General features: G+C 33.8%; 106 protein-coding genes (1 of these 106 running past the window's edge). 69 read left to right on the top strand and 37 right to left on the bottom strand.

Going from position 1 to position 115,343, the window contains the following annotated elements; genetic code table 11:
• Positions 1 to 87: 87 nt before the first annotated feature.
• The 7 genes from ACM39_RS13040 (at position 88) to ACM39_RS13070 (ending at position 10,179) form a co-directional block, all read left to right on the top strand.
• Complete coding sequence (locus tag ACM39_RS13040) at positions 88 to 2,892, top strand: RHS repeat domain-containing protein (RefSeq protein WP_048511490.1); 2,805 nt, start codon at positions 88 to 90, stop codon at positions 2,890 to 2,892.
• A gap of 6 nt (positions 2,893 to 2,898) precedes the next feature.
• Complete coding sequence (locus ACM39_RS13045) at positions 2,899 to 6,537, top strand: DUF6443 domain-containing protein (protein WP_053073330.1); 3,639 nt, start codon at positions 2,899 to 2,901, stop codon at positions 6,535 to 6,537.
• Positions 6,538 to 6,546: 9 nt separating this feature from the next.
• On the top strand, positions 6,547 to 6,804 hold the full coding sequence (locus tag ACM39_RS13050; protein WP_048511491.1) for a hypothetical protein: 258 nt from the start codon (positions 6,547 to 6,549) through the stop codon (positions 6,802 to 6,804).
• Positions 6,805 to 7,273: 469 nt separating this feature from the next.
• Positions 7,274 to 7,576: a hypothetical protein gene (locus tag ACM39_RS13055; RefSeq protein WP_048511492.1), complete on the top strand. Its 303-nt coding sequence runs from the start codon at positions 7,274 to 7,276 to the stop codon at positions 7,574 to 7,576.
• Between the two features lie 27 nt (positions 7,577 to 7,603).
• Positions 7,604 to 8,902: an RHS repeat-associated core domain-containing protein gene (locus ACM39_RS19570; protein ID WP_048511493.1), complete on the top strand. Its 1,299-nt coding sequence runs from the start codon at positions 7,604 to 7,606 to the stop codon at positions 8,900 to 8,902.
• A gap of 6 nt (positions 8,903 to 8,908) precedes the next feature.
• A complete protein-coding gene (locus ACM39_RS13065; protein WP_048511494.1) occupies positions 8,909 to 9,496 on the top strand; it encodes a hypothetical protein in 588 nt (195 codons plus the stop codon).
• 116 nt (positions 9,497 to 9,612) lie between these two features.
• Complete coding sequence (locus ACM39_RS13070) at positions 9,613 to 10,179, top strand: hypothetical protein (protein WP_048511495.1); 567 nt, start codon at positions 9,613 to 9,615, stop codon at positions 10,177 to 10,179.
• A gap of 949 nt (positions 10,180 to 11,128) precedes the next feature.
• Here the strand turns inward: ACM39_RS13070 and ACM39_RS13080 are convergent.
• Positions 11,129 to 11,584: a helix-turn-helix domain-containing protein gene (locus tag ACM39_RS13080; protein WP_228377113.1), complete on the bottom strand. Its 456-nt coding sequence runs from the start codon at positions 11,582 to 11,584 to the stop codon at positions 11,129 to 11,131.
• Between the two features lie 24 nt (positions 11,585 to 11,608).
• Between ACM39_RS13080 and ACM39_RS13085 the strand changes: the two genes are divergently transcribed.
• The 8 genes from ACM39_RS13085 to ACM39_RS13120 all read left to right on the top strand — a co-directional run bounded on the left by ACM39_RS13085 (position 11,609) and on the right by ACM39_RS13120 (position 21,394).
• Entirely contained in the window at positions 11,609 to 11,947 is a 339-nt protein-coding gene (locus ACM39_RS13085; RefSeq protein WP_048511497.1) for a DUF2947 family protein, read from the top strand.
• A 62-nt stretch (positions 11,948 to 12,009) separates the two neighbouring features.
• Complete coding sequence (locus tag ACM39_RS13090; protein WP_048511498.1) at positions 12,010 to 13,287, top strand: RHS repeat-associated core domain-containing protein; 1,278 nt, start codon at positions 12,010 to 12,012, stop codon at positions 13,285 to 13,287.
• Positions 13,287 to 13,823, top strand: a complete 537-nt coding sequence (locus ACM39_RS13095; protein WP_048511499.1) for an RNA 2'-phosphotransferase — start codon at positions 13,287 to 13,289, stop codon at positions 13,821 to 13,823. Before ACM39_RS13090 ends, ACM39_RS13095 begins: the two co-directional genes overlap by 1 nt.
• Positions 13,823 to 14,317 (top strand): hypothetical protein, encoded by a 495-nt coding sequence (locus tag ACM39_RS13100; protein ID WP_131701456.1) that lies wholly within the window; start codon positions 13,823 to 13,825, stop codon positions 14,315 to 14,317. The genes ACM39_RS13095 and ACM39_RS13100 overlap by 1 nt, the downstream gene beginning before the upstream one ends.
• Positions 14,318 to 14,512: 195 nt before the next feature.
• Positions 14,513 to 14,941, top strand: coding sequence for a hypothetical protein (locus tag ACM39_RS13105; protein ID WP_131701457.1), 429 nt, complete (start codon positions 14,513 to 14,515; stop codon positions 14,939 to 14,941).
• Between the two features lie 362 nt (positions 14,942 to 15,303).
• A complete protein-coding gene (priA, locus tag ACM39_RS13110) occupies positions 15,304 to 17,751 on the top strand; it encodes a primosomal protein N' (protein ID WP_048511502.1) in 2,448 nt (815 codons plus the stop codon).
• Positions 17,752 to 17,909: 158 nt separating this feature from the next.
• Complete coding sequence (gene dacB / locus ACM39_RS13115) at positions 17,910 to 19,382, top strand: D-alanyl-D-alanine carboxypeptidase/D-alanyl-D-alanine-endopeptidase (protein ID WP_048511503.1); 1,473 nt, start codon at positions 17,910 to 17,912, stop codon at positions 19,380 to 19,382.
• Between the two features lie 80 nt (positions 19,383 to 19,462).
• Complete coding sequence (locus ACM39_RS13120; protein ID WP_048511504.1) at positions 19,463 to 21,394, top strand: M1 family metallopeptidase; 1,932 nt, start codon at positions 19,463 to 19,465, stop codon at positions 21,392 to 21,394.
• A gap of 147 nt (positions 21,395 to 21,541) precedes the next feature.
• Here the strand turns inward: ACM39_RS13120 and ACM39_RS13125 are convergent, their stop codons facing one another.
• A complete protein-coding gene (locus ACM39_RS13125; RefSeq protein ID WP_048511505.1) occupies positions 21,542 to 22,420 on the bottom strand; it encodes a cupin-like domain-containing protein in 879 nt (292 codons plus the stop codon).
• Positions 22,421 to 22,582: 162 nt separating this feature from the next.
• On the opposite strand from ACM39_RS13125, the gene kbl reads away from it, so the two are divergent.
• From kbl to gldG, 4 genes are all read left to right on the top strand, one after another.
• Positions 22,583 to 23,779, top strand: coding sequence for a glycine C-acetyltransferase (kbl, locus tag ACM39_RS13130; RefSeq protein ID WP_048511506.1), 1,197 nt, complete (start codon positions 22,583 to 22,585; stop codon positions 23,777 to 23,779).
• Positions 23,780 to 24,005: 226 nt separating this feature from the next.
• Positions 24,006 to 24,554, top strand: coding sequence for a CopD family protein (locus ACM39_RS13135; RefSeq protein WP_048511507.1), 549 nt, complete (start codon positions 24,006 to 24,008; stop codon positions 24,552 to 24,554).
• An 82-nt stretch (positions 24,555 to 24,636) separates the two neighbouring features.
• A complete protein-coding gene (locus ACM39_RS13140) occupies positions 24,637 to 25,365 on the top strand; it encodes an ABC transporter permease (RefSeq protein ID WP_048511508.1) in 729 nt (242 codons plus the stop codon).
• A 4-nt stretch (positions 25,366 to 25,369) separates the two neighbouring features.
• Complete coding sequence (gene gldG / locus ACM39_RS13145; protein WP_048511509.1) at positions 25,370 to 27,040, top strand: gliding motility-associated ABC transporter substrate-binding protein GldG; 1,671 nt, start codon at positions 25,370 to 25,372, stop codon at positions 27,038 to 27,040.
• A 138-nt stretch (positions 27,041 to 27,178) separates the two neighbouring features.
• On the opposite strand, the gene ACM39_RS13150 is transcribed toward gldG, so the two are convergent.
• Positions 27,179 to 27,607 (bottom strand): DUF4268 domain-containing protein, encoded by a 429-nt coding sequence (locus ACM39_RS13150; protein ID WP_048511510.1) that lies wholly within the window; start codon positions 27,605 to 27,607, stop codon positions 27,179 to 27,181.
• A gap of 142 nt (positions 27,608 to 27,749) precedes the next feature.
• Between ACM39_RS13150 and ACM39_RS13155 the strand changes: the two genes are divergently transcribed.
• The 6 genes from ACM39_RS13155 (at position 27,750) to ACM39_RS13180 (ending at position 32,457) form a co-directional block, all read left to right on the top strand.
• Positions 27,750 to 28,157, top strand: a complete 408-nt coding sequence (locus ACM39_RS13155) for an RrF2 family transcriptional regulator (protein WP_048511642.1) — start codon at positions 27,750 to 27,752, stop codon at positions 28,155 to 28,157.
• 89 nt (positions 28,158 to 28,246) lie between these two features.
• A complete protein-coding gene (locus tag ACM39_RS13160; protein WP_048511511.1) occupies positions 28,247 to 28,939 on the top strand; it encodes a phosphoadenylyl-sulfate reductase in 693 nt (230 codons plus the stop codon).
• A gap of 21 nt (positions 28,940 to 28,960) precedes the next feature.
• The gene (gene cysD / locus ACM39_RS13165; RefSeq protein WP_048511512.1) at positions 28,961 to 29,869 is read left to right on the top strand and encodes a sulfate adenylyltransferase subunit CysD; all 909 of its coding nucleotides are present in this window, start codon (positions 28,961 to 28,963) and stop codon (positions 29,867 to 29,869) included.
• 79 nt (positions 29,870 to 29,948) lie between these two features.
• On the top strand, positions 29,949 to 31,190 hold the full coding sequence (locus ACM39_RS13170; RefSeq protein WP_048511513.1) for a sulfate adenylyltransferase subunit 1: 1,242 nt from the start codon (positions 29,949 to 29,951) through the stop codon (positions 31,188 to 31,190).
• Between the two features lies 1 nt (position 31,191).
• Positions 31,192 to 32,076 carry a sulfite exporter TauE/SafE family protein gene (locus ACM39_RS13175; RefSeq protein WP_048511514.1) on the top strand — a complete coding sequence of 295 codons (885 nt, stop codon included), beginning with the start codon at positions 31,192 to 31,194 and terminating at the stop codon, positions 32,074 to 32,076.
• A 90-nt stretch (positions 32,077 to 32,166) separates the two neighbouring features.
• Positions 32,167 to 32,457 carry a putative quinol monooxygenase gene (locus tag ACM39_RS13180; RefSeq protein WP_048511515.1) on the top strand — a complete coding sequence of 97 codons (291 nt, stop codon included), beginning with the start codon at positions 32,167 to 32,169 and terminating at the stop codon, positions 32,455 to 32,457.
• A 97-nt stretch (positions 32,458 to 32,554) separates the two neighbouring features.
• Here ACM39_RS13180 and ACM39_RS13185 read toward each other — a convergent pair whose 3' ends face one another.
• Both ACM39_RS13185 and ACM39_RS13190 read right to left on the bottom strand, forming a co-directional pair.
• Entirely contained in the window at positions 32,555 to 33,829 is a 1,275-nt protein-coding gene (locus tag ACM39_RS13185) for a T9SS type A sorting domain-containing protein (protein WP_048511516.1), read from the bottom strand.
• 207 nt (positions 33,830 to 34,036) lie between these two features.
• The gene (locus ACM39_RS13190) at positions 34,037 to 34,840 is read right to left on the bottom strand and encodes a T9SS-dependent choice-of-anchor J family protein (RefSeq protein WP_048511517.1); all 804 of its coding nucleotides are present in this window, start codon (positions 34,838 to 34,840) and stop codon (positions 34,037 to 34,039) included.
• A gap of 95 nt (positions 34,841 to 34,935) precedes the next feature.
• On the opposite strand from ACM39_RS13190, the gene ACM39_RS13195 reads away from it, so the two are divergent.
• The 9 genes from ACM39_RS13195 (at position 34,936) to ACM39_RS13235 (ending at position 44,448) form a co-directional block, all read left to right on the top strand.
• Positions 34,936 to 37,047 (top strand): TonB-dependent receptor plug domain-containing protein, encoded by a 2,112-nt coding sequence (locus ACM39_RS13195; protein WP_048511518.1) that lies wholly within the window; start codon positions 34,936 to 34,938, stop codon positions 37,045 to 37,047.
• Between the two features lie 12 nt (positions 37,048 to 37,059).
• Positions 37,060 to 38,178, top strand: coding sequence for an HmuY family protein (locus ACM39_RS13200; RefSeq protein WP_048511519.1), 1,119 nt, complete (start codon positions 37,060 to 37,062; stop codon positions 38,176 to 38,178).
• A gap of 32 nt (positions 38,179 to 38,210) precedes the next feature.
• On the top strand, positions 38,211 to 39,089 hold the full coding sequence (locus ACM39_RS13205; protein WP_048511520.1) for a hemin ABC transporter substrate-binding protein: 879 nt from the start codon (positions 38,211 to 38,213) through the stop codon (positions 39,087 to 39,089).
• The gene (locus ACM39_RS13210; RefSeq protein ID WP_048511521.1) at positions 39,073 to 40,113 is read left to right on the top strand and encodes a FecCD family ABC transporter permease; all 1,041 of its coding nucleotides are present in this window, start codon (positions 39,073 to 39,075) and stop codon (positions 40,111 to 40,113) included. Before ACM39_RS13205 ends, ACM39_RS13210 begins: the two co-directional genes overlap by 17 nt.
• Positions 40,113 to 40,883, top strand: coding sequence for a heme ABC transporter ATP-binding protein (locus ACM39_RS13215; RefSeq protein ID WP_048511522.1), 771 nt, complete (start codon positions 40,113 to 40,115; stop codon positions 40,881 to 40,883). Before ACM39_RS13210 ends, ACM39_RS13215 begins: the two co-directional genes overlap by 1 nt.
• 1 nt (position 40,884) lies before the next feature.
• On the top strand, positions 40,885 to 41,535 hold the full coding sequence (locus ACM39_RS13220; protein ID WP_048511523.1) for a class I SAM-dependent methyltransferase: 651 nt from the start codon (positions 40,885 to 40,887) through the stop codon (positions 41,533 to 41,535).
• A 4-nt stretch (positions 41,536 to 41,539) separates the two neighbouring features.
• The gene (locus ACM39_RS13225; protein ID WP_048511524.1) at positions 41,540 to 42,568 is read left to right on the top strand and encodes a hemin-degrading factor; all 1,029 of its coding nucleotides are present in this window, start codon (positions 41,540 to 41,542) and stop codon (positions 42,566 to 42,568) included.
• Between the two features lie 192 nt (positions 42,569 to 42,760).
• A complete protein-coding gene (locus ACM39_RS13230; RefSeq protein WP_048511525.1) occupies positions 42,761 to 43,633 on the top strand; it encodes a ChaN family lipoprotein in 873 nt (290 codons plus the stop codon).
• 185 nt (positions 43,634 to 43,818) lie between these two features.
• Entirely contained in the window at positions 43,819 to 44,448 is a 630-nt protein-coding gene (locus tag ACM39_RS13235; protein ID WP_048511526.1) for a peptide deformylase, read from the top strand.
• A gap of 18 nt (positions 44,449 to 44,466) precedes the next feature.
• Here the strand turns inward: ACM39_RS13235 and ACM39_RS13240 are convergent, their stop codons facing one another.
• The 16 genes from ACM39_RS13240 to ACM39_RS13315 form a co-directional block, all read right to left on the bottom strand.
• Entirely contained in the window at positions 44,467 to 45,096 is a 630-nt protein-coding gene (locus ACM39_RS13240) for a hypothetical protein (RefSeq protein ID WP_048511527.1), read from the bottom strand.
• Positions 45,097 to 45,147: 51 nt separating this feature from the next.
• Positions 45,148 to 46,275 (bottom strand): lactonase family protein, encoded by a 1,128-nt coding sequence (locus ACM39_RS13245; RefSeq protein WP_117590748.1) that lies wholly within the window; start codon positions 46,273 to 46,275, stop codon positions 45,148 to 45,150.
• A 51-nt stretch (positions 46,276 to 46,326) separates the two neighbouring features.
• Positions 46,327 to 46,575, bottom strand: a complete 249-nt coding sequence (locus tag ACM39_RS13250) for a hypothetical protein (RefSeq protein ID WP_048511528.1) — start codon at positions 46,573 to 46,575, stop codon at positions 46,327 to 46,329.
• A gap of 132 nt (positions 46,576 to 46,707) precedes the next feature.
• Positions 46,708 to 47,130, bottom strand: coding sequence for an organic hydroperoxide resistance protein (locus tag ACM39_RS13255; protein WP_048511529.1), 423 nt, complete (start codon positions 47,128 to 47,130; stop codon positions 46,708 to 46,710).
• Entirely contained in the window at positions 47,130 to 47,564 is a 435-nt protein-coding gene (locus tag ACM39_RS13260; RefSeq protein WP_048511530.1) for a MarR family winged helix-turn-helix transcriptional regulator, read from the bottom strand. Before ACM39_RS13260 ends, ACM39_RS13255 begins: the two co-directional genes overlap by 1 nt.
• A gap of 29 nt (positions 47,565 to 47,593) precedes the next feature.
• A complete protein-coding gene (locus ACM39_RS13265) occupies positions 47,594 to 48,226 on the bottom strand; it encodes an NAD(P)H-dependent oxidoreductase (RefSeq protein ID WP_048511531.1) in 633 nt (210 codons plus the stop codon).
• A 208-nt stretch (positions 48,227 to 48,434) separates the two neighbouring features.
• Positions 48,435 to 49,163 carry a lipoyl(octanoyl) transferase LipB gene (gene lipB / locus ACM39_RS13270; protein ID WP_048511532.1) on the bottom strand — a complete coding sequence of 243 codons (729 nt, stop codon included), beginning with the start codon at positions 49,161 to 49,163 and terminating at the stop codon, positions 48,435 to 48,437.
• Positions 49,164 to 49,194: 31 nt separating this feature from the next.
• Entirely contained in the window at positions 49,195 to 49,929 is a 735-nt protein-coding gene (trpA, locus tag ACM39_RS13275) for a tryptophan synthase subunit alpha (RefSeq protein ID WP_048511533.1), read from the bottom strand.
• Between the two features lie 49 nt (positions 49,930 to 49,978).
• Entirely contained in the window at positions 49,979 to 51,169 is a 1,191-nt protein-coding gene (gene trpB / locus ACM39_RS13280) for a tryptophan synthase subunit beta (protein ID WP_048511534.1), read from the bottom strand.
• 38 nt (positions 51,170 to 51,207) lie between these two features.
• A complete protein-coding gene (locus ACM39_RS13285) occupies positions 51,208 to 51,729 on the bottom strand; it encodes a hypothetical protein (RefSeq protein WP_131701458.1) in 522 nt (173 codons plus the stop codon).
• Positions 51,730 to 51,809: 80 nt separating this feature from the next.
• A complete protein-coding gene (locus ACM39_RS19370; protein WP_048511536.1) occupies positions 51,810 to 52,472 on the bottom strand; it encodes a phosphoribosylanthranilate isomerase in 663 nt (220 codons plus the stop codon).
• Positions 52,473 to 53,249 carry an indole-3-glycerol phosphate synthase TrpC gene (gene trpC / locus ACM39_RS19375; protein ID WP_048511537.1) on the bottom strand — a complete coding sequence of 259 codons (777 nt, stop codon included), beginning with the start codon at positions 53,247 to 53,249 and terminating at the stop codon, positions 52,473 to 52,475. It lies immediately after the preceding gene.
• A 17-nt stretch (positions 53,250 to 53,266) separates the two neighbouring features.
• A complete protein-coding gene (trpD, locus tag ACM39_RS13300; RefSeq protein ID WP_048511644.1) occupies positions 53,267 to 54,253 on the bottom strand; it encodes an anthranilate phosphoribosyltransferase in 987 nt (328 codons plus the stop codon).
• Between the two features lie 38 nt (positions 54,254 to 54,291).
• A complete protein-coding gene (locus tag ACM39_RS13305) occupies positions 54,292 to 54,885 on the bottom strand; it encodes an anthranilate synthase component II (protein WP_048511538.1) in 594 nt (197 codons plus the stop codon).
• 37 nt (positions 54,886 to 54,922) lie between these two features.
• Positions 54,923 to 56,350 carry an anthranilate synthase component I family protein gene (locus ACM39_RS13310; RefSeq protein ID WP_048511539.1) on the bottom strand — a complete coding sequence of 476 codons (1,428 nt, stop codon included), beginning with the start codon at positions 56,348 to 56,350 and terminating at the stop codon, positions 54,923 to 54,925.
• Between the two features lie 235 nt (positions 56,351 to 56,585).
• Complete coding sequence (locus tag ACM39_RS13315; RefSeq protein ID WP_048511540.1) at positions 56,586 to 57,236, bottom strand: hypothetical protein; 651 nt, start codon at positions 57,234 to 57,236, stop codon at positions 56,586 to 56,588.
• Positions 57,237 to 57,367: 131 nt separating this feature from the next.
• Here ACM39_RS13315 and ACM39_RS13320 point away from each other — a divergent pair, with 131 nt between their 5' ends.
• From ACM39_RS13320 to ACM39_RS13340, 5 genes are all read left to right on the top strand, one after another.
• Positions 57,368 to 57,586: a hypothetical protein gene (locus ACM39_RS13320; protein WP_048511541.1), complete on the top strand. Its 219-nt coding sequence runs from the start codon at positions 57,368 to 57,370 to the stop codon at positions 57,584 to 57,586.
• The gene (locus ACM39_RS13325) at positions 57,586 to 57,951 is read left to right on the top strand and encodes a c-type cytochrome (protein WP_048511542.1); all 366 of its coding nucleotides are present in this window, start codon (positions 57,586 to 57,588) and stop codon (positions 57,949 to 57,951) included. The genes ACM39_RS13320 and ACM39_RS13325 overlap by 1 nt, the downstream gene beginning before the upstream one ends.
• A 2-nt stretch (positions 57,952 to 57,953) precedes the next feature.
• The gene (rlmF, locus tag ACM39_RS13330) at positions 57,954 to 58,883 is read left to right on the top strand and encodes a 23S rRNA (adenine(1618)-N(6))-methyltransferase RlmF (RefSeq protein WP_048511543.1); all 930 of its coding nucleotides are present in this window, start codon (positions 57,954 to 57,956) and stop codon (positions 58,881 to 58,883) included.
• 111 nt (positions 58,884 to 58,994) lie between these two features.
• Positions 58,995 to 60,692 (top strand): lysine--tRNA ligase, encoded by a 1,698-nt coding sequence (gene lysS / locus ACM39_RS13335; RefSeq protein ID WP_048511544.1) that lies wholly within the window; start codon positions 58,995 to 58,997, stop codon positions 60,690 to 60,692.
• A gap of 104 nt (positions 60,693 to 60,796) precedes the next feature.
• The gene (locus tag ACM39_RS13340; RefSeq protein WP_082140599.1) at positions 60,797 to 61,621 is read left to right on the top strand and encodes an OmpA family protein; all 825 of its coding nucleotides are present in this window, start codon (positions 60,797 to 60,799) and stop codon (positions 61,619 to 61,621) included.
• Between the two features lie 55 nt (positions 61,622 to 61,676).
• On the opposite strand, the gene ACM39_RS13345 is transcribed toward ACM39_RS13340, so the two are convergent.
• Entirely contained in the window at positions 61,677 to 62,681 is a 1,005-nt protein-coding gene (locus tag ACM39_RS13345; protein WP_048511546.1) for a cytochrome d ubiquinol oxidase subunit II, read from the bottom strand.
• Positions 62,678 to 64,021, bottom strand: coding sequence for a cytochrome ubiquinol oxidase subunit I (locus tag ACM39_RS13350; protein ID WP_048511547.1), 1,344 nt, complete (start codon positions 64,019 to 64,021; stop codon positions 62,678 to 62,680). The genes ACM39_RS13345 and ACM39_RS13350 overlap by 4 nt, the downstream gene beginning before the upstream one ends.
• A 228-nt stretch (positions 64,022 to 64,249) precedes the next feature.
• On the opposite strand from ACM39_RS13350, the gene gyrB reads away from it, so the two are divergent.
• From gyrB to ACM39_RS13380, 6 genes are all read left to right on the top strand, one after another.
• The gene (gene gyrB / locus ACM39_RS13355; protein ID WP_048511548.1) at positions 64,250 to 66,184 is read left to right on the top strand and encodes a DNA topoisomerase (ATP-hydrolyzing) subunit B; all 1,935 of its coding nucleotides are present in this window, start codon (positions 64,250 to 64,252) and stop codon (positions 66,182 to 66,184) included.
• Positions 66,185 to 66,428: 244 nt separating this feature from the next.
• Positions 66,429 to 67,478 carry a tRNA preQ1(34) S-adenosylmethionine ribosyltransferase-isomerase QueA gene (gene queA, locus ACM39_RS13360; RefSeq protein WP_048511549.1) on the top strand — a complete coding sequence of 350 codons (1,050 nt, stop codon included), beginning with the start codon at positions 66,429 to 66,431 and terminating at the stop codon, positions 67,476 to 67,478.
• A gap of 71 nt (positions 67,479 to 67,549) precedes the next feature.
• Complete coding sequence (gene rlmN / locus ACM39_RS13365; RefSeq protein ID WP_048511550.1) at positions 67,550 to 68,584, top strand: 23S rRNA (adenine(2503)-C(2))-methyltransferase RlmN; 1,035 nt, start codon at positions 67,550 to 67,552, stop codon at positions 68,582 to 68,584.
• A 75-nt stretch (positions 68,585 to 68,659) separates the two neighbouring features.
• Positions 68,660 to 69,598, top strand: coding sequence for a sterol desaturase family protein (locus ACM39_RS13370; RefSeq protein WP_048511551.1), 939 nt, complete (start codon positions 68,660 to 68,662; stop codon positions 69,596 to 69,598).
• Positions 69,599 to 69,743: 145 nt separating this feature from the next.
• A complete protein-coding gene (locus ACM39_RS13375; protein ID WP_048511552.1) occupies positions 69,744 to 70,652 on the top strand; it encodes a hypothetical protein in 909 nt (302 codons plus the stop codon).
• Between the two features lie 72 nt (positions 70,653 to 70,724).
• A complete protein-coding gene (locus tag ACM39_RS13380; RefSeq protein ID WP_048511553.1) occupies positions 70,725 to 71,702 on the top strand; it encodes a polyprenyl synthetase family protein in 978 nt (325 codons plus the stop codon).
• Position 71,703: 1 nt separating this feature from the next.
• Here the strand turns inward: ACM39_RS13380 and ACM39_RS13385 are convergent, their stop codons facing one another.
• Positions 71,704 to 71,997, bottom strand: coding sequence for a hypothetical protein (locus tag ACM39_RS13385; RefSeq protein ID WP_048511554.1), 294 nt, complete (start codon positions 71,995 to 71,997; stop codon positions 71,704 to 71,706).
• Between the two features lie 137 nt (positions 71,998 to 72,134).
• Here ACM39_RS13385 and ACM39_RS13390 point away from each other — a divergent pair, with 137 nt between their 5' ends.
• Positions 72,135 to 74,567: a transketolase C-terminal domain-containing protein gene (locus ACM39_RS13390; RefSeq protein WP_048511645.1), complete on the top strand. Its 2,433-nt coding sequence runs from the start codon at positions 72,135 to 72,137 to the stop codon at positions 74,565 to 74,567.
• Positions 74,568 to 75,122: 555 nt separating this feature from the next.
• Here the strand turns inward: ACM39_RS13390 and ACM39_RS13395 are convergent.
• The 7 genes from ACM39_RS13395 to ACM39_RS13425 form a co-directional block, all read right to left on the bottom strand.
• Positions 75,123 to 75,506: an alpha-L-glutamate ligase gene (locus ACM39_RS13395; RefSeq protein ID WP_048511646.1), complete on the bottom strand. Its 384-nt coding sequence runs from the start codon at positions 75,504 to 75,506 to the stop codon at positions 75,123 to 75,125.
• Complete coding sequence (locus tag ACM39_RS13400) at positions 75,503 to 76,396, bottom strand: hypothetical protein (protein ID WP_228377114.1); 894 nt, start codon at positions 76,394 to 76,396, stop codon at positions 75,503 to 75,505. Before ACM39_RS13400 ends, ACM39_RS13395 begins: the two co-directional genes overlap by 4 nt.
• A gap of 64 nt (positions 76,397 to 76,460) precedes the next feature.
• The gene (locus ACM39_RS13405; RefSeq protein ID WP_048511555.1) at positions 76,461 to 76,661 is read right to left on the bottom strand and encodes a TIGR04139 family peptide modification target; all 201 of its coding nucleotides are present in this window, start codon (positions 76,659 to 76,661) and stop codon (positions 76,461 to 76,463) included.
• A gap of 164 nt (positions 76,662 to 76,825) precedes the next feature.
• Positions 76,826 to 77,917 (bottom strand): grasp-with-spasm system SPASM domain peptide maturase, encoded by a 1,092-nt coding sequence (gene gwsS, locus ACM39_RS13410; RefSeq protein WP_048511556.1) that lies wholly within the window; start codon positions 77,915 to 77,917, stop codon positions 76,826 to 76,828.
• Positions 77,918 to 78,058: 141 nt separating this feature from the next.
• Positions 78,059 to 78,994, bottom strand: a complete 936-nt coding sequence (locus tag ACM39_RS13415) for a hypothetical protein (protein WP_048511557.1) — start codon at positions 78,992 to 78,994, stop codon at positions 78,059 to 78,061.
• Positions 78,969 to 80,063: a hypothetical protein gene (locus ACM39_RS13420; RefSeq protein ID WP_131701459.1), complete on the bottom strand. Its 1,095-nt coding sequence runs from the start codon at positions 80,061 to 80,063 to the stop codon at positions 78,969 to 78,971. The genes ACM39_RS13415 and ACM39_RS13420 overlap by 26 nt, the downstream gene beginning before the upstream one ends.
• A 145-nt stretch (positions 80,064 to 80,208) precedes the next feature.
• A complete protein-coding gene (locus ACM39_RS13425; protein WP_048511559.1) occupies positions 80,209 to 80,418 on the bottom strand; it encodes a hypothetical protein in 210 nt (69 codons plus the stop codon).
• Positions 80,419 to 80,559: 141 nt separating this feature from the next.
• Here ACM39_RS13425 and ACM39_RS13430 point away from each other — a divergent pair, with 141 nt between their 5' ends.
• The gene (locus ACM39_RS13430; RefSeq protein ID WP_048511560.1) at positions 80,560 to 80,934 is read left to right on the top strand and encodes a helix-turn-helix transcriptional regulator; all 375 of its coding nucleotides are present in this window, start codon (positions 80,560 to 80,562) and stop codon (positions 80,932 to 80,934) included.
• A 10-nt stretch (positions 80,935 to 80,944) separates the two neighbouring features.
• Here ACM39_RS13430 and ACM39_RS13435 read toward each other — a convergent pair whose 3' ends face one another.
• Positions 80,945 to 81,334 carry a winged helix-turn-helix transcriptional regulator gene (locus tag ACM39_RS13435; protein WP_048511561.1) on the bottom strand — a complete coding sequence of 130 codons (390 nt, stop codon included), beginning with the start codon at positions 81,332 to 81,334 and terminating at the stop codon, positions 80,945 to 80,947.
• Between the two features lie 121 nt (positions 81,335 to 81,455).
• Here ACM39_RS13435 and ACM39_RS13440 point away from each other — a divergent pair, with 121 nt between their 5' ends.
• Positions 81,456 to 82,517, top strand: coding sequence for an NADH:flavin oxidoreductase (locus tag ACM39_RS13440; RefSeq protein WP_048511562.1), 1,062 nt, complete (start codon positions 81,456 to 81,458; stop codon positions 82,515 to 82,517).
• A 212-nt stretch (positions 82,518 to 82,729) separates the two neighbouring features.
• On the opposite strand, the gene ACM39_RS13445 is transcribed toward ACM39_RS13440, so the two are convergent.
• Entirely contained in the window at positions 82,730 to 83,932 is a 1,203-nt protein-coding gene (locus tag ACM39_RS13445; protein ID WP_048511563.1) for an aminopeptidase C, read from the bottom strand.
• A 166-nt stretch (positions 83,933 to 84,098) separates the two neighbouring features.
• Between ACM39_RS13445 and ACM39_RS13450 the strand changes: the two genes are divergently transcribed.
• From ACM39_RS13450 to ACM39_RS13515, 14 genes are all read left to right on the top strand, one after another.
• Positions 84,099 to 84,617 carry an RNA polymerase sigma factor gene (locus tag ACM39_RS13450; RefSeq protein WP_048511564.1) on the top strand — a complete coding sequence of 173 codons (519 nt, stop codon included), beginning with the start codon at positions 84,099 to 84,101 and terminating at the stop codon, positions 84,615 to 84,617.
• A gap of 12 nt (positions 84,618 to 84,629) precedes the next feature.
• Entirely contained in the window at positions 84,630 to 85,724 is a 1,095-nt protein-coding gene (locus ACM39_RS13455; protein WP_048511565.1) for a TonB-dependent receptor plug domain-containing protein, read from the top strand.
• A gap of 40 nt (positions 85,725 to 85,764) precedes the next feature.
• Positions 85,765 to 88,533 (top strand): hypothetical protein, encoded by a 2,769-nt coding sequence (locus tag ACM39_RS13460; RefSeq protein ID WP_131701460.1) that lies wholly within the window; start codon positions 85,765 to 85,767, stop codon positions 88,531 to 88,533.
• A 3-nt stretch (positions 88,534 to 88,536) separates the two neighbouring features.
• Positions 88,537 to 93,054, top strand: coding sequence for a TonB-dependent receptor plug domain-containing protein (locus ACM39_RS13465; protein WP_048511567.1), 4,518 nt, complete (start codon positions 88,537 to 88,539; stop codon positions 93,052 to 93,054).
• A gap of 121 nt (positions 93,055 to 93,175) precedes the next feature.
• Complete coding sequence (locus ACM39_RS13470; protein WP_048511568.1) at positions 93,176 to 95,089, top strand: vWA domain-containing protein; 1,914 nt, start codon at positions 93,176 to 93,178, stop codon at positions 95,087 to 95,089.
• A gap of 118 nt (positions 95,090 to 95,207) precedes the next feature.
• Positions 95,208 to 95,711 carry a GbsR/MarR family transcriptional regulator gene (locus ACM39_RS13475; RefSeq protein WP_048511569.1) on the top strand — a complete coding sequence of 168 codons (504 nt, stop codon included), beginning with the start codon at positions 95,208 to 95,210 and terminating at the stop codon, positions 95,709 to 95,711.
• A gap of 149 nt (positions 95,712 to 95,860) precedes the next feature.
• Positions 95,861 to 96,679: a hypothetical protein gene (locus tag ACM39_RS13480; RefSeq protein ID WP_048511570.1), complete on the top strand. Its 819-nt coding sequence runs from the start codon at positions 95,861 to 95,863 to the stop codon at positions 96,677 to 96,679.
• Entirely contained in the window at positions 96,672 to 97,124 is a 453-nt protein-coding gene (locus tag ACM39_RS13485) for an SRPBCC family protein (protein ID WP_048511571.1), read from the top strand. The genes ACM39_RS13480 and ACM39_RS13485 overlap by 8 nt, the downstream gene beginning before the upstream one ends.
• A gap of 71 nt (positions 97,125 to 97,195) precedes the next feature.
• Positions 97,196 to 97,921: a YqjF family protein gene (locus ACM39_RS13490; RefSeq protein WP_048511572.1), complete on the top strand. Its 726-nt coding sequence runs from the start codon at positions 97,196 to 97,198 to the stop codon at positions 97,919 to 97,921.
• Positions 97,918 to 98,811, top strand: a complete 894-nt coding sequence (locus tag ACM39_RS13495; protein WP_048511573.1) for a TIGR01777 family oxidoreductase — start codon at positions 97,918 to 97,920, stop codon at positions 98,809 to 98,811. The genes ACM39_RS13490 and ACM39_RS13495 overlap by 4 nt, the downstream gene beginning before the upstream one ends.
• Positions 98,812 to 99,154: 343 nt before the next feature.
• On the top strand, positions 99,155 to 101,047 hold the full coding sequence (locus tag ACM39_RS13500) for a DUF3857 domain-containing protein (protein ID WP_048511574.1): 1,893 nt from the start codon (positions 99,155 to 99,157) through the stop codon (positions 101,045 to 101,047).
• Positions 101,048 to 101,049: 2 nt separating this feature from the next.
• On the top strand, positions 101,050 to 102,981 hold the full coding sequence (locus ACM39_RS13505) for a transglutaminase-like domain-containing protein (protein ID WP_048511575.1): 1,932 nt from the start codon (positions 101,050 to 101,052) through the stop codon (positions 102,979 to 102,981).
• 78 nt (positions 102,982 to 103,059) lie between these two features.
• The gene (locus ACM39_RS13510; RefSeq protein WP_048511576.1) at positions 103,060 to 103,884 is read left to right on the top strand and encodes a DUF3298 and DUF4163 domain-containing protein; all 825 of its coding nucleotides are present in this window, start codon (positions 103,060 to 103,062) and stop codon (positions 103,882 to 103,884) included.
• Between the two features lie 44 nt (positions 103,885 to 103,928).
• Positions 103,929 to 104,780 carry a diacylglycerol/lipid kinase family protein gene (locus tag ACM39_RS13515; RefSeq protein WP_048511648.1) on the top strand — a complete coding sequence of 284 codons (852 nt, stop codon included), beginning with the start codon at positions 103,929 to 103,931 and terminating at the stop codon, positions 104,778 to 104,780.
• A 157-nt stretch (positions 104,781 to 104,937) separates the two neighbouring features.
• Here ACM39_RS13515 and ACM39_RS13520 read toward each other — a convergent pair whose 3' ends face one another.
• Both ACM39_RS13520 and ggt read right to left on the bottom strand, forming a co-directional pair.
• Positions 104,938 to 106,218 carry a dicarboxylate/amino acid:cation symporter gene (locus tag ACM39_RS13520; protein WP_048511577.1) on the bottom strand — a complete coding sequence of 427 codons (1,281 nt, stop codon included), beginning with the start codon at positions 106,216 to 106,218 and terminating at the stop codon, positions 104,938 to 104,940.
• Positions 106,219 to 106,577: 359 nt separating this feature from the next.
• Positions 106,578 to 108,263: a gamma-glutamyltransferase gene (gene ggt, locus ACM39_RS13525; RefSeq protein WP_048511578.1), complete on the bottom strand. Its 1,686-nt coding sequence runs from the start codon at positions 108,261 to 108,263 to the stop codon at positions 106,578 to 106,580.
• A gap of 90 nt (positions 108,264 to 108,353) precedes the next feature.
• Between ggt and ACM39_RS13530 the strand changes: the two genes are divergently transcribed.
• Together ACM39_RS13530 and ACM39_RS13535 are read left to right on the top strand one after the other, a co-directional pair.
• Positions 108,354 to 109,319, top strand: coding sequence for an NAD-dependent epimerase/dehydratase family protein (locus tag ACM39_RS13530; RefSeq protein ID WP_048511579.1), 966 nt, complete (start codon positions 108,354 to 108,356; stop codon positions 109,317 to 109,319).
• 84 nt (positions 109,320 to 109,403) lie between these two features.
• Positions 109,404 to 110,156, top strand: coding sequence for a polysaccharide deacetylase (locus ACM39_RS13535; RefSeq protein WP_048511580.1), 753 nt, complete (start codon positions 109,404 to 109,406; stop codon positions 110,154 to 110,156).
• Between the two features lie 16 nt (positions 110,157 to 110,172).
• Here the strand turns inward: ACM39_RS13535 and ACM39_RS13540 are convergent, their stop codons facing one another.
• Positions 110,173 to 111,378, bottom strand: a complete 1,206-nt coding sequence (locus ACM39_RS13540) for a metallophosphoesterase (protein ID WP_048511581.1) — start codon at positions 111,376 to 111,378, stop codon at positions 110,173 to 110,175.
• Between the two features lie 70 nt (positions 111,379 to 111,448).
• A complete protein-coding gene (locus tag ACM39_RS13545) occupies positions 111,449 to 112,516 on the bottom strand; it encodes a 3-oxoacyl-ACP synthase III family protein (RefSeq protein ID WP_048511582.1) in 1,068 nt (355 codons plus the stop codon).
• Between the two features lie 100 nt (positions 112,517 to 112,616).
• Between ACM39_RS13545 and ACM39_RS13550 the strand changes: the two genes are divergently transcribed.
• The 5 genes from ACM39_RS13550 to ACM39_RS13570 form a co-directional block, all read left to right on the top strand.
• Positions 112,617 to 113,186 (top strand): hypothetical protein, encoded by a 570-nt coding sequence (locus ACM39_RS13550; RefSeq protein ID WP_048511583.1) that lies wholly within the window; start codon positions 112,617 to 112,619, stop codon positions 113,184 to 113,186.
• Between the two features lie 3 nt (positions 113,187 to 113,189).
• Entirely contained in the window at positions 113,190 to 113,921 is a 732-nt protein-coding gene (gene ubiE, locus ACM39_RS13555; RefSeq protein ID WP_048511584.1) for a bifunctional demethylmenaquinone methyltransferase/2-methoxy-6-polyprenyl-1,4-benzoquinol methylase UbiE, read from the top strand.
• 3 nt (positions 113,922 to 113,924) lie between these two features.
• Positions 113,925 to 114,707 carry a porin family protein gene (locus tag ACM39_RS13560; RefSeq protein WP_048511585.1) on the top strand — a complete coding sequence of 261 codons (783 nt, stop codon included), beginning with the start codon at positions 113,925 to 113,927 and terminating at the stop codon, positions 114,705 to 114,707.
• Positions 114,708 to 114,848: 141 nt separating this feature from the next.
• Positions 114,849 to 115,151 carry a hypothetical protein gene (locus ACM39_RS13565; protein ID WP_048511586.1) on the top strand — a complete coding sequence of 101 codons (303 nt, stop codon included), beginning with the start codon at positions 114,849 to 114,851 and terminating at the stop codon, positions 115,149 to 115,151.
• Positions 115,151 to 115,343: the 5' portion of a cell division protein ZapA gene (locus ACM39_RS13570; RefSeq protein ID WP_048511587.1), read on the top strand. Its footprint extends 95 nt past the window's final position; only the first 193 of its 288 coding nucleotides appear in the window; its start codon is at positions 115,151 to 115,153; its stop codon lies beyond the right edge, outside the window. The genes ACM39_RS13565 and ACM39_RS13570 overlap by 1 nt, the downstream gene beginning before the upstream one ends.

The following is a 115,343-nucleotide window of genomic DNA, read 5'->3' on the forward strand; positions in this document are numbered from 1 at the left end:
TTTGATTCAGGGGGCTTACCTGGTGACCATTAAAACGGAGGAGAATAAAACCGCAAATGCCAAAGTGATTAAGAAATAAATACAATTATGAAAAAAATATTTTTACTCACCATTTTGATTTTCGCGTTAGGAAAAGCGCAGATTGAAAGAAACTTCGGTGACACTCCGGAACCGATGCCATCAGTTTCTTCATTTTCTTCTTATGTAAACACCCCGATTTCATTATCTACAGGAATTCCCAATATTTCAATTCCTTTGTTTTCACTATCCACGGGTAATCAAAACTTAGCACTTCCCGTCGTATTAAGTTATCACCCCTACAATGCTATCGGTAGTAAAGCAGATAGTGAAGTAGGTCTGGGATGGTCTTTGTTAAAGGGAGGTGTTATTTCCAGGGGCATTAATAATACTGTTGATGAAGCGTTATCCGACCCGAGTAAATCTGATTATAAGAAAAATGTGTTTGACGATATTTATTATTATGATATTCCGGGAAATTCCGGGAAATTTAAATTTGTAAGAGATACTATCAACAATACTTTTAGCCTAAATAATATTTCCGGAAACAATATTAAGATTGAGTATACCAGAGATCCCAACAATGCTACACTGATTCTTAATTCCTTCAAAATTACGGATGATAAAGGTTTTAAATATATTTTTGATGATTATAGTATTTCCAGGTATGACATTGGTTACAAGGGATTTAATTATAAATCTGCTTTTTTCCTGACCAAAATAATAGATGAAAATGATATTGTTGTTGCTAATTTTGGCTATCAGAAAAACAGTAAATATAAAGGAGATTCAACAGTTTTGTTATACCAGAACTGTAAATTAGAAAACATATCTACACAATACGGGAAAATTGCATTTGAGTATACCTATAGTAATTTTTCGGAAACGACAGGAAAAGGTGATCCCTATCAATTAAACGCCGTTTCGTTATCAGATGCTGCTTCTCATCTTATCGCTAAATATAAGTTAGTTTACTCCTCTTTTCATAGTTATGCACTGACCAAGAACAACAATGAAGACAAAAGGATATTAACTGATGTAAAAAAGCTGGACAAAAACGGGCAGGTCATAGAAACAAGAACATTTGAATATGATCAATATGGTTCAGAAACAAATTACAGCCCGTCCGGTAACCCGTCCGAATATGGTAACTTCCTGTGTCCGAGTGGTAATCATAAAAATCCCGGCAGTTTTACGCTTGGATTGCTTAAAAAAATGATATTACCGGAGGGAGGATACGTGATATATAATTTTGAAGCAGGAGAGATTTATTATGATAACAGTTATCTTCAGCTTAATAATAATGAAATAACTGATCCGAGAATACAGTTTTTAAACCTTGCCAATACCACAAATTTCGATACGAATGTTACTCGGGATTATACATTTCAGGTAACAGGTACCAAGAGGTTTTTTATGGCCCAATTAACTGAAAATGTTTATATTATATCAAATCCACACGGAGATATCATTATTCCGCCAACCTATAAACTGCTGAACTCATCGGGAGCAGAAATAAATGCATATACTAACAATTGTACAGATGTAAAATATTACAACCTGACTCCGGGAACTTATACCCTTAAAATAAGCGGTAATGGAGATGGTTCTATTAAAGCTTATTCTATTGCCACTCTGTCGCCGCCTTATAAAAACAGCTTCCAGAATGAAGTCCCGCGTATTGCCAATATCAAATATTACAGTTCTTCCAATAGTCTTAAAAAATCTGTAAGCTACAGCTATGATTCATTTACCAATCCCAATGATTCCAGCGGCCAGGAGTTTACCAATGAAGTATGTAATTTTGATGATTATGTAAGTAGTTTTATTTTGTACACCAATGTAAAAGAAACTTATGGTGGGGAATCTGAAAATATCGGGTATTCAAAATATTATTTTAAAACTCCCAATGATTATTCAGTAAGCGGAGATTTCTTTTATAAGCCTTATTACAATATTGTTACTTCAGGAGTCCTTACCAAAAAAGAAACTTTCAATCAGCAGAATCAGCTAATATCTGATGATAATATGGAATATGTGTTAGAGGAAATCAATAATGTCCCCGAATATTTAATCTGTGGCTCTTATAAATCTAAAACTTCATGGATGAAATCTTCCAAAACCATATCCAAAACATACTATGATAACGGAAGCAGTTTGCAGAATACTACAGAAACATCTTTTAATGCCGACAATTTTCAGCCTTCTTTAATAAAAGAAACAACGTCTGAGGGAAAGGTGACGGAGAAAAAGATGTATTACGCTTCAGACCTGGATAATATCCGTCTTACGAATGCTAATATGATTGCTATACCGCTCCGGACAGAGGTAAAAGTAAACGGTGCTCTTGTAAGTAAGGCAGAAACAAAATATGATGATGCCTCAAACCTATATCCGTCATCTGTTGTGAGCTATGATATGCAAAATCAGAATCAGGTAACCGCAATAACTCTTGATAAGTATGATGAAAAAGGAAATCTTGTACAGGTTTCGGATAAGAGTAATGTTCCGGTGACGACCATTTGGGGATACAATAAAACCCAGCCGATTGCTAAGATTGAAGGGCTGGCTTATCAGCAGGTTATCAGCCTGCAAACAGTAATAGCAGCGATTAATGCTTCAAATGCCGATGCCGATAATCCTGCCGGTGAATCCTCTTTATTGCAGGCGCTGGAAAATCTGAGAAAAGATGCTGTATTAAAGAACTATTCCGTTACCACCTATACTTATGACCCTTTAGTTGGAATGACCAACAGTATTTCGCCCAATGGGGTGAAAACCACGTATCTGTATGACAATGCCAACAGGCTTGTAAAAATCACAGATGCCAACGGCAAAACCCTAAAGGAATATCAGTATAATTATAAACACTAATTTCAGATGAAAAAAATAATATCGTTATTCAATATTTTGTTTGTAGCAGGATATTCTTATGCTCAGGCATTACAGGCAACTTCTTCAGAAAACTATACCTACAGCAAAACCTGCCTTGACGAAACCTGTACAAAAAAAGCAGAACAGGTTCAATATTTTGACGATTTGGGAAGGCCTAAGCAGGTCGTTGACATTAAAGCAACCCCATCGGGAAAAGATATGGCAACTCCCATTCAATATGATGAATTCGGAAGAACAACAAAAGAATATTTTCCTGTTCCGCAGCCCGGAACCCAGAACGGGGCTATTTATACAGACCCTTTGAGCAATGCCCCCAATATCTTCGGAAACGAAAAAATATTCACCGAAAAGCTGTTGGAAAACTCTCCGCTGAACAGGGTTAAAAAAGTAACGCCTCCGGGAAATGACTGGGCGTCACATCCTGCAAATATTACCTACAGTGCAAACCTCGCAGGAGAAGTAAAAAAATATACCGTTTCTACTTCCTGGCAGGATAATGCCACCTTCTCCACACTCACGGAAAACGGAACCTACGGAGCCAATCAGCTGATGAAAAACACCGTGACAGACGGGGACGGAAACATGACGGCCGAATTTAAAACGGCTGACGGGCAAACCGTTTTGGTAAGAAAGAACGACGGAGCCCAAAACATTGATACCTACTATGTTTATAATGAATCCGGACAGCTGGTGGTGGTAATTCCGCCTTTAGCTTCTGCTGCCCCGGTACATCAGACGGCTTTGGATAACTTATGTTACCAATACCGCTATGACGGGCTCGGAAGGCTTGTCGAAAAGAAGCTTCCCGGAAAAGGATGGGAATATTTTGTTTACGATAAGGCAGACAGGCAGGTTCTTTCTCAGGATGCCAATATGAAGCCTTCCGGTAACTGGCTATTCACAAGGTATGATAAATTTTCACGTGTCATTTATACGGGAATTGCAGGCATAGGGGCCACCTATTCCAGAAAAGATGTTCAGGATGCTGCTGATTATAATGCCGGCATAGGGAATCCATTAACAGAAGAAAGAAACCTGACAGGCTTTAATAAAGGCGGAATGGATATTTATTATGGAAATAACGCTTATCCTACTTCCATAATACAGGTATTGACGGTCAATTATTATGATACTTATCCGCAGGGAACCCCTTCCAGGCCCGCACAGGTATTGGGACAAAATACCATCGGCGACAATATGGAAGCCTCCGTCAATACCAAAAACCTTCCTACCGCTTCTTTTGTTAAAAACATGGAAGATGACAACTGGACCAAAAGCTATATCTGGTATGATGAAAAATCCAGGGCAGTGGCAACCTACTCCGTCAATCATCTGGGGGGATATACCAAAACAGAATCTGAGCTTGATTTTGCAGGAATGGTAAAGCAGAGCAAAACCTACCACAAAAGACTCAATACCGATACTGAAAAAGTCATTACCCAGACTTTTGAGTATGACAGCGGAAACAGGCTTTTGGCACATAAACACCAGGTGGATAACAACCCTGTTGAGATACTGGCTCAGAACGAATACAACGAGCTTTCCCAAATAAAAAATAAAAAAGTAGGCGGAACCTTCCCCTCCTCACCGCTGCAAAGCATTGATTATACCTACAATATCCAGGGCAACCTTACCAAAATCAATGACCCGGCCAACCTCAACGGGAAGCTTTTCGGGTATGAAATAAAATATACCAGCCCTCAATACACCAATGTCGGGACAGGAAAATACAACGGAACCATCTCGGAAATCGACTGGAAAAATGCCAATGAAGATGTGCTGAAAAGATATACGTATACTTATGACGGCCTTAACAGGTTAAAAGATGCTGTCTATAGCGAACCCAACTCCAGCACACCGTTTAACAACAATTTCAATGAAAATATTTCTTACGACATTAATGGAAATATCAAAACATTGAAAAGAAATGCTTTTCCTGTTTCCGGAAATACAGCAACACTCGTAGATGATTTGGTATATGACTATGTGGGAAACCGTTTAGCAAGAATTCAGGAAAACGCTTTAAATGAGAGCGGTTACGAGGGAGGAAACCATCTTATATCTTATGATGCGAACGGGAATATGACAGATATGCTTGATAAAGGCATTCAGTCCATCAGCTACAATGAGCTGAACTTACCCAGACAGTTTTCTATCAGCCAGACAAATCCTTTAGGCCAGGTTTCAAATTCAACTATTGATTACCTCTACAGCGCCGGGGGCACAAAGCTTCGTAAAAATTACAGAAACTTGGGAATGGGTGCCATAATTACCCGTATGACGGATTACCTGGATGGCTTTCAATATACCTATAATGATAACGGGACAGGCGGTATTTGCCTGGAATGCAGAACGGAAAATGCTTTTGAAATCCAGGCTTATAAAGGAATCATAGATTTCCCCGTTCCTGCCCTTGCTGAATGGAAACTTGATTTTGTGGCGACAGCAGAAGGATTTTACAGTTTTACGGAAAACCGTTATATTTACCAGTATAAAGACCACCTGGGAAATACAAGGGTAAGTTTTGCAAAAAACAGCGAAGGCGTTCTTGAGATAAAAGATACCAATAATTTCTATCCCCTGGGACTGAACCATATCGGAAGTTCTGCCGCTTCTAATTTTGGAAGTTTTTATTCCTATAAATACAACGGCAAGGAACTCCAGGAAACGGGAATGTATGATTATGGAGCAAGATTTTACCTGCCGGATTTGGGAAGATGGGGCGTAATTGACCCATTGGCAGAGACTTCAAGAAGGTTTTCACCATACCATTATGCCATGAACAACCCCGTGATGTTCATCGACCCCGACGGAAGGAAAGCCGTAACCCCTATCGGATATGCTGAAAATGGAGCCCCTGCGGGTTCTTTATGGTGGTATTATGCAGGTGGCGGAAGCTCTGTATTTGGTTCAGCAGAAAACTGGATTGGCGCTGGTACAGGAGAAGGAAGAGGAAGTCATGCGGATGGCAGCGGGTTTATCAGGGAACCTAAGACTTTTGGGGAAACACAGGCCTTTAGGGATATTATGAATGCTGCTTATACTCCTGATTTCTCGAAGTTTGATTTTACGAAATTTGGATTGAATGATCTGGATAATAACGATAATAATGACTGTCCGAAATGTCCTAAAAAAGCGAAGGATGGACAAATGTATTCTATAGGATTTACTGGCTATCAATATAGAAATGGAAATTGGGTTGAACTTGAACCTGGTACTTCTGTTGAATATAAAGGAAAGTCTTATTTTAATCCTTCGGTAGAACCAATAACAGGAGATGTCCCTATTGGACCAGCTGGATCATTTAATATTTTAAAAGCATTCAAATCTGGATTATCACTTTTTAAAGGTGGAAGTTTAACGAATATTGGTCGTGCAGTAACTAAACATCCTCAATATTTTGGATTTGAATCTACTGAAGCTCTAATGAAGGTATTTAGAAATCCAAATGCTATAAATAAATTAGGCGCAGATATGGTAAAAGATATTTTGCGTAATGGGGTCAAAACCACAGGTGCTGGAGGGCGTTATCCTCAAGGTTGGGTTACTTATACATTACCAAATGGCAATGCCGCAAGCTGGAGTATAGATGGAGTATTTATAGGTTTTAGAGGGTTAAAATAAATTAATTATATGAAAAATAACATTAAAATAGAAGAAGTAGGAGATATTAATTCGGATTATCCTTACTTAGAAGTTTTTTTTAATGATGAGTCGTCACCATTTTTAGAAGTATCAATTTATAATGAAGAATTATCATTTAAGATCTATCCTATTAGAAAAGATATCATTTTGACTAATCAAGAATGGGATTATATTAATAAAACTGCTAATGAATTCCTACCACGTGCTTTAAAAAATGAAGATGATTATCTTAATTGGCAGGGATAGTATCTGAGCCTGCAGATTTGTAATCCGTGAGCAATAATAAAGAACCCACCGCTTTGCGGTGGGGAAAGTCCTTCATTTCAGTTTCCAAAAGGACAGGAAGAATTTTATCAGAAAAATTATCCTGCTTTTTATGATTTTGTGAAGAATGTTTTGCCGAAAATGACCGGAGATAAAAATTTTATGGAGGCATTGAGTATAGCTAGTGGTTTTTCAGTCGACGAATTAAAAGAAGTTTTTCAATATGGAGCATTGTGTAGATGGTCTGTTTTTCATCATCGGAAAGACTTTCCACAAGAGCTACTTTTTCCATCAGGGATTTATCGAGTGAGTTAATCTCTTTGAGTTCATCGGTAGAAGCATCATCCATTATCAGAACCAAAGGAACGCAGGAGAAACCGACCGAAACGAACAGGAAAAGGCAATCAGTTTTATACAAAAAGCGATAAGAAATTTAAAACATTACGAGGTTATGAATCCTTATGCAACAAAACTCAATCATCCTAAAAAAGTTCATAAAATAAGGAGACTTAACGAAACGTATCAGGCGGTAATAAAGCAGGTTACCTTTATCAATCAGTATCAGAGAGAAGTTAAAAACGGTTATTTAATTACAGATATCGAAGATATAGAACAGGCTACAGAAGTACTGTTTGAGAGCATTGTGTTGAAAGTTGACGAGCTGGAGGGAAGTTTACAACAGTTTTTTGAGAAGCTGAAGAAAGCTTTTGAATACAGAGAATTTAATCGTTTTGAAGCAATGGAAGTTACGTGATTTAAAAAGACACAATTACAGTTCTACATGAACGAATTGGTAGGGTTGGAATATTTAAAACAAATCGGTTACCTAGATGGTTTTCAATATACTTATCGTGAATCCTCTACGTGTTTGTGGTGTAAAACAGAAGTCGCCTTCGAGCAGCAGGCTTTCAAAACATTTGATCCCCTGCCCACCATCCCGCAATGGGACCTTGATTTTGTACCTACAGCAGAAGGATTTTACAGTTTCACGGAAAACCGTTATATTTACCAGTACAGAGACCACCTGGGAAATGCAAGGGTAAGTTTTGGAAAAAACAGCGAAGGCGTTCTGGAAACCACGGATACCAATAATTATTATCCATTCGGGCTAAACCACATAGGCGGAACAGGTCACGCACAGCTGGGAAGTTATTTTAATTATAAGTATAATGGGAAGGAGCTGCAGGAGACGGGAATGTATGATTATGGCGCGAGGATGTATATGCCGGATATCGGTAGATGGGGAGTGGTTGACCCACTTGCGGAGAAATCTAGGAGGTTCTCACCATATACTTATGCTTTAGATAATCCCATCATGTTTGTCGATCCTGATGGTAGGGAAGCTCAACAATGTTGTGCCAAATATTGGAAGGATGCTTGGACAGGCTTTAAACAAGAAGCCCAAAATATAGTTGTAGGTGGTGCTCAATTGGCTGCAAGACCAGGAAAAATAATTGGAATAACGATAGGGGGAGCAATAAATGATGCAAAAGCTGGTAGATATAGTTCTGCCGCAGATAAAATAACCAATTTGACCCATATGGGTACAACGGATATGGTTAAAAATGCATTTAAAGCAGCTAATGGAGATGGAAAAGCTGCTGGAACATTAGGGGCACAAGGATTAGCGGTACTTGCAGCAGAGGGGGCTGGAAGAATTGCGGGAGCTGGAAAAGGAGCAAGAAGTGGTGCAGCCGCAGAAGCTGAATCAGCGAATTTAATAAGTGCAAAAAGTACAGCTCCACAAGCAGGTGAGGCATTTCAAAGTTTAGGAGTCAGTGTAAGTGATGGAAATATTTCTGTAGGTGGGAGATCTGTAGCAAATGGACGATTTGATTTTGTTGTTACTGAGTCAGGAGAACTTAAAGTTGGATCAGGACATTACTATTTATCGGGAGGAGCTAACGAAGTTCAAGCGGCAGGGCAACTGCGTCTATATAAAGGACAGGTTATGGAAATCAATAATGCATCAGGACATTACCAACCATCTGTGATAGAAGCTAAAAGCTTTCCTTCTATATTATCTAATATGGGGATTGATGTAAGCAAAGCAAAATTAAAAGCGTACACCGCTGATTAAAAAGTTATGAACAAAATATATATTGATCCTCAAGTCAAAGAAATATCTGATTTATTAATTAAGAATTGTAAAAATGAAAATATAGAATATTTTCCAATTGATAGATTTTTCATTGAAGAAAACGGTTATTTAGAGAAAATTTTATCAACAAATTATTTAGAGTTTTTATTATATAATCTTGAAAAAGTTAATCCAACTTATACTGTTCAGTTATTTGTGTGTCTTCCTGAAATATGGAAAAAAGTTAGTTATGAAGACATGATAATACTACTGGAAAACTTCACTAATTCCTTTTCTTTTTACTCATTTTTGGAGTTTACTTATAAATACTTAGAGATAGATTTATTTGATGAGATAGTTTATAATAAAAATATTGAAAAAAAGTTTAAAAGAGATTGTTTAACATTTTTTCTTAATACATTAGATTCTTTATATTTAGAAGAATACGATTATTTGGAGTTTAAAGAAAATTTATTTGGAATAACCATAGAACAACTTCGTCTCCTCCAATTTAAGTTTGAAGAAAATGATAAATTTAAAAAAGCTAAATCTAAAAATGAGCTGTATAAAAGACTATCAATACTTCAAGTTTAGTAAAATACTCTCCGTTGGTGCGAGCGTCTCGCTCGTGCCTTTGAAGATAAAAACCTTGTAAAATGCGAGGTTACTTATCAGTATAAGTACAACGGCAAGGAGCTGCAGGAGACGGGATGTATGATTATGGGGCGTTGCAGGCATTAGTTGATTATGCAGGAACAATGACAGACTTTGAAGTGCAGGATGCAGAAGTGAGATTATTTACTCCATATTCAGCTCAGGATATGGCAGATAGTTTCAATAAATTAGGAATTGGAGGTATAAATAGTACTGCAAGATATCTACAAGCTTTTGGAGAGCAATCATTTTTTATGACACCTTGGATGATGTATATGGGTTCACTAGGTAATGGAGAATTTGATTTTGCTGGCGATATGTCTGCCTTGGTTCAAAAAACTGATAATGCGTATAATCCTATACAGGGAGGAGGATCTACTCCGCCAGATGGTGCTGGAGGCTTTGTGAAATTTGAAGGCGGTAATACATTATACAATGTTTATGATGCAGGTAATTTTATGACTGGAAAAGCTTTCCAAATGATTGGGGCTCCTTTAGATGTTTTGAAAAGTGGCGCAGAATTAAATAGTAAATATATATCACGTCAAGGTCCTGATACGACAACAGACAGAAATGCGTATACTAATGGTTACAATTATAACAGAGTAGGATGGAAAAAATAAATATTAGAAACTTTGCAATTTTATCTTTCTTAATTTTTTTGTTAAACTTTTCTGCATTTATCTTTATAGATGTACTAGAATTAATCAAGCCATATTCATCGTTTAATAAAAAAATAAGTTTTTTTATTTTATTTCCTTTAAATGTAATAGGTATTTTAATATCATTTGCTGTTATCATAAAGAATACTTTAAATAAAGGTAAATTGATTTATTCTTTACTCTGCCTGCCTTTATTATTAATATTATTCTACTTCTTTTTCTTGAAAGGAGTTTATCTAAAGTAAATTAAGCCTTACCTAATATAAAAATAGGATGGAAAAAATAAATGACAGGGTACTGGCGATGATATCGTTTATAATTTTTTTAGTTAATATGGCTAAATATTATTTAATAAATGTGGAACAGCTAATATACCCTTATAGTCCCACAAATAGATTAATCAGCTACATTATGTTACCTGTGATATTTATTGGGATGCTATTATCATTAACTGTTGTATTCAAAAATGTATTCTATAGCAAGAACAATATAATAAATATAATGCTGTCAATCCCATTAATTGGGTTTGTTGTATATTTTTTCTTTATCAAATAGATTAACTGATGCGTTTGTAATAAATGGGAAAAATAAAAATATCTAAGAAGGCATTCATTCCATTGGTGATATTCGTTATAAATTTTACGATTTATCTATTAATAGAGGTTTTTGGGATAGTTTATACATACAGTAGCACAGCTAAGAGAACATATATATTTTTTTGTTTTCCGCTAAATGTAATAGGATTTATATTGTCAATTTATTTTTTTGTAAAGTTTTTGATTTACAAGAAAAGCTTTTGGAATATCATACTTTGTTTACCATTGCTGGTATTTATATTCTATTTTTATTTTGTTCCGCTAATTAGAAACAATTAATAAAATAACAAAGCCACTCAATGAGTGGCTTTTAGTTACATAATGCTTTGCAATTTAGTTTGTTTAAGGAAAGCATCAAGGAGAGCGAAGACGTGTTGTCTGTCGTTCTCTTTTAGTTTTTGGATGTCGAGGATTTTAGAAACAATACTTTTTTCCAAAAGAACATCTGTAGAACCTACGAGATAATCCAAAGAAATCTCTAAAACTTCCGCAAGCTGTGTCGCCATCTCAATAGACGGTTTTACTTCCTCACGTTCATATCTTCCGATGACAGCAGCGTGAACACCTACAAGTTTGCCCACTTCGTCCTGCGACATCTTTTTATCTTTTCTTACTTCTGTAAGGCGCTTACCAAATGCTATATACTTCATAAATGTATTAAAAACAACAGTTAATAAAGGAATTAGAAAAATATGTAGTGAAAAACTTTTTTCAAAAATTTCATCTATGGAAATCTCCGCAATCAAAGAACGTTTAAGTTTAAAGGTCATATTTTTTTTAAAAAAACCTAATTAATGAATAGTACTATTATTAAAAAAACTTTTTATAGTGAATATTTTGATGATAATGTTGAAGACATTTACTTGTTAGATAAAAGTGAAAGTTCAAAACTATGGTGGTCATACATTGATAAAGTAGCAAACAATTTTTTTAAATTAAATGATAATAATCAAATAATTTTTAATTCAAAAAATGTTGGAGATTGGAGACAATATTATGATACTGATGATATTCCAGGCTTACAAAATTTTTTAACTTCAATACTAAATTGGGATAAAGAAGAATTAATATTTTTTTGTATTAATAAAGAAACGGTTATTAAAACTAGTTATGAGATAAAGGTTCTCCTGTAACGAAAAACATAACAGATTACCTGGATGGTTTTCAATATACTTATCGCGAATCCTCTACGTGTTTGTGGTGTAAAACAGAAGTCGCTTTCGAGCAGCAGGCTTTCAAAACATTTGATCCCCTGCCCACCCCCCCGCAATGGAACCTTGATTTTGTACCTACAGCAGAAGGATTTTACAGTTTCACGGAAAACCGTTATATTTACCAGTACAGAGACCAGCTGGGAAATGCAAAGGTAAGTTTTGGAAAAAACAGCGAAGGCGTTCTGGAAACCACGGATACCACGGATACCAACAATTATTATCCGTTCGGATTAAACCACATAGGCGGAACAAGTCACGCACAGCTGGGAAGTTATTTTAATTATAAGTATAATGGGAAGGAGCTGCAGGAGACGGGAATGTATGATTATGGGGCACGTTTCTATATGCCGGATATTGGGAGATGGGGTGTGGTGGATCCGCTGGCGGAAACTTCTCGTCGTTGGTCAACCTACACTTACGCTTACAATAATCCAATTAGATTTATTGATCCGGATGGAAGGCAGAATGAAGATTGGGTGCATAATAGACAGACTAATCAGGTTTACTGGAATAATGATGCTAGAGGTCAATCAATGGCTGGAGCTAATGAAACCTATTTGGGTAAAAGCGGGACTTATTCAGCAGCAAACGGGTCGTATGTGAACTTAAATCCGGATGCTTCATTTACAAATACTTCTTTTAATATAACAGATATTGGAGTCGGGACAAATCTTGACCCATTAATCCAAGGTGGAGATAATGCTCCATTAATGAGTGCCTTAGCTTTTGGGAATTCAAATGACCCGAATGCAGCAACGATAGGACCGATTCCCGATTCTCGTGGAAAAACGGATATACAAATGCTGGTTGCTGAGCATCCAATGGTTCAGGAAGCTGCATTAATGGCTTTCACCGGTGGTACTGGGAATGCTATAAGGAGTATACTTGCTAGAAATGTAGTAAGTGCAGAGGGTGCTGTTTGGGCACAAAAAACATTTAGTGGTACATTTAGTTCAGGTGGAAAGTTTGCAGGTCAAACAGTTGATGATGTAGCAGCAGCGTTAGGAAATGGTACATTATCTACGAAAGCAGTACCGATAAATGTAGTTGTAAGAGATGGTCAAACCTTTATATTGAATACACGTTCTTCAGCTGCATTAATGCGTGCAGGAGTTCCAAGAAGTGCTTGGAATGTGGTAAATAAAACTGGTGTTTCTTCTTTTGAAAATATGTTAACGGGCCAATTAAGCCGTAATGGTCTAATTAATGGGACCAATACCATACGACAATCGGGGACACAATTAATACTTTCTCATTAGTGGAAACGAATTTTGAACAATTAAGCAAAACTGTATCTCATGCCCTAAGACATGAGCCACAGTTTTATAATCTAGAGTTAGATAATCAAGGTTGGGTTTTGCTTTCTGATTTAGTTTTTGCTCTGAACACTAAGGGAATAAGAGTAGATGAAAACTTAATCATTACAATGATAGAGCAATCCCCCAAAAAAAGACATCAAATATTAGATGGAAAGATTAGGGCATTTTATGGTCATAGTACAAAAAAAAGAATTTTAAAAAATTCAGCAGAACCACCTGATTTTTTATATCACGGTACAATACAAAGCAGTTTAAATAGTATAATGGAAAAAGGGTTACTCCCAATGGATAGACAATATGTTCACCTATCATTAGATGAAAGGACAGCGGGAGTAGTAGGAAGCCGAAAGGATGGTAAATTAGTAATTCTAAAAGTAAATGCTAAAGAAGCATTTCTAAATGATGTGCAATTTTATAAAGAAGAAAATGGTATTTGGCTATCAGACCCAATACCTACAAAATATATAATGAATTAATGGAATTAATAGAAATAAAAGGTCTTTTTGAAATGGATTTTGGTTCACCATCTCCGACAATATTATCAAATGATACTGAACTTTTTGTTGCTTTTTATGCAGATAAAGAAGGTTCATCTACCATTCCACAAGTACGCAATACAGTATATGATACAGGTGTTTTTGCATTAAAATTTAAGATGTATTTGAAATACACATTTGGATTACCTGGAGAAGAAACAATACAAGGTCATCCATATAGTAAGCTTGGATTACAATCCTATTCATTCTATGAACTTAGAAACTCAGACCTTATTAAATCATTACAGGAAATAGAAAATGTACACTCGGAATATAATCCTGAAAGATGGAAAAAGTATAAACATTTTATATTAACTTTTCACGATAATATGTTTGAATGTGTTGCCCAAGATTTTGAGATTAGGGAAGAAAATATACCTCTTTACAATCAAATTAAAGTAATGCTCAATGAATTATCAGTAAAGCATTTTTAACTTTCAAGTCCCTTAGTGTCTATATAATATTGATATGACAAATAAAAATGAAAAAGCCTCACAAAATGCGAGACTTTTGTTATAGTGCTGCAATATTTTTTTGTAGATACTCTTTAAAACGTTTTTTAGATACAAAGCAACTTTTGGAAAATAATATATGTATACAGAAATAGAACAAGAAACAATGGATATGGATTGGTTTTTACGGATGGTGAATATGTGGGATTTATGGCTTCTGGTGGTGGAAAGTTACCCGATTCAGTAGCTGAATCCGAAGAAAAACGTCAAATATTAGCACGTTATTTTAGAAACTTACCAGAAATATCAGAAGCTGTTATTAGTCCAGAATTAAATAATATATTAATCAAAAGTAAAAAATCAGCATCAGGAGTTAATGAAAGATATTTAGAAGACTATGTATTTATGACAAAAAAAGGACTATATTCTTTTGATAAAGTTATTCTAAATAATTTTTTAGACCCTCACTATCATTTAGTTGCTAGTCCAAAAACTCCATTGAAATTAAAAGAACTACCACATGACATATTAGATATAGTTATTGGAACACAATATAGCAATAAGCTTATAGAAGTTCAAGAAATTAATAGATTAGAAATTAATTAAAATGCTTCCCCGCTGCGCAAAGTTTATAACTTTGAGCGGATAACACAAAACCCACCGCAATTGCGGTGGGTTTTGTGTTTTATAATGCAGCTACATTTTTATTAAAGAAGTCTCTAAACTTTTTTGTGAGTATTATTTCTACAATTTTAAAAATGTTAGTTATATCCTTCTCGCCGTATTTCAATTATTCACATGATAATTAATAGCCACCAAATTCGGTGGCTTTATCTTCCATCAGCACATCAGTAAATTTTCAATTTTTATCCTTGTGAGAAGTTAAAAAGCTTATAAATAAACTTTAATATTAACAGATATTGCAGTTCTCTAAAGAAAAATCTAATTTTACACTTTAAATATTTCCTTTGCAATATGCTCAAATTGTTTTACCGTTAAATTTAAAAGGTTCTTTTACATACAGGGTTCCGGAAGAATTGATGCCTGAAATTCAGATGGGGATGAGGGTTTTAGTTCCATTTGGCGGAAAGAAAATTTATACGGGAATTGTTTTTGAACTTCATGACAATATTCCGGAAAATTTTGTTGCGAAAGAAGTAATCAGTATTTTGGATGATAAACCCATCGTTCCGCAAGAGCAGATTAACTTCTGGAATTGGCTTTCCGACTATTATTTGTGTGGTTTGGGGGAAATTTACCGTTTTGCGTTTCCGTCTTCCTTAAAACTGGAAAGTGAAACGTATTTGAAATTAAAGCCTAATGTAACAATCGATTTTGAAAACCTGGATGTCAACGAAATGTATCTTGTTCAGGCTCTGGAAATTCGGCAGTTGATTAACCTTACAGATATTGAAGCTTTCATTCCCAAAAAAGATATTATCAAAACTATTAATTCATTAATTGACTTACAGTATATTGAAATTGATGAAAAAATTGCTGAGAAATATAAAGCAAAAGAGGTGGCTTATGTAAAGATTAATGATAAAGTTTTAAACAATCAAAATCTTACAGAGATTCTTTTAAAATTAAATAAAGCCCCAAAACAGAAAGATCTTTTTCTTCATATTTTAGAAAAACAGACGGAAAATCCCGACTTACATCTAAAAAAGTCAGATTTGTTTGAAGATGGATATTTTGCAGGTTCACATTTTAAATCTTTAGCAGATAAAAATCTTGTTGAAGAATATTACATGCAAAAAGACAGAATTGAAAGTTATAATGGCGATATTGAAAGGATAGAAGAACTTTCTGAAGCTCAAAAAATTGCAAAAAAAGAAGTGGATGAAGCTTTTAAAGAAGGACAAAATGTCCTGATTCACGGGGTAACTTCATCCGGAAAAACGCACATTTATTTAGAGAAGATCGAGGAATGTATCAAAGGCGATAAAAATGTACTTTTTTTACTTCCTGAAATTTCGTTGACAAAACAAATTACCCAAAGACTGGAAAAAAAATATGGTAGGCAGCTTGGTTTTTATCATCAGAAGCTGACTGATTTTGAGCGAGTGGAAGTTTGGAGAAGAATCAGGCAAAATGACATAAAGATCCTCATTGCAACTCGTAATGCTTTGTTTTTACCTTTCCGGAATTTAGGATTAATTATTGTGGATGAGGAGCATGATTCTGCTTACAGGCCAAGGGAAGTTTCACCTTATTTTAATGCGAAAGATTCTGCGTTAGTTTTAGGTGGTTTTTATGATGCTAAAGTGATTTTAGGTTCTGCAACACCTTCTGTTGAAAGCTATTATAATGCGAGAAAAGGAAGAATAAAATACATTTTCCTTGAAGAACGTTTTGGTAATGTAAAATTGCCGGAATATGAGTTGATTAATTTTAAAGAAGCTCAGGATTCCAAAAAAGTTTCCGGAAATTTTTCTTTAAAATTAATTGATGAAATCAAAAAAAATTTAGACGAAAAAAATCAGGTAATTGTTCTTCACAACCGCCGTGGCTATGCCAATGTAATTGAATGTGAGACTTGTGGATATGTAAATTACTGTTCCAATTGTGATGTTGTAATGACGTATCATAAGGCGGCCAACGAAATGAAATGCCATTATTGTGGTCAAAGAGCTTCCAAACCCAGAACGTGCCCAAAATGTCATTCTGAAAACCTGAATGAAAGAGGAGTTGGAGTTGAGCAAATTCATGAGGAAGTTTCAAAATTATTTCCCGATAGTGAGGTTGACAGGATGGATGTAGACTCTATGCGAAAGAAATTTGCCTACGAAAAATTATATGAAAAAATAGAGGATAGGGAAACGGATATTATTGTCGGAACTCAAATGATTTCCAAAGGGTTAGACTTTGATTATATTGAATTGGTTGCTATTCCAAAAGCGGATTCTATGCTGTATGTTCAGGATTTCAGAGCGGAAGAAAGAGCATATCAGTTGATTACTCAGGTTTCCGGAAGAGCGGGGAGGGTTTCGGGAAAAGGAAGAATTTTAATTCAGACTTTTAACCCTGATCATTCCGTTTTTCAGCTGATTAAAATGAATGATCCTGCAAAAGTTTACAAATATATTCTCACTGAGAGACAAAAATTTCATTATCCTCCTTTTACGAAATTAATCATGATCGAAATGAAACACAGAAAAGAAGACAAAGTAAATCGGGCTTCCCAGTTTTTGGGCTCGGTTTTAAGAAAATATCTTCCTGAAGATTGTGTTTTAGGGCCCGAAAAAGGCCAGATTGCCAGGCTTAATAATTTATATCAGTTTCAGATTATGCTTAAACTTCCACGGGGTAAAAAGTATGAGGAATATAAGAAGCTGGTTTTAATAAGTCTAAAAGAATTTGACGAAATTACTGCTTATCAAAGTATTAAAAAAGACATTTTTGTTGATTTTTAACAATTTTTAACAAACTTTATAGGGTTTTATAACAATGCTTTGAACCTACTTATAGCAATATTTTCTACATTTGACCGTTGATTATATGTTTGGTGCTTTAACTATTGATTTAACCAATTGATTTTTAAGGTATCAAAATATAACAAAATGAAAAATAGATGGTAAATTTCAGAAAGTATATTTCAAGCGTTGCGGTACTGGCTTCAGGATTTTTTCTTGCCCAGTCTACTGTTTCTACAGTTCTATATTCTCAGGCTTACGACAATCAAAAGAGCAGTTTAAACTTACCTTCTCCCATCACATCGATGGTAGAAAAAACTATTTTGTCGGCTAAAGAACTTGTAGACATCAATGTAAACACAATGATGGCGGATCCTGTGCTGAAAAACGCAAATTGGGGATTCGTAGTGTATGATCCGAAAACAAAGAAAGTAATTTCTTCGTATAACGAAAATACTCCCTTGGTTCCTGCTTCTACAACGAAATTATTGACTACCGAAACAGCAATGAACCTGTTAGGTGAAAATTATCGTTGGATGACTCAGCTGGAATACTCAGGAAGTATCGATGAAAATGGAGTTTTAAACGGAAATCTGTATATTGTAGGAAGCGGCGATCCCTCTTTGGGTACAAATAAGGCAGGAGCATCACCATACAGAGATATCGTTTCAGACTTCATAAGCGGAATTTCTCGTGAGGGAATCAAAAAGGTAAATGGTGATATTATAATTCAGACAGCGCTTTTCAAAGGTAATATTTCGAAGCTTCCGGAAAATGTTGTTTGGTTGGAAAACAATAATTATTATTTACCGGTTGGTACAACGCATGAGATAAATCCAGCTAATGAAAAACTGATTGTAAAAAAAGGAAGCAGTTTCTCAGCAGAAAAGAAGTATTTTTACGTTTCTCCTTACAATAACCAGATGGTATATGCCGATAAATATGACGGAGCAGGAGTTTTAACTACAAAATTGCCCGATGCGCCTGCTTTTTTAGCTAATACTTTCAGAACAACTTTGGTAAAGAGCGGAGTAGCAGTTACAGGAAAAGTAACACCCAGAACTACGGATGCCACTCCTGAAACCAGAAAATTGGTTTCAGCGTATAAGTCTCCTACTTTAGGGGATATTATTTATTATACCAATCAGCACAGTGATAACTCTTTAGCAGAATCTTTGCTAAAAACTGTAGGGTTTCAAAGTCTGGGAGACCAAACATCTGAATCTGGTAGAAAGGTCGTAACTGAGCACCTGAAAAATCAGGGTTTTGATATGATTGGTTTAAATTATATGGACGGAAGCGGGCTTTCAAGAAGTAATAATGTGACTCCAATTTCTCAGGCTAAGTTTTTAACGGCTCTGATGGATGAAAAATATTACAAAACATATTTTAGTTCACTACCGGTAGGCGGACAGTCCGGAACCTTAAAAAGAATGTTTATCGGAACAGGAAACGGGCAGGTTTTTGCTAAAACAGGAACTTTAAATAAAGTGAAAACTTTAGCAGGGTATATGAAAACAAACTCAGGGAAAACATTAGTTTTTTCTTTGATGGTTAATAATTATGCAGGTTCTGTAGATATGGTGAAGAAGAGAATGGAAAAAATTCTCGAGCCGGCTTTAGACCTTTAGAAATTTATTTAATATTATAAAAACCTTTTAATCAATGATTAGAAGGTTTTTTTTATCTTTGATTATACAATATTCTGAATATGAGAAAATTCTACTTTTTAGTTTTGTCCGTTTTAGTTTTTCATCAGCTTTATTCTCAGAATGAAAATCTTGAAAGAAAAGGAATGATTGCAAAAGAAATGAAATCTTTTGCCAATAAAATGACAACTTATAATGTCAATCCTAATACACTAAATTACGATTTGCAGTACCAAAGGATGGATGTAAGTTTAGATCCTGCTGTTTATAATATTTCAGGTTCGGTGACTTCCCACTTCAAGCCAAATCAGAGTATGAGCAGTATTTACTTTGATTTGGCTAATACTCTCACCGTTTCTCAGGTTCAGTATCACGGAACAAATCTTGCCTTTCAACAGCTTTCTACAAAAGAAGTGAAAATTGATTTTCCGGCTTCTCTTCCTGCAAATGTCTTGGACTCCGTGACAATAAATTATTCCGGACCGCCTGCTACAAATAATGATGCTTTTTCGACAGGTTCACAAAACGGGGATTTTATTTTGGCAACTTTAAATGAGCCTTACGGAGCACAAGATTGGTTTCCTACGAAACAAAGCATGAATGATAAAATTGACAGGTTTGATTTTAAAATAACGACTCCCAATCAGTACAGTGTTGCCGCAAATGGTAAATTTATGTCAGAAACTCCGCTTCCGGCTAATAAAAAGCTGACGTTTTGGAGAACGCAATATCCTATGGCTGCTTATTTGGTTGCATTATCAATTACCAATTTTGTTAAAGTAAATACCACAGTTGGAAATCCACCTTTTCCTTTTGTGAATTACGTTTATCCTACAACTTATAATAATGCAACAATTATGTCTAATATTAATTGGACGAATGACATTATGCAGGTTTTTGAAACGTACTTTGGAACATATCCTTTTAGAAATGAAAAATATGGGCATATGGAATTTCATTACAACGGGGTTTGTATGGAGCATCAGACTATGTCTTCAATGAGCGGTTGGGATAAATATGTGATTGCTCATGAGCTGGCACACCAATGGTTTGGAGATAAAGTAACCTGCGGAGGTTGGAATGATATATGGCTGAATGAAGGTTTTGCAACATTTGGTGAGCATCTGGCCCAGGAAAAATTATTGATGACCAATGCGCAGTTTATGGCTTATTTAGCTAATCAAAAAGATTATATTACCCAGGTTCCGACAGGAAGTACCTATGTTTCTGATGCGAATTTAGGAAATCAAAGTGCTATTTTCAGTGGCAGATTGTCTTACGCGAAAGGAGCTTATATTTTAAGAATGATTAAATGGGTTTTGGGTGAAACTGCGTTTTATCAAGCTATTAAGGATTATCATTCAAGACCGGATTTGGCTTATAATTATGCTAAAACTCCTGATTTCATGGCATCTTTATATCAGTCGACAGGAAAGGACTTTACAGAATTTTTCAATGATTGGGTGTATGGGGAAGGATATCCCACTTATGATATCCGGTGGACTCAATCACCAACCAATCAAAATCTGACTTTCAAAGTGTCCCAAACGCAGAGCAGTCCTACAGTCAGCTTTTTCGAAATGCCTTTACCTATAAAAGTAAATGGAACAGGAGGACAGGTTGCTTACCTGACCCTGAATAATACAACAAATAACCAGTATTTTACTGAAACCGTTTCGTTTCCGGTGGCAAATATTCAATTTAATTATGAATATCAAATGCTGGAAAGAAATTCTACGGTAACGAAGGACACAACATTGAGTACAGCAGATGTTAGCCTTAATAATTTTGCTTTATATCCAAATCCTGCTAAGAATGAATTATATTTAAAAGGAATAAATAAACCTACGGATTACACAATTTATTTCACAGATGGAAAATTGGTTCAGAAAGGAAGTTATCAGCCTGAAAAACCAATTGACATCCAAAAATTAATTCCGGGAACTTATATTTTTAAAATTAATGATAAGAATATTAAGTTTTTGAAAAGATAAAATAAATCAGGCAGCTCAACTGAGCTGCCTGATTTATTAAACGTTATAAGATAGGATAGAATGACAACAGTGATCGTTCTGCTGACATAATTGCATAAAGTAATTCCATTTTGAAGCAGTTTTTAATTGTTAATATTATGTAATTTTTCAGATTTGGAAACTTTTTTGTCTTTTAATCGCCCGGTTAGCTTTTCTTTTTGCTTTTCTTACTTTAAAACTGAACCATTTTTCCTTAAATAAATTTCTCATGATATTATCAAAATGCCTGATAAGCACCAGATTTTTAAAGCCTCTCCATTTTTCTAGAAAACTTGAGGGCAAAGCTCTGACTGATACAGAATACCCTTCAGTCTCATATTGAATGTAATGCCACCATCCGGAAGGTATATAGAGTGTTTCACCGGGGTTTATAACCGCTTCATAGCCATCTAAATATTTCAGTCCCGGAAATTCTTTATAGTCAGGTTCTTTAATGTTGGCTAAACTGTGAAAATTATAAGGAAGTTTATACATCAAATCAGACTGTTCCCAAGGAAATAACCAGATTCTTTTAATACCTTGAAATTGTGTAATAAAAACGTGTGACATATCAATATCAACATGATTTCGCGTAATTGAGCCCTTGCCGCCGAAAAACATAAACGGTAGCCATTTTATAATTTTTCCTTTTGTGACATCGTTATAATAAAGATCATTTTTTAATTCCGGTTTTATACTTAATAAATTGAATAAAAAAAGTCTGTGTTCAGTAGGAGAGGAAGTTATCAAATCGAGATATTTTGAGAATGTGCTTTGTCCGATAGGTTTGCTTGCCACTCTGTCTAATGATTCGATTTCACTTCCGTAAATGTTGACTTTATATTCGCCTGCAATTTCTTTAAAATATTCATAGTTCCATTTTGTGAAAGCGGGACTTTCCGGGTCTACAAAATCTTTTAAAATAACCGGTTTTGCAGGCTTCATGTAAATATGTAAGAAATCTTTGGCTGATATGTTTTTAAGTTTTTGTACTGGTGATAATCTCATTTTCCTGGATTTAATGTAACAAATATAATGATTAGTCTACTAAAATTATAGACTAATAACGGAAAATAGTATGATTTTATTTAAACATGTAGAATAAAAATCATAAAAGTATATACTTTACCGCCTTTTTACTAAATTAGCGCATCTAAAAAATTACTTAAAATGATCTCTAAAAAGTATCTTGAAAATTTACAGAACGAACTTCAAAATATTGAGAACGACGGGCTTTACAAAAGAGAAAGAATTATTACTTCTCAGCAAAGTGCAGAAATAGAAGCCAATGGAAAAAAACTTTTAAATTTTTGTGCCAACAATTATTTGGGATTATCAAACAATCCGGAAGTGATGAAAGCTTCTCAGGATATGATAGAGTCTCATGGTTATGGAATGTCTTCTGTTCGTTTTATCTGTGGAACTCAGGATATTCACAAGCAACTGGAAGAAAAGATTGCTGAATTTTTAGGTCTTGAAGATACTATTCTTTATGCAGCATGTTTTGACGCAAACGGGGGCGTTTTTGAACCTTTGTTTACCGAAGAAGATGCTATCATTTCTGATGAATTAAATCATGCTTCAATTATTGATGGTGTTCGTCTTTGTAAAGCAGCAAGATACCGTTACAAAAATAATAATATGGAAGATTTGGAAGCACAGCTGATTGCGGCTTCTGAAAAAAATCACCGTTTCAAAATTATTGTGACAGATGGAGTTTTCTCAATGGACGGAATCGTTGCAGACCTGAAAGGAGTTTGTGATTTAGCGGATAAATATGATGCTTTGGTGATGGTTGACGATTCTCACGCAACTGGTTTCATCGGAAAAACAGGGCGTGGAACTCACGAAGCAAACGGAGTGATGGGAAGAGTAGACATCATAACTTCTACATTAGGTAAAGCTCTTGGTGGTGCGTTGGGAGGATTTACTTCCGGTAAAAAAGAGATCATTGATATGCTGAGACAGCGTTCTCGTCCGTATTTATTTTCAAATTCACTAGCTCCGGGAATAGTAGGGGCAGCTTTGAAAGTATTGGATATGATTTCTGAAGACACTTCTCTTCGTGATAAAGTAATGGAAAATGCAGAATATTTCAGAACTGAAATGAAGGCTAAAGGATTTGATATTCCTGATGGGGATGCTGCTATCGTTCCGGTAATGCTTTACGATGCTCCTTTAGCTCAAAAAATGGCGGAAAAGCTTATGGATGAAGGAATCTATGTAATTGGCTTCTTTTATCCGGTTGTTCCGAAAGGAAAGGCAAGAATCAGGGTTCAGCTTTCTGCAGCACATACAAGAGAACATTTGGATAAAGCTATTGTTGCTTTTGAAAAAGTAGGAAAAGAGCTTGGTGTGATTTCTTAATCGATTATAATTTAAATTAATATTGAGATGCTTCGACAGGCTCACCAGGACACCGCTAATACTACTATTTTAATTATGAACATTTTTTTAATTAAAACAAATTGATTTAAAAGTGTTCTGGTGAGCCTGTCGAAGCATTTTTTATATAAACTTATATTTTCCTTATTAAAGTATTTTATTTTTAAAGAATGTATAAAAACTTATCTTTGCACATAATTTTTTCTGAATGCTTTACACGATAATAAAAGCTTTACACATTATCTTCATGGTAAGCTATTTTGCGGGAATTTTTTATCTCGTGAGAATTTTTGTTTACTATAAAGATACTGACGGTTTTGCTGAAGAAAAAAAGAAGATTTTACGGGAGCAATATATATTCATGGCGAGAAGGCTGTGGAATATCATTACAGTTCCCGCAGGAATTATTATGGCGGTTTGTGGATTGATCATGATTTTTTTGAATACCGGATTAATGAAAATGCCTTGGTTTCATTTGAAACTTACTTTCCTTATCGGTTTGGCCATGTACCATTACTGGTGCTGGAAAAAAGTTTTACAATTAAAAAAACTCAACGGAAGTACTCTTGAAGTGTCCAATATCAAACTGAGACAAGCAAACGAAATTGCAACCTTCATTTTGTTTCTTGTTGTATTTACGGTGATTTTAAAATCTTCGGTAATTGAATATTGGTGGCAATTAATCACAGGATTTTTCGTTTTGGTATTTTTAATCATGATGACCGTGAGATTGGTTAATAAAAATAAAAGAAAATAATAAAAAGCTTCAGCTAAAAACTATATGCAGTAAACTCAGCCTACTGCTTATTGCCTATAGCTTGCAGCACATTAAAAAAACTATGATAGCAATTTTTAAAAAAGAACTTTGGAGTTACTTCGGAAACTGGAGTGCGTGGGTTATTATCGCCGCATTCAGTTTGATAGCAACTCTTTTTTTGTTTTTTTTCGACAATGATTCCAATATTTTCGAAATCGGGATGGCTTCTTTACAAAGTTATTTCGTTTTGGTTCCGTGGTTATTAATGTTTATTATTCCGGCACTTTCAATGAAAACATTTGCGGAAGAACAGCAGACAGGAACATTAAACTGGTTATTTTCCCAACCGTTAAAAATCTCGGACTTGGTTTTAGGGAAGTTCCTTTCTGTTTGGGTTGTTGGGATTTTATGTCTTATTCCATCGTTGATTTATCTTTATACCGTGTATGTTTTGGGTGTGCCGGCAGGAAATATTGACCTGGGAATGACTTTCGGAAGTTATGTTGGATTGATTATTTTGATTGCTTCATTCTCCGGTGTTGGAATTTTAGCTTCTTCGGTGTCTCAAAATCAGATTATGGCGTATTTGGTGGGTGTTTTCATGTGCTTTATCATGTATTTCGGAATTGAACAATTGGCAAGCTATAAATTGTTGGGCGGTGCAGATTTTATCCTTCAAAATATTGGATTTTATCAGCATTTCTTAGGTTTTACAAGAGGTTTAATAGATTTTAAAGATGTAGCTTATTTCGTTTTTGTAATAGGTCTTACATTGGCTTTGTCTAATCATTTTATCAATAAGAAGAAGTAGAATTATGAAAAAGATACCATTTAAATCTCCACTAGGAATTTTACTGTTTATTATCCTTCCGTTGGCTATTATTTTAGCCATTTCAGGAATCAGATTAGACTTAACAAAAGAAAAAAGATATACACTTTCTGAGAATACCATTAAAGTTTTGGAATCGGTGAAAAAACCGGTGACTATAGATGTTTATCTTGAGGGTGATTTCCCCGCAAGCTTCAAGCAGTTGCAGGGTGAAACGAAATTTATGCTGGAAGAATTCCGAAAGATAAATCCGAAAATTGATTTCAAATTTATCGATCCTATTAAAACAAAAATGTCTCAGGACACATTGATGGCAATGGGAATGCAGCCTTCAGTTCTTCCTGACGTGAAAGACGGAAAAGTTTCTCAGATTGTTTTGTTTCCATATGCGGTTATCAAGCATGACAAAAGAGGGATTTCTATTCCTTTGGTAGTGCAGCAGGCGAATATCAGTGCAGATGAACAGCTTAGAAAATCTATTGAGAATTTAGAATATAATTTGATTTCAAATATCAAAAATATTGCGGTAGACAAAAGAAAAAAAGTTGGTATTTTAGTGAGTCAGGATGAATTAAGTCCTGATGAATTTCAGGGATTTATGCATTTAGCGCTGGAAAATTATGATGCAGGTCCTATAATTCCTAAAAATCAGACTGAGCTTTCTTTAGCCGATGTTCCTTTATTGAAGCAAATGAGCGCTCTGGTAATTGCTAAACCGAGAAAAGCTTTTACAGATAACGAAAAAGTGATTTTGGACCAATACATCATGGGGGGCGGAAAAACGCTTTGGATGATTGATGCCGTAAATGCCGAAATGGATACTTTGATGAGGTCTCAAAAAATAATGCCTTTCCCTGTGGATATCAATATGACAGACTTTTTCTTCAATTACGGAATCAGAATCAATCCGGCCTTGGTGAAAGATGTGAAAAAATTTGCCCTGCTGAAACTGGTAACAGGAGAGGTAAGTGGAAATCCTCAGTTTACAAGCCTTCCCTGGCCATATTATCCGTTGGGAATTGCTGAAGACAACAATCCGGTTACTAAAAATATCAACCCGGTAAAATTTGAGTTTCCTACCTCGATTGATACATTGGGCGGAAGAAAAAATATTAAAACTAAAGTCCTTTTTGAATCAAGTGAGAGAACGTTGCTGAAGCAGGTTCCGAATTATGTTGATTTAAAAGAAATTTCAAGTGTTGACAGTCTTGGGCAAATGGAAAAACCGAGTACTCCGAAAATTTATGCCGTTGCCTTGGAGGGTAAATTCAATTCTGCCTATGCTTCAAGAATTGAAAGAAAATCATATCCCGGGTTTAAAAATCAAAGTCCTGAAAACAAAATGATTGTCATTGCAGACGGAGATGTCGGAAGAAATAAAGTGGTGAAAGGAGAACCTTTACCTTTGGGAGTTGATTTAATGACCAACGAGCAATTCGGAAATGAACAGTTTCTTAGAAATGCTCTGGATTATTTGTTGGACGACAGTAATTTAATGGAATTAAGAAATCGAAACATTGAAGAACGTCTTCTTGACAGACAAAGAATTAACGAAGAGAAATCAAACTGGCAGTGGTTTAATTTACTGCTTCCATTAGTTATCATCGGGATTTTAGGAAGTTTATTCTTCTGGTTGAGGAAGAAGAAGTTTGGATAAAGATATAGAAAAAGAGAAACCTCACGGTTTCTCTTTTTATTTTATTTAATGATTTTCAGATATATTTCCGGAATGGGTCTTCCTCTTATAATTTAAATAACCGAGAACTCCAAAACACATCATTGGTATATAATAATATTAAACATCCTTTATAAAATCCTCATATTCATAGAAAAACTTCTCAAAGCCATCCATCTTTTCCACAAAAAATTCAAAAATTTCCTGCCATGTATTTTTATTGAAAATGGAAACATCATGTTTTTCTATCCAGATTTTGCTGATAACCTTTCCGTTTTCCAAAGTAAAATATTCCTCTCTTTGAAAATCTCCAATGAAGTCTTTTAAAATATCCTCCAAAGACCAGATTTTCTCATAATAGGCATTGCGAAAAATTTCATCTTTCATTTCTATATCTAAAGAAACTTCTGCTTTCTTATTATCCGCATAAAATTTGAAAGACATATCCTTTACTTTGGTATCATACAAAATCCATTTTCTTGGAAAAGACTTTCCAAATGCCGTCCAAAATTCTTTTTTTAACTGTTGTGCTTCCTGTTTACTGAACATGGAACAAATATAGTGATTTGGTAGGAAGTTAAATACCGGAAAGAGGGAAGTGAATAACACATTTTAAATGCTTCCAGCGCCTATCTTTCGACCTCCAACTTCAAAATGCTACATTTCAAACAATTTTCTTATTTTTGCTGTAATGCTGTCAAAAAAATCTCAATATGCTTTTAAGGCACTATCATATCTTGTTGAAAAAAGAAATGATGGTCCAATTCTTATTTCCGAAATTGCGGAACATAAGAAAATCCCTTTAAAATTTTTAGAAAATATTTTGCTTGAATTAAAAAAAGCTGATATCCTGGATAGTAAAAAAGGAAAAGGTGGAGGATATTTTTTTAAAGAAAATCCTGTAAATGTAAAGCTTGCGAAGATTATCCGTCTGGTAAACGGACCTATTGCCATGCTTCCTTGTGTAAGCTTGAATTTCTATGAAAAATGTGAAGACTGTAATGAAGATCACTGTGGTTTGCACGATGTTTTGATAGAAGTTCGGGATGCGTCACTGAATATTTTGGAGAAAAAAACTTTAATGGATTTGATCGACTGATCTAAATCCTTTTTTTTGAATAATTAGTCTACTTATTTGGTAGGATAATTATTTTATTAGATATTTGCAATACTTCAAATGAATAAATTATGATTTCAAAAGAAGATGCAGACACACTGAAACGGCTTTCAGCAGAGGAAGGGTTGAAATTTATTTCCGAAAAATTCTCAGCCGGAGCTGTTTTCTCCACATCACTTGGTCAGGAAGATCAGGTTATTACAGATATAATTTTTAGTCAGAATTTACCGATAAAGGTTTTTACACTAGATACTGGGAGACTTTTTTATGAACATTACGAGCTACTTTCAAAAAATAATTCAAGGTATAAAATCAAAACAGAAGTTTATTTTCCGGAAGCGTCTGATATAGAGAAATATGTCAATGAAAAAGGGATAAATGCTTTTTATCATTCCATAGAAAACAGGAAAGAGTGCTGTTTTATCCGAAAAGTAAAACCCCTGAACCGGGCTTTAGAAAATGCAAAAATCTGGATTACCGGTTTACGGTCCGAACAGTCTGAAAACCGTGAAAATATGCCTGTTTTGGAATGGGACGAACAAAAAAATCTCTATAAATATAACCCGTTGATTAACTGGTCATACGAAGATGTTTTGAATTATCTGGAAAAAAATAAAGTTCAGGATTTGACCTTACATAAAAAAGGATTTATCAGTGTTGGCTGCCAGCCTTGTACAAGAGCTGTCGAACCGGGAGAAAATCCACGGGCAGGCCGGTGGTGGTGGGAAAATTCACACAAAGAATGCGGTTTGCATACACATTAATCAAAAATCTTTTAAGTAATAATGAGCACATATAAATTAGACTATCTGGAACAGCTGGAAGCAGAAAGTATATACATCATGAGAGAGGTGGCTGCACAGTTCGAGAAGCCTGTTTTGCTTTTCAGTGGCGGAAAAGACTCCATTACACTGGTACATTTGGCAAAAAAAGCTTTTGCTCCGATGAAAATTCCGTTTCCCCTGGTACATATAGATACAGGGCACAATTTTCCTGAAGCACTGCAATTCAGAGATTATTTAGCAGAAAATATCGGTGCTGAACTGATTGTAAGAAAAGTTGAGGATACCATTAAAGCAAAAAATTTAACTGAACCTAAAGGTAAATTTGCTTCCAGAAATTGGCTGCAAACACATACTTTATTAGATACCATTGAAGAATTTCAATTTGATGCATGTATTGGCGGAGCAAGAAGAGATGAGGAAAAAGCAAGAGCAAAAGAGCGTTTTTTCTCTGTTCGTGATGAATTTGGGCAATGGGACCCAAAACTTCAACGTCCTGAATTGTGGAATATCTATAACGGGAGAATCAATAAAGGTGAAAATGTAAGGGTTTTCCCTATTTCAAACTGGACAGAGCTTGATGTCTGGAATTATATCAGAAAAGAAAATATCCAGCTTCCATCTATTTATTTTGCTCATGACCGGGAAGTGATTGAATATGATGGTCAATTGATTGCTGCCTCAGATTTTATTCAAATTGATGAGAATGATAAAGTTGTAAGTAAAAAAGTTCGTTACAGAACCGTAGGAGATATGACTTGTACGGCTGCGGTAGAAAGTGATGCGGAAACTTTAGATACTGTCATTAATGAAATTATTGCATCTAGAATTTCCGAGCGCGGCGAAACCCGAATTGATGATAAAGTAACGGAAGCTGCAATGGAAGACAGAAAAAAAGGAGGGTATTTTTAAGCTTTAGGCTAAAAACAATAAGCAGTAGGCTGAGAAAAACTCATAATTCATCATTCATAACTTATAACTAAAAACAAACGTGGACATATTAAGATTTATAACTGCAGGAAGTGTAGACGACGGGAAAAGTACCCTTATCGGAAGGCTCTTGTATGACAGTAAAAATATATTGATTGATCAGCTTGAAGCATTAGAAGAACAATCAAAAAACAAGAACGAAAACGGAGTAGATTTAGCAATTCTTACTGATGGTCTGAGGGCGGAAAGAGAGCAGGGGATCACCATTGATGTTGCGTACCGTTATTTTTCAACGCCGAAAAGAAAATTTATTATTGCAGATGCGCCGGGACATATTCAGTATACGAGAAATATGATTACGGGAGCGTCTAATTCTCAATTAATTATTATTTTGATTGATGCGAGACAAGGGGTGATTGAACAGACAAGAAGGCATTCTATCATTGCTTCATTATTAAAAATAAAAAATATTGTAGTTGCTGTTAATAAAATGGATTTGGTTGATTATTCCGAAGAAATTTATAATGATATTAAAGCTCAATATCAATTGGTTGCTCAAAAATTAGGTTTGGAAAATGTAAATTATTTTCCGATCTCAGCTTTTTACGGTGATAATATTGTTGAGAAATCTGAAAGGACTCCTTGGTATAAAGGGATAACTTTACTTGATTTTCTGGAAACAGTGAAAGTGAATAATGATTCTAATTTAGAGAATGCGAGATTTCAGGTACAATATGTAATTCGCCCACAGACTGAAGAATTTCATGACTACCGGGGCTATTCCGGCGAAGTGATTTCCGGAATTTATAAAAAAGGCGACACCGTTACAGTTTTACCTCAAAATATTGAATCCAAAATTTCAAAAATTGAAACAGGAGGAAAAGAAGTAGAGTTTGCTTTTGCCAATCAGCCTGCTGTTTTGCATATTTCAGACGATATTGATATCAGCAGAGGTGATTTTCTGGTGAAAACTGATAATCAACCCAAAGTAGAGAACGAAATTGAAGCCATTGTCTGTTGGCTTGATAAAAAAGAATTAAACGAAGGCAACAGGTATTTTATTCAGCATAAAAGCAAGATTTTAAAAACTGTAATTAAAGAAATTGAATATAAAATTGATGTTAATACATTAGAAAATATTCCTATTTATTCAGGAATAAAGCTGAATGAAGTGGTAAAGGTGCGTCTGAAAATGGCTTCACCATTAGTTTTTGACAGTTTTAATGAAAATAGTAATACCGGAAGTGCAATTTTGATTGATGAAACGAGTAATTCTACTGTTGGGGCCGTAATGATTTTATAATATGGTGATTTCAAGAAAAATTCAGATAAGGCTTAATGTGCTTTTTGTAACGATTGCAATATTATTTGTTGTGGTCTTTTCAGCGTATGAATTGGGCTATCTGGATGAGCTCTTTACAATTTTAGCCAAAGATAATTATATTTTTTACTGGATGCTTTTAGTGGGAGTTTTTGCAGAAATTGTTGCCGGATCAATGGGAATGGGATATGGTGTTATTTGTACCACAACGCTTTTATTTCTCAATATTCCGCCACATATTGTGAGCGCAAGTATTCATTCGGCGGAAAGTTTTACAACGGCTGCGGGAAGTATCAGCCATGTTAAACTTAAAAATGTAAGTAAAAGTTTAGTGAAAAAATTGGCTATTCCGGCTGTTATTGGGGCAGTAATCGGAGCTTTAAGCTTAACTTATCTCGGTGAATATTACTCTAAAATCACTAAAACTATCATTGCATTTTATACATTATATCTTGGTTTTCAGATTTTATCCAATGCTTTTAAGAAAAAACAACATAAATCTTTAAAAAGAAAAACGAATTTAACCAGGCTTGGGTTAATCGGAGGTTTCATAGATTCATTTGCCGGTGGGGGATGGGGGCCTTTGGTGACGGGAACTTTAATAAAAAATGCTTTTACCCCAAGATTTGCGGTGGGAAGCTCAACGGTTGCCAAGTTTATTTTAACATTAACGGCTGCAATTACCTTCTTTTTTACATTAGGAATCCAACATTGGAACATCATTTTAGGGCTTTTATTTGGGGGAATCATTACCGCTCCTTTTTCTGCAATGCTTACTGCAAAACTGCCTGTAAAAAGTATGTTTGTTATAATTGGGATTTTAGTGATTGTAATGAGTTCCATAACCATTTATAAATCTGTTTTTTAATTAAGATTCTCTTCAATGTGGAAAAATAACACATATAAAAATGTTATTGACTTTGAAAATATTTTACATTTACATCATTAAAAAAATAATATGAACTTATATGTAATTGCACTTTTCAAATTTAATGAAAACTATTTGATGGAAGCGGTTGAGCTGTTTCAAACTTTGGTAAGGGAAACCAGAAAAGAAGAGGGCTGCCTGCAATATGATCTTATCGAAGATAAAGATAATAAAGGAACTTTTTTCATGGTAGAATTATGGGAAAGTGAAGAACATCTAAACCGTCACAACGGGCAGGATCATCTTTTAAACTTCAGAAGGGATGTTTCCGGAATGCTTGAAAGCTCAACCCAGGTATATAAAGGCTCTAAAATTTTATAGGATCAAAGGGAACCTGTTCATTCATAAAAAAATTAAAGGCTGTTCACCATTGGTGAACAGCCTTTATTAGAAAAAATAGAAAGTATTAAAATTTAGATTATTTTACAATCAGCTTTTTGGTTTCAGAATTTCCACCGTAAGTGATTTTTACCAAGTAATTTCCAGGAACAAGTCTGGATAAGTCCAAATCTTGTTTGTATAAACCGGTTTGATTCGTCAATTCAGACTGATAAACCTGTTTTCCGGTAAGATCGAAAACCTGTACGCTTCCTTTATTATTTGCTTTTTCTTTAATATCAAATAATACAGTTACTTTTTTGTCAGCTGTCGCAGGATTTGGATAAATTCCGAAAGAAGCTTTTTTACCAACCTCTGTTACACCCAAAACCGAATTGATGTTCTTGTATTTGAAATACATATTTCCTGTAGTTGCACCTCCGTTTGAAATGAAGTACATCCTGTAATAATCGCTTCCCTTTTTAATGTAGTAAACAACATCAGTGTAGAAGCCTGATGTAGGCTTCCATGAGTGGCCGATTGTTGTAATATTTGAGGAAAAACTTGTACTTGCAGGGATAGAAAATGTAGATGTGGCCTGAGTTTCCGGCTGTACTTTTGCTACCGTGATACTTGGACTTTGAATTACCCCGGAAAGAGGATACATCATGATGTTATTATAAAAAGTATAATATTTTGTAAACATAAAGTCCCATGATGCTTTTGGCGGTTCCATATTTTCAACTTTAGCACCGGTAGTGAAAGAAAAATAATTGAAATAGGCATCATCAGTTCCATTAGCGATAGTTCTGGTCTCTGTGGTTCCCCAAGTAGATGTCGATGAGTTCCATTTAGAATATTTAAAAGTATAACCTCCAAAATAATCAGTAATAGCAAATTTGATATAGCTTCCGTCAGGATATTGTAATACAAAGATAATTTTTCCTTCTACATGGTGCGTTGCTCCATTATATTGTCCCCATCCGTATGGTGCAGAACCTTGCTCAAAAGCTCCATCTTCCAGAGCAGTCGTCTGATCGGGATTATAAATAGGAGCTCCCCAAGATGATTGGTTTGCAATATTAATATTGTCCCAATCTGCCAAATTATTTGAAGCCTCATATACTTTAATATCTTTAGCGTCATTAACTCTTGAGCCAAAACTCATTGCTGAATTTCTATAAAAAGCTACATCCCATGTGTTGGCCGGCTGGGAAACCATATTATTGCTCGATAAGCCAAAAAACACACGATTCTGGTACTGACTTCCCATTGACATATCAACCTGAGTATATCCTAATGCATCTGTCTGAGCTAAAACAGTTTGTTGAACTGTAAGAGCAAAAATGGAAGCCAAAAGTAGTTTTGTTTTCATAATATTTATTTTTTCTTATTTAGAATGATTCCACAAAAGTATATAATTATTTTTAATAAGTCTAAATAAAAACATGATATTTATCTTGTTTTTATATTAAATTTTTGAAAACAACACTTGATGGAAATTTAGATGTTAAAATGAAAAAAGGTCGGTTTATGAAATTTTCATAAACCGACCTTTTAATATAATTAGTCTAATAAATTCTTACTTTTTAATGAATTTTGATTTGGTGGCAATACCATCTGCTTCTTCAATAAGAACAAAATAAACCCCAGACTGGAGTCTGCTGATATCTAATTTTTGGTTAACTAATTTTCCTTCAGCAACTTTTGCTCCCAAAGCAGAGTAAACCTGAATATTTTTTGGTTCTTTTTTAGTTACAAACTGTAATGCTGTATTATCAGAAGTTACAGCAAACTGAGTTTTTGATGATGATTTTAATAGATCAGTTACTCCTAGAACCGAACTAGTGTTATATACTACATCATCAATCTGTATAGCAGTATGGGCTGTGGTTGGAAGAAATTTGAAAACAAGATACGATCCAGTAGATGCAGGAATAGGAACGCTAATATTTTGAACTGTCCCTACTGCAGTTATAGTAACCGGATCACCCACAGCAACAAATGTTGTCATGTCTGCAGGATTTGTGGCTACACCAATCTGAACTGTTGCAGGGCTCGTATATGGAGCTATAGGTGTAGCTGTAAATGATAACGTCTTGTCACCAGCAGGAATCACAATCTGAGGAGTGATTAAATATGAAGGTTGATTGGTATTATTTCCTGAATATGCCTGAACAGCTTTATTAGCATCTGCTGTTACAATCATCATTGGTGCTGGAGGAAAAGGAAGAGGGTTGTCAGCTAGTTTTGCAGACCATCCGTTTTGCGGAAAAGTAGCGTTTCCGGATGTAAAATTGTTAAAATTTTCATTAATTGTTGCTACTTGTGCATTTGCTGTAATAGCCGTTAACATGAATGTTCCTAAAAGTAGTTTTAATTTCATAACGTTATTTTTATTTAGAATTATTCCACAAAAATAAACAATTATTTTTAATTGTTCTAAATAAAGCGCTATATTTGTCGAAAATTTTTGCGACTATGAAGAAGAAAGTGCTTTCTATACTATCGCTGTCCACTGTTTTTTGGATGAATGCACAGGAAAGAGATTCTCTTAAACAGAAAAAAATCGAAGAAGTTGTAGTTACGGGACAATATACTCAACAATCTATTAATAAATCTATTTATAAAGTTGAGGTTATTGATGCTGAAAAGATTAAAAGCATGGCTGCAACGAATGCTGCAGAGGTTTTGAATCAATCTTTGAATATCCAAATCACACCAGATACAAATTCAGGAAACTCTACAGCAAACATTTTAGGACTTGGAGGTGCTTATGTTAAAATATTGATTGATAACATCCCTGTAGTAGGTGATACCGGTTTAGGTAGCAATATTGATCTTACAAAACTTAGTTTGAGTAATATTGAAAGAATTGAGATTGTAAAAGGAAGCATGGGAGTTGAGTACGGAAATGGTGCTTTGGCGGGAGTTATTAATATTATTACTAAAAAGAATAGTTCTAAAAAATTAAATATCACTGCAGCTTTACAGGAAGAATCTGTAAGAGACGGATATAATCTGAACAAAAAAGGAAAAGGAAAGCATATCCAAAATATTAACGTAGGATATAACATTAATGATAATTGGTTTACTAATATCAGCTTCAATCATACTCAGTTTATGGGATATGAAGGAGAAAGAAAAGGATACAAATTCTTCGATACAAGTGACCAAAAAGTACTGAGAGGTTACGAATGGAACCCAAAAGATCAATATGAGGCAAATGCTTTAATAAAATATACAAAAAATAAAACTTCATTTTTCTATAAGGCATCTTATCTAAGTGAGAAGTTCAATTTTTATAATCCTGTTATAAAAAGAGAATCACTTAATGACGGTCAGGGTGGTATTACATATACCAGTTTAGACAGAGAATATAATACAGAGCGTTGGATTCATCAGTTTAATATTCAGACAAACTTAGGTCAAATTCGATATATGGGGGATTTCTCATATCAGAATCAAAACAGAAAGTTTTTTGATTATACTTACGACATTCCAAACAGGCGAAAAGACAATAATTATGATGAACAATCATATTATAAAACCGATGTAATTTATTCTAGAGGGATGTTTAGCAACTTTTTGGATAATAAAACGTTTGATTTCCAATTAGGATACGAATTAGATCATACAAATGGTTATGCAGCTTTGATTGCAGGAGAATTTGATGGAAATAATGTGAAAAGAAAAATCTTCACATACGGAACTTTCCTTTCTGCAGAATGGAATATTTCAGACAAATTATCCTTAAGACCTGGAGCAAGGTTATCTGTAAGTGATAGATTTGATAATCAATTCAACTATTCACTTTCTGCAAGATACAAGACTTCGGAAAACTCTAATTTGAGAGGAGTTTTTGGTACTGCAAACCGTTACCCGACTTACGATGAATTGTTTACCTATTTTGTAAATGTAAACCACGATATTCAGGGAAACCCTGATTTGAAGCCGGAAAATGGGTATTCAGCAGGTTTATTTTGGGATCAAGGGCTTAATTTTGGAGACGGATGGAAATTCAATTATAATCTAGAGGCTCTTTACGTAGATCTTAATGATAAAATTGAAAATGTAATGATTATCAGACCTTCTACTTACAAATATATGAATTTGGATAAGTACAGAAGTCTTTTATTTGGTGTGAATGCCAACATTGTTAAAGATCAATTTTCATTAGGTTTAAGAACTTCATTGAATGGTATTTCTGTTTCTAAACAAGAATTAGAAGTTACGACTTCGAAAGATTTCCAGTATAATTTCCAGGTAGGAGCAAACGTTGCCTATAAATTAAAAGGGCCAAGTACAGCTTTCAACCTTTATTATAAGTATACAGGGCCTGCCAGAATTTACGTGATAGAAAATGAAGCATTCCGTTTGGCAAAAACAGATGGTTTTCACATGATGGATTTCATTGTAAGCCAGCCGTTTTGGAAAGATCGCTTAGAATTGTCTGTAGGTGTTAAAAATATTTTTGACGTGACTACAATTAATAGTACAAATAGCACAGCGTCAGGGCATGATGCTGCGACAGATCGTGTGAACCTATACTATGGTAGAAGTTATTTTGCAAGATTAATGTATCAATTTTAATAAAATCCCCTTATGAAATATTTAAAAATATTATCTCTTCTTTTAATCATTACTGTACAGTCTTGTTTTTCTGCAGATGAAGATCCAGTTACTGTACCGCCAATGACAGGTGCGACTGCAGAACCGGCAGTGGGAGGTGCTACACAGCCCAATCAAATTTGGATAGATTTAAGCGATATAGATCCTGTTACTAAAAAACCAAAACAAACAAGCAATCTTAGAACAGATTGGGAATTAGGTTTTTATAACGGTGATGAATTTCGAGTAATCATAAATGGAGCAATCGGAATGGCGGTTGCCAAAATTCCAAACGCAACCAATATTAATACTGTAAAATCTACTGATGTTTCTAGCTTGACGGAAGTTGTACAGATAGGAACCTTTACAGCTTCAAATTTACAGTATGTTGATAATCCGGATGGAAATTTCTTAACTCAAACTACAGGTATTGCTGAAATTAAAGCTAATGATTCAGAAAATGCAATTTATTTGGTAAATATGGGAAAAGCTATTCCGACAACAACTGTAGCTCCGGGTTCTGTTTCATTAACAGGCGATGCAAGAGGTTGGAAAAAGATTCAAATTTTGAGAACATCCAATGGATATAAATTAAGATATGCAGACCTTGATGATACTCAATATAAAGAATATATTATTACAAAAAATACGGATTATAACTTTAATTTCTTTAGTCTTCAAAAAGGAGCTCCTGTAGAAATTGAACCTAGAAAAGACAATTGGGATATTGCATTTACTACATTTACAAATGAAGTATTTTTAGGTCCGGGACAAAGTGCAGGAAGCTATTTCTACGCTGACTTTATTGTTACAAATATGCTCAGCGGAGTAGGTGCTTATCAAGTAGATGTTCCTACTGGGCAGACATTAGATCAGGCTTATGGGTCGTTCCAATTGAGTAATATAGAGCAATCTAAATTTATTTTCAATGATCACAGAGCAATTGGAGATAAGTGGCGCACAACAACTGGAGCAAACGGAGCGCAAACCTATACCAATAGATTCTTTGTTCTAAAAGATGCAGAAGGATTCTATTACAAATTAAGATTTAATGCTATGACGAATAACAGCGGAGAACGTGGTCATCCAAACTTTGAATTCGAACCTCTATAAAAATTAATCGATAAATCAAATAATAATATATCATGAAAAAATTCATTTTGGCAGCATCTGTTCTTGTTGCAGTATATTCATGTAAAAAAGAAACAGGAGCTAAAGCTGAAAATAATACAGAAGTCAGTTCAGAAACCCCAAAATCTAACAATAGAATCGTTACCCTTAACGGCGGAATTACAGAAATAGTGAGCGCTTTAGGTCACGAAAAAGAAATCGTAGGAACAGACGTTACAAGTACTTATCCTGAATCTTTGAAAGCTACAGCTAAAGATTTAGGTCACGTAAGATCAATAACGATTGAGCCGATTATGGCGGTAAATCCTACCTTGATTTTAGCTTCCGATAAAGATATTAACCCGGAACTAATGGGGAAAATTAAATCTTCAGGAATCAAAGCTGAGGTTTTCAAACAGGAATTTACGGTTGACGGGACTAAAAAATTAATTGCAGACGTAGCAAAAGCTATTGGAAATACAGATTATCAGAAACTGAACGATAAGATAGATGCAGATTTAAAACAAATTCAGCCTATTGCTAAAAAGCCAAAAGTACTGTTCATCTATGCAAGAGGAAATATGCTGATGGTTTCAGGTAAAAACACTCCAATGGCTGCATTGATTGACCTTGCTGGTGGTGAAAATGCAGTTAATGATTTCGAAGATTTCAAACCACTAACTCCGGAAGCGGTTGTTAAAGCAAATCCGGATGTATTATTTTTCTTCTCAAGCGGATTAGAAGGAGCAGGGGGAAACGAAGGTGCTCTTAAAATGCCTGGTGTTTCACAAACAAATGCTGGAAAAAACAAGAAGATTATCGCAATGGACGGAGGCTTGGTTTCAAGTTTCGGACCAAGATTAGGAGAGGCTGCTGTAGGATTAAACAAACTTTTAATTGAAAACACAAAGTAAATTATACTTTTATATAACAATAAGTGCCATACTGCTTGTCATCATAGCAGTATGGTCTCTTAATACAGGGGTTTACGACTTTGGGGGTAAATCTGCATTTGAGGTTTTAGGAAAAGTAATAAAAGGTGATTCTACATTATCGTTGAGTGATAAATATGTAGTTTGGGAGGTAAGGGCAGCCAGGATTATCATGGCAATTCTTATCGGAAGTATGCTCGCGGTTTCGGGAACGGGATTGCAGGGATTATTTAAAAATCCTTTGGCTACGGGAGATTTAATAGGACTGACATCGGGAGCGACATTACTTGCGGCAATTGCGATTGTTTTAGGAGGACATTTTAAGCAGTATCTTCCTGAAGCTGTTCAATTTTCATTGGTAGGTATTGCAGCTTTCATTGGCTCTTTTTTATCGATGATGCTGGTGTACAGGATTTCAACAAGTGGGGGAAAAACAAATGTTGTCATGATGTTATTGACAGGTGTTGCAATTACAGCTATAGGTTTTTCAATTACAGGTTTTTTGATTTATATCTCAAAAGACGACCAGTTGAGAGACTTAACTTTCTGGAATTTAGGGAGTTTAGCAGCTGCCACGTGGACGAAAAATATTATTTTGGCAGTTGTTTTAATCATTTCTTACATTATTCTATTGCCAAAAGGTAAAGCATTAAATGCGATGATGTTAGGTGAAAAAGATGCTCAGCATTTAGGAATTAATGTGGAAAGATTGAAGAAGCAAATCATCATAATCACGGCATTAATGGTTGGAAGCTGCGTAGCGTTTTCAGGAACAATTGGTTTCGTAGGTCTTATTGTACCGTATATTTTAAGGCTTTTATTTAAATCAAATTATGCTTTCATCTTGCCATTATCAGCGATTTGCGGAAGTGTTTTGTTATTAACGGCAGATACATTCAGCAGAAGCATTGTTGAGCCCTCGGAATTACCGATTGGTATTTTGACCGCATTAATGGGAGGCCCGATTTTCATAGCGATTTTAACTAAATTCAAAAAGTCATTGTAATGATAAAGGCCCATCAAATCAGTTATAAGCACAAAGAATTCCATATTCTGGATGGGGTTGATGTTTCTTTGGGATATGGTGAATTTTTAGCAATTGTCGGTCCGAATGGGGCCGGAAAATCAAGCCTGTTGAGTGTTTTGGCGAATGAAGTAAAATCAAAACAAAAGGTTACGTTCAAAGATAAAAACATCCACGATTGGTCTGTACAAGAATTGTCAAAGCATAAGGCCAAATTTTCCCAGCATAACAGCAATGACATTCCGCTTGAGGTAAAAGATGTCGTAATGATGGGGCGCTACCCCTATTTTGATGCTCAACCGCGGCAGGAAGACCATGAAGCAATGAACAATATGATGTACGAAACGGATGTTATTCACTTAAAGGACAGGGAATATAATACCTTGTCAGGCGGAGAGAAACAGCGGGTGCACCTTTCAAGAGTATTGGCACAGCTGCAAAATGAGATTGCCCATAAACTGCTTTTCCTTGATGAACCTTTGAATAATTTGGATGTTAAGCATCAATATAAAGCTTTAGAAATTATTAAAAACTTCACTAAAAAAGCAAATTCTGCGATTGTTGTTCTTCATGATTTGAATCTGGCAGCACAATATGCAGACAAAATATTATTAATGAAATCAGGAAAGGTTGCAGCTTACGGGACTCCGGAAGAAGTTTTCACCGCCGAGAATATCAGTGGAGCATATAATTTTCCTTGTACGATTTGTGCACATCCTATTACTAATAACCCAATGATTATTTTTGGATAATATGGATAAAGAAAACTTAAAAATATTAGCTCAGAATTTAGCCAATCCTCAGGGAGAAAAAGGAATTGAGATCGGTGAGATGATGAATGCCACCAATATAGGAATGACGCTTGAAAGCATTAAAACGCTTTTAATAGAAGACGATGAGCATATCCTTGAAATCGGTCACGGAAACGCGTCTCATGTTAAAAGTATTTTAAATAAAGCTCAACATGTAAAATATACAGGAATTGATATTTCCGAAACAATGCATAATGAAGCCAAAAGATTAAATGCAGAATTTAAAAATCAGGCGGATTTCATCTTGTATGAAGGTAAAAAATTACCTTTTGAAGATAAAACTTTCGACAAAATATTTACAGTAAACACCGTTTATTTCTGGGAACAACCGATTGAATATTTAAATGAAATTTATCGGATCTTAAAAGACAATGGTACTTTGGTTCTGACTTTCGGACAAAGAGATTTTATGGAAAAACTTCCTTTCACTCAATTTGATTTTACATTATACAATACGGATGAAATGGAGGAAACAGTTTCTAAAAGCCATTTTAAAAGGATGAAAGTTTCTGAAAAAGAAGAAGAAATTAAAAGTAAAACGGGTAACGAAACCGTTAAAAGATTATATACAGTTTTAACCATTAAAAAATAAAATAATGAGCACATTAGTTAATGATTTGAAAGAAAAATGGGAAGCTCTGAAAGCTGAAAATCCACATTTGAGAATCAGAAATGCAGCTGCACAACTAGGTGTAAGCGAGGCTGAATTATTAGCAACAAACGTAGGTGAAGGAGTTACAATCCTTAAACCTGAATATAAAGATATTTTAACAGAAGCTGAACAGTTGGGAAAAGTGATGGCTCTTACACGTAACGACGAGTGCGTTCATGAGAGAAAAGGAACTTACCTTAATGGGGATTTCAGCAGTCCTCACGCTCAGCTTTTTGTAGGCGAAGATATTGATTTGAGAATTTTCCTTAATCACTGGAAATTCGCTTTCGGAGTGGTAGAAGGTGACAAAAAGAGTCTTCAGTTTTTTGGAAAAGACGGATTGGCTCTTCACAAAATTTATTTGACAAAAGACAGCAATGAAGCTGCTTTCGATGCTATTGTTGAAAAATTCAAAGCGGATGAACAACACTCAACGTTAGAACTTGAAACTGTTGCTCCAAAAGCAGAAGAAAAGGCAGATTCTGAGATTGATGTTGAAGGTTTCCAAAAAGCCTGGACAGAATTGAAGGATACCCATGATTTCTTCATGATGACAAGAAAATTCGGAGTAAGCAGAACACAGGCATTAAGATTGGCTCCGGAAGGCTTTACAAAGAAAATCGATAGCTCAAAAGTAGTAAGCGTTTTGGAAGACGCTTCTGAAAAGCAACTGCCTATCATGGTTTTTGTTGGAAACAGAGGGATTATTCAAATTCATACAGGAAATGTGAAAAAAGTACTTTGGCATCAGCAGTGGTTTAACGTGATGGATCCTGATTTCAACCTACATTTAGATGTAACGAAAATCGCTGAAGCATGGATTGTGAAAAAACCAACTGAAGACGGAGAAGTAACGGCAATTGAAGTTTTTAATAATGAAGGTGATTTTATCGTTCAGTTCTTTGGAAAAAGAAAACCAGGAATTCCTGAATTACAAGAGTGGAAAGACCTTGTGGCAGATTTAGAAAAATAATAGTTAGATGATTTTTATAAGGCCGTTTTGTTTTTTCAAGGCGGCTTTTTTTCTTACGCCAAAAGACTAAATTGTAAAACTGTAAATTTATTAAATCCACAGTTTGTCATTCTGACTTAGAATCTCAACTTTATTTTTGCAAATTCTTTGCTACATTGAATGACAGTAATCTTTAAATCAAAACAATAAAAAATGAAAAATATTTTTATAGCGATGTTGCTTGCTGGCTTTTGCTCATTAAGCGCTCAAAGCTTCAAAGCATATCAATTTTATGATAAAAAAGGGAAGGAAATTAAAACTGAAAAATTAGTCAAAGAACTGGCTGATTATGATGTCGTTTTTTTTGGTGAAAATCATAACAGTTCAATCAATCACTGGCTCCAATTGAAAATTACGGAAGCTTTGTATCAGCAGAAAAACGGTCAGCTTATTTTAGGAGCCGAGATGTTCGAAAGAGATAACCAATCTCAATTAAATCAATATTTAAGCGGAAAATTTGATGCAAAAACATTGAAAGATTCAGCTCGCCTATGGAATAATTTTGCAACGGACTACAAACCATTAGTAGATTTTGCTAAGGCTAAAAAATTGAATTTTATCGCAACAAATATTCCAAGAAAATATGCTTCTCAAACTGCAAAAGAAGGGTTGGAATCTTTAAATAACCTGTCTGAAAAAGAGAAAACCTACATTGCTCAATTGCCTATCAAAGTTACTTTAGATACTCCCGGTTATTCTGAAATGAAAAAAATGATGGGCGACCACGCAGAAGGAACTAAAGTAATGAATTTTATTTCTGCTCAGGCAACGAAAGATGCTACAATGGCAGAATCTATTTTGAAGAATATTCAGGCCGGAAAAACATTTATTCATTACAACGGAAATTATCACAGTAAAGAATTTGGTGGAATTTATTGGTATATCAAACAGAAGAATCCAAACTTGAAAATGGCTGTAATTTCGGTTTTTGAATCTGAAAACCCTGAATTGAAAGTCCCTGAAAAAGATTACATTCCAACGGATTTTAATCTGATTATTCCTGATGATATGACGAAGACTTTTTAAAATTTAAGTTTTCCGCAAATTGTGCTGATGGCTTAAATTTTATTATGGGTTATCTGTAAATCAGTGGATTTGTCATTTTGAATGAAACGAAATGGATTGAAGAATCTCAATATATACAGATTCTCCATTTCACAATGCTACGTTCTGAATGACAATTTTTATCTTTGCAAAACATCCATCAAAAAATGAAAAAACTACCTTTTCTTCTGATACTTTTCATGGGTTTAATAAATGCTCAAAAATTGACGTCAACAGAACTTTCTATCATTAATCAGGGTGATAACAATTCTGCTTTACCAATTTATCAGACGACCGATGATAATCAGCATACAACTTTACTAAATCTTTCGAGTGAAATCGATCCGCTGGATAAAAATACAGCAATTTTGGTGAAAAGAATGAGAGAATCCCTAACATCGACCGACGGAGGAGTAGGAATTGCAGCACCCCAGGTAGGAATCAACAGGAAAGTAATTTGGGTTCAACGTTTTGATAAACAAGGTGAGCCGTTAGAGTATTTCATTAATCCTGTGATTGTCTGGAGATCAGAGTTGCAAAATCTTGGTCCGGAAGGTGATTTATCGATTCCTGATTTCAGAGATCAGTTTTATAGAAGCAAAGTAATTCAATTAGAATATGTTGATCTGAAAGGTCAAAAATATTCAGAAATTGTGGAAGGATTTACAGCTGTCATTTTCCAACACGAAATCGACCATCTTTTTGGAATTTTAATTTCAGATAAGAAGGAAAAAGAGAAAAATGATTCTTATAAAAAAGTGGATGCTTTTAAGAAAAGTGATTCTGTGACGAGATAACTTTAAGGCAGAATTTTCTTATTGCTTATTGATCTCTTCAATCATTCTAATAATTTCCAGAAAATTATCTTCTTTTTTGAAAGCTTTAATTTTTTCTGTAATTTGAGGATAATCCTTAAATAATGGATAAAGGTTTTCTTTTGCATTTTCATATTTCTTTTCCTTCATTCTGATTAAATATGGATATGCATAAAGCTTTTTGTCAGGATCTTGTGAGTCTTGAAATACAAAATTAAAATAGTTTTCTATACTTCTGCTTATGGCATTATATCCTGTTATCGGAACAAGATAAACATTAATTTTCCCTTCCGAAATCACCTGTGCAAAGGTATCCTTAATTGTTGATGGTCTTCCGATTAATGCATAGTTATCTGAATAAACCGTAAAATTATTTAGCGGGACAAATTTCATGTTATCAGAAGAAAAGCTTACAAGATCAGCCGGAGTATATTTTACAGTTTTTTCCTGTTCATTTTTTTTAAATTTCACATCACCATTCTGACTTGGAAACCATTTTAACTGACCTTCAACTACAGACCCATCTTTAAGAATGATAGTTCCGGTTTTAAAGTCTTTTGCAAAGGAATATTCTTGCCCGTATGAAAAAATTATTGTTAAAGCTAAGATTACAGTAAGGATTTGCTTCATGATGTTATTAATATTTAAAATGTTTTGATAATCAAAAGTAAATAAATTAATTTAATATGTTCTAAGCTGTACGCAAGAAACACTTTTAATTTTAATCTTCTTACCTACTTTTTTTAATAACCCAGTTTCTGAATTTATTTTAAATACAACGACATCTCCACTTCCCGCATTAGTTGTAATTAAAAATTTTCCGGATGGATCAAGACCAAAAACCCTCGGATGTTTTCCTTTGGTTGATTGATAACCAATTGTTTTTAATATTCCATTATTTTGAATAGAGAATATGGCGATATTATCCTCATTGCCACGATTGGACGCATATAAAAACTTTCCGTCGGGTGAAATATGAATGTCAGAACTTTCATACTCATTTTTATATTTTTCAGGATGTGTGCTGATTCTTTGAAGATTATTCAGTTTTCCGTTTTCGTAAGAATAAACGCTCACTGCTCCACCCATTTCTTCAATACAATAGGCAAATTTTTCGTTTGGATGAAAGGTAAAGTGTCTCGGTCCGCTTCCTAACGCTGTTTTAGTAAAAGGAACTTCCGCGGGCTTTAAAGGTTCATTATTTTCACTATTGAATTGATAAGACCGGATTTTGTCTGCACCTAAATCAGGAAAAAAGATATAATCATAACCGGGAGAAAAAACCGCAGAGTGAATATGTGCACGTTCCTGCCGGCCAGGATTTATGCTTCCTTCTGAGAATTGAAAGTTTTGAACAAAAGGCTCAATTTTTCCATTTTCTGAAATAGGATAAACAGAAACACTGCCTTCTGTATAATTCCCATTAACCAGCCATTTACCATTTTTATGGACTGTCAAATAAACAGGATTTTCGCCACCGCTTTTTTGCTTATTGATGAATGTTAATGTCTTATTTTCCCTGTTGAATTCAAAACTACTCACGCTTCCTCCATTTTTTGTTTTACTTTCTGTGCAGGCAAAAACATATTTTCCATCCGAAGATAAAGTAAGAAACGAGGGATTTAAAATACCTTTGAAAGTCGTGATTCTAGAAAGCTTTCCGCTAATGGTGTTTAGCTCATAGACATAAATTCCTTCCAGATTTTTATCCCGATTAAACGAACCGAAGAAAGCATAGGTATTTTGTGAATAGACATGCAGAAAACTACAGATTGTGACGATTAAAGCTACGAACTTTTTCAAAATCAAGAGTTGAAATATTGAGGGGTTAAAAAGAATATGGATGAAATTTTTATTTAATTATTTCAAATTTCGGGATTTTATTTCTTTTTCAAGTTCTTTACTCTCATTCTGATTTTTTATAACGAAATAAACAAAAAGTAAAGGCAAAAATGTGACAAATCCGAAACCATTTTTTATGATGCTATAAATTACAACTCCTATCAATACACCAATAATTAAGGCATTTATTATGTTGGTGGATTTTAGTTGTTTCTTTTTTTCTAATAATTGCAGATCGCTTAGTTCAGAAAATTTATTTTCGCTCATTATTCTAATGTTTAATTTAGGGTTATTTCTTTTGCCGGTTTTGCTAAATTAGTTTATAAAATTAACTTTTGTATTTAAAAACTAAAAAATCTGCTTCGGAAAAGCAGATTTAATATATAAAAAAAAATAAGTCTAGTTATTTGTTACAGACAATTTCACCTCAATATTATTTCTCGTTGCATTAGAGTAAGGGCAAATTTCGTGAGCTTTTTCAGTTAAGGATTTAGCTTCTTCTATCGAAACTTCAGGAATATTGACATCTAATTCAACACCCAATCCAAAACCTCCGTTTTCAAGTTGACCAATGCTTACTTGAGCCGTAACAGTTGTTTCGCCGGTTTTTACTTTTGACAAACTGATAACTCTGTTCAGGGCACTGTCAAAACAAGCTGAATATCCCGCAGCGAAAAGCATTTCAGGATTTGCAAAGTCATCATTTGCCCCACCTAAAGCTTTTGGCATTCTTACTTCTAAATCAAGAATCCCGTTTTCACTTTTTACCTGTCCGTTTCTGCCTCCTTTTGCAGTTACTTTTGTTGTATATAGTGTTTTCATTATTTTTCTATTTTGTTTAATATTTTTTGAATTGTATTTTTAAGTTCAATGAGATCCCCAGGTTGTATATCAATTTTTTGCTGAATTTTACCGGGAATTTCACAGGCCTTTTGCTGTAGTTGTTTTCCGTTTTCTGTTAAAAATATTTCTACCACCCTTTCGTCTTCTTTTTTTCTCTTTCTTATGATAAATCCTTTTGTTTCAAGCCTTTTCAGAAGGGGAGTCAAAGTACCGCTGTCCAGAAATATTTTCTCCCCAATAATGTTCACTGCAAGACCATCATTTTCCCAAAGTACCATCATAACTAGATATTGTGGATAAGTAATATCAAGCTTATCAAGAAAAGGGCGATAAAGGCCGGTGATTTCTTTTGCAATTACATATAAAGGGAAGCAAATTTGATTTTCTAATTTCAGCTGTTTTAAATTTTCCATAAGAATTGAGCATTAAATTAGGGGAAGTATTATTTTTTTATAATAAATTCTTCCATAGGAACACGAACTTTTTTCATGGAAGAAAGCCAGTCTTTTTCTGCATCTCTGTATCCAAGATATAAAAGGCTTACACTTTTTAAGCCTAATTCTTTCAGATTAAGAATTTCATCAACTACTGCATTGCTGAAACCTTCTGCAGGAGTACTGTCAATTTTTGATTCTGCAGCTTGAGCCATCGCTAAACCGAGCGCAATATAAGTTTGTCTTGCTGTATGGGCAAAATGCTCCTCAGGAGTTTGGGCTCCGTATATTTCTTTAAGTTTATCCGTATAACTTTCAAAGCGTCCTCTTGGCAGGTCTCTTACCTCTGTGTGGTAATCGTATACTTTATCAATTTTCTCATCGGAATAGCTGTCCCAAGCCGCAAAAACCAAAACATGGGAAGAGTCTCTCATCACTTCCGGATTCAGAGCGCCTTGAACCATTTTTTCTTTCAGCTCCTGATTTTCTACAACGATAATTTTGAAAGGCTGTAATCCTGATGAAGTAGGAGCCAATCTTGCTGCTTCTAAAATTTTATATAAATCTTCCTGTGAAACTTTTTTTGTCGGGTCATATGCTTTTACCGCATGTCTCCAGTTTAAGTCTTCTATTAATGACATTTTTATTTTATTTTAAAAATTAATTACTTAAATAACATTACAAATATACGGCCAATTATATTGTGTACAATTTAATTTTGTAAAATATTATTTTTGATGAAATCTATAATATTGTTATTTAGAATTTGGTTAGGTATTTGTAGCAACTTATTAGATAAAATAAAAACTCCATCAGGTTATGATGGAGTCAGCTCTTATGTATTAATGCTTACTTTAAAGTTAATTCCGCATCAAAAACATCTGCAAAATGTTTTCTGATTTTAGCTTTAATATCTTCCATTTCTTCTGGGGTCAATTCTCTTTCCAGCTCTCTTTTTAGAGAAGTTACCTGTTTGTCTTTAATACCACAGGGGATAATGTATTCAAAATAACGCATATCAGTATTCACATTCAGTGCAAAACCATGTAAAGTCACCCAACGGGAAGCTTTTACACCCATCGCGCAGATTTTTCTTGCATAAGGTTTTCCTACATCCAGCCAAACTCCGGTTTCACCTTCAGAACGCTCACCTTTCAGCCCGTATTCAGCAATTGTTCTGATAATAACTTCTTCAAGATTACGCATATATTTATGAATATCAGTGAAGAAATTTTCAAGATCTAAAATAGGGTAGCCAACAATTTGTCCGTACCCATGATAGGTAATATCACCACCACGATTCACTTTCACGAAAGTAGCATCGATTTCCTTTAATTTGTCAATTCCCGCCAGCATATTTTCTTCATGTCCGCTTTTCCCAAGCGTGTATACGTGAGGATGTTCAACTAAAAGAAAATGATTGGAAGTTGTAATATGTTCTTCTTCAGGTAAATCCCTGTTTTTTATTTTGGTATCAATAATATCTTTCATCAGTTTTTCCTGATAATCCCAAGAAGGTTGATATTCTTTTATGCCTAAATCTTCAAACTTTACTACTTTATTTTGATTTGTATTCATATCATTCTTTGATATACAAATTTAGTAATTTTTACGCTCTTATAGAATGTATAAAATCTATAGCTTTTTTCTTCCAATCTCTATTTTGTAGTAAAATATTCATAAAGGCAGTTCCGATGATTCCGCCCTCTGCTTTTTCGGTGACGTTTTCAAAATCTTTTTTTGATTTGATTCCAAAACCAATCATCACTGGATTTTTCAATGAAAGAGAAGCCAGTCTTAAAAGGTAATCTTCGTTTTTCAAAACTGCATTTTCATTTCCTGTTGTAGATGAGGAACTTACGGCATATAAAAAACCTGAACTTAAAGAATCCAAATATAAAATCCTTTTATCAGAAGTTTCCGGGGTTACCAGAAACGTAAAATTCAAATTGTATTTTTCTAAAATTTTCTGATAATTTTTTTCGAATTCAATCGGAGGAAGATCAGGAATAATTAATCCCGACACACCACTTTCAGAACATTCTTTGCAGAATCTTTCGAATCCGAAACTCAAAACAGGATTAATATATCCCATTAAAATAACCGGAATATTGAGTTCGTTTTTAATTGATTTTAATTGAGAAAATAATTTTTCGATTGTCATTCCGTTTTTTAAAGCCAGCTCGTGAGCCTGAGAAATAACAGGTCCGTCTGCAACAGGATCAGAGTATGGCATCCCGATTTCCATCATATCTGCTCCGGAATTCTGTATCAGTTTTATAATATCAGCGGTATCTTCCAGATGAGGGATTCCTGCTGTAAAATATATATTTAACTTTTTCATTTTATGTAGATGTTAGATTTAAAGATTAGGCTTTTTTTACCGTTAAATACTATTTTCTAATGTCTAACTTCTCCAAATACGTTCCCATATCCTTATCCCCACGCCCACTCAGACAAATAACAACAATATCATTTTGATTAAATTTTTTTTTATCCAGAACTGCCAATGCATGAGCACTTTCCAAAGCGGGTATAATGCCTTCTAATTTTGTTAATTCAAAAGCGGATTGTAAAGCTTCATCATCATTAATACTGAAAAACTCCGCACGTTTTTCCTTAAATAAATTGGCATGAAAAGGCCCGATTCCGGGATAATCCAAACCTGCGGAAATAGAATGCGGCTCAATAACCTGTCCGTCCTCTGTCTGCATGACTAAGCTTTTACTTCCATGTAAAACACCGAGGGTTCCTAAAAAAGTTGTTGCTGCCGATTTTCCGGAGTCAATACCCAAACCCCCTGCTTCAGCTGCAATAATTTTTACATTTTCTTCATCTACAAAATGGTAAAAAGTTCCTGCAGCATTACTTCCGCCGCCAACACAGGCAATCACATAATCCGGATTTGGTTTTCCGATTTGTTCGACAAGTTGTTCTTTTATTTCTTTTGAAATAATACTTTGAAATCTCGCCACCAAATCAGGAAACGGATGCGGCCCAACTACACTTCCAATCACATAATGAGTCGTGACAGGATGGTTAATCCAATCTTTTAATGCTTCATTTACAGCGTCTTTCAACGTTTTTGAGCCTGAAGTTGCTGCAACGACTTCAGCACCCAACATTTTCATTCTTGCAACATTCGGGGCCTGTCTTTGAATATCAATTTCACCCATGTAAACGATACATTCTAAACCCAGTAAAGCGCAGGCTGTGGCGGTTGCAACACCATGTTGGCCGGCTCCGGTTTCTGCAATAATTCTACTTTTCCCAAGACGTTTTGCCAATAAAACCTGTCCCAAAGCATTATTGATTTTATGAGCTCCGGTGTGATTCAGATCTTCTCTTTTTAAATAGATTTGAGTATTATATTTTTCACTTAAGTTTTTAGAAAAATATAAAGGAGTTGCCCGTCCAACATAATTTTTAAGCAAATCCTGATATTCTTGCTGAAAATTTTCAGATTCAATGATTTCAAGATAGTTTTTTTGTAACTCCTTCACATTTGGATAAAGCATTTCAGGAATGAATGCACCTCCAAATTCTCCATAATATCCATGGGCATCGGGATTTTTATAATTCATATTATATTTCTTTAAATAAGAGTTTTATTTTGTTTGTTTTAATTCGATAATTCATCTGTGCAATGATTTATAAATGATAAGCTGTGCTGAAATTGTTGCTGGGTAATCTGTTTATGCTGAAAAAGGAAATTTACTTTAGCAGTTAAATCAGCTAAAATATTTAAGTCTAGCCCGGAATTATACATATTAACAGCAATTTCCAGGTTATCAATCAGAAAATAGGAATCAAATTTTTCATACAGGCAGAAAATCTTACAATAAACAAATCCAAAATCATATTTTACGCTTGATTTTACATTGTTATCAAGCAGCTTATCGGCAATTATCACTAAATGATAACTATTCCACCATTTAATGGTACGAAAGAAATATCGTACATCATGTTGGTTAAAATCTTTAATGATATTAATAAATTCATCTAATAAATCGGTATTTTTCCAATATTCGATATCACTGTCATTTTGAGAAATAAAATTATATAATTCCTCAACTTTTTGGTTTTTAAACTTTATAGGAAAAAAAGCTTTATGAACAGATTTCTTTATCGATTGGAGATTCATTCGCTTAATTTTTAAAAGTTTAAGTTTTTTCGAATAATATTTTTTCACTGTTTTGTTTTTTTTGATTTAAAAAGTATTTTTTATATCATCTTAAAATTTTTTATTCTATCTAAATCTTTTATTCCTGCTTCGATTTCAAATTTTGAATTAATATCTATTGCAAAAGGCTTTTGCTTTAAAATAGTAATATCATTCAGATTTTCCTCAGAAATTCCGCCACTCAAAAAATAGGGAAGGGGTATTCTTAGTTCATTTAAAATATTCCAGTCGAATTGTTTTCCTGTTCCTCCAAAAGCCTTTGAATCTGTGTCAAATAAAATATACGAAATGTCATTCTGAATGGAACGAGGTGAAGAGAAGAACCTATCAATAGATTTCCCTTTCATGGAAAGGGCAGACTCAGAGTCAATTCTGATCACCTTAATAATTCCAATTGTCGGGTTCAGTTTTTTTCTTAATTCCGAAATAAAATTTTCATCTTCATCACCATGCAACTGAATAAAATTCAAGTTGGCTTTTTCTGCTATTTCAACAATTTTATTTACATTGTCATTGACAAAAACTCCAACTTTTCCTTGATGATTAATCGTTAAAATATCCTCTAAACTCAAATGTCTTAAAACATACCTGGGCGATTTTTCATAGAAAATAAAACCAAGGAAATCTGTATTCATAGAAATTAATTCATGAATTTGGTGTAATTGTGTTAGTCCGCAGACTTTAAGTTTTGTTTGATAATTCATTTATACTAAATTTGAAATAAATTCTTCAAACGCTTTTGCGGGATTTTCATTTTTCATAAAATATTCACCCATCAAGAATCCGTCAAATCCTTTTTCTTTTAAATAATTAAAATCTTCAATTTTATAAATACCACTTTCAGCAATTGATAAAACATCTTTCGGAAGTTGATTTTTTAACCGAACTGAATGTTGTAAATCAACTTTAAAATCTTTTAAATTCCTGTTATTAATCCCAACAAAATCAATATCAGAGTTAAAATGTTTAAGTTCTTCTTCTGTATGAATTTCCAATAAAACTTCCAATCCTAATTCATGGGAAAGTGCCGTGAATTCCTGAACCTGAATGGGCGAAAGACAGGCTGCAATCAACAAAATCATATCAGCTCCAATACTTTTGGCTTCATAAAACTGATATTCATCAATCATGAAATCTTTCCGTAAAATTGGAATATTTATATGATTTCTTACGTTCAAAACATCCTCAAAACATCCTCCAAAGAAATCCTTATCGGTAAGAATTGAAACGCCGCTTGCTCCCAATTTTTCATAGGAGGAAACTACTTCTGAAGGCAGAACTTTACCATTAATAATGCCTTTTGAAGGTGATTGTCTTTTAAATTCAGCAATAATTCCGCTTTTACTCTTTATGCTTTGTTTTAAAGAAAAGTTTTCTCTTTCGAAAAACTCGGAATCTTTTAATTCCTGAATAGAAGCCTTAGATTTTGAGACTGAGATCTCTTCTTTTTTTCTTTGTATTATTTTATCTAAAATATTCATATCGTGTCATTAACTTATCATTCCAAAAGCAGCTCAAGTGCTCTCAAAGCTTTTCCTCCAAATAAGCTTTCCTGAGCCAATAAAAGGCAATCGTCATAATTTCCAAATTTGTTGGTATGATAAAGGGCTACTGCGGCATTTGCCAAAACCACTGCATTTTGTTGTTCTGTACCTTTTCCGTCAAGAATATTCCTGAAAATTTTTGCCGTTTCCTGGGTGGTTTCACCCGCTTTTATACTTTCCGGGCTGATAGAGCCAAAACCCAAATCTTCCGTTGAATAAATTTCTTCTCCGTTTTTAGTAATGATTTTACTGTCATGAGTAAGGCTGATTTCGTCATAACCATCCATTCCATGAATTAAAATGAAATCATTTTTATCTTTTTGAAGCAAATATTGATAAATTCTTGCAATCTCTAAATTGTAAACCCCAATCATTGAATATTTGGGTTTTGCAGGATTTACCAAAGGTCCTAATAAATTAAAAAACGTTCTTAATCCCAAAGATTTACGCAAAGCTCCAACCGATTGCAGTGCAGGATGAAAATAGGGTGCATGTAGAAAGCAAATATTAGCTTTTTCCAAATCTTCATTTAATTTTTCTGAATCATTTTTAAATTCATATCCGAGCTCTTCCAAAACGTTGGATGCTCCTGTAATAGTCGATGCTCCGTAATTTCCATGTTTTGTCACTTTTTGACCCGCTCCTGCAACTATAAAACTTGCTAATGTAGAAATATTGATTGTGTTTTTGCCGTCACCGCCAGTTCCCACAATATCAATAGCATCACTTGTATCAAGATGTACCGGAACTGCCATTTGTAATAACGCTTCACGAAAACCTTCCAACTCTTTTAATGTAATATTTCTCATCAAAAATACGCTGATAAAAGCGGTAACTTCCGTTGAATTGAATTTATTTTGAGCAATCTCAATCATAATAGCTTTTGCCTCAGATTTTGACAAAGTATGATGGTTGAAGAGGTATTCTAGGATTTCTTTCATTTGTGGAGGTTTTATAGTTGAGGGAATTTCTGTTGTTTTCAATTTAGTAGAAAGTTTTTAATGATAATTTCTCCATCAGGAGTTAAAATGCTCTCAGGATGAAACTGAACGCCGTGTACATCATATTTTTTGTGCTGTAAAGCCATAATCATTCCGTCTTTGTCAACGGCTGTGATTTCCAGCTCTTCAGGAAAACCTTCGGGATTGACAGCCCAGCTGTGATATCTTCCGACTTCTAAACCACTTGAAAGATTTCTAAAAAGCTTAGTATCATTTTTTACCAGGTCAGCCGAAGTTGCCACACCATGAAAAATTTCTGAAAGGTTAATCAGATTTCCTCCGAAAGCTTCTGCAATTGCCTGCTGGCCCAGACAAACTCCCAAAATACTTTTTGTAGGTGCATATTCTTTAATCAAGTCTAATAAAATGCCCGCTTCTTCAGGAATTCCGGGACCGGGAGACAGAATTATTTTATCATATTTATTGATTTCTTCCAGTGAAATTTGGTCGTTTCTTACAACATCAACCTTTTCATTCAGAATTCTTTCAATTATCTGGACGAGGTTATAAGTAAAGCTGTCGTAATTGTCAAAAACGAGTACTTTAGTTGATGATTTTATATTGTTGTTCATTTTTTTTTGATTATAAGGGTTTAATATTATTCAGCAGTTAGTAATTATCCATTAGTTTATCCGCTTTTTCAACTGCTTTCTTCAATGCATTAAGCTTGTTATTAACTTCCTGTAACTCGCTTTCAGGATTTGATTTAGCAACTAAACCAGCTCCTGCCTGATAATATAATGTATTGTTTTTACTTAAAAATGTTCTAATCATGATGGCCTGATTACAGCTTCCGTTCAGACCTATAATGCCGATGCAACCACCATAATATCCGCGCGAATCCTTTTCATATTTATTGATTAATTGTAAAGCCTTATGTTTTGGAGCACCACTTAAAGTTCCTTGGGGAAAGGTTTTAGCAACCATTTCGAAAGGGTTTGTTTTTTCTGGTAAATCTGCCGTAACTTCACTTACCATATGTATTACGTGTGAAAAAAGTTGAATTTCCTTTAATTTTGTCACCGTTACATTCTTTCCTGATTTTCCCAAATCATTTCTTGCCAAATCTACTAGCATTGTATGTTCTGCATTTTCCTTGGCGTCATTTTTCAGTTCTTCAATTGACTGTAAATCAGTTTCGAAATGCCCTGTTCTCTTGAAAGTCCCTGCAATAGGATGTATAATGGCTTTATTGTCTTTGATAATTAACTGGCTTTCAGGGCTTGATCCAAATAATTTATAATTTCCATAGTCAAAAAAGAATAGGTAAGGGGATGGATTAATATTTCTTAAAGCACGGTAAACATTGAACTCATCGCCCTGAAATTTTTGCTGAAATCTTCTGCTTAAAACCAATTGGAAAACATCACCTCTCATACAATGTTTCTGGGCTGTATTTACCAACTCAATATATTCTTCATCAGTGATATTTGATGTCTCTTTACCATTTTTTCGGAAAGGGTAAATGACGGAGTTTTGGTTCTTAATTAAACTTTCTAATAAATAAAGCTCAGATTTTACCCCTTCAAGCTGATTTTCAATAATATGCATTTCATCGTTGTAATGGTTGATGGCAATCACATATTGATACAATCTGTAACGCAAAATCGGAATTTCAACTTCCGGACTTTGAGCTTTAAATGTTATATTTTCAAAAAACTGAACAGCCTCAAAACTTGTGTATCCGAAAAGGCTTTGAGCTGTTTCTTCTACGGGATCATTTGTCTTTTCACATTCAAAAATGTTGGAAAAATCTTCAAAAACATCAGCAATATTATGTTCTATAATAAACTGTTTAATAGGTTCTTCTCCCGGAAGTTTTATTTCAAATGCATTTAAATTTTTAATTTCAATCCCGGCGACTGCGTTTACGGCAATAAATGAAAAATTATTATCAATATTTTTAGAATCAGAACTTTCCAAAAGAATAGTATCTCTGAATTTATCACGAATCTGTAAGTAAATATTCATCGGGGTTTGAAGATCCCCCAATGTTTTTTTAGAAACAGTTTTTATTTTTATTTTTTTATTAAACATTTGTTGTTTATTTTGTATGAATTTAATAAATAAAAAAAGACTTCAACGAGAATCGTCAAAGTCTTATATATTTTTCTAATTATTCCTGCTGTGGATTAACAACACGACAATAGCTTCAGACCCGACGAAGAGTTTGAATGCCACCACCAAATATTGTTAGTCATTGTAAACATAGGACAAATGTAGAACATTTTTTTACAAAAGCAAAAGAATATTAAAAATTTTTAAAGACTGTTTATTGTTTAAGTATGACCAATTCTTTTTTTAATTCTTTGATTTTCAGTTTGTAATCAGGCTGGTCATTATAGCTTTTTACATAATTTTCTAAAGCAGAAATGTATTCTTCTATGAATTCTTTATTGGTTTTATCGGCTTCATATTTTATTCTTGCTTTATTTATCGGAACTTGTTTTTCATATTTCAATAACATTTTCCCTGCTTCAGACTGATTGTAGAGAATTACAATATTTTTCTCATATCCCGGAATATATTTTACTGGGAAAGACTGCTCAGCCTGAGGTATTCTGATAGCATTCTCTATAGGGTAAATTGCGGCAGTAGTGGTTGAAAATGTGGTATTTACATATTTTCCGTCCTCTTTTTTTACAATAGCTTCATAATCATGAATATATTGATCGTTTAATGTAGAATTCGTTTCAACATCAGAAGTGATTATCGCTGTACTTTCGGTTCCGTATTTATTTAAAAACCATGCATTTAAGAATTGTCCGCCAATCCCGTTTAAAATTGCTAGAGGAAGAATAGGAGCCAGAAGCCAGGCCTTTTTGGTTAAAGCTGAAATCAATCCAAAGAATAAAATAAGAATGATTACTGTATAAAAACCATGATGGCTGGTGAAAAATAGAATCTTAGAAATGAAAACCATAGTTTAAATTTAAAGTGTAATTTAAATATAATCATAATAAATAAAAAAAATCTTTAAATATGATTAAAAATGGGTGAGTAGAAGTCGTGTGAAGATTTATTTTTTATATTTTTGCTTCAAATTAGAAAACAATGAAAAAAGTATTAGCAATTGCATTTATCGGAGGTTTATTAGTAGTAAACTGTTCTAAAAAAACGGATCATTCTTTACAAGACAGTAACACAATGCTTGAAGAGCCAGAAGTAACTACAGTTGTAGATTCTTCTGCAAAACCTGCTGCTGTGCCGGCTGCTACTCCTGTAACACCCGCTCCTGAAACTGTTAAAACAGATTCTACAGCAGTAAAATAATGAAAAAATTATTTTTGGCAGGATGTGTAGGTTTACTTATTTTATCCTGTTCTAAAAAAGAAAATACATCAGTTGGGTCGACTTCTTCTGAAGCTTCTGCACCTGCACCAGGTAATCTTACAGGAAAGCAAATTATAGAAGCTCAAGACTGTTCAGGATGTCACAATGCAACTGAAAGAATGATAGGACCTTCTTATAAAGAAATAGCGGATAAATATTCTGAAAAAGATATTGAATTGCTGGCTTCGAAAATTATAGAAGGAGGAAGCGGAAACTGGGGAAGTGTGCCCATGCAAGCTCACCCACAAGTATCTAAAGAAGATGCCAAGAAAATGGTGGAATATATTTTAAGTCAGAAAAAATAAATATGGCTACTGAAAAACTCAGTCTGCACACAAGAAATCTGCATCGTAATCCTTATGATTTTGAGCAACTTATTTCTTGTGTGCCGGAACTGAAACAGTATGTTTTTATTAATGCTTATCAAACAGTCACTATTAATTTTAGCCTTCCCAAAGCTGTTAAATTACTCAACAAAGCTTTGCTGCAACATTTTTATCATGTTAAAAATTGGGATATTCCTGATGCTAACCTTTGTCCTCCAATTCCCGGAAGAGCAGATTATGTACATTATATTGCGGACTTGTTAGCAGAACAGCAAAGCGAAATTCCGGTAGGAAAGTTCGTAGAAGGTTTAGATATCGGAACCGGTGCAAATCTTGTTTATCCTTTAATAGCTCATAAATCTTATGGATGGAAAATGTTGGGGACGGATGTCAACGAAGATTCTCTGAAAAATGCTCAACAGATTTTACACCATAATCCTGAGCTTTCATCTGTTATCCAATTAAAAAAACAGCCTGATTCTCATCACATATTCAAAAACATAGTTGATGTAAAAGATCGATTTATGTTTTCTATGTGCAACCCTCCGTTTCATGATTCTGAAGAATCTGCAATAAAGGGTAATCTCAGAAAAACTAAAAATATCAATAAATCAAAGATTCAAAAACCTTTACTTAATTTTGGAGGACAGCAATCTGAATTATGGTGTGAAGGTGGAGAATTGGCTTTTATCTCAAAAATGATCGAAGAAAGTATCTTATATTCTTCACAAGTGCTTTGGTTTACATGCCTGGTTTCCAAAAAGGATAATTTATATCAATTGGCTTTACTTTTAAAGAAAATCAAAGCAGTCGACTTTAAAACGATTGAAATGGCTCAGGGACAAAAAATCAGCAGAATACTAGCCTGGACATTTATTTCTGAGCAAGATCGGAGAGATTGGTTCTTGTAATTTAATTTTCACAATAATCTAAACAGATTTTATATCATATTATTAAGGAATATTTTACACTAAAAATTTGTAAATATTCACTAAATTTGTACGCTTTTAGAAAAATAAGAAATGCAATTATCAGAACAAGAAATCATTAGAAGAGAAAAGCTGAATAAGCTTGTTGAAATGGGGATCAACGCGTTCCCTGCGGATGAATACACAATCACAGATACTACAGAATCTATAAAACAGGATTTTTCTGAAAATAAACAGGTGAAGATCGCCGGTAGATTGATGTCCCGCAGAATTCAAGGAAAGGCTTCTTTTGCTGAATTGCAGGATTCTACAGGCAGGATTCAGGTTTATTTTAATAGAGACAAAATCTGTACAGGAGAAGATAAAACTTTATATAATGAAGTTTACAAACATCTTTTAGATATTGGTGATATCATCGGGATTGAAGGAGAGCTCTTTACGACTCAGGTTGGTGAAATGACAGTTTTAGTGAAAAATTTTACGCTTCTAACTAAGACATTAAGACCGCTTCCTCAGGCAAAAACTGATGAAAATGGGGTGGTACATGATGGGTTCAACGATCCGGAACTAAGATACAGGCAACGTTATGTAGATTTATTGGTAAATCCTCATGTAAAAGAAGTTTTTGTGAAAAGAACAAAATTGTTCAATGCTATGAGAACTTTCTTCAATGATGCAGGTTATTTTGAGGTTGAAACCCCGGTTTTACAGTCAATTCCTGGTGGCGCGGCTGCTAGACCTTTTATCACACATCACAATGCTTTAGATATTCCTTTATATTTAAGAATCGCAAACGAATTATATCTTAAAAGATTGATCGTTGGTGGTTTTGATGGCGTTTATGAATTCTCAAAAAACTTCAGAAATGAAGGGATGGACAGAACACACAATCCTGAATTTACCGTTATGGAAATTTATGTAGCTTACAAGGACTACAACTGGATGATGGATTTCACTGAAAAATTATTGGAATTCTGCGCGATTCAGGTAAACGGAACATCAAATGCAAGATTTGGTGAGCATGAAATCAGCTTTAAAGCTCCTTTTGCAAGGGTTTCTATGACGGAAGCTATTTTAAGATATACAGGTTTCGACATTACTGGAAAAACGGAGCAGGAAATATTCGACTTTGCAAAATCTATCGGAATTGAGGTAAACGAAACGATGGGGAAAGGAAAATTGATCGATGAAATTTTTGGTGAAAAGTGTGAAGGAAACTTTATTCAGCCGACCTTCATTACAGATTACCCTGTTGAGATGTCTCCTCTTACGAAAAAACACAGAAGCAAAGAAGGTCTTACAGAGCGTTTTGAATTAATGGTTTGCGGTAAAGAAATTGCGAATGCATATTCTGAACTTAATGATCCGATTGACCAAAGAGAACGTTTTGAAGATCAATTGAGACTATCTGAAAAAGGGGATGATGAGGCTGGGCAATTTATAGATGAAGATTTCTTGAGAGCGTTGGAATACGGTATGCCGCCAACTTCAGGAATGGGAATCGGAATGGACAGGCTGATTATGTTCTTAACAAATAATCCGTCAATTCAGGAAGTTTTATTCTTCCCTCAAATGAAGCCTGAGAAAACAGTTCCTCAAGTAGAATTGAGTGAAGATGAAAAAGTGATTTTGGAAATTTTGAAATCAGGAGAGCAGATTTCCTTGGCTGAAGTGAAAGAGCAATCTAAACTTTCAGGAAAAAAATGGGACAAAGCTTCTAAAACTTTAACGAAGAATAATCTGGTGAAAGTTGAGAAAATTGACGAAAATGTTTTGATGAAGTTAGTTTAAAATTTTACCAAACAATAAATTATAAAATCCTGAAAATTTTCAGGATTTTTGTTTTCTATAACAATAAAAATATAATTTTACGTTGTAAGGGAAAACCCAAACCGATGAAAAGCATCATACTTTTTCTTCTACTATTATTTTCTGTAAAGACGGAAGCGCAAATGCTTACATCTGTTTATTTTATGTATAACAGTTTTGAGCTTAATGAAAAATCTAAAAAGAAACTGGATAGTTTGGCTCAATTAAAAACCAATTTAAAATTCAGAATTTTTGGAAACTGTGATATTTCAGGAAGTTCTGATTATAATAAAACATTGTCGGAGAACAGAGCTAATGCAGTTGAATTATATTTAAAGAAAAAGATAGGGAACAATATTAAAGTAATAAGCACAGTTGGGCTTGGAAAAGAAAAGCAGATAAATGACAACAGCACAGAAGAATTGCGTGGAAAAAACAGAAGGGTGGATATTTTTATTAATCAAGAATTTAATGCTGAAGAAAAGATTTTCAGAAAAGAACAGCCCAGTTTTTTTAGTTTGGATATTTCTCAAATGAAAGAAGGTGATATTTTTTCTTTACCGAATATCAACTTTATTGGTGGCCGCCATGTCTGGCTTTCTTCTGCAAATGAAAATATGAAACAGCTTTTCAAAATATTAAAAGAAAATCCTACGTTAGAAATTGAGCTGCAAGGTCATATTTGCTGTGATTATGAAAATTTTGATGGTGAGGATCTGGATTTGGGTACGTTTAATCTTTCATGGACAAGAGCAACTGCGATAAAAGAATTTCTTCAACAATTAGGAATTGGACCTAATCGTATAAAAGTAACAGGTCAAGGACATCTTAATCCTGTAGCTTATCCCGAACGTACGGAAGCTGACCGGGTTAGGAATAGAAGAGTTGAGCTGGTTGTAATTAAAAAATAAGTGGAAAAGTTTCGGCGCCAGCAAAGCTGGCGCCGAAACTTTTCCATTACAATTACTATTTTCTCTGCTTGCTAAACGAAAACATTAAGTAAAACAAAAAAGGCAATATAAACAAGGAACCAAGCATTAAAGCCCACCCCAACGCTGAGATGGTTTTCGGTGCAGCTACATGTTCCAGTAATGAGAGATGTTGCCCGTTTGCAAATAAAATAATATTAGGGTTGTGTTGATACGTTGCAGCAACCAAAATCATGATTACCTGGAATCCTGCCAATGCTCTTACAGGAAGTAATTTTTGGGTATTCATTGCTCTTAAAATTAAACCTAAGGCGACAGTTGCAAACACTGTAGCCATAATTCCTAAGGGTTTTGAGAAAACCCACATTAATAAGGGAATATCTGAAACATAAGCAGTGTAAAATACTAAAATTCCTGTAATCACAACGAAAATCATGGTTTGCTTTGATTTTTTAATCATTAAACCAAGCTCTAAACGGTCAGTTGTTTCCCTTAACGAAAATATAGATGCCAAATAGGCACAGATTGAAACCGTAAATAATCCCACAGCAACACCAAACCAATTCAGCCAGCTGAAAATATATAAATCTAAAAAGTTGGATGCATGAGGATTTATAGAGTGAGAAACTGTTGCGGCAGCGATTAGCCCTAAGAAAAATGGTGTAAGCAAGCTCGAAAAGTAAAATATCTGAGTATAAACCTGTTGCCAGTCGTCTTTTACTGCATCATAATGTCTGAAAGTAAATGCTGTTCCTCTTGCAATAATTCCGACAAGCATTAAAACTAAGGGAATATGAAGATAAGTCGAAAGAGTAGTGTAAATTTCAGGAAATCCTACAAAAAGGATTACTATTGCAATAATCAGCCACATATGATTGGCTTCCCAAACTGGTGCGATAGATTCATACATGATTTCTTGTGTTTTGTGACGGGCTCTTTTTTTGGTGAAGAGCTCAACAATTCCCGCTCCAAAATCAGCTCCTCCCAAAATCACATACAAACAAATTGATAACCAAAGAAATCCTATAACTACGTAAATCATGATTTTTTGTTTTTAGCATTAAACTGAACATCAGTAGGATCATAAAGTTTCGGAACCATTTGTATTTGTCTTCTCAATAAAAAGATGATAATCAATGATAATGAAACAAAAATCGCAGTGAAAAAGTAAAAAGAATACTGTATCCCCGGCATTGGTGTCACGGCATCGACCGTTCTCATGATTCCATAAATAATCCACGGTTGTCGGCCGACTTCTGTAACCGTCCAACCTGCTTCCAAAGCAATATATCCGAAAGGTGAGGCTATTAAAAATGTTTTTAGCAGCCAGTTTTTACTGAGCCATTCTTTCTTAAAAAATGTGGCATATAAATAAACGACTCCTATACAAATCATAACAACCCCGAAAAAAATCATAATCTGAAAAGCATAATGGACAACCGAGATAGGCGGCCATTGATCTCTTGGGAAATCTTTCAGGCCTTTTACTTCAGCATTAAAATCATTAGCAACTAAAAAGCTTAAAACCTTTGGAATTTTTACAGCATATTTTATTTCACCTTTTTTTTCATCAGGAATTCCCCCGATTACAAAAGAAGCACCTTTTTCAGTTTCGAAATGAGCTTCCATTGCTGCTAATTTGATAGGTTGTCTTTCTGCAACGGATTTTGCGGCAATGTCACCGCTTAAAGGCGCTCCGAATGCTCCGATTAATGCAAATCCTGCAGCTATTTTGAATGCTTTGGTGTGAAACTCTACATTCTTTTTTTGCATGATTAAATAAGCATGAACTCCTGCAACGGCAAATCCTGTCGCACAAAATGCTGCAACTGTCATATGTAAAGCCTGCGGAAACCAAGCGTCGTTAAACATTGCTTTTATGGGATCAATATGTATGTATTGTCCGTTTACATAATCAAAACCGGCAGGAGAGTTCATCCAGGCGTTTGCGGCAACCACTAAAATCCCTGAAGCTAAACCACTTAGCCCAACCAGAAATCCACAAAACCAATGAAACCATTTGTTAAATTTATCCCACCCATAAAGAAAAAATCCGATAGCAATCGCTTCAATAAAAAATGCTGTACCTTCCAGAGAAAAAGGCATTCCAAAAATTGGGCCCGCGTGTTTCATAAAAGCAGGCCACAGAAGTCCGAGTTCGAAAGAAAGCATTGTTCCGGATACGGCACCTGTAGCGAAAAGTATAGCTACACCTTTGCTCCATGCTTTTGTAAGACCTTTATAAACTTCATTATTTGTTTTTAAGTATTTCCAGTGCGCGAAGGCCATTAAAAAAGGCATCACCATACCCACACAGGAGAATATAATATGAAACCCAAGCGACATTGCCATTTGTGCGCGGGCTGCTAGAAAATCATCCATAACATCAACTTTTGAGTAAATAAATTTAAGCATAAATTATTGATGTTCGGTATGATTTACAACAGTATTGATTTCAACAATAGGTTTTAACTTTGATATTTTTTAAAATAATGATTTCTTTTCAGTGGAGAAAAATCCCTTCTTTTTTGATATATTTTAACTTTCATAAGTCGAAAAAAAACACGATATTTGTAGGTCTTTGCATTTAGCAAAAATTTAATATTTGATATGAGTCAAAAACAATATACAGCTAGTAGTATTCAGGCATTGGAAGGAATGGAACACGTGCGTATGCGTCCTTCAATGTACATTGGTGATGTAGGAGTAAGAGGTCTTCACCATTTGGTTTATGAAGTAGTAGATAATTCTATTGACGAGGCTTTGGCAGGATACTGCGATACGATCTTCGTTGCTATTAAAGAAGGAAACGGAATTGAAGTAAGCGATAATGGTAGAGGTATTCCTGTTGACTTTCACGAAAAAGAACAAAAATCCGCTCTTGAGGTTGTAATGACCAAAATCGGAGCCGGAGGTAAATTTGATAAAGATTCTTATAAAGTTTCCGGAGGTCTTCACGGAGTTGGGGTGTCGTGTGTGAATGCACTTTCCAACGAAATGGTAACTACCGTTTACAGAGACGGAAACGTATATCAGCAGATATATTCCAAAGGAAAAGCCCAGACTGAAGTTGAAGAGATAGGCCACAGCGACAAAAGAGGAACAAAGCAGTTTTTCCAGCCTGATGATACTATTTTTACAGAATTAGTTTACAATTACGACACTTTAGCAAGTCGTTTAAGAGAACTTTCTTACCTTAATAAAGGTATTACTATTACACTTACAGATGAAAGAGAAAAACTGGAAGATGGTTCTTTCAAAACAGAAATCTTTCATTCTGACGGAGGTTTAAGGGAATTCGTTGAATTTATCGATGGAAACCGTGAAGGGATTATGGAACAAGTAATTTTCATGGAAGGTGAAAGAGACGAAATTCCTGTAGAAGTGGCGATGCGTTATAATACTTCATTCAACGAAAATCTACATTCTTACGTTAATAATATCAATACTCACGAAGGAGGTACTCACTTGGCGGGATTCAGACGTGCTTTGACGAGAACCTTGAAAAAATATGCTGATGAACTGGGTATTCCACAAAAAGAAAAAGTGGAAATTACCGGAGATGATTTCCGTGAAGGATTAACGGCTGTAATTTCTGTAAAAGTAATGGAACCTCAGTTTGAGGGACAAACTAAAACAAAATTAGGGAATTCTGAAGTTTCCGGTGCTGTTGATAAAATTGTAGGGGAAATGCTTACCAACTTCTTGGAAGAAAATCCTAATGAAGCAAAATTGATTGTTCAAAAAGTAGTTTTAGCTGCAAAAGCCAGACAGGCCGCTAAGAAAGCTCGTGAAATGGTTCAGAGAAAATCCCCGATGGGAGGTTCTGGGCTTCCGGGAAAACTATCTGACTGCTCATCGAAAAACCCTTCAGAATCTGAACTGTTCTTAGTAGAGGGAGACTCGGCTGGTGGAACGGCAAAACAAGGTAGAGACAGACATTTTCAGGCTATTCTTCCGTTGAGAGGTAAAATTTTGAATGTTGAAAAATCAATGCTTCATAAAGTATATGATAACGAAGAAATTAAAAATATTTATACGGCTCTTGGCGTTTCAGTAGGTACAGAAGAAGACAGTAAAGCGTTGAATATGGCTAAGTTAAGATATCATAAAATTGTAATCATGACCGATGCCGATATTGATGGTTCTCACATTTCTACGTTGATTCTTACGTTCTTCTTCAGGTTTATGAAAGAACTTATTGAGAATGGATATATTTATATTGCTCAGCCGCCTTTATATTTATTGAAAAGAGGAAATAAAAAAGTATATGCTTACAACGAAAAAGAGCGTGAAGAGTTTACTTTAGAAATGTCTCCGGACGGAAAGGGTGTTGAAATTCAACGTTATAAAGGTCTTGGAGAGATGAATCCTGAACAACTTTGGGAAACGACTCTAAATCCTGAACATAGAATCTTGAAGCAGGTAACAATTGACAATGCTGTGGAAGCAGACAGTGTTTTCTCAATGTTAATGGGAGATGAGGTTCCGCCAAGAAGAGACTTTATCGAAAAGAATGCAAAATATGCTAAAATTGATGCATAATTAAATTTATAAGATATAAAATTAAAAGACTTCAGGAATGAAGTCTTTTTTTGTCTTATGGTATAATGAAAATAATAATTTAAGCAGATATTTCAAATCTTAAATCCACCTATCATTCACTTTCCTGATTGTTTTTCATATCTGTTTAAATAAAACTTGACAAAGGGGTATTCAATGTCGTATATTTGCACCTCGAAAATTACACCTTGTAATTTCAATAAATTTTTAAACCGTAATTTAAAAAATGAAGACATCCGATTTTAATTTCGACCTTCCTGCAGAATTACTAGCAGAACATCCTTCTGAGCACAGAGATGAAGCTAGATTGATGGTATTAGACCGTAAAACTGAAACAATTGAGCACAAGCTGTTTAAAGATGTGGTAGATTATTTTGAGGAAGATGATTTATTTATTTTCAACAATACTAAAGTTTTCCCTGCTCGTCTTTATGGAAATAAAGAAAAAACAGGGGCTAAAATTGAAGTTTTCCTTTTAAGAGAGCTTGATAAAGAAACTCGTGTTTGGGATGTATTGGTAGATCCGGCAAGAAAAATCAGAATTGGAAACAAATTGTTCTTCACGGAAGATGAATCTTTGGTCGCTGAGGTTATCGATAATACAACTTCCAGAGGCAGAACTTTAAGATTCTTATTTGATGGTTCTTATGAAGAGTTTAGAACTAAATTGAAAGAATTGGGGGAAACTCCGCTTCCAAAATATATCAAAAGATCTGTAGAACCTGAAGATGCTGAAAGATATCAGACTATTTATGCAAAAGTAGAAGGAGCTGTTGCTGCACCTACCGCAGGTCTTCATTTTTCAAAACATTTGATGAAGAGATTGGAGATTAAAGGAATCAATTTTGCTGAAGTTACACTTCATGTAGGATTGGGGACTTTCAATCCAATTGAAGTTGAAGACCTTTCTAAGCACAAAATGGAGTCTGAAGAAATCATCATCGATGAAAAAAATGCTGAAATCATCAACAAAGCAGTACAGGAAAACAGAAGAGTTTGTGCTGTGGGAACTACAACGATGAGAGCAATTGAAACTTCAGTTTCTTCAAACAGAAAAATATCTGCATTCAATGGCTGGACGAATAAATTTATCTATCCACCTCACGATTTTGGAGTTGCAAATACAATGATTACGAACTTTCACACGCCAAAATCTACATTATTAATGATGATTGCAGCGTTTGCAGGAAGAGATTTCGTAATGCATGCTTACGAAGAAGCCGTAAAAGAGAAGTACAAATTTTACTCTTACGGTGATGCTATGTTAATTCTTTAATAAAGATATAAGGTAAAAGGTTGCAGGTAGTATTTACCTGCGACCTTCAACCTAAAATCTATAATCTTACAATGAAAGATATCAGAACTTTATCACTGGATCAGCTTAAAGACTATTTTGTGTCTTTGGGAGAAAAGCCGTTTCGTGCGAAACAGGTTTATGATTGGTTGTGGAGTAAAAATCTCCATTCGATTGATGAAATGACGAATCTTTCGAAACCTCTTCGCGAAAGAATTTCAGAAGAGTATACTATTAACCCCGTTTCTGTTGATCTACTCCAAAAAAGTAAAGACGGGACCATTAAAAACGGAGTGAAACTTCACGATGGTTTATTGGTGGAATCTGTACTGATTCCTACAGAAACAAGAACTACAGCGTGTGTCTCTTCCCAGGTTGGATGTTCGTTAAACTGCGAATTCTGTGCAACAGCTCGTTTGAAAAGAATGAGAAACCTTGAAGTGGCAGAAATTGTAGATCAGGTAGCTTTGATTGACAGTCAGAGTAAAATGTATTTTGACAGGCCTCTTACGAATATCGTTTTTATGGGGATGGGAGAGCCAATGATGAATTACAAAAACGTAGTAGAAGCTATCAGAAAAATTACCCAGCCGGAAGGTTTAGGGATGTCTCCAAGAAGAATCACTGTTTCTACTTCAGGAATTCCGAAGATGATCAAGATGTTGGCCGATGATGAGCTGCGTGTAAAATTGGCTTTATCACTTCACTCAGCTATTGAATCTAAGCGTAACGAAATCATGCCGTTTTCAGATAAATTCCCATTGACGGACATTATGGAGTCTCTTCAATATTGGTATCAAAAGACAGGCTCTGTTATCACTTTTGAATATTGTGTATGGAAAGGTATTAATGACAGTGATGAAGATATTAAAGCCTTGATTAAATACTGTAAACAGGTGCCTTCTAAAGTTAATTTAATTCAATATAATCCTATCGGAGACGGAAAATACGATCAGTGTAACAAACAGGCAGAAGAAAATTATGTACGTCAGCTGGAAAATGCAGGCATTACTGTAATGATTCGTAAAAGCCGTGGCGGAGATATTGATGCCGCTTGTGGTCAGCTTGCCAATAAAACTGTTGATTAAAATTTCCTTAAAAATTTAAAAATTTTTCTTAAGAATTTCTTAAAATCTTACCTTTGTAGATAAAACTAAAAGGTGATGATGGATTACTTTCTTGGCGAAGACGGATTGGAAAATGTATATGCGTGGTCAATACCTCTTCACGCCACGGTTATCTTAGCGGAAATGATTTACAGCCACATTTCAGAGGCGAAATTATATAGTGGAAAAGATGTAGCCACAAGTATTTATCTTGCATTGATGAATTTTGGGCTGGATCTTGTCATGAAAGCCTTTGCAATGGGGGTGATGTTTTTCTTCTACAACCACAGGCTTTTTACTTGGGATTTTACAATTTGGTATTGGTTAATTTGCTTTGTTATTACTGATTTTGCCTATTATGTTCTGCATTATGTAGATCATCATTCAAGGGCGTTTTGGGCAGTGCATATCACCCATCACAATTCAGAGTTTTTTAATTTAACAACAGGTTTCAGAAGTCCTGTTTTACAGCCGCTTTACAGATATTTATATTTTTCTCCGTTGGCTTTTTTAGGATTTAATCCCTGGCATATTATGGTCGTTTACGCTATAGGTCAGGTTTACGGAACTTGGGTGCATACACAGACAGTGAAAAGTATGGGGATTTTAGAATATATTTTGGTAACTCCTTCTCATCACCGTGTTCATCATGCTTGTAATATCAAATATTTGGATAGAAATATGGGGATGTGCCTGATTATTTGGGACAAAATTTTTGGGACATTCGAAAAAGAAGATCCAAATGTTCCTGTAAAATATGGAATTTACCCCAAAATGCCGGACAATAAACCCGATACTGTCCTGCTTTATGAATGGAGAAAAATCTGGAAAGATATCAAACAACCCGGTTTAAAATTTTCAGACAGAATCAATTATGTCTTTAATTCTCCGGGTTGGAGACATGACGGAACCGGAAAAACGGTAAGGCAATACCAAAAGGAATATTTAGCAAAAAAAGCGAAAAGAAAGCAAGAGCATCAAAAAAAAACGGCTTGATTTATTAAATAAACAGCAAAAAATTTTCAATAAAATCTATATAATCACGAGAGGCGGACAATTGTTCGTCTTTTTTTATCATTAAAATTTAATTAAAACTTTTGCGGCTTTTGTAGTTGAAACCAGAAAACTCTATTTTTACTCTATGAAAAAGTTGTTTCTGACTCTTACCATTGTAATTTCTACATTTTCGTTTTCCCAAAGAACAGATTTTCTAAAGATTAGAAAATACAGAATCAGCCATTTAGGGGAAAAAATTAAAGAAACTTCAGGATTAAATATCTTAAATGGAAAACTTTATACTTTCAATGACAGTGGGAATACAGCCGATATTTATGAAATTAATAAGGATAACGGAGAAATTATCCGGATATTTACAACCAATTTAATCAATAAAGATTGGGAAGCTTTAACGAATGATGGTGAAAATTTTTATATAGGTGATTTCGGAAATAATACAGGTGAGAGAAAAGATCTTACGGTTTATAAAATTCCCTACGAAAATCTAAACAATGTAAATAATACTAATATTTCGGTATCTGAGAGAAATCCTGACGGGATGTCTATCCCGTTTTTTTATCCTGAGCAAAAAGATTTTACTTCCAAGAATTTAAACACAGATTTCGACACAGAAGCAATGATTTATTTAAACGGGAAACTGCATATTTTCACGAAAGAATGGGCTTCAAAATCAACGACACATTATATTATTAATCCTGAAATTTCAGAAAAACAAAGAGCTGAAAAAATAGAGGCTTTTAAAACTGATTTTGTAGTTACAGATGCTTCTTATTTTGATAAAAAACTTTATCTGGCCGGCTATACGAAGAAAACAGAAGTCTTTTTAGAGGTTTTTAACGAAACAGAACCGGGAATATTTTTTGAAGGAACTCCAAAACGTTACTATTTAGGTACTGCCATGTCAATCGGACAGATTGAAGGAATCGCTGTAGATGAGTCCGGAATTTATATTTCGGGGGAAAAATTCAATTCTCCGTTGGGAAGTACAAAGCAGAGCCTGTATTTTGTTCCAAAAGATAAACTCAAAGATTAATTTCTCTTAAAATTAACTGAAAAAAATTATCTTTGTAAGAATTAATAATTATTTATCCATTATTCGAAAATTTTGGCAAATATCGTAGAAGAAATTAAGCAACCGATTAATGAGGAAATGAAACTTTTTGAAGAGAAGTTTTATGAATCGATGCAGAGTAAAGTCCCTTTACTAGATAAAGTTACTCGTTTTATCGTTACTACAAAAGGGAAGCAGATGCGTCCTATGTTTGTTTTTCTTTGTGCAAAATTGGTAGGTAATGTCAACGAAAAAACCTATCGTGGTGCTTCTATGATAGAGTTGATCCATACGGCAACTTTGGTGCATGATGATGTGGTGGATGAAAGCTTTAAACGCCGTAATTTTTTTTCAATCAATGCGTTATGGAAAAATAAAATTGCGGTGTTGGTAGGAGATTATCTTCTTTCAAAATCAGTTTTATTATCAACAGATCATAAAGATTATGATTTGTTGTCCGTAATTTCCAGAACAATCCGTGAAATGTCTGAAGGAGAGCTTCTTCAATTGGAAAAAGCCAGAAAATTAGATATTACGGAAGATGTTTACTACGAAATTATTCGCCAGAAAACGGCGACTTTAATTGCTGCTTGTTGCGAAATCGGAGTATTGTCAAACAGTACAGATGAAGTTTTAGCCAAAAAAATGCTTGATTTCGGAACTTATACCGGGATGGCTTTTCAAATTAAAGATGATCTTTTTGATTATTTAAGTTCAAACGTTATCGGAAAACCGGTAGGAATTGATATTAAAGAACAGAAAATGACATTGCCTTTAATTCATACTTTAAAAATAGCTGGCGAAAAGGACAGAAAATACTATTTTAACACGATAAAGCGTTATAATAATGACCAGAAGCGTGTGAAAGAGTTAATTTCTTTCGTTAAAAATTCCGGAGGTTTAGATTATGCCATTAAAGTAATGAAGGATTTTCAGCAAAAAGCAAAAGATATTCTGAATGAATTTCCTGATTCTGAAGCAAAAAAATCTTTACATCTTATGCTGGATTACGTAATTGAGAGAAAATTTTAAACTAAATAACTTTCATCGTTACAATAATAACAGCTAATACAATACAAAATAAAGCGATTAAAAATAAATAATCCGCAATATTCTCAAACTTGTTTTCCTGCTTTTCTTTTTTTGTTCTGATAGCCAAAAATGAGAAAAAACAGCTGAAGGCAAAAAACAGGCAGGCAATTCCGGCAAATTCGTCCAAATGCGTACTCTGACTAATCTTAGAGATTTTTAAAGAAGTGATAATCACCAGTGAAAACCCTAAAAGATTGCTCGATGCATTGAGGATATGGGATGATTTTCTTTCCATGTTTACAAATTTATTCAAAATAAACCACAATTTTTTTTATTATCAAATTTTTAAAAAAGATTAATAAAAATTAAAATTAATTTAAAAAGTGTATATTAGCAAAATACTTGAAGAACAAAAACCTTTTTTATTTGGCTATGCAAACAACTTATATTGAAACACAGCAAATTTCTTTTCAAGATTTTAAAAATCAGATACTTGAGGATTACAAATTAGGGAGAATTTCTCGCGAAATGTCTTATCTGGGAAGAAGAGAAGTACTTACAGGAAAAGCTAAGTTTGGAATTTTTGGGGATGGTAAAGAGCTTCCTCAGTTGGCAATGGCGAAAGTTTTCAGAAATGGCGACTTCCGTTCAGGATATTACAGAGATCAGACTTTTTCGTTAGCTGTGGATGCTTTGACGGTTGAAAGTTTCTTTGCGCAGTTATATGCGGATACAAGTGTGGAAAGAGAGCCTGCATCGGCGGGAAGACAGATGAACGGCCACTTTGCCACAAGAAGTTTGAATGAAGACGGAAGCTGGAAAGATTTAACAGCACAAAAAAATATTTCTTCTGATATTTCGCCTACAGCAGGGCAGATGCCTAGATTATTAGGCTTGGCTCAGGCTTCAAAAATATATAAATCAGTACAATTCGACGGTTCTGAAAAATTCTCAAAAAATGGTAATGAAATCGCTTTTGGAACAATCGGAGATGCTTCTACGGCAGAAGGTCATTTCTGGGAAACGTTGAATGCAGCCTGTGCGCTTCAGGTTCCGATGGTTGTTTCGATTTGGGATGACGGTTACGGAATATCAGTTCCTACCAAAAACCAGAGAGCAAAAGCAGATATTGCTGAAATGTTGAGTGGTTTTCAGAGAAAAGAAGGTGAAAATCAAGGTTGTGAAATCATTCAGGTGAAAGCTTGGGATTATCCATCATTGCTGGATGCTTATGCAAGAGCCGAACAGTTTGCAAGAATGGAAAGCGTTCCTGTAGTTGTTCATGTTATTGAAGTTACGCAGCCTCAGGGTCATTCTACTTCAGGTTCTCATGAAAGATATAAAAACGAAGAGCGTTTAGCTTGGGAATCTCAGTTTGACGGGTTAGTAAAATTCAGAGAATGGATTTTGAATTATTCGATCGAAATTGACGGAAAAGAAGAAATTATCGCAAGTTCAGAAGAATTAGATTCAATCGATGAAGAAGCGAAAAGAACTGTAAAAGCGGGACAAAAAACGGCTTGGGAAAGCTATCAAAAAACAATTACAGATTTAATTCATTCGGTTCTGCCTTTAGTGGAAAACCTTAAAGGACAAAATACTGAAATTGAAAATTATATTAATCAATTCAATAAATTAGTTTCAAAAGCGAAGAAAGATGTTTTCCATTTGATAAGAAAATCTTTACTGGCAACAAGAGGAACAAATTCTGCGGAAAGAAATCAATTGATGCAGAAATATAATGAGATTTTTGAAGTAGAAAAAGATAATTATTCTTCTCATTTATATTCTCAGTCTCAGTGGAAAGCTGAAAACGTAAAAGAAATCAAACCAATCTATTCTGACAGCTCTGAAGATGTGGACGGAAGAGTAGTGGTAAGAAATAATTTTGATAAAATTTTTGAAAAATACCCTGAAACTTTAGTTTTTGGTGAAGATGCCGGAAATATCGGTGATGTCAACCAGGGCCTTGAAGGAATGCAGGAAAAATACGGTGATATTCGCGTTGCCGATACGGGAATCCGTGAAGCAACGATCTTGGGACAGGGTATCGGTATGGCAATGAGAGGTTTGAGGCCAATTGCCGAAATACAGTATTTAGACTATATTTTGTACTGTTTGCAAGGAATGAGCGATGATTTGGCGACGGTACAATACAGAACAAAAGGCGGACAAAAAGCTCCTGTAATTATCAGAACAAGAGGGCACAGGCTAGAGGGAGTTTGGCATTCAGGTTCTCCGATGGCGGGAATTTTGAATCTTTCAAAAGGTATTTTGGTATTGGTTCCAAGAAACTTAACGAAAGCTGCCGGATTCTATAATACCATGCTCCAAAGCGATGATCCTGCGGTTATTGTTGAATGCCTGAACGGTTACAGATTAAAAGAAAAACAACCTGATAACTTGGGTGAATTCACTGTTCCTGTAGGGAAAATTGAAGTAACAAGAGAGGGAAAAGATGTTACGTTGGTAACTTACGGCTCGACCTGGAGAATTGTCATGGAGGCAGCGGAAGAACTTGAAAAATTAGGAATTTCCGCGGAAGTTATTGACGTTCAGTCTTTAATACCTTTTGATTTGACAAATGAAATTGCTGAAAGCGTGAAGAAAACCAACAGATTAGTAGTAATTGACGAAGATGTGGAAGGTGGAACTTCGGCGTTTATTCTTCAGCAGATTTTAGAGAAACAAAAAGCTTTCAGATATTTAGATTCTGATCCTTTGACAATTGCTGCAAATGATCACAGACCAGCGTATGCAAGTGATGGAGACTATTTCAGCAAGCCATCTTCAGATGATATGGTTGAGAAGATTTACACCATGTTTAATGAAACAAATCCTCAAAAATATCCTGCGATATTTTAATTGAGTTTTTAGATAAATTTGAACCGCTTTCTAAGGAAAGCGGTTTTTTAATTATCTTATTTTATAAAAATTTATTGCTTTCTGCTTTAGAGGATTTGTACTCCATTCTTCCCATTCTCCGGTGTAGGGATTATAACCGCATTTCAAAGGTTTTGAAATGTCTAATCCGTTTTCATTACTGTGGGTTCTTTCTGTATACGCTCTGCAATCTGTACAAATGTACCTGAACTCACAATCTTTGCAGGCTTCTATCTCATCTTTGGTAAGATTCCAGTATTTTTTTTAATCAGCATGTTGTAAAGCCTGCTGTAAACCTATTTCTTTAATATTTCCGAAGATTTGTGACAATGTTTAATATTCCCGTCTTTGTGCCTATTCGTCTGGTTGAATTTCATTAGAAAGTAATGAGTTATCACAATCAATCCTTTCAAAATTAGCATTATTAGATATAAGATATTCTATGATTTCATTACCGGAACGATCACTATTTTCTGTTATTATTTTTATCATTTAAATATTTTAAATAATCCTCAAAAGTTAATTTAACAGCATTATCTAACCCAATTTTTTTGCTTGTTCTAGCACTAATAGTTTATTAACACTACTATTACTCTGTTTATTAATGTTTTTTTTGGACTCAAGTGTTTTTATTATATAATCTTGTAACCAGTGTTGATGTTCATTCATATGAATATCAACTGAGGGATTATTGTAGTGCAAGTGTTTAAAGCGGAGCCTTCCTCTTCTGTACCAAAAACTGGTAATCTCATCTAAGAAAAATTGTGTTCTGTGACTTTCCAAGAAAATTCTTTTTTTATAAACTTTAATTTCAAAAATCTCATCTTCATGTACACGAATAAATTTTTTACCCATCTCAGAAAGCCAATTTATAACTTCATTAGTGGTAGTTTCTTGATTTTTCGTTACAATTAAAATCATTTCTTTTTTGTTTTTTTGAAAAAATCTTTTCTGATTTCAGCTTCATGTTTCAAACTGGGTAGTCCTATGCTTTTTCTACTTCGATTAACCTGAGTCGAATCTTGGGTTTTATTTCTATATCTAAACCTTGATGCTGTATTCTTATTATTATCAAAGGTATCTGCCATAAGTGAATAATCCTGAGGGGAACAATCACCTGATTTCAAATATTCAAATACTTTGCTTTTAATTATGGGATAACTTTCTGATGATACCATATGGCTCAATAAAGTTGGCATTGCGATAAAAACATCATTATTTCCAAGTCGTCCTATTTTTTGTGAAGAAGGAAACCCATAATTTGTAAACGTCCATAGGAAAAGATGTGCATTTTTTTCAACATTCTTTTTGACCAATGTTTTATCGTTAGGTCTGCCTACCTGATCTCGTATCATAGCTATTGTGAAAGAATCAATAAGTTGTTTATTTAGACTTTTTTTCCAATCTGCAACTCTTTGATTTACTTCTGTGCTGTCTATTCCATACTTTTGATAAAGCTTGAATTGGTCTTTATAACTGTCACCATAGGGAGCTATTAAAGGTATCAGTTTATAAAGACTTTTTTTTCCACCAAAATTTTTATTGTAATCATCAGATATTTTAATATATGTGAAATACTCTTCTATGCGTTCCTGATTTTTAGGTGTATATTTTCTAAATAATTTACGATATTTTTTTATAGCTTTTTGAGGATTATTTGCCATCCGATAAATACTGTCAATTTCATTTACTCTATTATAATAGGTAATATAATCGAACTCTCTACTTTTACAAGAATTAAAAAAAAATGTCCATGTTGAAAATATGGCTATTAAGTAAAAAATGGACTTTTTATTAAAATGTTTTTTCACGCAAAATGTTTTTTATATTGATAAGGGAGATTTATTTTCCCCTTATTTTTATTTTACAAATAAATTATGCATTAGGCCCACAGGTTGTTATCCTACCTTTATAACCTCCGCCCGGAGAATCATATACATCATATTCTACACAGTTTTCTCCAACATTTACATTGGATTGTATATTGCATGTGCCTCCTTGAATAGTTTTTAAATCTTTTAACTGTTTATTTTCCAAAGAAGAAAAGTTCTTCTTCATGCCTGTTAATTTTTTCATTTTTTTTCATTTTAATTTAATAATTATCTTTGTCATATAAGCCCTGACATGGGGAACCGATCAGTCTTAATATTTATTTTTTGTACTGTACACTTACAAGAATAAATACTTTTATATCAATATTGACAGTACAAATATTGGTTTTTAGAAAATCTGAAAACCATTTAATTTTGTATTCCGTAATACTGTATTGCTTTCTGTTTTAGAGGATTTGTACTCCATTCTTCCCATTCTCCGGTGTAGGGATCATAACCGCATTTCAAAGGTTTTGAAATGTCTAATCCGTTTTCATTACTGTGGGTTCTTTCTGTATACGCTCTGCAATCTGTACAAATGTACCTGAACTCACAATCTTTGCAGGCTTCTATTTCATCTTTGGTAAGATTCCAGTATTTTTTGAAATCAGCATGTTGTAAAGCCTGCTCTAAAGTTGTATTTTTAATATTTCCGAAAGATTCTGGCATTGCAGGACAGTTTTTAATATTCCCGTCTTTGTCTATTGCTATTTTTTTGTGAAGGCAGGAATTGTGATTGACCGCTTCTGTATACATTTGAATATTGGTGGCAAAATAATCAGATTTAATTTTCCCGCAATGTAATTGGGGACTTATCTTTTGTGTTGTAAAAATTATAAATTTAGTATTTTTACTATCAATAAAAATATATTCTTCTTTTTTGCTATTGCTGATAATAAAAGAAGTAATCCGAGGATATTCAACAACCATATTTTGTAAAATCTGTATATTTAAATCAGGAGAAAATTGAAGTATGAAAGATATTGATGAAATTATCATCTCATTTTTATTAATAAAATTTAAAATATCATTAATGATTTCTAATTTTATTTTATGATAAAATCTAATTTGTAGAAATTTACAGTTAAGATTATCCAAATTTGTAAACACTTTGAAAAGATTATAATTGCTGGTAGTGTCTAAATCTATGATTGCATTTGAAATTTCAAAAGGATAATGAAAATCCAAATCCATTTTCGGATAGTATTTTGGATTTTGTGTAAAGAATATGAATTCTTTTTCTAATAGAAAATCAAAATATTCATCTATGATTCCGTCATATTGATTTTTATAATGAATTTTTATATCTTTTTTATTTTTTTTGCCATCAAATTTTTTTAAAATATCATATAAATCATTAGGAATGAATTCATAATTTCCTCTTTGTAAATCACAAATAATACTGTTAATACTTCCCTTAACAGGAATACAGTTAGGGTATAATCTGAAGACTTCTTTCATAAAACTTTAGAAATAGGCTTATAAAATATCTGATCAGATATTTTATCTGATTTAATTTTTCTTATTGTAAAAAACTGTCCCTTCTCAATTTTAATATTTTCTTTAAAAGAATACTGAAGAACAATAGGTATTTTTTCAAAATTATTTCTGACTAGTTTTTTCATAATCAATTAATTTTTCTGCAATAAACTTTTCAATATGATAATTACAATTTCTTGAAACCCAATTGAACTGTCCTTGTGGATTGATCTCTAGAAAAACAAATTCATTTTCGGGGGTTAAAATAAGATCTATTGAGCATGTGTCGATTTTCTTGTGCTTTAGAAATTTTCTTAGTTTTTGAATTATTTTTTTGGGAAGATTGAATGCAATACATCTATTTTGTTTTTCAGAATTATAGTTTCTGAAGTCGATTTTAGTTTTCTCGTCATTCTGAGAAAATATAGCCATTGCAAAAAAGCTGTCATCAAAATAAAAAGTTCTTATTTCTACTTCTTTTTCTATGTACTGCTGAAACTTTGAAACCACAAAGTAATCATGTAATTCATCTAAATGAAAATTTTCAACAATGCATGTTCCTTGGGACATATAAATAAATTCTTCCGTCTTAAACCTGATAATATCTTTAATAGATTTTGTGATTATTTTCCCGTGTTTTTCTTTAAAAGAAATTACATCTTTTTTCTTATTTGTAATGAGTGTTTCAGGTATTTTGAAACCACACTCTTTTGCTAGATAAAGATCATATAATTTATTGTGCTGATCTTCTTCTATAAAGTCACCAAAATAATTTTTATTTCCTTTATTTATCTTTTCATAGAATTTATTTACGATATCACTTTCTTTCCATATATAGTAACTGAATGGGTAATTTAATAATTCATTAGGATTTAATTGTCTTGATCCTCTTCTAATCCAAACAACATCTTTTTCTGGTTGAATTTCATTAGAAATAATAGAGGTATATTCACTAAAATTATCACAATCAATCCTTTCAAAATTAGCATTATTAGATATAAGATATTCTATGATTTCATTACCGGAACGATCACTATTTTCTGTTATTATTTTTATCATTTAAATACTTTAAATAATCCTCAAAAGTTAATTTAACAGCATTATTAGTGATGTTATTTAATATTTGCTCACCACAGCTCTCTGTAAAATATTGTATAAAGCTGGTGGGTTCAAACCTGTATAAAGGATTAAAATTTACCTTAAATAATCTGTACAATGTAGTTTTTGAGACATCAGGCAAACCAATTTTTTTTCTGTTTTCTTCAATACGGTCTATTTCTTTTTTATCTTTTTTGTCTCTGCTTTCGGGATAAATACTTTTATTTATGTAGTATTCACTGTCTAAGCCAATTAAAGGAAGATTATAGTCTTTTTTCAATGTTGCATGCTCTGTTAAATCCACAAAATTCCTGTTCCTAAGTTTTCCTTCCAAAACAGCTTTATAGAGCAATGGTACTAAATCTACGTTTATTTCTTTACCTTTTTTCTGTTGATGGATAATAATGAGCTGATAGTCGGGAGTAAAAGCATCCACTTGGTTGTTCACTCCCACCATATATTCATTAGGGAAACCATATTTTTCAATAACTTCTTTAAGCTTTACAGCATTAAGACTATCATTTTTATTGAGTTTTTTTATAAGTGCTTCGTCAGGTCTTTTTGTTGAAAAAGGAACAGTTAGTCTACCAAGGTACTGATCGCTTTTACCTAAACTGTCCAGCGTTTTTTTTAGGATATAGTTGAATTTACTTTGCTCCTGAGTACAATCTATTCCATTTATAAAATCTTGATTATTTTCCATAAAATCTTTGAAAAATTTAAATCCTCTTATAGTAGAAAAATTGTAACCTAAACATCTTAGATTTTTGTAATCCTTTTTTGCTCTCTCATTATTATGTATTTCTGTGTTTACAATAAAACTATTATATATATCATCAAAAAAAGGTTGTTTTTTGAGCTTAAATGCATTTTGATAATATTCTGATGCAGCTTTTTTGTCATTAGAGATTACTATAGCATATTCTGCTTTATTGGTATAGTCATAATATTTTTGCAGAGTTTCGGACAATTGACCATAAGTATATAAAATGCAAAATAAGCAAATGAGGAGAAGAGTTTTTTTTATCATTTTTATTTTTTAATAAATAAAATATTTTACTCACATCCATTTACATTAACAGTGGTTTATACTTATTGCTAAAAATATAAATTGGATGCAGGTAAAATATTTGTAATAAAAGATGATACTTTATAGTTTCTTATCTTTAATAAAATTAACTACTATGACAGTTGCCTAAGCCTATATAACCTCCATTACCAAATTTAACGTCGCTATCGCAAGTTACATCACCTAAACTAGTCGTGGCTTGTATTGATCCATTATACATAGGACCTCCGCTTCCTCCTGCAACATCTTTTTTACCCTCATTTTTCATTTGAAATTTTTTAAGGCTCTCTAATCCCTTTGTTGTTTTCTTTTTCATTGTTTGAAATTTTTTATGTTTTTATGTCACTATTGACAATCCAAAAATATCAAACAGTGTTGAAATAACTTTAAGGTTTTTATGTGAATTTTATGTGAATTTCAACACATAAATAATATATTTGCAGTATAAAACATAACAATGATAAAAAATAAGCTCATAAAAGTCCGAAAGGCAAAAGAATTCACCCAGGAAAAAATGGCTAAAATATTACATATGACTCAATCTCAATATCAAAGAAGGGAAAAAGGAGAAATAAAAATTTCTGATCCGGAATGGGAACGTATTGCAAAAGCATTAGATGTTCCCGTAGAAGATATTAAAGAAGATGAATCAATTATCCATCAGATTAATACTTATGATAATCAATCCGTTAATTATTCTTCAAGTAATAATTACTTTCATAATATCCCGGATTATATATTGGAAAACCAGCAGGAGTATATTAATTTGCTGAAAAAGGAAATTGAGGAATTAAAAGGAGAAATTCAAGATTTAAAATCTCAAAACAAATAAAAAAAGGCTGTCAAACGACAGCCTTTTTATTTTTTACCTTCTCATCCAAAAAAACACAATCTTTATCTGCATGAAAACTTTTATTCTGATATTTTGCTTCCCATTCTTCCAGTAAATACAGAATCGGTAATAATGCCAATCCCTTTTCTGTTAAAGAATATTCCACTCTCGGAGGGATTTCTTTAAACTCTTCCCGGATGACCAATCCGTCAGCTTCCATTTCGCGTAACTGGTCGGTCAAAACTTTTCTGGAAATTACATGTATTCGCACGGCAAGTTCTCCAAAACGCAATTTTCTATCCTTAATTACCAATACAATTATAGGTTTCCATTTGCTTCCCAATGCAGACATTGCCTTACCCAGAGGGCAGCTGTATTGCATTAATTCGTTTTTCTTCATATGTTACTTTTATGTTACTAATGTAAGTTACTGCAAAGTTACCACTTTTTTTCATCATAAGATACAAATACGAACTATTATTAGTTACTTTGTGTAACAATTATAAAAATATAATTTAAAGATGAGTACAGAATCATTATTTAAACCATTTCAATACAAAAATTTACAGCTTAAAAATAGAATAGTAATGGCTCCCATGACGAGGGCACAATCTGATAATGGTGTTCCGACACAGGCTATTGCAGATTATTATGCAAGAAGGGCAGAATCTGAAGTAGGACTGATTCTTTCCGAAGGAACTGTTATCAACAGACCGGCTTCAAAAAATATGCAGAATATCCCTGATTTTTACGGAAATGAAGCATTAAACGGCTGGAAAAATGTAATTGATGCCGTTCATGCAAAAGGAGGGAAAATGGGGCCTCAAATCTGGCATGTAGGAGATACAAGAAGTTCTGCAGAATACCCTTTAGTTGATATGGAAAAAGCTTCTACAATGACATTAGAAGATATCCAGGATACTATTCAGCAATTTGCTGTTTCTGCCAAATCTGCGAAAGATCTGGGATTTGATGTTGTTGAAATTCACGGCGCACATGGTTACCTTATCGACCAGTTTTTCTGGGAAGTTACCAACACAAGAACTGATGAATATGGTGGTAAAACACTGAAAGAAAGAAGCAAATTTGCAGTAGATGTTGTAAAAGCGATCAGAGCTGCTGTTGGTGAAGATTTTACGGTTATTATCCGTCTTTCCCAATGGAAACAGCAGGATTATAAAACGAAATTGGCCAATACTCCGGAAGAAATGGAAGAGTGGCTGTTGCCATTAAAAGAAGCAGGAGTGGATATTTTTCATTGTTCACAACGTCGTTTTTGGGAGGCGGAATTTGAAGGTTCTGATCTGAATTTTGCAGGTTGGGCCAAGAAAATCACCGGGCAGCCAACAATTACTGTAGGTTCTGTAGGTCTTGAAGGAGATTTTATGGCGGCATTTGCAGGGCAGGGAACTGAAAAAGCAGATTTAACCGAATTGACAAGAAGATTGGAAAGAGGAGATTTTGATCTTGTTGCTGTCGGGCGTGCACTTTTACAGGATCCGCTTTGGGTGAAAAAAATCAAAGAAGGAAATACGGAAGAGCTTTTAAATTTTTCCGCTGAAAGTTTGACAGTACTTTATTAAAAAACAATTATGAATTGTGAATTTACTTCGCTGTTTTTTTTAACATTCAACTATTCACCGGTGGGGTAACTAACAATTCACTTATTTATATTTATAAATTTTCTACCTAATTATTTTTTAAACGAAACCCGCTTTCAGGATTCCTGAAAGCGGGTTTTTTTAACAGATTTAAATATCTAAATTGTCATATCGGAATATGGCAAAGTGAATTCTTACAAACCTATGTTTTTATTCGGTTTCAATTGCTTTAAGATATCCTTCGGAATAGCGTTTTTGTGAACAAGAATTGCCGTTGATTTGTATTCTACATACGGTCTTGTTACATACAGATAGCCTTCGAAATCGTTCGTTACTCCCCAAGAGTTTTTAACCATATAATATTCTTTTCCTGACTGATCTTTTGCCAGCCCTACGATATGCATACCGTGATCATCTGTTGTAGACAGGTTATTAAGAGCTTTTTGGCGCATATCTTCAGTGATCGTTTTGTCTTTTTTAGGCTCTGTAAATAAAATTGCTTTGTTGTCTGCATTGATTTGGTCTAAATCCATATCAGGAACATAGGCAACACCGTTTTTATATGAGAAATAAGGTTCAGAAACATCAGTTGCCCAACCCACGGAATATCCTTTGTTTACAGCATTGTCAATAATTGCTGTCAAATCTTTCATCGGAACGTTCCAGTCAGAATCATGGCTCCAGTTATCAGGAATCGGAACTACGAATTTTTGATAATACGGATAGTCTTTGTATGAAGAAATTTCTACATAATCTTCAGGATTGATTCCTACAACTTCTTTAGCGAATGTTTGAGGAGTATAACTTTTCCCTTCGTAGGTAAAGTTGGCAGGAACTTTTCCTAAATACTCATCAAGAATTGCATCCACAGAATCCATCCAGTTATCCGAAAGCTTACCTTTAGATGAAGCCTGAACCAGACTGTCTAAAACCGGCTTTAATTTACCTTGCATTTCCTTGAAATTATTAAGAGTCTGCCCGGATTTTAATCCTGTATAAACATCCTGGGGTACTGCACCATATTTTTTATACATATTTACTACATCGTGCAGCTCTCCGCCATCACCCCAGCTGATTGCACCATTATTTAAAACGTATAATTTTGCTTTATCGTGGTAAGAATTTCTCGCTGTGAAAATTTCTGCCAAGTCCACAGGTTTTTTACCCATTCTCTGCATTTCAGATTCAAGGAAAGAATTTCCTGAATAGCTCCAGCATGTTCCTGAAGAACCTTGATTTTTTACTGAAGTTGCCCCTACATCTTTCAACGTAGTGAATTTGAAATTAGCGTTTTGAGATTGATTGTTTTTTAACTTGTTGATTAAGTCATCCTGGGCAAACATCATACTTCCTGCAGACAAAACAAAAAGTAATGACGCAATTTTGGTATTTTTCATTACTATAAAAGATTATTTTAATTAATAGTCGTTGGTATTAAAGATTTGTTACAAGGGGAAAAGTTAAATTTCATAAACAGATTTTTTAGATTATTTTTAAAAAAAAGTTTAATAGGTTTCCAACCATTCTTAAAATTTTTGCATCTATAAGAATATAAGCGAGACTATGGAAAGAGAATTACTGTTAGAATGTCAACGTAACGACCGGAACGCACAACGGAAGGTTTACGAAAAAATGGCGGGAAAGCTGTATTCAGTTTGTAAACGCTATCTGAAAACGGATGAAGATATTGAAGAAGTATTGGCAGATACTTTCTATAAAATTTTCACGAAGATCAGCCAATTGCAAAATCCTGAAACTTTTGAAGCTTGGGCAAAAAAAATTGCTGTAAATGAATGTCTTCAAAAATTGCGTTCCAGAGAAATGCTGCATATTTCTTTAGATGAAAATTGGGTTCACTCATCAGACACGACAGTGGAACATATTTCTTTTGAAAAGGATATTTTAAAACTTCTGAATTTTCTTCCTGAAGGCTGCAGAGCTATTTTTAATCTGTTTGCCATTGAAGGGTATCCGCACAAAGAGATTGCAGTAATGCTTTCCATAAGCGAAGGGACATCAAAATCTCAACTCAATTTTGCCCGAAAAAAATTACAGGAACTTTTGATCAACCAAAACATTTAAACTTTTACCACAATGGAAACTAATCATAATATAGATAAAACATTCAATGAGGCTTCTAAAGCTTTAGATGAGCCTGCAACTTTTCCGGGGTTTGACAAGGTTTGGAATAAAATTGAAGAAAAATTAGATAAAAAAGAAGAAAAAAAGAAAACGGGCTTAATGTGGTTTCCATACGGCATTGCTGCAAGTTTGATGATCGGAGTGGGAATTTTTTATTTTTTAAATAAGAAACAATTAGTACCTGCAATAACTTCGATTGCAGAAGGCCCGAAGGCTACAACAAACACAAATATTGCTAAAGTTGACAGTACCGTAAAATCTAATATTGAAAAGGAAATTACCACTCCAAAAACTTCTGCAAAAGCTGAAAAATTAGCTTATAAACACATCGGAATTCCTAAAAAAACGTATGTTTTTGAGGGTTTTTATCCAAATATTACTGAGTATAATGAAAAAGCTGATGTGCAATCTACCACAGATACTTTAGGAAATAAAGAGATTGAACAGGTAATCGTAATGGGGCTGAAGAGAGAAAAATCTGCTATGAAAAGCGCAATGAGTTTAGTTTCTTCAAATGATATTTCCAAATCCGATAGTAAAAAAATTGTTGCCGATACAGCGGAAGCTCAATCTTTTAACAGTCCGTTTGATATTAAAAATGAATTGAAAGAACCTCTTGTTTTAGGATATAATAATTCTTACAAAAAAAATAAAGGGACAGCACCAACTTCTGTGACAGCTGGTAAAATAGGCGATAAATATTTGGCGGATAAGCTTCAAGGTTCTGTGGCTGGTCTTAATATCAGTTCTTTTGGAAGCCCGGGTTCTGGAAAAGTAGATATTGTTGTCCGTGGCCAAAGCTCTCTAAGTACCAATGATAATCCGCTATACATTGTTGATGGAACAATGATAGATGTAGAAGAATTTAAAAAAATAGATCCTGAAAAAATAGAAGCTTTAACCGTTTTAAAAGGTGAAAAGGCATTACTCCTTTATGGAAGCAAGGCAGCAAACGGGGTTATTGTAATTGAAACTAAAGATATTTCGAGAGAAGATAAACAAAAGCTGAAGGAAATTCTTAGAAAGGGAGGTGCTTTGAATAAATAATATTCTCACAAATTATTTTCCAACTAAAAAATCATAGATCATGAGACGATTTCATTTGTTCTGTTTTTTAACAGCAACTACCGTTATGTCTGCTCAGAGCTCACAATTATATTATTCAGGAACATTTTTTAATCATACAAATAAGCCTCAAAACTTTCTAAAAGTTTACAACAAAAACAGTGGTATTTTTGAAATGACCGATGAGAAGGGCTTTGCTATTATTGCTGCAAAACCTTACGATACATTGGTCTGGAACAACGGAAAAAATACGGAGGTTATCCTATCATATCGATTGAGTGAATTAAAAAATATTTTGGAAAGTCAGATTGACAAAAAACAGGCTCAGAACGTTTACAGTAAAGATTATGATAGTTTGATTGCCTTTAAAAATAAAGATAGTTTCAGCATTGAAAATTCTAAAACGGTTTTAAGCAAAAATTCGGATAAATATTTTTCGTCTGTAAGGAAAATCAGGCAAAAAAACGATACCCTTTTTAAGGTGAAAATAGTAGCACAGCAGTATTTGATTTTTAATGGAAGCTTTATGACTTCATTTGATGTAAAAAACCGTAATTCAATTCCCGTAACCCAAAGCAGGTACGTACAGGGAAGGCCTGAAAATGGAGCTTTAGTATGGAAAGGCCCTGAAACAAATGAGATGTTCAGCTTTGGGCCTGATATTTCGACATTAGGATTTGATAATCAACCCTACGAATACGACGAAAACGGGAGATTAATACATTTTAAAAACGGAATTTCACGCGCAAAAGTTTACGACAATGATATTTTTAAAACTACGGTTGGATTTAATAATCAATTGAGATTAAACGCTTTAATTAAGAATGGTTATCAGGAAAAAATGCGTTTTTCTTTGGATTTGGGTCAGCAAAAAGATCAAATGTATTTTGTTGATCAGTTTAATATAACAAATAATATAAAGACGAAATTGAATGTAAATTTAAATGGGTATATTTTTAATCTCGGGTTTAATTATGAGGAAAACAAAGCTACAAACGCCAATAGAATAGCTCTTTTTAATAGAATCTATCAGAATTCTTTACTAACGCCTGTCTCATTTTCCAACTCGCAGAATATCTTTTTAAGCAACAATTTCCAGCGAAGTTATAGCCAAAGTGCTGATAATCCGTTTTTTCTTTTTAATCAAAACAATACATATAATTATAAAAATAGCCGCAGACAGGCAAGCTTTGACGTAGCGAAAAATTGGAGGAATTTTAAACTGTATATAAGTCAGTCTTATGAAAACGACAGTTTTTGGAACCTTGATCAATATAAACCTTCAACTTTTGGGTTCAATGATGGTATCACTAATGAAAGAGGGCAGAATAATAGTCTGTACCATTCTAATATTTTAGGAAATTATTCATTAGGAAATTATAAACTCAGAAATATTTTCAGTCTTAATTTTATTCTAAATGATAGAAAATCAGATGTTTATAATAGCTTAGCCTACCGGAAATATATTTATCAGAGAACTTCGCAGGATTATTTGTTTAATTATAATATGGAATTTTATAGCCATGATTTTGAGATGGGGCTTCAACTTGGAAATTCATTCTATATTTCAAATACATCTGATAAAAACAGCTATTGGCTGCCAAAAGCAAATGCTTATATTACTTTCCAGAATATCTTTGATTGGAATAATATTAATTTTAAAATTTTAGGTGCTTATACCCAAATAAGCTCTGAGCCGGAAATTACAAAATCATATGCTTCTTATGAAACCACATTATTAAACGCTCAGAATTCCTACCAGTATTTTCCTGTGAATGAAGTGGAAAGCTTTAATAAACTTTCAAATATAAATACTAAAGAATGGAAAGCAGGAGGAAAAATAAACCTAGGCCACCATATAAGTTTTGAAGGTGAATACTTTAACAGAAAAATTAATAATGATGTGTTTTCTGTATTTGAAAATAATCAGTTAAGATTAAAAAATCTGGCGAATCATACGTACAGCGGATATGAATTCAATTTTGATTATAATAATTTAAGGCTTTCCTATGATTTTTACAGCACTCATAAAGTTTCATTTTTTAAATATAAAGATATTGTAAACAAAGTGAATGCCGGGTATAATAATATGGCTATTTCGGGATTCAGCGATATTTATAAAACCCTTACAGAAGGACAGGTTTTGGGAGCTGTTATGGGAAGTTATTTTATAAGAAATGCTGAGGGGCAGCTGATTATTGATGAATTTGGTTATCCGAAAAAAGCAGACGGAATAAAAATTATTGCAGACCCGACTCCGGATTTTGTATTAAAATTTAATCATAATTTTAAGTATAAAAGGTTTTCTTTAGATATCAATTGGGAATGGAAAAAAGGAGGACAAATCTGGAACGGAACACAGGCTGTGCTTGATTATTATGGACGTTCTTACAATTCTGGTGAAGAAAGGAATATGAAGAACTATGTATTTCAAGGTGTGAATTCCGGAGGGAATGTAAATCAGATTCCTGTCGATTTTTATGATCAGAACCAGAATGTTACAGAAAACAGGTGGTCAAGATATGGTTATTTGGGTGTATCGGAAGATTATATCCAAAAAGCTGATTATATAAGGATTAACAGCATTTCGCTTTCCACAAATTTTCCGATTAACAATACTTCAAGAACGTTGACTCTTACTTTTTATGTCAATAATATTTTATTATGGCAGGCAAATAAAGGCGTAGATCCTGGTCAAAATTTTTACGATACAGATAATGGAAGAGGTCTTGATTTCTTTAATCTTCCTTCCTTTAAAACATTCGGATGCATGGTTTCATTTAAATTTTAAGATATGAATTTCAGATTTACCTCATATATTTTATTGTTGGGATTTTTATTTTTAAATATTCCGGCAAAAGCGCAGGATATTTTTCACGATTTTGAAAAAGAAAAAGTGTATGTACAGACTAACCATGTTTTTTATAAACCCGGTGATGAAATGTACTATAAAATTTACATTGTGAAAGGAGAAAGTAATCTTCCTGCGGAAGACAGCAAAGTAGTAAATTTTGAATTGACAGGTCCGGACGGAAGTGTTTTCAAAAAGCTTAAATATGAAATAAAAAGTGGCCATGCTGAAGGTCACATATATTTTGCGGACGATATGAAGGGAGGGATTTATAAAATCCGTGCTTATACAGACTGGATGCAGAATGAAGATGATAAAAATGCTTTTGAAAAGGAAATCACTCTGCAAAAAACCGTTTCTCCGAGAATTTTAATGAAACTTGATTTTCCTAAAAAGGGATATGGGGCAGGAGATGAGGTATTTGCTGATTTCTCTATGAGAAGTCTGAGCAATCTTGCCATTCCTTTTTATGAAGCAGATTATAGTGTCATGCATAATGGTGAAAAAATTTCAGAAGGAAAGCTGATTACCGGTAAAGAAGGAAAAAACCAATTGAAATTCAGGCTTCCGGATGTTTTAAAATCATCTGATGCATTATTAACTGTTAAAGTAAATTTTGATGGATTTACAGAATCTGTTTCGCGAAATATCCCTATTGTTTTGAATAATCTCGATGTGAAATTCATGCCTGAAGGTGGGACTTTCATCAATGGAATCGAGCAGAATATTGCTTTTAAAATTTTAGATGAATTTGAAAAACCTGTAGATGCAACGCTGGAAATTTACAATCAGGAGAATGTGAAAATAACCAAAGCTTCAGCATATAATTTCGGGATGGGCAGTTTTCAATTGACCCCGAAAAATAATGAAACATATTATGCTAAAGTTTTACAACCTGAAAACATTAAGGCAATTTATCAGCTTCCGGCAGCCAGGGATAATGGAATTGTTTTTAATATGATAAAAGAAGGGGAGAAATTTTTGTTTAAGATAATTTCAACTCATGAAAAAAATATTATTGTGGAAGGAAGTTTTCGTGGAAAAAATATTTTTAATAAAACAATTTCATTAAAAAAGGGTCTCAATCAGTTTGAATTACAGGAAGATAAACTTCCGATTGGTATTTGTAGGTTTACAGCCTTGGAAAATGATATTCCTCTTGCGGAACGTGTTGTTTTCGCGAACGAAAATAAACAGATGAATATTAAAATTAAACCTGAAAAAGCGAATTATTTACCCAGAGAAAAAGTGATTTTGGATATTGAAACTACCGATGAAAAAGGCAACCCAATTCCTGCAAATATGGCTTTGAGTGTCGTGGATGACAAACTTTGGACTTACGCAGATGATAAACAAAATCATATTATTTCATGGCTTTTGATGGATTCTGAATTGAAAGGAAAAATTGAAAAACCACAGTTTTATTTTGATAATAAAGAAGAAAAAGCAGGGAAAAGCTTAGATCTTGTCATGCTGACGAATGGTTACAGATATTTTGAGCTGATTCCCGAAGTTATTAAAAACAAAAAATATAAATACCTTCCTGAAAAGAAAAATCCAATCTACGGAATTGTAGAAGATGAGAATAAGAAGCCTGTAAAAGCCGAAGTTTTTTTATTGGAAGAAGCAGCCAATAGCACTAAAGTTCTTAGACAGATTACAACAGAAAAGGGACTGTTTTATTTTTCAGGTTTAAATCGGGAAACTTCATATAAGGTAATAGCAAAATCTTTTCAGCCAAAACATAAAGTTAATGTGAGGTTTTTATCTTATAGGCTTAATATTAATCCTTTAACGAAAAACAAACTGAATAATATTGACGTTGAAGAAGTGATTAAAGAAGCTGAAATTAAAGAAAAACCAAAGGAAACAGCGGAGACTCCAAAACAACAATATTATACTAAACCTATTTATAGATCAGATACTGTTAAAAATCAAAATATTGAAGAAGTTGTGGTAACAGCTTTAGGAATTAATAAAAAAGAATCTTTGACGGGCTCTACCACAGTTGTAAAATCTTATGAGATTGAAAATCCCGCTATGGGTTATCTTCTCAGCGGGAAAGTGGCGGGGCTTCAGGTTTCCGGTATCAGTAACCAAAGTAATCAAAATATTCTTATCAGAGGAATTTCGTCAGCTTCTAATAATAAACCTTTATTTATTGTAGACGGAGTTCCGGTTGAAAATTTCAATACAATGATTAATCCGAATGATATCAACAGTATTACGATTCTTAAAGATGCAGCTGCAATAGCGGTTTACGGAAGCAGGGCTGCAAACGGAGTAGTTATTGTGAACTCCTGGAAAAATATGAATTCCGGAATCAGAATTGATATTTCCCCGAAATCTTATTTTGCTGTGAAAGCTGTTCCAGGAGATAGTTTGGTGGAGTATTCGTATACCAGAAAATTTTCATATCCTGTTTACAAGACGACCAATACTTCGTACCGGATTGATTATAGAGATGCAATTTATTGGAATCCTGTGGTAGAAACAGATAAAAACGGAAAAGCAAAAGTAGAATTTTATAATTCTGATGCTAATACTACTTTTAGAATTATGGCGGAAGGCATTTCTGCAACAGGGCTTCTGGGAAGAAAAGAAACAACGTATGCTGCTCAGAGCTTAATATCAATTGATGCTAAAATTCCACAGTATCTGTCAAGAACAGATCAAATGCTGATTCCTGTTGTAATTAAAAATAATTCTTCGGAAACAAAAGAAATAATAATGAATATCATTGTTCCCAATCGTGTTAAACTGATAAAGTCTGATAGCTTAATTACTTTAAAACCATTAGAATCAGGCAGATTGTTTGTCAAAATTCAAACGGATGAAGTGATTAATTCTAATATTCAGTTTACAGTAAGATCAGATGATTTTAGGGAGACTATGATCCTTCCGTTCAAGGTAGAAGAGAAAGGATTTCCGCATAAATACTCGATGATCAACAATCAAAATGAAAATATAAAAATTGTCATTCCTGAATATATTAACGGGAGTTTTTATTCATCTTATTATGTTTTTGAAAACAGAGCTTTGCAGATGTTTGAGGATTTGGAACGATTAAGAAGAGAACCTCACGGCTGTTTTGAACAGCTTTCTTCAACAGTTTATCCTAATATTTTTATTCTGGATTATCTGAAGTCTGTCAACAAAATTACTTCTGAGGACGAAAAGACTGTAACCAAAAACATGAAAATGGGTTTTCAGAAGATGTTAAGCTATAGGCAGAAAGATGGTGGATTTGGCTATTTCAATTCAACACAGTCCAGCGTTGCGGTTTCAGCTTTTGCATTGTTGGAATTTAATGATTTAAAAAAATATGTGACGATTGATCAGAAATTGATTCAGGGATTAAGCTCGTTTATCCTCTCAAAAAAAGATAAGAACGGACTTTTTGAAGTAAGAGGAGAATATGAACTGAATCAGCCTTATTCCGAATATTCTTGGTCTAGAAATATGTATGTTTTGTATGCTTTATCAAAGAGCGGATTTAAAAATGAAATTGAAAATTCTTATAAAATTTTGATGAACAGGGCTTTGGCGACAAAAGACTCTTATCAGTTAGCATTGATGGCAAACACTTCTGCAAATCTTGGAAAAGATCAGGACTGCAATACTTTATTAAACATTTTAAACCAACAGCATGATAATAAAAAATTGAAAACTAAAATTACATTTACAGGTTCCGGAGGAATGTCTGCGAATGCTGAAACGCTTTCACTTTATATAATGGCTTTGCAAAAAGATGAAAGACTGAATCAGTTGAAGATTGCAGAAATTGCAGACGAATTAATCAATTATAACGGGTATTATGGCTTTGGTTCCACTCAGGCAACAAGTCTGGCTCTGGAAGCATTATCAGAATTCTTTACTAAAAATGAACAACTTTTTGGAACTGGAAAACCTATGGTAAAAATTAATGGTTCCGATATCTATCCGAATGTAAATGTTACTTCAGCCTATAAAGTAGGTGAGAACAGGATAAATATAGTTTATCATGATAAAAAAGGCCTTCCTTATAAATTAGATTATGAATATTATACTTTACAAGCTCCGGAAAGCGCTGATATCCCTTTGCTGTTAGACATAAAATTAAAATCGTCAATATCAAAAGTAGGAGAGACAAACAGGCTTTCTGTTAGGGTTAAAAATAAAATCAATGGACAATTACCAATGGCAACAGCGAAAATTGGTATTCCTGCGGGGCTGACTTTACAAAATGCTCTGCTAAAAGATTTGATTGACAAAAAACAGATTTCTTATTATGAAATTTTTGATAATTATCTGGTTTTGTATTGGGAACATTTCAATGCCAATGAAACGAAGGTTGTCAATGTAGATTTAAAAGTAGAATTTGCAGGTGAATATACGGGAAAAGCAAGTAATGTCTACTTATATTATACACCGGAATCCAAAGCCTGGAATGAGGGAATTAAAGCTAAAATTGAACCTTAAACTTGAAAATATAAAATTTTACCATACACCTTTTTTAATTTTTGCATCTATTATATAAAGCTTGATTATAAGTAATAATTGGAGTAAAATTTAATAGAAATTCGTAACTAAAAATCTGAAGATGAAAAAAACAGTGATAACAATATTTGTGTTGGCAATTCTTGGAAGTTGTAAAACAAAAACTGCAACAGATTCTACGAAAGAATCAAAACCTTTAAGCGTAAAAAAAGATAAAGATCAGGATGGAATTCCCAATAAAGAAGATCAATGCCCGGAAATTGCAGGTCCTGTGGAAAACAACGGCTGCCCTTGGCCGGATACCGATGGCGATAATGTAATAGATAAAGATGATGCATGTCCCACAGTTGCAGGACCTGCTGAAAATAACGGTTGTCCTTGGCCGGATACAGACGGTGACGGAATTTTAGATAAAGACGATGCATGTCCTACCGTTCCCGGACTCCCGGAATACAATGGCTGTCCGAAGCCGAAAAGACAGACTGCGATGGAAGTTGAAAGTGTTTTGGTTACAGGTTATAAAACAAAAACGGTTAATCAAGCACGTGCAAAACAAATGAGGGCTACAAAAACAGGAAAAAAAGCAATCAAAAAACAAAAAAATTATAATAATAATGAAGAGTATGATGCTCTGGTTGAAAATCCTTTTGAATTAACTAAAAACCAGCCGCTTTCTACTTTTTCTATTGATACCGATAATGCTTCTTATTCAAATGTCAGACGTATGATTATTGATGGGGAAGTTGATAAAAATGCTGTGAGAGTAGAGGAAATGATTAATTATTTTAAATATAATTATCCTCAGCCGAAAAATAATCAGCCTTTTTCTATTAGCACAGAATTAAATTCAGCACCCTGGAATCCGGATCATAAATTGCTTAAAATTGGTTTGAAGGGGAAAAATATTCCGATGAACAATTTACCACCGTCTAATATTGTTTTTCTTCTCGATGTTTCAGGTTCGATGGATGAAGAGAATAAGTTGCCTTTACTTAAATCTTCTCTGAAAATTTTACTAGATCAGCTACGACCTAAAGATAAAGTAGGAATTGTTGTGTATGCCGGAAGTGCAGGTGTTGTTTTACCACCAACTTCTGCTGCTGAAAAAGGAAAAATTATCGAAGCATTAGACAGATTGCAGGCGGGTGGAAGTACTGCCGGTGGCGAAGGAATTGAATTGGCTTACAAGTTGGCAGAAGAAAACTTTATCAAAGGAGGGAATAATCGTGTGGTGCTGGCTACAGATGGTGATTTTAACGTCGGTGTGTCTTCGAAAACAGATCTTGAAACTTTAATTGAAGAAAAAAGAAAAACGGGTGTTTTCCTTACTTGCCTTGGATATGGAATGGGAAATTATAAAGACAACAAAATGGAGACTTTGGCGGATAAAGGCAACGGAAACTACGCTTATATTGACAACCTACAGGAAGCTCAGAAGTTTTTGGGAAGGGAATTTGCAGGAAACATTTACACGATCGCAAAAGATGTAAAAATTCAGATTGAGTTTAATCCTAAATATGTAAAATCTTATCGGTTAATCGGATACGAAAACAGAAAATTAAGGAATGAAGACTTTGTGGACGATAAAATTGATGCAGGTGAATTGGGAAGCGGACACACCGTTACAGCTTTATATGAAATCATCCCTGCAAATGTAAGTTCAGAGTTTTCACCTAAAGATAGGAAGTTGAAATATACAGCTAATTCAGGATCTAAAAAATTTGGAAATGAGCTGGCGACGATTAAATTCAGATATAAAAAGCCAAGAAGTAACAAAAGTTCTGAAATTGTTGAGGTTGTGAAAAGTTCTTCCGTTGACAAAGCTAAAGCAAGCTCAGATTTCAAATTTGCCTCTTCTGTAGCTTGGTTCGGCCTGGTTTTGAGAGATTCAAAATTAATCAAAAAGAAAAATCTTGCCGATATTCAAAATTTGGCAAAACAAAGTAAAGGAACCGATGAAGAGGGCTATAGAACAGAATTTATAAAGTTAGTTCAGGATTATAAAAACAGTAAGTAGTCTTTAAAAACAGGCATTCTAAAGAATGGCTGTTTTATTTTGTAATTAATTTTCAAAAATTATTGAAAGTTCAAAATATTTAATTATATTTGTATTAAGAAATCAAAAGACATACAAAATGAATCTTTCAGAAGCTAAAGAAAAGTACATTCAGACCTGGGGAACTTTTGCTACCAATTGGGGAATCAATCGTACAATGGCACAGGTTCATGCGTTGCTTTTAGCAAGTGATAAACCACTTTCTACCGATGAAGTGATGGAGCAGCTTGAAATTTCAAGGGGAAATGCCAATATGAATTTGCGGGCTTTAATGGATTGGGGAATTGTGAGGAAAGAATTTGTGAAAGGGGACAGAAAAGAGTATTTTGTTGCGGAGAAAGATGTCTGGTATCTGTTCAAACAAATTACAAAAGAACGTAGAAAAAGAGAGATAGAACCTGTAATTTCATTCTTGGAAGAACTTAAAAATATTGAAGATAGGGATTCTCCTGAAGCAAAAGAATTTATCAAGCTGATGGATGATTTCAGCTCGGTAACAGGAAAAATCAACAATATAATGGATTTGGCGATTAAAAGTGATGATCACTGGCTGGTCGGGAAAATCACCAACTTATTAAAATAAAAAAGGATTTCAAATCCTTTTTTATTTCAGCTTAACTTTCAAAAATTATTGAAAATATTATAATTATGAGAAATTTAATCATTCATTTATTTCTGGTTTTTTATTTCGGAGGAAAAAAGAAAAGAATAACTTTTTAAAATAATGACACAATGAAAACTCTTAAAAACCACACACTGATCTATGACAATGAATGCCCGATGTGCAATATTTACTCAAAAGGTTTTATAAAATCCGGAATGCTTGATGAAAGCGGAAGAGAAGCTTTTACAGAACTGACTTTCAGGAATAAAACCCTTATCGATTTTAACCGTGCGAAAAATGAAATTGCTCTGGTTGATCATAAGGAGAATAAAGTGATTTACGGATTAGACAGTTTACTTTTAATCATCGGAAATTCATTTCCTTTATTGGAAAAAACCGCAAGAATTAAGCCTTTATATTGGTTTTTCAAAAAGCTGTATTCTTTTGTTTCTTACAACAGAAAACAGATTATCCCCTCAGCTAAAGACTATATCAACGCAGAACAGTCTTGTACACCAGATTTTAATGTAAAATACAGAATTGCTTACATGAGTTTTGTTGTCATTTTTTCGGCTTATATTGTAAGTGTATTTGCAACAAAATTAGGCTTGAATCTGAGTCAGAATTTTCTTAGAGAATTTACAGTCTGTTTAGGGCAGATTACTTGGCAGGCGATATTTTTAAAATCATATTTACAAGACAAAACTTGGGATTATCTGGGAAATATGATGACTGTTTCCCTGATTGGAACATTACTTTTAATTCCTCTTTTATTCACAAATTTCAGCGCTGTTTTTAATATTATTTATTTTGGAGCGGTTGTTTTTATTATGTTTCTAGAACATCTGAGAAGATGCAAAATTTTAAAATTAAATCTTATCCCGACAGTCAGCTGGTTGATTTATAGAGTGTTAGTTTTAATGGTATTAACGTATTTATATGTCTGAAATTTATCTAAAAACAATTATAAAAGCCGATATTCAAACAGTTTTTGATTTGGCAAGAGACATTGATTTACATCAAAAATCGACTTTCAAAACGGGTGAAAAAGCAATTGCAGGGCGAATGAAAGGGTTGATAGAATTAAATGAAACGGTGACTTGGAGAGCAAAACATTTAGGCTTCTATCAAACCTATACTTCAAAAATTGTAAACATGGAAAAACCATATCAATTCACAGATATAATGTTGAAAGGAACTTTTAAATCCCTACAACATCAGCATATTTTTAAGCAAGATGGTGAAAACACGATTATGACAGATATTTTCGACTTTGAATCTCCATTTGGAGTGATCGGAAAACTTTTCAATACATTTTTTCTTAAAAATTATCTCAAAAGTTTTTTGTCAGAAAGGAATGAATTAATTAAGAAAACAGCCGAAAAACAATAGGTATCTATCATTTATACAGGGCTTATCTAAGCAATTTTAAACGCAAAAGAAACATTACATCTCAAAACAAAATGAACTTCTTAAAAGCAGAATGGCGAAAGCTGGCTATCATCAACTACGAAATCAATCCCGGAATTTTAATTAAATACCTTCCGGAAGGTACGGAACTCGATTTTTATAATGGGAAATGCTATATAAGCCTGGTAGGATTTATGTTTTTAAATACCAGATTATTAGGGCTTCCAATTCCTTTTCATAGAAATTTTGAGGAAGTTAATCTAAGATTTTATGTACGGAAAAAAGAAGGGAATGAATGGAAAAGAGGAGTGGTTTTTATCAAAGAAATTGTTCCAAAGCCGGCCTTAAGCTTTGTTGCTAATTCTGTTTACAAAGAAAATTACAAAACAATGCCAATGAAAAACCTGATGCATAAAAAAGATAATGAGCTTCTTATCAAATATTCCTGGAAGGATAAAACTTGGCATTCTATCGAAATTACAGCTGAAAATACGCCGTTACAAATGGAAGATAATTCCGAATTCGAATTTATTACTGAACATTATTTCGGTTTTACAAAAAATGAAAACAAAACTTCAGAATACGAAGTTTACCATCCGAAATGGGAATATTATTTAGTTAAAAACCATCGATTAAAAATTAATTTCAAAAAAATCTACGGAAATGATTTTGAATATTTAAAACATCAAAAACCAATTTCTGTAATGCTCGCAGAGGGTTCAGAAATTATGGTAAAAACAAAAAAATATTTGTCAAAAGTTATAAACTCAAAAAAATGAAAATAATCATTGCAGCAGGAACCGGGTTTCTTGGAAAAAACCTTGAAAAATATTTTGCCGAAAAAGGGAACCAGATATATATCTTAACGAGGAATCCAAAACGCAAAAACGAAATTTACTGGGATGCAAAAACGTTAGGAGAGTGGAGAAATACACTTGAAAATGCTGATGTTCTAATTAATCTTACAGGGAAATCTGTTGATTGCAGATACACAGAGGAAAATAAACAGGCAATTTTTTCTTCCAGGATCAACAGTACCAAAATTCTTCAAAAGGCTATTGACAGTTGCATCAATACACCAAAAGTTTGGCTGAATGCAAGTTCTGCAACCATCTATGTGCATTCTGAAAAGCATATAAACACAGAAGAAAACGGAATTATCGGCGATGATTTTTCAATGAATATCTGTAAAAGTTGGGAAAAAGAATTTTTTACAGTGAAAAATGAAAATGTAAGGAAAGTTGCATTGAGAACTTCCATTGTTTTAGGAAAAAACGGAGGGGCTTTTCCGAAATTAAAAATGATTACGAAATTGGGGCTAGGCGGAAAACAAGGGCGGGGAAATCAAAATATAAGCTGGATTCATATTGATGACTTTTGCAAAGCTGTCGAATATATTATTGACAATCAAAATATTGGGGGAGAAATCAATGTTACATCTCCAAATCCTTTATCCAACGAAGAATTCATGAAGAAATTAAGAAAACAAATGAAAATTCCGTTTGGTTTAAACGCTCCGGTCTGGCAGTTGGAAATTGCATCGATATTTTTGAAAACCGAAACGGAATTATTATTAAAAAGCAGAAATGTTTATCCTAAAAAATTAATTAAAAACAATTTTGAATTTTCTTATATGCATATCGAATCTGCATTTCAGGATTTATTGTAGTATGTTTGTTTTCTATTTTGACCCGATTCTCTGTGCTTCTGAAACTGCATAATAATGATTAAATTTTAGTGAATTAACTCAGTTTCAATTACCTGTTATATTTAAGGTATATACTATTTTTGTGTTAAATTTTAAGCACACGATAAAAAATATACCGAAGGTAGATAATTCACAGCGATCCTGATAAAGCATTAAAAATTGCTGAAAAAGCATATCAGCTTTCAAAGGGGCCAAAAAATAAGAGAATGTGGAAGATTAAAACTATTTTATCTGTTTTAAATTAGAGTGTATTAAATTTTAACAGTTATTAAGATTTTATTATTTTTGCATAATTTTAATAACCATGATGAAAATACTATGTATTGGAGCATTATCGGTAGCTTCAATTCACTATGCACAAACCTATCCTGTTTCTGCGATCTCGGAAAATCTAAAGAAAAATGCTAATGTTGTAGTCAGAAAAGATTTTACAACAATTCAAATCAATAAAATTAATGAAATAAAGTATCAGGTTAATACTGTTACAACTGTTTTAAATAAAGACGGCGACGGAAAAGCGACGGCCTATATTCCTTATGAAAAAGGGAATAGTATTTCAGATGTAAAAGTTACTGTTTATGATGAGTCGGGAAAGAAAATGAAAAGTTTTTCCAAATCTGATTTTGGAGATTTTGCGAATAATAATCAAGGGGTATTTTATTCTGACAGCAGAGTTTTAGCATTATCATATACTCCCTCTCAATATCCTTATACTATTGATTTTTCTTATCAGATTACGGATGAGAATACTGTTTTCATTCCTGATTTTGTTCCTTTTTCGGCAACCAATACATCTTTGGAAGAGGGACAGTTCAGAATTATTAATAAATCGGGGATTGAACTTAAAACGAAAACGTATCCTTCAAAATATAACTATACATCTGTTATAGAAAGTGATAATGCAGGGGAAAAAATATATTCTTACAAAAATGTTCCCGCAATTGATGATGCATTAATGTTGCCAAAACCCGTGAAGATTTTACCTAAAGTCAGTTTCGCACTGACAAAATTTAATCTTGAAGGAAAACAGGGGACTTTGAGTAACTGGACTGACTTTGGAACCTGGTATTATAATAATCTCGTTCAGCCTGTGGCAGTTTCGACACCTGCCATAAAAGCGGAAGTGGCAGCTTTGAATTTACAGGGCTCAACAGAAGAAAAGGTAAAAAAATTGTATCAGTATATGCAGGCGAAAACCAGATATATTTTTGTTGGCTTAGGAATTGGTGGCTGGCTTCCTATGATGCCCGATGAGGTACATAAAAAAGGATATGGTGACTGTAAAGGCCTTACCAATTATATGAAAACCCTGTTGGACGAAGCAGGAATCCCCTCTAATTACTGTGTCATTAATTCTAATTCTTCAGAGGTTTCGTTTGATTCTGATTTTCCAAAAATGGGCGGAAATCATGCTATTTTGATGGTTCCCACTGAAAAAGGAAATATTTGGCTGGAAAATACATCTCAGCAAATTGCTTTCAACCATTTAAGCTATAATACGACGGACAGAAATGTGCTGTCCGTTACCAAAAAAGGAATCGAGCTTATCAATACACCTTCTTTAAGTGCCGAACAGAGCAAGGAAAAGCAAAAACTGAAAATTAATCTTAATGAAGATAACAGTATTAACGGTGAAGGCCAGTTTGTTTTTACGGGAAGCCAATATGATTTTAATTTGCCTTATGCCTATTTATCTCCAAAAGAAAAAAATGATGCGTTGAAAAGCAGGATTGATGTCTTGAATTTTGAAAAAGTTGAGATGAAAGATTTTGTTAATGATAAAGATAATGCTGTCGCAAAATATACTATTGATTTTAAAGCAATTAACTATTCCAAAAATATGGGAAACAGCATGATGTTTAGAGCAGTGCCTATTTTTACGAATAGCTATTATAAAACAGAAGAAAACAGACAGCTTCCTTTTGAAATTGGTCAGTCTTTTAATGATGAATATGAAATCAGTTATACAATTCCTAAAAATTATAAGATTGATGAAATTCCCAATAACGTTATAATTAATTCCGAATTCGGAACTTATACATTAAGTTTTGTGAAAAATGGTGAAGAAATAAAAGTAAACAGAAGCATCAAAGTAACCAAGGGGATTTTTCCTAAAGAAAAGTATAACGATTATATCAATTTCAGAAAAAAGACTATAAATACTGATAACTCAAAAATCTTAATAACTAAAATCTAAGCATGAAAAAAATAATATTAATCGCTTTATCTTCGATGAGCATTGTCTTTATTGAAGCTCAAAAACATGAATTTCTGGATCCTCCTAAGTTTAACGAAGCTGATCTGTCTAAAACAAAATCTGCATTAGATGAAAATGCTCCTGCAGAAATTTTATATAAGTCTGTACATTTTAATATTGATACCAATACAGGAAATCTTCGTAAAACAGCTTTCTACAGAGTAAAAATTTACGATAAAGATAAAGCTGAAGATTGGCTGAGCCTTGAAATTCCTTTGTATCAGAATGGAAGCAATAGAGAAAACCTGGATAAAATAAAAGCATTTACTTATAATCTTGAAAATGGAAGTTTAGTTTCCACTAAAGTTGATAAAAGCTCAAAATATAAAAGTAAGGAAAGTAAGAATGTGAGCGTGACAAAATTTGCTTTTCCAAATGTGAAAAATGGTTCTGTGATTGAGTATCAATATGAAGTCAGCTCCCCATTTTTATATGCAATTCCTCAAATATTGATTGAGTCAGATACTCCTTCTTTATATACTGAGTATGTGCTGGATGCTCCAAGTTATATTTCATATAATGTAAATTATACGGGTTCTCTGAATCCTAAATACAGGATAGTGGAAGAAAAAACATTATATGGAATGCAACATAAAACATACAGGTTTGGTTATGAAAATTTAAAAGGTTTTAAAACTGAAAAACATATAAAAAATGATATGAATTTCAGAACAAAAATCAGTGCCGAATTGCATTCTACCAATTTTAGGGAATTAAAATTACATTCTTCTTCTTGGGAGCAGATTAAAGAGAAGCTTTACAATGATGATGACTTCGGAGGAGAATTAAAGAAAACAAAATTAGCTAAAGAAAATATGCCGGCGAATGTTTCCGGTCTGAAAACTGATCTTGAAAAAGCAAATGCTATTTTCAATTATGTGAAAAACACCTATACGTGGAATAATGATAGAGGAATTTACACGGAAGACGGCATTAAAAAACTGATTGAAACTAAAACAGGAAATGCAGCAGAAATCAATCTTTTCTTAGTAATGTTGCTCAGAGAAGCTGGCTTAAAGGCTGATCCTATTATCATTTCTACAGTTAATAATGGGCTTATCAATTTGATATCTCCAAGTGTGGCAAGTACAAATTTTGTCATTGCTGCTATTGATACAAAAGAAGGTTTCCATGTATATGATGCAACCTCAAAACAGTCTTCGGTGGATAATTTACCTCCAAGAGACTGGAACGAATATGGAATTTTATTAGCAAAAGACAAAGCCAAACAAATGCAGCTTGTAAATTCCACGCCAAGTTTTACACATCTTACGGCAAATGCAAAAATTAATGAAGACGGAAGTATTTCGGGAAGTTATTCAGATAAAGATACTGGGACTTTTGCAATGTTTGCTAAAGAAAGTTTTGATGAAAATCCTGAAAAATACAAGAAGCAGTACAAAGACAACTTCTCAATTGATTTTAATAATGTAGATTCAAAAGTTCTTGAATCCGGTGATTTTGAAAGTACAATGAGCTTTTCTTCTGACAACCTGATTGATAAAGTAGGTAAGAAGATGATTATCAATCCAATGCTGTTTTTGAACAAAAACTCTAACGAGTTTGATCAGACAGAAGAAAGGAAATATAAGATCGACTTTTATGCTCCTTTTACAAAAGTGAAGAAGGTTATTTTGGAAATTCCGGAAGGATATACTGTCGAAGAATTACCAAAAAGTAAGAAAATTGTCACTGATGATAAGGAAATCGAATACAGCTATATTGCTGAGCAAAAAGGAAATAAGCTGGAAATAACATCCACTACCAAGATTGCAAGTCCGGATTATCCCAAAGAATATTATCCTGCATTCAAACAAATTTGGGGGGTAGCCTCAAAGCAGGAAAACCAGGTTATTAGTCTTGTTAAAAAATAAAAGATTAAAAATGTAAGAAATATTTTAAAACCATTCAAAAAATGAATGGTTTTTGCTTTTGTATAAGAAATCGAAATTATGAAAAACACCGTTGCCGTCATTGCGCTTTCTTCTCTCTTTATTTTTGCTGCCTGTAAAAAGACCGAAAACAAAGACATAACTACAAATACAGAAATAAAAGAAACAGAAAAATTGACTGTTGATTCTGTAAAAGTTAGTGATTCGGTCAAAATCAATGATTCTTTGTCTGTTAAATATTCTTCTAAATTTCTTGTCTTTCCTGCTATTAAAGACAAAAAATTATTAGACAGTATTTACTTTGGCAATAAAGGAATTAAAGATTATTCGAAAGAAGGAATACAAAACTTTTTACAGAGAGAAAGAAAGGATTATTTTGCTTCTGTAAAAAAAGACAGCAAAGATTGGATTTCAGATTTAGGATTTGCGCAAACCTGGGATACGGATTTTTCTATGACGCTAAAATCCAATATCAATAATTATATGCACATTCAATACCTGTCAAGCTCTTATGAAGGTGGGGCACATGGCAACTATGGCTTTTCAGAAAGAGTTTTTGATGTAAAAAATAATAGAAAAGTTGAGCTTAAAGATATTACTACGATGCCAAAGAAGAAATTGGAATTGCTGCTGATGAAAAATATCAATAAATTACCCAGCGGTACTACTGATTCTAATGGTGAAGTGAAAAACTCGGATATGCTTTTGGTTGAGGTAATTCCGGTAACAGAAAATTTTTATTTTGATGACAAAAATTTATACTTCCATTATAGCCCATATGAAATTGCGGCTTATGCAGCTGGCGATATTGAGATTCCTGTTTCTTTTGAAGAGCTAAAAGGGGCTATTAATCAACAATTTAAAGCGAGAATGAAAATTAAATAGTATTAATGCTTCCAAATCAGGAAGCATTTTTTATTTTTGTGGAAATGGAAAAAGTAGCTTTTATTATCAATCCTTTTTCGGCAAAGAAGAATTACCAGCCGTTTCTGAATGAACTTATAAAGAAGGTTGAAAATCCTCTGTATTATATTTCAGAATCAATTCCGGGAACAGATGAGTTCATTAAGGTAAATTATGATAAAGTTGATATTTTTGTCGCAATCGGTGGTGACGGAACTATTTCTACGGTTGCCCGAAACCTGATTAATACGGATAAGATTTTGGCAATTTTTCCCGCAGGCTCTGGAAATGGATTTTCGAATGAAACAAAATTCAACAAAAATCTCGATGAGCTTTTAGAAAAAATAAAAGCAGGGAAATCCAGGAAAATAGATACATTTACCGTTAATGATTTGCTTTCTATCAATGTTTCCGGTACAGGTTTTGACGGGAAAGTGGTAAAAGAATTTGAAAAGACTGATCGCGGATTCAAAAACTATATCAAAGTTTCATTCAAAACATTTTTCAATTATAAACCAATTAAGGTTAAATTTTTTGATGAACACTATAAACAGTATAACGGAAAATATTTAATGTTAAATATTGCAAACACGCGCCAGTTTGGGAATAATGCCTATATTGCTCCAAATGCGAGTAAAAGTGATGGCTTGGTGGATATGGTTTTGGTGAAAAAATTTCCGTTAACTTATTCTGCGCTTTTTGCCTTTAGGATGTTTACAAAAAAGCTTAAAGATGATGATTATGTCACTTATCTTCCCGTTTCGGAAATTGAATTTAAGGTAAATACCAAAAATTGGCATTTAGATGGTGAATTCAATAAAATAAAATCACCAATTCGCGTAAAGGTGTTGCCTTCCAGCTTACATATTTTAATCTAATAATTTAATTTTTGGAGCTTTTTCGCTTTTGTTACAATTTTAGTTTAAATATAACACACATTTGATACATACAGACCGAAGTGTCAGATCAATTATTGGCTTGCCATTGTAAAATATGATCAATTCTTAATGGGTAAATGAGGTAATTCTTCAAATATTAAACTTCTAATTCTTTTTCCACTTCATTGGGATGATCAAGACAATATTGAAGCTGGCTTTTGTCTAACTGTTTTTCCCAATTGGCAACTACTACGGTTGCAACAGAGTTTCCGATAACATTGGTCAAAGCTCTACATTCACTCATGAATTTATCAATTCCTAAAATCAAAGTCATCCCTGCTATCGGAATTTCAGGAACTACGGCTAAAGTTGCCGCTAAAGTTACAAATCCTGCACCCGTAACGCCGGCAGCACCTTTTGAGCTCAGCATAGCTACCAAAAGCAGCATCAATTGTTTTTCAATCGGAAGATGGATATTTAAAGCCTGCGCAATAAAGAGTGAAGCGAGAGTCATATAAATATTAGTTCCGTCAAGATTAAAGGAATATCCCGTCGGGACAACCAATCCTACAATCGCTCTTGAGCAGCCTGCTTTTTCCAGTTTTTCCATAATTCCTGGAAGTGCAGATTCTGAAGAACTTGTTCCCAGTACCAGGAGAAGTTCTTCTTTGAGGTAAAACATCAATTTGAAAATATTAAAACCATTGTACCAGGCAACAGCTCCCAAAACTAAAACAACAAACAGAATAGAAGTAATATAAAAAGTACCCACTAAAAATATAAGGTTCAGAACAGAATGAATTCCATACTTTCCGATAGTAAAAGCCATTGCTCCGAATGCTCCAATCGGAGCCAGTTTCATCAGAATATGTACAATCTTGAAAATCGGAGTAGCTAAATCTTGAAGAAAATCCGTTACTTTCTTACTTTTTTCTTTTGTTAAAACCAATGCAATTCCCATTAAGATAGCTACCAGAAGCACCTGTAAAATATTTTCGCCAACTAAAGGGCTGAATAGCGTTTCAGGAATAATATTCATGATGAAACCGGTAAGAGTTGTCTCGTGGGCTTTCTGCTGATATTGTGAAACATCGCCTGAAAGAGTAGAAGGATCGATATTTAAGCCGTGCCCTGGTTGTAAAATGTTTCCGACAATCAAACCTATTATCAAAGCTAATGTTGAAAAAGTAAAGAAATAAATCATCGCTTTTATGGCAATTCTTCCAACTTTTTTCAGGTCGGTCATATGGGCAATCCCTAATGTAAGGGTGATGAAAATTACCGGTGCAATAATCATTTTTACCAGTTTTATGAATCCATCTCCCAAAGGTTTCATTTTTTCACCCAGTTCGGGGTAGAAATTTCCTAAAAGAATTCCTCCTACAATGGCAATAATTACCTGAAAATAAATCTGTTGATAGAATTTTGTTGTCTTCAAAACAGTAGCTTTTGATTTTTAAAAGGCGAAAATTAGGAAAATTTATCTTTAAATATGACAAAAGTCATAAAAAATTCTGGATGGCTCCTAAAGTATACCGTAGATGATGACTTCTGTACTTGAAATAATAATATAATTTCATAATAGTAAAAACATATAAAAATTACTGCTATTCTTAACAAAAAAATTCCCTCACAAAATTAGAAAGTGTGACACTTATTATTAAAAAATACTCTGATTAAGTTCAGAGTATTTTTACTTAGAAGATAGGGGGTAATGATTGGCGAGGATATAGCGTATTTTTTTAAATAAATAGATAAAGCCGGAATTACAGAAATCACCGGGCTCATAATTCAAATTTATTCTACCCCAACAGAATCATCTCCACGGCCGTCTGCCACAGCATGAATTGTTCCATTATCATCAATGGTAATCATTTCTGTCTTTCCGATACGATCCCATCTTTCTGTTTTATACCCTAGTTTTTCCAAATCTTTAATCGTGCTTTCAGGAAAGTTTTTTTCAAAAGCTACTGTTTCAGGAAGCCATTGATGATGGAATTTCGGTGCATTTACCGATATATTTGCATTTTGTTTAAAATCAACAGTATTTACAATCGATTGGTATACAGAAGTTGGTATTGTAGTTCCTCCCGGAGTTCCTACAACCATGTAAGGCTTTCCGTTTTTCAATAAAATTGTTGGAGTCATTGACGAAAGCATTCTTTTATTGGGCTGAATAGCATTAGCTTCTCCGCCTACTGCTCCAAACATGTTCGGAACACCCGGTTTTATGGAGAAATCATCCATTTCGTTATTTAAAAAAAATCCGGCTCCTGAAACAACAACTTTACTTCCGTATAACCCATTCAAAGTGGTTGTCACAGAAGCAGCATTGCCTTCTTTATCTAAAACCGAAATATGAGTGGTTTCCGTTGATTCTTTTGGCTGTTTAATGATTTTTCCGACTTCGGCACTTGAAGTAGCTTTATTAAAACCGAAGCTTTTCCATCTGTTTTTCAAGTAGTCATCAGAAATCAGATATGCTGTTTTATCTTGAATGAAATCCGGATCTCCCATGTATTCTGCTCGATCGGCAAATGCTCGTCTTTCAGCTTCCACCATAATCTGAACCGCCTGAGTAGAATTTTGTTGATATTTTTCGAGATTTTCATAACTCGCCATTTTTAGCATTTGAGCAAGAAGAACACCTCCGCTTGAAGGAAGAGGCATTGAAATAACATTATTGCCTTTATAATCAAATTCCAAAGCTTTCCTTTCCGCAACTTTATAATTTTTAAGATCTTCTAACGTTATGATTCCGTTTCCTTTTTTCATCTCAGCGACTAAAAGTTGGGCTGTTTTTCCTTCATAAAAACCTTTTGCTCCAAGTTTTTGAATCAATCTTAATGTTTCCGCCAATTCTTTCTGAACCAAAATATCTCCCGCTTTCCAAGGGTTGCTTTTCACAAAAACAATAGAAGATTTATTATGTTTCTGAAAATATTCTCTTTGAGAGTTTAGCATGTCCGCTTCCAACTCGGTAATCGCAAATCCTTTTTCAGCCAGATCAATAGCAGGCTGAATGATTTTCTCCATTGGAAGTTTACAATATTTCAATGTTGCAAAAAAACCTGCTACACTTCCAGGAATCCCTACAGCCAATCTTCCGTTTTGTGATAAATCTGTGTTTGCTTTCCCGTTTTTGTCGAGATACATATCTCTTGAAGCTTTTTTTGGAGCTGTTTCACGATAATCCAATGTAAATTTTTCACCGTTGTTTTTCACTCCCACTAAAAAACCGCCTCCTCCGATGTTTCCGGCTTGAGGGTAAACAACCGCCAATGCATACTGAGCTGCGGTAATTGCATCATAAGCATTTCCGCCCATTTTCAAAATTTGTGCTCCGGCTTCACTTGCCAGGGGATGTGCCGAAACTACGACTCCTTTATTTTTTACCTTTACCTCCTTTACGATGTTAATGTCTGTGTACTGTGCTGATATTGATTGAGTTGCAAGTACTAATATGATGATAAACTTCCTCATGATAAAAATTATAACCGAATTTACAAATTTTGTTTTTGAGAAGGGGGGTAAAATTTTTATTTTTGCTTAAATCAACTAATAATAAGATAAATGGAATCCTATACGGAAAAAATATTGATTACAGGTGCCTTAGGACAAATTGGAACCGAACTTACAAACAGACTTGTTGAAATTCACGGAGCTGATAATGTAGTTGCTTCAGGGCTGGACAGATGGCAAAAAGGAATTACTGCTGCAGGGCATTATGAGAGAATGGATGTTACTAATACCCAGCTGGTAAAGCAGGTGATTAAAGATTATGAAATCACTACAGTTTACCATTTGGCTTCGTTATTGTCCGGAACATCAGAAAAGCAGCCTATTTTTGCTTGGAAACTAAATCTTGAACCTCTTCTTCAGTTTTGCGAAATGGCAAAGGAAGGTCTTCTCAAAAAGATTTTCTGGCCAAGTTCTATTGCGGTTTTCGGGAAAGGAATTCCAAAAGAAAATGTCGGGCAGGATGTTGTTTTAAATCCTACAACAGTCTACGGAATTTCAAAAATGGCAGGTGAAAAATGGTGCGAATATTATTTTGATAAATATGGGGTAGATGTAAGGAGCATCAGATACCCCGGATTGATTTCATGGAAAACTCCGGCAGGTGGTGGAACAACTGATTATGCAGTTGAAATTTTCTACGAAGCAATTGAAGAGAAAAAGTATACAAGTTTCATTTCAGAAAATACGGGAATGCCTATGTTATATATGGACGATGCGATAAATGCAACATTGAAATTAATGGAAGCTCCGGCAGAACATCTTACCGTTCGATCATCTTATAATTTAGGTGGAATGTCTTTTACTCCAAAAGAATTGGCAGAAGAAATCAGGAAAGAAATCCCTGAATTTACGATTGATTATAAACCAGATTTCAGACAGGCAATTGCAGATTCCTGGCCGGCTTCAATTGATGATTCTGTAGCGAAAAAAGATTGGGGGCTTACGTACGATTTCGGGATTTCAGAGATGTCAAAAGATATGATTAAGAATCTGAAAGTAAAATTAGGTAAGAATTAATTTACTTAAATTTTACTTTAAATATAGTTATTTTTAACATCTGATTTTTAATTGATTACAAATTTTATCTAAATTTTAATTTAAATGATATTATTGACTTTCAACATTGTTAATATTGAAGCTGAAATAAAAAATGATGCTCAGATTTCCGATGATGAAAAATTAAAAATCACAGAGAATAATATAAAAGCGATTCTTAGAATTTTAGATCTTCATGATGTAAAATCCAGTTTTTTTATTGAAATTTCTGTTGTTGAAAAACTTCAAAATCTTATAAAAGCAATTTCAACCAAAGGTCATGAAATTGCTTTTTATAATAAAAATTCAAATCTTCAGCAAATTGAAAATGCGAAGAAATTTACTCAGGATTTTCTGGAAAAACAGATCCGTGGGATTCGTCAGAAAGATTTTAAACAGCCTCAGGAAAGTTTAAAATTATTGGAGTTTAATTATATTTCAAATATTGATAACGCAAATATTCTTTTTCCTTTCAAACGTCTGAAAAGGGATACGGAAATCAGTGAAGAAGACGGATTGAGCATTGTTCCTGAAAGTATTTCCCCTTACAGTCAATTGCCGTACAATGATTTTGTGTTTCAGATTCTGCCGATGAAATATTATCAGAATATGGTTTTTGAAACATTAAAGAATGATGATTTTGTTTTGATCTATCTTAATTCCTGGCAGTTTACTGATTTTAAGAGATATCAGTTTGATATTCCTTTTTACAGGAAATTAAATTCAGGCAAAAAAATGGAGGACAAATTAGATGCCCTCCTGACTTTTATCAACGAGAAAGAATTGGCGACTTCCCGTATGAAAGATTATATTTTTTAGTTTTTTTGGAGAAAGCTTATGCTAATTCAAAAAGTGTAATTTCCGGTAAAACTCCAACTCTTCCCGGATAGCCCAAAACTCCAAAACCCCTGTTTACATAAAGCATTTTTCCTTCACTTTCGTATAAATCCGCCCATTTTGGATAACGGTATTGAACGGGCGACCATTTTACGTTTTTTAAATCTAAACCAAACTGCATACCGTGCGTATGACCGGAAAGCGTTAAGTGAATGTTTCCCGGGTGCTTTTTTACCACGTAATCAAAGTGTGTAGGGTCATGGCTCATCAGGATCTTTGTTGCGGATTCTGGTACGCCCTTTAAAGCATCATCAATTCTTCCGAACTGTGGAAAAGGCTTTAATCCCCAGTTTTCAACACCAAGGATATATAGTTTTTCACCATTTTTTTCAATAACCCTGTTTTCGTTTCTCAACATATCAAAGCCCGCCTGCTTTTCATAGTTGATTAAGGTTTCAAGATTTTGTTTTTTTGCGTCTGGCGAAGTCCAGGTTATGTAATCACCATAATCATGGTTTCCAAGCACTGCAAACTTTCCGTCTTTTGCTTTAATTTTAGAAAATAAAGGAATAAAAGGCTTGAATTCATCAGCGACATTATTTACCATATCTCCTGTGAATAGAACCAAATCCGGATTTTGCTCGTTGATAAGATTAATTGCGTGTTCCAGCTTACCGGGATCTGTAAAGCTTCCACTGTGCACATCGGAAATTTGTATGATTTTATAACCTTTGAAGCTTTTTGGCAGATTGGCAAAGTTTATTCTTACTCTTCTTACTCTGTGACGGTATTTCCCAAACGTAATTCCATCGATAAATAAAGCGGAAAGCACACCTCCTAAGCCAAGCCCCACCAAGCTTAAAAATTTTCTTCTTTCAGGAAAAAAGTTTTCCGTCGGTCGTGTTAATCCTATTAAATAACCACCGGTTCTGAAGATGTCATCAATTAATAAAAATAATACAATAAAAACTTTAGGTAAGATAAATACTAAAAATAGCGATATCATTATCTGGGCTCGCATTGTACTTCTATCCGATCTTTGAAAATGCATAACCTCGTACGCGAAAATTCCATAAACAGCTAAAGATACTACCCAATATCCGAGTTTTATCCAGAAATTATCTGTTAATGTCCTTATTGCCTGGTAGATATAAACTTCAAGGAATAAGAAGATACTGGCAATAATTAAAAAATTTCTTTGCATAATAATGTTTAAAAAAAGCACAAAGAATAGTTTCCATGTGCTTTTTTATTTTTTAATTAAAAATATATTTTTAAGGAAATCTATAAACGATAGCATTGATATTCATTCCGGCACCTACCGAAGTCATCACAATGTTACCTTTTTCTTTAAACGTTTGACCGTCCATTTTTCCTTTAATTATTAAATCAAACATTGTAGGAATAGTTGCTACAGATGAATTTCCAAACATTTGGATAGTCATTGGGGATATTGCATGGTCGTAATCTTTCACATCGTATAGTTTGTGAAGTCTGTCGATCATGGCATAGTCCATTTTAGCATTTGCCTGGTGGATTAATATTTTGTTGATATCATCAATAGAAAGCCCTGCGTCATCAATGGTTTCTTTGATGGCTACAGGAACGTTTTTAAGAGCGTACTCATAAATTTTTCTTCCCAGCATTCTGATAAACGGTTTATCCCTGTCAACATCTATATTTAAAGAGGGGCCGCTTACCAGGTATTCTAATTCGGGGCCATTATCACAAATTGTATTATGAGCAATAATCCCCACATTTTCTTCGTCAGTCGCTTTTACGACAACAGCACCGGCTCCGTCAGCAAAAATCATTTTATTTCTGTCGAAAGGGTCTGTAACTCTGCTCAAAGTTTCGCTACCTACTACAAGAATAGTTTTGGCAGCTTGAGCTTTGATTAAATTATCAGCCAAAATCATTGCTTCTACCCATCCCGGACATCCGAAAATCATATCGTAAGTGATACATTTTCTGTTTTTTATACCCAAATGGTTTTTTACTCTCGCTGCCATATTCGGCATAAAGTTTACAAGTCCGCCTGCATTTACTTCTCCAAAATTACTTGCGTAGATAATATAATCTATTTTTTCAGCATCAATTTTTGCGTCTTCAATAGCAATTTTTGCTGCTTCGTAGCCAATTTTAGAGTTCGATAGATGGTCTTCAATATATCTGCGTTCCTCAATTTCTGTAATTTCTACAAATTTTGAAATGATTTCTTCAGTAGGTTTTTCGATTTTTTCACCTTCATCCGTATAGAATTCAGAATCTAAAAAATAATCTCTACCAATAACTCTATTAGGAATATAAGATCCAGAACCAATAATGATTGTATTCGGCATTCGTTAAATGATTTTTTTAAAGATGCAAAGTTAATAATTAATATTAATAACGGAGAATTAAAAATATTATTAAATTTGCAAAAATTGTACTTTACAATCTATGAAAAACAATCCGTCGTTGAAAGGCTTATTTATAGCGGTTGTGGCGTTTATCCTGGCCTTTGGAATTTACTTCCTGTTTTTAGCCAAAAAGAACTACTACCTGGTAGATAACCCTACACCCAATACTTATTACTATAAAATAAACAATGGTTCTGAAAGCATAATTGCCGCAGGGCAATTTGTAAATGTAGATTTGAAAAAAGGAAAAAATTCTATTAAAGTTTTTGACCAGAATAAGAAATTACTTTACGATTCTGCATTTGAAGTGAAGAAAATCCGCGGGCTTATTAATATTGCACACCAGGATTATTATATCAATGATCAATATTACGGATACAATCTTAAAAAAGATTCATTACTTTTGGCTCTTGATAAGACTATGATTGACGGCAAAGCCTATTTTGGAGGTGCACAGCACTTCAATAAGCTTTATACAGAAGATTTTTATTACAATATAGATGAAGATTACGATAAGATAATCAAAAATGTTCAGCAGGTGGAGTTTAGATCAAAAATCTTCAGAAAGCAGGATTACCTTAATTATTATAAAGAATATTACAAGTTTTAAGTTTTGACAAAAGATATTACCAAAGTTACTCCCTACAATTCTGAGGCTACGAAGAAAAGTCAGGTAGAGGATATGTTCGACAATATTGCACCAAAATATGATCTTCTGAATCATGTTTTATCCATGAAAATTGATGTTTTATGGAGAAATACTTTGGTGAAAATGATGAAAGATGACAGCCCGCAGGAAGTACTGGATGTGGCTACAGGAACGGGCGATCTGGCAATCACGATCGAAAAAGGAACCAACGCAAAAGTAATTGGTTTAGATTTATCGCAACAAATGTTAAATGTTGGCGTTATTAAAATAAAAAAACTTAATTTAGACGGCAAAATTTCCATGCAAAAGGGAGATGCAGAAAATTTACCTTTCGAGGACAATAGATTTGATGCTGTTTCCGTTGCATTTGGAGTAAGGAATTTTGAAAATCTTAAAAAAGGTTTAGCAGAGTTAAGAAGAGTAGTTAAAGATAACAAGAGTGTTTATATACTGGAGTTTTCAAAGGTTGAGGGGTTCTTAGGGCCATTTTATATGTTTTATTTCAAAAATATATTACCTGCCATCGGCAGATTGGTTTCTAAAGATAACAGGGCATATACATACCTTCCGGATTCTGTAAATGCATTTCCTTTCGGGGAAAAGATGAAGCAAATTCTTTTAGATACAGGATTTAAAAAAGTTGAATATAAAAAACTAAGTTTAGGTATAGCCACAATTTATAAAGCAACAAAGTAACCTATGAATAAATTTTTATTAAGAGCACTGGTTTTAGCCTCAGTAAATATTGCAATGTTTGCAAATGCACAATTTAGAACCCGAAACAGAATGGATAAGTTGGAAGACTTTGATGAGCAAAAATTCAGTTGGGGTTTTTATTTGAACGGGAACAGACTAGACTACCGTATCGTTTTGCATCCGAGATATGGCTCATTTGAGAATCAGAATCTCGTTACATCTAAAGAGAGTTACAGTTTTGGTGCGGGGCTTATCGCTAAATGGAGACTGAATGACTATTTGGATTTAAGGGCAGAACCGGGCTTACAATTTGCTCAAAGGGAGTTGACTTTTAATACACAATCAAATGACCAGTACGCTGCGGGAACTTTGACGAATGATCCTTTTATTCCGATTCCGTTAACAGATAATGACAGAGTAAGGCAAATCAAATCTACTTTGGTGGATATTCCTATCATGCTGGAAGTTCACGGGCACAGATGGTACAATTCCAGACCTTATTTTGCTGCGGGTGTGAATTATATTGTTAATTTACAGTCAAATGCAGATTCTACAGATGACAACTTGCAACAGGTTTTCAGATCCACAACGCATAATTTTGCATGGTCTGCTGAAATGGGTATTCAGTTTTACTTTAATAAATTTAAACTGACTCCGGCGGTAAGAGGTACATTTATCATGAATAACGAAATTGTTGCGGATAATGCAACTACACCTCCTTACTGGTCATCTGCAATGTCTACATTACAGACAAGAGCGGTGATGTTTGTGCTGAAATTTGAATAAGAAAATTAGAGTTAAAAATATAAAGGAGGTACAAAATGTACCTCCTTTTTTTGGTGTCATATCAAAATATAGAGAGTTTTATTTTTGTTAGTATTAATATTTTGTTATTTTTGCTAATAGTTAGAATATACAAAACCTGAAATGCTTCAAGATTTAGAAAAAAATTTTTCAGAAATAGAGAAAAAGATTTTGCTTTTACAAAAGAACTATAAAAATCTTGCTGAAAAGTTCTCGGAATTAAGTATTGAGCATGAAGATCTGAAGAAGAAGTATGATGAGGAAAGAAAGAAAGGTCAGGTATTAGCAGAAGAGCAAAAAAATATAAAACTTTATTCAGCGATATCAGGAAATCCCGAACACAACAGACTGATGAAAAATCACATCAACAGATTGGTAAAGGAAGTTGATTTCTGTATCGCACAGCTTCAAAACAGTGGATTATAATGGATGTAAGAAGAATAACCATCAACATTGCAGGGAGGGTGTATCCGCTGAACGTACCGGCAGCAGAAGAGGAAACGCTGCGTAAGGTGGGGAAGCAAATTGAAAGTATGATTAAAGATTTTGAACAAAATTTCGATGTGAGAGACAAGCAAGATGCTTTGGCGATGTGTGCCCTGAAACTGGGAACTAATG

Source organism: Chryseobacterium sp. FH2, assembly GCF_001045455.1.
In the GTDB taxonomy this organism is placed as follows: Bacteria; Bacteroidota; Bacteroidia; order Flavobacteriales; family Weeksellaceae; genus Chryseobacterium.

Coding starts and splice junctions, on each gene's coding strand:
- ACM39_RS13475 (WP_048511569.1), top strand. CDS start 95,208: ATGAATCTTTCAGAAGCTAAAGAAAAGTACATTCAGACCTGGGGAACT.
- ACM39_RS13485 (WP_048511571.1), top strand. CDS start 96,672: ATGTCTGAAATTTATCTAAAAACAATTATAAAAGCCGATATTCAAACA.
- ACM39_RS13425 (WP_048511559.1), bottom strand. CDS start 80,418: ATGAAAAAGAAAACAACAAAGGGATTAGAGAGCCTTAAAAAATTTCAA.
- ACM39_RS13470 (WP_048511568.1), top strand. CDS start 93,176: ATGAAAAAAACAGTGATAACAATATTTGTGTTGGCAATTCTTGGAAGT.
- ACM39_RS13560 (WP_048511585.1), top strand. CDS start 113,925: ATGAATAAATTTTTATTAAGAGCACTGGTTTTAGCCTCAGTAAATATT.
- ACM39_RS13215 (WP_048511522.1), top strand. CDS start 40,113: ATGATAAAGGCCCATCAAATCAGTTATAAGCACAAAGAATTCCATATT.
- ACM39_RS13340 (WP_082140599.1), top strand. CDS start 60,797: ATGAAAAGCATCATACTTTTTCTTCTACTATTATTTTCTGTAAAGACG.
- ggt (WP_048511578.1), bottom strand. CDS start 108,263: ATGAGGAAGTTTATCATCATATTAGTACTTGCAACTCAATCAATATCA.
- ACM39_RS13465 (WP_048511567.1), top strand. CDS start 88,537: ATGAATTTCAGATTTACCTCATATATTTTATTGTTGGGATTTTTATTT.
- ACM39_RS13225 (WP_048511524.1), top strand. CDS start 41,540: ATGAGCACATTAGTTAATGATTTGAAAGAAAAATGGGAAGCTCTGAAA.
- ACM39_RS19370 (WP_048511536.1), bottom strand. CDS start 52,472: ATGAATTATCAAACAAAACTTAAAGTCTGCGGACTAACACAATTACAC.
- ACM39_RS13230 (WP_048511525.1), top strand. CDS start 42,761: ATGAAAAATATTTTTATAGCGATGTTGCTTGCTGGCTTTTGCTCATTA.
- ACM39_RS13550 (WP_048511583.1), top strand. CDS start 112,617: ATGAAAAACAATCCGTCGTTGAAAGGCTTATTTATAGCGGTTGTGGCG.
- gldG (WP_048511509.1), top strand. CDS start 25,370: ATGAAAAAGATACCATTTAAATCTCCACTAGGAATTTTACTGTTTATT.
- ACM39_RS13120 (WP_048511504.1), top strand. CDS start 19,463: ATGAGAAAATTCTACTTTTTAGTTTTGTCCGTTTTAGTTTTTCATCAG.
- ACM39_RS13320 (WP_048511541.1), top strand. CDS start 57,368: ATGAAAAAAGTATTAGCAATTGCATTTATCGGAGGTTTATTAGTAGTA.
- ACM39_RS13445 (WP_048511563.1), bottom strand. CDS start 83,932: ATGAAAAATACCAAAATTGCGTCATTACTTTTTGTTTTGTCTGCAGGA.
- ACM39_RS13460 (WP_131701460.1), top strand. CDS start 85,765: ATGAGACGATTTCATTTGTTCTGTTTTTTAACAGCAACTACCGTTATG.
- ACM39_RS13050 (WP_048511491.1), top strand. CDS start 6,547: ATGAAAAATAACATTAAAATAGAAGAAGTAGGAGATATTAATTCGGAT.
- ACM39_RS13395 (WP_048511646.1), bottom strand. CDS start 75,506: ATGATTTTAATTGTAACGAAAAATCAAGAAACTACCACTAATGAAGTT.
- ACM39_RS13385 (WP_048511554.1), bottom strand. CDS start 71,997: ATGGAAAGAAAATCATCCCATATCCTCAATGCATCGAGCAATCTTTTA.
- ACM39_RS13155 (WP_048511642.1), top strand. CDS start 27,750: ATGCTGTCAAAAAAATCTCAATATGCTTTTAAGGCACTATCATATCTT.
- ACM39_RS13440 (WP_048511562.1), top strand. CDS start 81,456: ATGAGTACAGAATCATTATTTAAACCATTTCAATACAAAAATTTACAG.
- dacB (WP_048511503.1), top strand. CDS start 17,910: ATGGTAAATTTCAGAAAGTATATTTCAAGCGTTGCGGTACTGGCTTCA.
- ACM39_RS13065 (WP_048511494.1), top strand. CDS start 8,909: ATGAACAAAATATATATTGATCCTCAAGTCAAAGAAATATCTGATTTA.
- ACM39_RS13455 (WP_048511565.1), top strand. CDS start 84,630: ATGGAAACTAATCATAATATAGATAAAACATTCAATGAGGCTTCTAAA.
- ACM39_RS13100 (WP_131701456.1), top strand. CDS start 13,823: ATGGAATTAATAGAAATAAAAGGTCTTTTTGAAATGGATTTTGGTTCA.
- ACM39_RS13415 (WP_048511557.1), bottom strand. CDS start 78,994: ATGATAAAAATAATAACAGAAAATAGTGATCGTTCCGGTAATGAAATC.
- kbl (WP_048511506.1), top strand. CDS start 22,583: ATGATCTCTAAAAAGTATCTTGAAAATTTACAGAACGAACTTCAAAAT.
- ACM39_RS13080 (WP_228377113.1), bottom strand. CDS start 11,584: ATGACCTTTAAACTTAAACGTTCTTTGATTGCGGAGATTTCCATAGAT.
- ACM39_RS13430 (WP_048511560.1), top strand. CDS start 80,560: ATGATAAAAAATAAGCTCATAAAAGTCCGAAAGGCAAAAGAATTCACC.
- ACM39_RS13200 (WP_048511519.1), top strand. CDS start 37,060: ATGAAATATTTAAAAATATTATCTCTTCTTTTAATCATTACTGTACAG.
- trpC (WP_048511537.1), bottom strand. CDS start 53,249: ATGAATATTTTAGATAAAATAATACAAAGAAAAAAAGAAGAGATCTCA.
- queA (WP_048511549.1), top strand. CDS start 66,429: ATGAAGACATCCGATTTTAATTTCGACCTTCCTGCAGAATTACTAGCA.
- ACM39_RS13140 (WP_048511508.1), top strand. CDS start 24,637: ATGATAGCAATTTTTAAAAAAGAACTTTGGAGTTACTTCGGAAACTGG.
- ACM39_RS13195 (WP_048511518.1), top strand. CDS start 34,936: ATGAAGAAGAAAGTGCTTTCTATACTATCGCTGTCCACTGTTTTTTGG.
- ACM39_RS13285 (WP_131701458.1), bottom strand. CDS start 51,729: ATGAATCTCCAATCGATAAAGAAATCTGTTCATAAAGCTTTTTTTCCT.
- ACM39_RS13255 (WP_048511529.1), bottom strand. CDS start 47,130: ATGAAAACACTATATACAACAAAAGTAACTGCAAAAGGAGGCAGAAAC.
- gyrB (WP_048511548.1), top strand. CDS start 64,250: ATGAGTCAAAAACAATATACAGCTAGTAGTATTCAGGCATTGGAAGGA.
- ACM39_RS13490 (WP_048511572.1), top strand. CDS start 97,196: ATGAACTTCTTAAAAGCAGAATGGCGAAAGCTGGCTATCATCAACTAC.
- trpA (WP_048511533.1), bottom strand. CDS start 49,929: ATGAAAAAGTTAAATATATATTTTACAGCAGGAATCCCTCATCTGGAA.
- ACM39_RS13220 (WP_048511523.1), top strand. CDS start 40,885: ATGGATAAAGAAAACTTAAAAATATTAGCTCAGAATTTAGCCAATCCT.
- ACM39_RS13535 (WP_048511580.1), top strand. CDS start 109,404: ATGATATTATTGACTTTCAACATTGTTAATATTGAAGCTGAAATAAAA.
- ACM39_RS13125 (WP_048511505.1), bottom strand. CDS start 22,420: ATGAGATTATCACCAGTACAAAAACTTAAAAACATATCAGCCAAAGAT.
- ACM39_RS13265 (WP_048511531.1), bottom strand. CDS start 48,226: ATGTCATTAATAGAAGACTTAAACTGGAGACATGCGGTAAAAGCATAT.
- ACM39_RS13545 (WP_048511582.1), bottom strand. CDS start 112,516: ATGCCGAATACAATCATTATTGGTTCTGGATCTTATATTCCTAATAGA.
- lysS (WP_048511544.1), top strand. CDS start 58,995: ATGCAATTATCAGAACAAGAAATCATTAGAAGAGAAAAGCTGAATAAG.
- ACM39_RS19570 (WP_048511493.1), top strand. CDS start 7,604: ATGAACGAATTGGTAGGGTTGGAATATTTAAAACAAATCGGTTACCTA.
- ACM39_RS13515 (WP_048511648.1), top strand. CDS start 103,929: ATGGAAAAAGTAGCTTTTATTATCAATCCTTTTTCGGCAAAGAAGAAT.
- ACM39_RS13530 (WP_048511579.1), top strand. CDS start 108,354: ATGGAATCCTATACGGAAAAAATATTGATTACAGGTGCCTTAGGACAA.
- ACM39_RS13250 (WP_048511528.1), bottom strand. CDS start 46,575: ATGAGCGAAAATAAATTTTCTGAACTAAGCGATCTGCAATTATTAGAA.
- ACM39_RS13325 (WP_048511542.1), top strand. CDS start 57,586: ATGAAAAAATTATTTTTGGCAGGATGTGTAGGTTTACTTATTTTATCC.
- ACM39_RS13185 (WP_048511516.1), bottom strand. CDS start 33,829: ATGAAAACAAAACTACTTTTGGCTTCCATTTTTGCTCTTACAGTTCAA.
- gwsS (WP_048511556.1), bottom strand. CDS start 77,917: ATGAAAGAAGTCTTCAGATTATACCCTAACTGTATTCCTGTTAAGGGA.
- ACM39_RS13040 (WP_048511490.1), top strand. CDS start 88: ATGAAAAAAATATTTTTACTCACCATTTTGATTTTCGCGTTAGGAAAA.
- ACM39_RS13190 (WP_048511517.1), bottom strand. CDS start 34,840: ATGAAATTAAAACTACTTTTAGGAACATTCATGTTAACGGCTATTACA.
- ACM39_RS13135 (WP_048511507.1), top strand. CDS start 24,006: ATGCTTTACACGATAATAAAAGCTTTACACATTATCTTCATGGTAAGC.
- ACM39_RS13370 (WP_048511551.1), top strand. CDS start 68,660: ATGATGGATTACTTTCTTGGCGAAGACGGATTGGAAAATGTATATGCG.
- ACM39_RS13045 (WP_053073330.1), top strand. CDS start 2,899: ATGAAAAAAATAATATCGTTATTCAATATTTTGTTTGTAGCAGGATAT.
- ACM39_RS13500 (WP_048511574.1), top strand. CDS start 99,155: ATGATGAAAATACTATGTATTGGAGCATTATCGGTAGCTTCAATTCAC.
- trpD (WP_048511644.1), bottom strand. CDS start 54,253: ATGAAAGAAATCCTAGAATACCTCTTCAACCATCATACTTTGTCAAAA.
- ACM39_RS13480 (WP_048511570.1), top strand. CDS start 95,861: ATGAAAACTCTTAAAAACCACACACTGATCTATGACAATGAATGCCCG.
- ACM39_RS13150 (WP_048511510.1), bottom strand. CDS start 27,607: ATGTTCAGTAAACAGGAAGCACAACAGTTAAAAAAAGAATTTTGGACG.
- ACM39_RS13390 (WP_048511645.1), top strand. CDS start 72,135: ATGCAAACAACTTATATTGAAACACAGCAAATTTCTTTTCAAGATTTT.
- ACM39_RS13315 (WP_048511540.1), bottom strand. CDS start 57,236: ATGGTTTTCATTTCTAAGATTCTATTTTTCACCAGCCATCATGGTTTT.
- ACM39_RS13235 (WP_048511526.1), top strand. CDS start 43,819: ATGAAAAAACTACCTTTTCTTCTGATACTTTTCATGGGTTTAATAAAT.
- ACM39_RS13205 (WP_048511520.1), top strand. CDS start 38,211: ATGAAAAAATTCATTTTGGCAGCATCTGTTCTTGTTGCAGTATATTCA.
- ACM39_RS13350 (WP_048511547.1), bottom strand. CDS start 64,021: ATGGATGATTTTCTAGCAGCCCGCGCACAAATGGCAATGTCGCTTGGG.
- ACM39_RS13435 (WP_048511561.1), bottom strand. CDS start 81,334: ATGAAGAAAAACGAATTAATGCAATACAGCTGCCCTCTGGGTAAGGCA.
- lipB (WP_048511532.1), bottom strand. CDS start 49,163: ATGAATACAAATCAAAATAAAGTAGTAAAGTTTGAAGATTTAGGCATA.
- ACM39_RS13510 (WP_048511576.1), top strand. CDS start 103,060: ATGAAAAACACCGTTGCCGTCATTGCGCTTTCTTCTCTCTTTATTTTT.
- ACM39_RS13305 (WP_048511538.1), bottom strand. CDS start 54,885: ATGAACAACAATATAAAATCATCAACTAAAGTACTCGTTTTTGACAAT.
- ACM39_RS13085 (WP_048511497.1), top strand. CDS start 11,609: ATGAATAGTACTATTATTAAAAAAACTTTTTATAGTGAATATTTTGAT.
- ACM39_RS13240 (WP_048511527.1), bottom strand. CDS start 45,096: ATGAAGCAAATCCTTACTGTAATCTTAGCTTTAACAATAATTTTTTCA.
- ACM39_RS13505 (WP_048511575.1), top strand. CDS start 101,050: ATGAAAAAAATAATATTAATCGCTTTATCTTCGATGAGCATTGTCTTT.
- rlmF (WP_048511543.1), top strand. CDS start 57,954: ATGGCTACTGAAAAACTCAGTCTGCACACAAGAAATCTGCATCGTAAT.
- trpB (WP_048511534.1), bottom strand. CDS start 51,169: ATGAATTATAAAAATCCCGATGCCCATGGATATTATGGAGAATTTGGA.
- ACM39_RS13175 (WP_048511514.1), top strand. CDS start 31,192: ATGGTGATTTCAAGAAAAATTCAGATAAGGCTTAATGTGCTTTTTGTA.
- ACM39_RS13260 (WP_048511530.1), bottom strand. CDS start 47,564: ATGGAAAATTTAAAACAGCTGAAATTAGAAAATCAAATTTGCTTCCCT.
- ACM39_RS13565 (WP_048511586.1), top strand. CDS start 114,849: ATGCTTCAAGATTTAGAAAAAAATTTTTCAGAAATAGAGAAAAAGATT.
- cysD (WP_048511512.1), top strand. CDS start 28,961: ATGAGCACATATAAATTAGACTATCTGGAACAGCTGGAAGCAGAAAGT.
- ACM39_RS13375 (WP_048511552.1), top strand. CDS start 69,744: ATGAAAAAGTTGTTTCTGACTCTTACCATTGTAATTTCTACATTTTCG.
- ACM39_RS13180 (WP_048511515.1), top strand. CDS start 32,167: ATGAACTTATATGTAATTGCACTTTTCAAATTTAATGAAAACTATTTG.
- ACM39_RS13345 (WP_048511546.1), bottom strand. CDS start 62,681: ATGATTTACGTAGTTATAGGATTTCTTTGGTTATCAATTTGTTTGTAT.
- ACM39_RS13160 (WP_048511511.1), top strand. CDS start 28,247: ATGATTTCAAAAGAAGATGCAGACACACTGAAACGGCTTTCAGCAGAG.
- ACM39_RS13405 (WP_048511555.1), bottom strand. CDS start 76,661: ATGAAAAAATTAACAGGCATGAAGAAGAACTTTTCTTCTTTGGAAAAT.
- ACM39_RS13070 (WP_048511495.1), top strand. CDS start 9,613: ATGTATGATTATGGGGCGTTGCAGGCATTAGTTGATTATGCAGGAACA.
- ACM39_RS13055 (WP_048511492.1), top strand. CDS start 7,274: ATGAATCCTTATGCAACAAAACTCAATCATCCTAAAAAAGTTCATAAA.
- ACM39_RS13310 (WP_048511539.1), bottom strand. CDS start 56,350: ATGTTTAATAAAAAAATAAAAATAAAAACTGTTTCTAAAAAAACATTG.
- ACM39_RS13540 (WP_048511581.1), bottom strand. CDS start 111,378: ATGCAAAGAAATTTTTTAATTATTGCCAGTATCTTCTTATTCCTTGAA.
- rlmN (WP_048511550.1), top strand. CDS start 67,550: ATGAAAGATATCAGAACTTTATCACTGGATCAGCTTAAAGACTATTTT.
- ACM39_RS13495 (WP_048511573.1), top strand. CDS start 97,918: ATGAAAATAATCATTGCAGCAGGAACCGGGTTTCTTGGAAAAAACCTT.
- ACM39_RS13450 (WP_048511564.1), top strand. CDS start 84,099: ATGGAAAGAGAATTACTGTTAGAATGTCAACGTAACGACCGGAACGCA.
- ACM39_RS13420 (WP_131701459.1), bottom strand. CDS start 80,063: ATGATAAAAAAAACTCTTCTCCTCATTTGCTTATTTTGCATTTTATAT.